Here is a 112,635-nt window from a genome sequence, read left to right on the forward strand (position 1 = left end):
ATCTGGGCGGAACTGGTCACGATCCTGCTCGACAAGCACGACGCCGACATCCCGCCCGAGCAGTTCCGCAGGGCCTTGCAGCACGACACGGAGCTGGTCGAGACGCTCGACCGGGCCTGGCCGCTGCTGGAAGCGGCCGACCTCGTCGGCGACCTGTGGTCGGTGCCCGCCTATCTGCGGCTGTGCGCGCCCTGGCTCGCCCCCGACGAGGTCCGGCTCCTGCAGCGCAAGGCGGCACCCCAGGCCTGGACGATGTCCGACCTGCCGATCCTGGACGCCGCGCGGCAGCGGCTCGGCGACCCGAAGGCGGCCCGGCGCAAGCGCCGGCAGCAGGCCGTCCTCGACGCCCAGCGCGACCGTATGGCCCAGGTCGTCGAGAACCTGATCGCGGCCGACCACGACGGCGAGGGCCTGATGACCCAGCTGCGGCGCGAGGACTTCCAGCGCAATCTGGTCGACGAGTCCGAACTGACCACCGCCGACCCCGACTTGCTCGCCGGACCGTTCGCGCACATCGTCGTGGACGAGGCGCAGGAACTGACCGACGCCGAGTGGCAGATGCTGCTGCTGCGCTGCCCGTCCCGCAGCTTCACGATCGTCGGCGACCGCGCCCAGGCCCGGCACGGCTTCACGGAGACCTGGCAGGAACGGCTCGCACGGATCGGCCTGGACCGGGTCGAGGTGGCGTCCCTCAGCGTCAACTACCGCACCCCGGAAGAGGTGATGACGGAGGCCGAGCCGGTGATCCGGGCGGTGCTGCCGGACGCCAACGTGCCGACCTCCATCCGGAGTTCGGGCGTCCCGGTCGTGCATGGCTCGGTCGCGGAGCGGGACGGGATCATCGCCGAGTGGCTGGACGCGAACGACGACGGGATCGCCTGCGTCATCGGCGACCCGACGTTCGAGGCGACGCCCCGGGTCCGGTCGCTGACCCCGTCGCTGTCGAAGGGTCTGGAGTTCGACCTGGTGGTGCTGGTGGACCCGGAGCGATTCGGCGAGGGCATCGAAGGAGCGGTGGACCGCTATGTGGCGATGACTCGCGCGACCCAGCGGCTAGTCGTCCTCACGAGCTCCTGATGCGGGGTGGGCGTGCTTGGCCTTCATCCGGGCGTCCACCCGATCCTGCGCGGTGACCTCGGCCCAGAAGCGATGGGTACTGACGAACACCGCGAGCTCGTGCTCACGCTGCCTCAGCTTCTCCACGGCTGCCTGCTCATCGGCGGTCCAGCCGGGGGAAGCGGGCCGCTCGATCTTCCGCCAGCCGTTGTCGTCACTGAAACCGTCCAGCGGCTCGACCGACCAGGGCAGCCGCTTGAGCAGGGCCGACAGCTCGGCCCGGACCTGATGCAGCTCCTCCTGACCGGCGAGGAGGTCACTCGGAAAGTCATAGGTCGTTGCCACGGCGGCAATGGTACGCCTGTTCGATTTTGGGTGGCGAGTTGCTTCGCGGGGTTCATACGAACGGGTGCCTGACCAAAATGGACCCATGACGAACCCACACTGGACCGCACGCCCCGAGACCGGCGCCGACGCCGACGCCGTCCGTGAGATCGTCCTCGCCGCGTTCGAAACGCCACTGGAGGCCGACCTGGTGGACACGCTGCGGACCGACGACGCCTGGATCGACGGCCTGTCGTACGTCAGCACCGACACCGACGGCGAACCCGTCGGCTACGCACTGCTGACCCGCTGCCACATCGACGACGTTCCGGCCCTGTGCCTCGCCCCCGTCGCCGTACACCCCCACCACCAGCGCACCGGCGCAGGTTCGGCCGCGATCCGAGCGGCACTGGGGGCGGCGAAGGACCAAGGCGAACGCTTCGTCACGGTGCTCGGCCACCCCGCGTACTACCCGCGCTTCGGCTTCGACCGCGCCTCCGCCCACGGCATCACCGTGACCTTCGACGTCCCCGACGAGGCCCTGATGGCCCTCTCCCTGCACGCCGACCCGCTGCCCACCGGGACGATCCGCTACGCCAAGCCGTTCGGCATCTGACATGCGCAGCGAAGCAACGGACGTCGACGGCTACCTGACCGAGCTACCGGAAGACCGCAGAGGGCCCCTGACCCGGCTCCGGCAGCTGTGCCGCACGGAACTCACCGGCTACGACGAGGTGATGGCGTACGGCATGCCGACGTACGCCCATGACGGCGGCGAGGCGGAGATCGCCTTCGCGTCACAGAAGCAGTACATCTCCATCTACCTCATGCGCACCGACGTCCGGGAAGCGTTCGAGGAACGGCTGGCCGGACAGGACATGGGCAAGGGATGCCTGCGCTTCCGCAAGCCCGACACCATCGACTTCGACCTCGTACGGGACCTGCTGCGGGCGACGGCGAAGGGGCCGGGCAAGATCTGCTGACGGCCCCTTCCGGCCGTCAGTGCCCGGCGGCCCTGAGCTCCTGGACGAGACGAGCCGTCACGGGTACGGCGATGCCGTGCCGGTCGGCCGCACGCAGCAGCGCCCCACCGATCGCGTCGAGCTCGATGGGCCGACCCGTCTCGGCATCACGCTGCATGGAGGACTTGGTGGCGGCCGGGAAAGCGTCGTAGCGGGTGAGAGCCTGCCCCGGATCGGCCGGACCACCACACGCCCGACTGACCGCGGCGGCCTCGTCGACGAGAGCCGTGAGCTCCTCGCGGTACCGCGTGCGCACCCCGCCCAAGGGGAGTCCGTACCGGGTGGTGAGCAGGGCGAGGGGCGCGAGGAACGACATCTTGGCCCACAGGGCGGCTGTCTCGTCCTCCAGCACCCGAGTCGTGGGCCCGGCCTCCCCGAGCACCTGAGCCAACGACTCCAGCCGCTCACGCGCCACCGAATCCCCGGCGAGATCGATCTCCGCGAAGGGACTGCCGTGCTCGATCACCCCCGGGGCGACCCGGGTGGACTCGACCCGGATGACAGCGGGCGCGACGAGATCGGAGCGGTGGTGGGCCCGCAGGACGGCAGGATGCTCGACACCATTGAGGAACGGTACGAGGAGGGCGTCGCCCAGCGCCTTGGCCGGAATCCGCTCCAGGGCCGCGTCGAGGGAGGTGTGCTTGACGGCGATCAGACAGACGTCCACGGGCTCACGCAGCGCGGTGTCCGCTTCGACGGCCGCGCTGAAGTCCCCGTAAAGCCCACTGCGCACCTGAATCCCGGAGTCCCGCAGCCTGCCGGCCGTCTCCTCGCCGGCCAGACAGACAACCCGGTGCCCGGAACGGGAGAGCAAGCCGCCGAGCAGCCCCCCGATGCCACCGGGCCCGAGTATCGCGACGGTGAGGTTGGTCATGGGTGTCCCTTCGTCGGTCGGCCCCGTCTGTCGGTGGCCGCCTCGGGGCGATCATGACATCTCCGTCGGGCGCACGGGAGCGGATTGTCAGTGCCGGGAGTCAGACTGGACACATGTGCCGCAGCATCAAGACACTCCGCCCCCCGGTCCTCCCCGAAGAGGCAACCGAAGAAGAAATCAGGGCCGCAGCCCTCCAATACGTCCGCAAGGTCTCCGGCTTCCGAGCCCCGGCGGCCCACAACCAAGAAGTCTTCGACCGAGCGGTCGACATCATCACCGAGGCCACGGCAGACCTACTGGCAGGCCTGGAGATACGAGGCCAGACAGCCCGCAAGGCCGGCTGACACAGAAGGCCCCGGCCATAACGGCCGGGACCTTCTGCTGATCCTCGGTGGGCGCGGACGGTTTCGAACCGCCGACATCCTGCTTGTAAGGCAGGCGCTCTACCCCTGAGCTACGCACCCAGGATGAGTCGACAGCCTACCTTGCCCGGGGCACTGCCCCGCAAACCCGGGGGTTAACCCCACCCGGGATCCGGGAGCGTCCCGGATCCCCGTGCAGGCCGTGGCTCCATACGGTCGAAGAGGCTCGTGGGAGCCTCTTCGACCGTTGCTGGGGGAGATCGTCATGGCCCGTGTTCTGGGTGCTCGTGTTGCTGTTGTGGGTGGGGTTGTCGCCGTGTTTGTCGCGGGGCTGGTCGGGTGTGGGGCCTCTGCTGAGGATGACAAGGAGCCGGAGCGTCGTAGCTTCGGGCTTGAGGGGCGGACGCTCGTCGTTGACTCCGATGACTCGGCGCTGGAGATTGTGGCTTCTGATGATCATCCGGCGGGGGAGATCCAGGTCACCCGGTGGTTCGAGGGGTCCGTCACCGTGGGGAGCGAGCCCAAGGTGACCTGGGGGATGGAGGGCGATCGGCTGACCCTGCGGATGAAGTGTTCCGGTGTGATCGCCGACTGTTCGGCCAAGCATCGGATCGAGGTGCCGCGCGGGGTCGCCGTCGAGGTGGAGGACGGGGACGGGAGTGTGTGGGCGCAAGGGTTCGAGGACGCGCTGAGTATTCGTACCGGGGATGGGTCTGTGCATGTCACTGATTCCACGGGGCCGCTGCGGCTGCGCTCCGGGGACGGGTCCGTGCGTGCTCAGGTCGACTCGCGTGAGGTGCGGGCGGAGAGTGGTGACGGGTCGGTGAACCTCGAACTCGGTGCCGTGCCCGACCTGGTGGAGTCCCGTAGCGGCGACGGGTCCGTGACGATCGAGGTGCCGCGGGCGACGTACCGGGTGACGACCGAGACCGGCGACGGTGGGGTGGAGGTGGACGTGCCCCGGGACGAGCGCAGTGCGCATGTGGTGAGCGCGCGGACCGGCGACGGCAAAGTCACGGTCCGAACCGCGAACTAACCGGCCCGTGTGTTCGTCCTTAACCGGTGGGAGAATGACAGCGCCGGGCAGGGCGGACCACAGCACGGGAGAGGGATGTGACGGCGACACCTTCGCAGTCGGACTCGCCGTTGGTGCCGCGCGCACCCCGTCACCGTGCCCTCCTGGACACCCTCACCCTGATCTCCCTCCCGCTGGTCGCCGCGCTCGTGCTGCCCGCCGCGTTCGCCGGCGGAGGCACCCGGCGCTGGTTCGGCGGGCGCGCCGAGAGCCAGCGGGCCGAGGCGCAGGCCGCGAAGGACGCCGCGGCGGCCGCGTTCTACGAACTCGACACCGCCCAGCGCGATCTGCGGATCTCGATCGAGACCATCACCGCCGTCGACGACTCCCCCGCCGCGCACCGGGCGGTCACCGACTTCGACGCGATCAGCAGACGTATCGACGAGGCGAGCCATCAGTACATCCAGGCAGTCGACGCCCATGACCTGGACCGGGACGATCTGGAGGCCTCGGTCGCCGCGCAGGCGCGCACCGCGCTGACCAAGGCCAAGGAGGAGCTGGTCCGGGTCAAGGGGGACCTGGACCGTTTCGAGGACGGGCTCGGGCCGCTGCTCGGCAAGGCGGAGACCCAGCTGGCCCGGCTGGCGCCCGCCGTGGAGCGCGCCCGGCAGGGGCTGCTCGCCGCGTCCAACGCACTGGACGCCGTACGGTCATCGGGGCTGACGGCGGACGACCTCGCGGCGCGGCTCGCGGCTCTCGCGCCTGAGCTGACCAAGTTGAACCAGGGTGCCGGCCAGCATGGTGTGCCGCAGACGCTGGAGCGGGCGGAGCGTGTCGCGCGGGAGGCCGAGGCGGTGCGCGTGGAGGCCGACCGGCTGCCGGAGCGGGCCGCCGAAATCGATCATCGGCTGGTGTCCCTGCGGACTCGGGCGCAGGCCCTCACCACGCGTTCCGGGCAGGTCGAGCCGGTGCTCAGTGAGTTGCGGCGGCGGTTCACGATCGCCTGCTGGCAGGACCTTCAGGGGGTGCCGGATCAGGCTACGGACAATGTGCGGCAGGCCGAGCTGAAGCTGAAGGAGGCGCAGGCGGCGCGGGACGAGCAGCGGTGGCCGGATGCGACGGCGCTGTTGTCCACGGTTCGGGCGCTGCTGAACTCCACCGACGAGTCGGTGTCGGCCGCGGGTGACCGGCTGCGGCGGCTGAACGCCGTACAGAAGGATCCGCAGGCCGAGATCGATCGCTCGCGGTTCGCCATCCGGGATGCGCAGCGGCTGGCGATGGCCGGGCGGAACACTCCGGATCCTCGGCATGCGCGGCCGCTGGACGACTCGGTGGCTCGGCTGGAGCGGGCCATTGGGACGTTGGAGGGGCGGCACCCTGACTACTGGCATTTCCTGATGGAGATGGAGGGGGTGCGGCGGACGGTGGCTCGGGTGGTCTCGCAGATCCGTGAGGAACGGGGCGGTGGCTCCGGCGGTTAATCTGTGGGCATGCCTCGCTATGAGTATCGGTGCCGGAGCTGCGGTGACGTGTTTGAGCTGAGTCGGCCTATGGCCGAGTCCGGTGATCCTGCGAATTGTCCTTCGGGGCATGACGACACGGTGAAGCTGTTGTCGACGGTGGCCGTGGGTGGCAGTGCGAGTGCGCATGCGCCTAGGGCCGGTGGGGGATGCTGCGGTGGGGGTTGCTGCGGCTGATTGGGCGTCTGCAGGTTCGTCGTGGCTGGTCGCGCAGTTCCCCGCGCCCCTTTGTGGGGGGCTCTGCCCCCCACACCCCCGCGAACGCCTAGTTCGGCGTCCTCGTCTCCTTCAAGAACTCCCGCAGGATCCTCTCCCCCGCCAGCACCCCCCGCTCCGGCAACGCGCTGATGCCGGGTGCCGTCCACTCCGCGTCCGCCAGTTCCCCGTGCCCGGGGCGCCAGCCCTTGTCCGCCGCGAGCAGCAGGTCCGCGTCCAGCAGGGAGTCGCCCGCCGCCAGCGTCAGGTCCGCGCCCGTGCGTCGGGCCAGTTCGTGCATCGCGGCGCTCTTCGTCAGCGGCTTCGGTACGGCGTAGATCTTGCGGCCCTGGAGTGAGACCGTCCAGCCGCGGTTCTCCGCCCAGACCGCCAGTTCCTTCACCCACTCCTCGGGGAGCAGTTCGCGCTCCACGACCAGGTAGACGAAGAGGTCCTCGGCGACTCGGTGCTTGCGTACCCACATCGGGTCCGCCGTCGCCATCAGGTGCTCGCGGACCTCGTCGAGGGGGGCGCATTCGTCGGCCAGGCGGGCCGTGACCCGTGCCTGCCACTCGGGGTCGGAGACGCCGTCCACCAGGAGGTGGCCGCCGTTGGCGCAGATCGCGTACTTCGAGGGCGGGCCGGGGAGGTTGATGCGCTGGTACTGCTTGCGGGTGCGGGTCGTGGTCGGTACGAAGAGCGCCGCGTCGCCGAGTTCCGCCAGCAACTGCGAGGCGGTTTCGGTCATGTACGACAGGGGCTTACTCTCGTGCACCTCGACGCACAGCAGCCGGGGCGCCCGCGCGTCCGGCATGGTCAGCGCGAGGGCCGCGGAGGAGTAGATGAGCGTACGGTCCAGATCGCTCGCCACCAGCACCGGCATCAGAGGGTCACCGCCTTGCCGTCGGCGCCCGTCGCGCCCCGCGTGTACTTGGGGTGGATCAACCCCACGCAGGTGTACGGCAGTTCGGCGACCTCTTCCACCGGGACCCCTCTCTGTTCGGCGAGCAGTCGGACATGGTCCAGGTCGGCCCCGGCCCCCGCTCGCGCCAGGATCTTCCACGGCACCCGGCGCAGCAGCACGCGCGTGGTCTCACCGACGCCGGGCTTGACGAGGTTCACGTCGTGGATGCCGTACTCCTCGCTGATGCGCTCAACTGCCGCCCAGCCCTCCCAAGTCGGCGCCCGGTCGGCCGACAGCAGCTCCTTGGCCTGGGCGTCCACCGCGTCCGCGACCTCGGGGAAGCGGGCGGAGACGGCGTCCAGGAAGGCCACCGAGACATCGGCGCCGGCGAGTTCGCGGTAGAACTTCGCGCCGTGGAAGTCGTTCGGGCCGACCAGGTCCGCGCGCAGCACGGTGCGGGAAATCAGGCCGGACACGGTCGAGTTGAGGCATGCGGACGGGATCAGGTAGTCCTCGCGGGTGCCGTACGTCCGTACGCAGGAGCCCGGGTCGGCCAGTACCGCGATCTCCGGGTCGAAGCCGGTGACGCCCTCGGCCGCCTCGAACTCCTCGATGGCGACGGCCAGTTCGCGGGTGATCGCGCCCTTGCCGGTCCAGCCGTCGACGAAGACGACATCGCGCGGGTCGTGGTGGGCGGCCAGCCAGCGCAGCGCGTTGGCGTCGATACCGCGGCCGCGCACGATGGAGACGGCGTAGTGCGGCAGGTCCAGGCCGTGGCGGTGCTGGGCCCAGCGGCGCATCAGGACGCCTACGGGTGTGCCCGCGCGGGCCAGCGAGACCAGTACGGGGCGCGGGGAGCGTTCGGCGAGCACGACCTCCGTGACGGCGCCGACGGCCTGCGCGAGCCGGGACGCGGTCTCCTCCAGCGCGGTCTGGAACAGCTCCTGGTACTGCTGGCTCGGCTGGTACTCCACCGGCAGCGACTCCGCGTAGTGCGCGCCGCCGCTCTGGATGGCCTCCTCGCGCTCCTCGGTCGGCGCCTCCAGGGTTACGTCGGAGAGGTCCTGGAGCAGCCAGCCGACGTCCTCCGGGGCGTACGAGGAGAAGGCGGGGCCGCGGAGGGGCTCGGGCAGCATCGAGGGCCTTTCGGGTACGTACAGGGGCTCGGGGGCGTAGGAGGGTACGACGGCGAGCAGGACGTGCGGGGTGTGGGCGGAGAGCTGCGCGAGCAGGCCGTTGGGGGCGTGCAGTTCGGGGGTGTCGGCGGTGGAGTCGACGACGGCGACGATCGCGTCGAAGCCGGCGCCTGCGACGTTGTAGGCGTAGCGGTCGCCCGGGCCGTCCGCCGGGGCGTCGTGGGCCGGGAAGACTATGCGGCTGCGTATCGCGTAGCCGGGGTCGTCCACCGCGAGGACCGGTGAGCGGGTGGTGGTGGAGTAGCGGATCTCGGCGTCGGTGACCTGCTCCAGCTCGCGGGCGAGGCGGAGGGGGGTGTACATCAGCTCTTCGAAACCGAGGATGTGCACGCGGTGTGTATCTGCCGGCAGTGCCTCTGCGAGCCTGGCGGCCATGGCGGGGAGGGCGTTTTCCAGGCGTATTCGATGCGCGGGGGTGAAGCCGTGCCTTCCGCCGTCGGGGAGGCCTCGGGGCCAGCGCAGGTCGACTCGGGTGATCCGGTCGCTCTTCGGCTGCGGGCCGGTGGGGGCTGGGCGCGCCCACGCGGCGGTAGCCGCAGATTCAACACAGCCCCGCGCCCCTAGGTGGGATTCCTCGTACCTGGTTACAAGGTCCTGCCCCTTCTCCAGGACCCCTTCCGGCAGGCTTACGGTCCCCGACGCCGCCGCCACCAGATCCACCCTCGCGCCTATCTCCCGCGCGAACTCCTCCAGCCGTCCCGCGTCCGCCGGCGAGCGCATGTCGACCAGGGCGACCACGACGTACCGGCGACGCGGATACCGCTGATGCAGGTCCCGGATCGTGTTCAGGACCGTGTTCCCCGTGGAGAACTCGTCGTCCACCAGGACCAGCGGGCCGTTCCCGACCAGCAGGGCCGGGTCCTCCGGTAGCAGCAGATGCGAGGTCGCATGGGAGTGGGACTCCTCGAAGCCGCCCGCGGGGGCGACTCCGGGGACCGGGCGGCGGGTGGAGTGGAGGTAGGGGGCGAGGCCGATGCCGTCGGCGACCGAGTGGCCGAGGCCCGTCGCGGTCTCCGCGTAGCCGAGGACGACCGCGGTGGCCGCCTCCTCGGCGCCCAGCAGGTCCCGCACTCGTCGGCCGAGGGCGAACCCATGGCCGTAGACCACGGTCGGTGACTGCGGGATGTGTTTGCCGAGCACATGGGATACGAGGAGATGCGCCCGCTTGGGGTTGCGGCGCAGCGCGAGTCCCAGCAGGTCCTTCAGCGTGTCGTCGCCCTGGAGTTCGACCCCGAGCCGCTCGGCGACCCAGGTGCCGGACCAGACCCCGTTGTTCACTGCCTTGTTCATGCGTCCCTTGGTTGTCAGGTGTTCAGCCGGGGATTCCGGCGGCGAGCAGCTCGACGAAGCCGACGTCCTCGTTGGCCACACCGAAGACCTCGGCGCGCAGCAGGGTCCGCTCGGCCCAGGCGCGGTGCGGCTTCACTTCGTTCATCTTGTTCGTGTACGCCGAGCGCAGCACGCCCCCGCCGCCGCGCTCGGGCCGCAGGATGTCCTGGGCGTCGCTGAACTCCTCGTGGCTGACCACGGACAGGGCGTGCACGGGGAGGACGTGGGAGGGGTGGATGCAGGTCTTGCCGGTGAGGCCGTTGGCCTGGTCGAGGGCGATCTCGCGGAGCAGTCCGTCCATGGCGTGCTCGATGAGGGCCTCGCGCAGCTCCTCGGCCTGGCCCTCCAGGAAGGGGCTGCGGCGCAGCTGAGGCTTGAACATACGTTCCTGCACGCGGAAGTACTCCCACACCGGGCCGGTCACGGTGAACCCGGTGCCGTCGGCCCGGCCGAGCATGTTGACCACGTCGGCGATGACGGAGGCGACGATCTGGACGTCGTACGCCGTCATGTCGGGAGCCCGGCGCAGACCGTAGGAGGAGCAGAAATCGGTCACGCCGAGACGCAGCGCGAGCACTCTTTCACGATACTTGTCGACCGCCCTGGAGATGCCTTCCAGCGTCTCCACGCGGGACTCGCGGAACAGCAGCTCGGGCGACTCCAGCACGGGCATGGCGAACAGTCGCCGCCCGCTCTGCGCCTCGGCGCTCGCCAGCGCCTCCAGGAAGGGGATGCCGCGCTCCTCGGTGAACTTCGGCAGCACGAATCCGGACAGCAGCTGTACGGCGGGGCCGATCCGTCGTACCAGGTCGGGGATCTGCTCGGGGGTACGCACCCGGATGAACAGCAGCGGCAGGTCGGCCCGCTCCTGCCCCGCGAGGTCGGTGAACTGGCGGACCAGGTTCTCCTCGCCCGCCGCGACGTCCTCGTCGCCGATCGAGTCCTCCAGGCACAGCACCATCGAGACCACGCCGCGTGCGGCCTGTTTCAGGACGTCGTCCGCGAGCCTCGGCCGGGTGGCCGGGCTGTACAGCGTGGCGCCCAGGGCGGTGGAGAGCAGCCGGGCCGAGGAGTCCGCGTCGAACTCGCACGGCTCCCGGTGGAACAGGCGCTGCCGCACCTCAGGGGCGATGTGCCCGAAATGACGCATAAAACTCCCCCGTGGTGGCTGAGCGACCCCTGTGATCCGTTCACAGGTGGCCGGTAATAGTACGTAGGGTCCTATGTCAGGGGTTCCCGCAGGGCATGAATTTCTGGTAACGCAGGTGCGGACACCGTCAGGTGATCATGTACCCCCGCGTTGTCGTGATCACTACCGAGAGGGCAGGATGACCGCATGACGCACGCGATGCTGAAGGGGTCGAACGTCCCGCTCGAAGCCACGACCGTACGTGCCGTGCTCCGCTGGGCGCCCGGGCAGGGGGTCCCGGATGTCGATGCCTCGGCGCTGCTCCTCGGCCCCGACGGTCGTGTGCGATCCGACGAGGACTTCGTTTTCTACAACCAGCCCCGTCACCCCTCCGGGAAGGTCTGGCGGCTCGGCAAGAAGCGGGTCGCCGAGGGCCTCACCGACACGATCCAGACAGATCTCTCCGGTGTCGAGCCCGACGTCAGCCAGATTTATCTGGTCGCTTCGGCGGAGGGCGCCACGTTCGACCTCGTACGGTCGCTGCGCATCCTGCTGTACGACGCGTCGGCCGCCGACGGCGAGCCCCTGCTGCACTTCGACATCAAGCCGGAGACGGGCGAGGAGACGGCCCTGATCTGCGGCGAGCTGTACCGCCGTGGCGAGGGCTGGAAGTTCCGCGCCCTGGGCGAGGGCTACTCGAACGGCCTGGAGGGCCTGGCGACCGACTTCGGCATCTCGGTGGAGGAGGCTGAGGCGGCGGCAGAGGAACCGACGGAGGAGCCCAAGTCCCAGCCGCTGCCTCCCGAGCAGCCGACAACGGCGGTTCCGCCGCAACCGTCGTACGGCTATCCCCAGGCGCCGCCGCCCACGGCCCCGGCCTACGGCTACCCGCAGCCCGCCAGCCAGCCCCAGGCCCAGGGCGGCTACGGCTACCCGCCCCCGGTGGCCCCGGTCCCGGCCGGAGAATTCCGCCTGCCGCCGCAGGGTCCACAGTTCATCGGCCGGTAAGGGCTACCGCTCGGACTTCGCCTTGTAGCCCCGCCCCCACTGCAACCCCCACCCGTACAACCGATCGAGCTCGGCCTGAAACCCGTACACGAACTTGACCTCACGCCGAACGAAGAGCTCCCCCTTCACGTTCTCGATCATCACCACCGCACAGGACCGGGCCTGCGGATGCCGCTCGTCCAGCCCGATCTCGATCCGCGGCCCGTTGCTCGGAAACAGCGTGACCATCGCCTGAGTACGGTCGAACGCCGGCGTCTGGTCGTAGATGTACACAAAGACCAGCAACCGCTTGATGTGCTCGCGCTGATCGAGATTGACGTACATCGTCTCCCCGGACGCCGACCCGAACCGGTCGTCCCCGCTGAGCTTGACGTACGGCGGTGCGTTGACGTCCCCGAGGAAGCCGCCCAGGGGTTGCACCACGCCCTTCGAGCCGTCGGTCAGCTCATACAGGCACCCGAGGTCCAGGTCGACATTGACCATGCTCTGGCTGTGCCCGATGACCTCCGGCGGCTTGAGCGCCTTGAACGGATGCCGCAGCAGACTCTCCCGCTGCGGCCCGCCTATGTCGGAGCTCCGCATCCGCCAGTTCAGATTGATCCGCAGATGCCCGGTGGCCGCGCCCTGCTTGGTGAGGGAGACCTGCCCATGCCGTTTGGTCAGCTCGATCGCGTTGCTCGCCGCGCTGCCCGAGTCGAACTGGGCGGCGCGTCCATTCCACAGCAGCCCGTCAAACAGGCCCATTCCCGCCCCCACACACAGTGAAAATACCGACGGGGCGGCCGGAGGCCCGGCCGCCCCGCACAGAAGCGTTCCTCACTCAGCAGGCTGTCACACCCCGGACGAGACCTCAGTCTTGTCCGAGTCCGTCGCTTTTCCCTCAGCGGCCGCCAGCGCGCGGTTGCGGCGCACGGAGGACCAGAAGGACCAGCCGATCAGGATGACACCGATGGAACCGGTGATGAGCTCGCTGATCTCGTACTGGATGGTGATCAGCAGGATCGCGGCGAGGGCGCCGATGGCGTAGTGCGCGCCGTGCTCCAGGTAGACGTAGTCGTCGAGCGTGCCCTGGCGGACCAGGTAGACGGTGAGCGACCGGACGTACATGGCGCCGATGCCGAGGCCGAGGGCCATCAGCACGATGTCGTTGGTGATGGCGAAGGCGCCGATGACACCGTCGAAGGAGAAGGACGCGTCCAGGACCTCGAGGTAGAGGAACATGAAGAACGCGGCCTTGCCGGCCAGGACGATCGCCGGGCGTGGCTTGCCCTCGCGCTCCGCCGCTTCCTCCGCCTCGTGCTCGCGCTCCTCCTCTTCCTCGAGCTTGTCCTCGAAGTAGCTCGAGAGACCGCCGACGATCATGTACGTGATAAGACCGGCGACGCCGGAGAGCAGAACCGTCTCTGCCTTGTCCGCGCTGCCCGCATGCAGATGGGCGTGGGTCGCGAAGGTCATGGAGGTGGCCAGCAGGACGATCAGCGCGATGCAGACCGACAGCATGTCGACCTTGCCGAGCTTGGCGAGCGGGCGCTCGATCCAGCCGAGCCACTTGATGTCCCGCTCCTCGAAGATGAAGTCGAGGAAGATCATCAGCAGGAACATACCGCCGAACGCCGCGATCGACGGGTGGGCGTCGGTGACGAGCTGTTCGTAACGGTCCTTGTCGGTCAGAGCGAGGTCGACGGCCTCGAGCGGGCCCATCGAGGCGCTGATGGCGACGATGACGACAGGAAAGACCAGCCGCATACCGAAGACAGCGATCAAGATGCCGATCGTCAGGAAGATCTTCTGCCAGAAGGCATTCATCTTCTTCAGGATTCCGGCGTTGACCACTGCGTTGTCAAAAGACAGCGAGATCTCAAGGACGGAGAGGATCGCCACGATGCCGAAGGCGGTCCACCCCCCGATGAGGACCGCTGCGACGAGGCCGAGCGCGGTGACCGCGAACGACCAGCCGAAGGTTTTCAGAACCACTGGCTACCCAATCCTGTATGTACGGGTCTCCCCCGCGCCGTACTCGGCTTTACGAACTTTTGAAGCCGAAGTCTAGTCGGCCCCCCTTCGCCGCCCACCCTGGCCCGGCTTTTGCTCATATCGCGTTACGAGACGTTGACCCCGAAGTCCAGTGCGATGCCCCGCAGTCCCGACGCGTACCCCTGGCCCACCGCCCGGAACTTCCATTCGCCCTGGTAGCGATAGACCTCGCCGAAGATCATCGCCGTCTCGGTGGAGGCGTCCTCGCTGAGGTCGTAGCGGGCGAGTTCCTGGCCGTCGGCCTGGTTCACCACCCGGATGAAGGCGTTGCTGACCTGTCCGAAGGTCTGGCCCCGCTCGTCGGCCATATGGATCGAGACCGGAAAGACGATCTTGTCGCACTCGGCGGGCACCTTGGAGAGGTCGATCAGGAGCGACTCGTCGTCGCCGTCGCCCTCACCGGTGAGGTTGTCACCGGTGTGCTCCACGGAGCCGTCCGGGCTCTTGAGCTGGTTGTAGAACACGAACCACTCGTCGCCCATCACCCGTCCGCCGTTGCACATCAGCGCACTGGCGTCGAGGTCGAAGGGGGCTCCGGTGGTGGAGCGCGCGTCCCAGCCGAGCCCGACCAACACCTGGGTGAGGTTCGGTGCGGCCTTGGAGAGGGAGACATTGCCCCCCTTGGCGAGCGTGACGCCCATGATGCTGGTCCTCCCCGGGTCATCCTTCTTTGGTTGTTTCCCTGCGCGCCCGGCGCCGCACGCAAACCGTGCGGCGCCGGGCGGTTGGAGCGCGGTTACTGCTTGGCTCAGACGTTCACGCCGAAGTCCTGCGCGATGCCGCGCAGACCCGAGGCGTAGCCCTGGCCGATGGCGCGGAACTTCCACTCCGCGCCGTGGCGGTAGAGCTCACCGAAGACCATGGCGGTCTCGGTGGAGGCGTCCTCGCTGAGGTCGTAGCGGGCGAGCTCCGTGCCGCCCGCCTGGTTCACGACGCGGATGAACGCGTTGCGGACCTGACCGAAGGACTGCTGACGGTTCTCGGCGTCGTAGATCGACACCGGGAAGACGATCTTCTCCACGTCGGCGGGGACGCCGGCGAGGTTGACCTTGATCTGCTCGTCGTCGCCCTCGCCCTCACCGGTGAGGTTGTCACCGGTGTGCTCGACGGAGCCGTCCGGGCTCTTGAGGTTGTTGAAAAAGATGAAGTGCGCGTCGCTCGCGACCTTGCCGGAGTTGTTCACCAGCAGTGCGCTCGCGTCCAGGTCGAAGTCCGTGCCGGTCGTGGTCCGGATGTCCCACCCGAGACCGACGATGACTGCGGTCAGACCGGGCGCCTCCTTGCTCAGAGATACGTTGCCGCCCTTGCTGAGGCTGACTCCCACGAGTCCTCCATTGATGTCCAGGGGCGGGGAGCCCCGCCACGCGTTTGATACCGGATCAACGAGTCGATCCTAGTAACGGGTTCCCGTGGGCCGCAGGCCCTGGTACCCAACAATCACAGGGTGTCGAGCGCCTTGACGTACTCGTTCAGGTCACGCGCGTCCGGCAGACCGTTGACAACGGTCCAGCGGACGACGCCCTCCTTGTCGATGACGAAGGTGCCGCGCACCGCGCAGCCCTTGTCCTCGGCGAAGACGCCGTAGGCACGGGAGACCTCACCGTGCGGCCAGAAGTCGCTCAGCAGGGGGTACTCGAGGCCCTCCTGCTCGGCGAAGACCCGCAGGGTGGGGACGGAGTCGTTGGAGACGGCGAGCAGCTGCGTGTCGCGGTCCGCGAACTTGGGCAGGTTGTCCCGCAGCTCGCACAGCTCGCCGGTGCACACACCGGTGAAGGCGAACGGGTAGAAGAGCAGCACCACGTTCTGCTGACCGCGGAAGTCGGACAGCTTCACGGTCTTGCCGTGGTTGTCCTTGAGCTCGAAGTCGGGGGCCTTTTCGCCGACCTGGATGGCCATTTCCGGCTTGTCCCTTCGATGGGGCTGTTCGGGTGGTCGGGACCACCCTACGCAGAGATCACGAAGGGACCGCGGACGGGCCGACCGAAGCCGACCCGTCCGGTACGGCGGAGGATTACTTCTTCGTGGACTTGGCAGCCTTCGGCGTCACCAGCCGGCTGCCGCTCCAGTCCTTGCCGACACTGACGCTCTTGGATGCGGACAGTCCGGCCGTCGTCGCGGCTTCGGAGATGTCGCTCGGCTCCACATAGCCGTCGCGTCCTGTCTTCGGCGTCAGCAGCAGGATCGAGCCGCCCTCTTCGATGTACGTGGTGGCATCCACCAGCGCATCTGTCAGGTCGCCGTCCTCGTCGCGGAACCACAGCACCACGGCATCGGCGACGTCGTCGTAGTCCTCATCCACGAGATCGCTGCCGATGACTTCCTCAATGGCCTCGCGGAGTTCCTGGTCTACGTCCTCGTCGTAGCCGATCTCCTGGACCACCTGCTCGGGCTGGAACCCCAGCCTGACGGCAGGGTTCGTCCGCTCCTCCGCGTGGTCCGCGGTCGCGCTCACGGGTTGCCTCCTGATCATGTCTTCGGGAATAACTCAGCCACGCGCGTGCGCGAAGCATTGGCCGTAGTCCACACGGGCGGGGCGGATCGCGCAAGTACCCGGCCGTTCAGACCGCCGAAACGGTGACGTTCCGGGCTGTGTCACCGCAACTGGCGCGATGCCTCCATGACCCAAGGTGACACACGCCACACCGTTCTGCCCTCTTTGCGCTTTTGGGAACCCTCCGGGGGGACCAGGCTTGGATTACCTCACGGTAGAGATGACGTTTGCCGTCCCGAGGTACACGATGGGGAACGGCGCAGGCAGAGCAAAACCCCAGAAACACGCCCCGAAGCAAGCTCGAAAACCAGCCCTCTGACAGGTAAGGAACAGCGTGGCTTCCGGATCCGATCGCAACCCGATCATCATTGGCGGCCTTCCGAGTCAGGTTCCTGACTTCGATCCCGAGGAAACCAAGGAGTGGCTCGACTCCCTCGACGCCGCTGTGGACGAGCGCGGCCGCGAGCGGGCCCGCTACCTGATGCTCCGGCTGATCGAGCGGGCCCGCGAGAAGCGCGTGGCCGTGCCCGAGATGCGCAGCACGGACTACGTCAACACGATCGCGACCAAGGACGAGCCGTTCTTCCCCGGCAACGAGGAGATCGAGCGCAAGATCCTCAACGCGACGCGCTGGAACGCCGCGGTCATGGTGTCCAGGGCCCAGCGCCCCGGCATCGGTGTGGGCGGCCACATCGCCACCTTCGCCTCCTCCGCCTCCCTGTACGACGTGGGCTTCAACCACTTCTTCCGGGGCAAGGACGAGGGCGACGGCGGCGACCAGGTCTTCTTCCAGGGCCATGCCTCGCCGGGCATCTACGCCCGCGCCTTCCTGCTGGACCGGCTGAGCGACCAGAACCTGGACGCGTTCCGCCAGGAGAAGTCGAAGGCGCCGTACGGGCTGTCGTCGTATCCGCATCCGCGGCTGATGCCGGACTTCTGGGAGTTCCCGACCGTGTCGATGGGCCTCGGCCCGATCGGCGCGATCTACCAGGCGCGGATGAACCGCTACATGGAGGCGCGCGGGATCGCGGACACCTCCAAGTCGCAGGTGTGGGCGTTCCTCGGGGACGGCGAGATGGACGAGCCGGAGTCGCTCGGCCAGCTGTCCATCGCCGCGCGTGAGGGCCTGGACAATCTGACCTTCGTCGTCAACTGCAACCTGCAGCGGCTCGACGGCCCGGTGCGCGGCAACGGCAAGATCATCCAGGAGCTGGAGTCGATCTTCCGGGGCGCCGGCTGGAATGTGATCAAGCTGGTCTGGGACCGCACCTGGGACCCGCTGCTGGCCCAGGACCGGGACGGCGTGCTGGTCAACAAGATGAACACGACCCCGGACGGGCAGTTCCAGACGTACGCCACCGAGACCGGCGCGTACATCCGCGACCACTTCTTCGGCGACGACCACCGGCTGCGCGCGATGGTCGAGGGCATGACCGACGACCAGATCCTGCACCTGGGGCGCGGTGGTCACGACCACAAGAAGATCTTCGCGGCCTTCTCGGCGGCCAAGGCGCACAAGGGCCAGCCGACGGTGATCCTGGCCAAGACGATCAAGGGCTGGACGCTGGGTCCCAACTTCGAGGGCCGCAACGCCACGCACCAGATGAAGAAGCTGACGGTCGACGACCTCAAGCGCTTCCGTGACCGCCTGCACCTGCCGATCTCCGACAAGGAGCTGGAGTCCGGCGCACCGCCGTACTACCACCCCGGGCGGGACACCGAGGAGATCCAGTACATGCACGACCGCCGCAAGGCGCTCGGCGGGTACGTCCCGACCCGCGTCGTGCGCGCGAAGCCGTTGCAGCTGCCCGAGGACAAGACGTACGCGACCGTGAAGAAGGGGTCGGGCCAGCAGTCGATCGCGACGACCATGGCCTTTGTCCGTCTCCTCAAGGACCTCATGCGGGACAAGGAGATCGGCAAGCGGTTCGTGCTGATCGCGCCGGACGAGTACCGCACGTTCGGCATGGACTCCTTCTTCCCGAGTGCGAAGATCTACAACCCGCTGGGGCAGCAGTACGAGGCGGTGGACCGCGATCTGCTGCTGGCCTACAAGGAGGCGCCGAACGGGCAGATGCTGCACGACGGCATCTCGGAGGCCGGCTGCACGGCCTCGCTGATCGCGGCGGGTTCGGCATACGCCACGCACGGCGAGCCGCTGATTCCGGTCTACGTCTTCTACTCGATGTTCGGTTTCCAGCGGACCGGCGATCAGCTCTGGCAGATGGCGGACCAGCTCTCGCGCGGATTCGTCCTCGGCGCGACCGCGGGCCGCACGACTCTGACCGGTGAGGGTCTGCAGCACGCGGACGGTCACTCGCAGCTGCTGGCGTCGACGAACCCGGGCTGTGTGGCGTACGACCCGGCCTTCGCGTTCGAGATCGCGCACATCGTCCAGGACGGGCTGCGGCGGATGTACGGCCCGACGGCGGACGGCAAGCCGGGCGAGGACGTCTTCTACTACCTCACCGTCTACAACGAGCCGATCCAGCACCCGGCCGAGCCGGAGAACGTCGACGTCGAGGGCATCCTCAAGGGCATCCACCGCTTCAGCGCGGGCACTTCGGGCTCGATCCCGGCGCAGATCATGGCGTCCGGTGTCGCGGTGCCGTGGGCCGTCGAGGCGCAGAAGATCCTCGCCGAGGAGTGGAACGTGAAGGCCGACATCTGGTCGGCGACCTCCTGGAACGAACTGCGGCGCGAGGCCGTGGCCTGCGAGGAGCACAATCTGCTGCATCCCGAGGAGGAGCAGCGGGTGCCGTATGTGACGCGGAAGCTGTCCGGCGCGGAGGGGCCGTTCGTGGCCGTTTCCGACTGGATGCGGTCGGTGCCGGATCAGATCGCGCGGTGGGTGCCGGGGACGTATCAGTCGCTGGGCGCGGACGGCTTCGGCTTCGCGGACACCCGGGGTGCGGCCCGGCGCTTCTTCCATATCGACGCCCAGTCGATCGTGGTGGCTGTGCTGACGGAGCTGGCGAAGGAAGGGAAGGTGGACCGCTCGGCGCTGAAGCAGGCGATCGACCGGTACCAGTTGCTGGATGCCTCGGCGGCCGATCCGGGCGCCGCGGGCGGCGACGCGTAGAGGAACACTCGTGGTCCGCTGGAGGGCCGAGGGGCCTCGTCCCCTCGGCCCTCCGCTGTTTCCTACGATGCGGGCATGAAGGAACAACCCGCACGGATCCGTTGGGAGCGGCGCACCCAACGGCCGCTGATGGCATTGGCGGTGCTGTTCGCCGTCGCGTATGCCGTGCCGATCGTGGACAGTTCGGCGAGCCGGGCGCTGACGCGCGCGTGCACAGTGGTCGAGTGGGTGGTGTGGGGGGCCTTCGCGGCCGACTACCTGGTGCGGCTGGGACTGGCCGAGCGCCGGGGGGAGTTCGTACGGCGGCACTGGATGGACCTGTGCGCGGTGCTGCTGCCGCTGATCCAGCCGCTGCGGCTGCTCCGGGTGGTCTCGACGCTGATGCTGGTCGGGCGGCGGGCGCGGATGGCGACGCAAGTGCGCCTGACGACGTACGTCGTGGGCTCGGTCGTCGGGCTGCTGATGTTCGGGTCGCTGGCGGTGCTGTCCGTGGAGCGGGACGCGCCGAATGGGAACATCGAGACGCTGGGTGACGCGGTGTGGTGGTCGTTCACGACCATGACGACGGTGGGCTACGGCGATCATGCGCCGACGACCGGTCTGGGCCGTATTCTCGCGGTCGGGCTGATGCTGTCCGGTATCGCGCTGCTGGGTGTGGTGACGGCGAATATCGCGGCGTGGTTCATCGCGCGGTTCGAGGATGACGCGGAGGAGCGTCGGCAGACGGAGGCGATCCAGCTGCTGACGGAGGAGATACAGAAGCTCCGCGCGGAGGTGGCAGCGCTGTCGGAACGGGCGCCGTGAGGTTGGAGCCGCGAGATTTCGCCCCCGCCGCCCCTACGCGTCCCTCCCCCAGAGGGGGGACCCCCACCAGGGGCTGCCGCCCCTTCGACCCCGCCCCAGGGGGCTCTGCCCCCTGGACCCCCGCTCCTCAAACGCCGGAGGGGCTGATTTTCAGCCCGTGGCGGGGGCGAAGAAGGTCTTTTAGAGCAAGCCGTTGCCCGGTGTCGCCGAGCCCGCCAGCCAGATCAAAGCCAGGAGCGTGTCTATCGCGCCCAGTACCACCGCTATCAGCGCCGGGACCGGGCGGGCGCCGGACCACGTTCGGTTCATTGCCAGCCAGCCGCAGACGATGGCCAGGGGGCCGAGGACGATGCCCAGGGCGAAGAAGCCCGCCACCGCGCAGATGGTGCCGATGATGCCGAGTGTCGCGCGGTCCGGCCCGGACCGTGACCACGTCCGGCCACGTGTACGGGGGTGCCTGCGCGTGCCGTGTCCGAAGCCCGCCATGGTGACTCAACTCCCGGGAACCGTCAGTTGGTTGGGTTCGGTTCCCGGGGCGAGTACCCATTCCCCGGCGACTAAGCCTCCGGGCTGCCGGCGCGCTGTCCCCCTCCGGCAGCGCGCCGCAGCACCGGTCACCCTCCTTGCCGTACGAACTTGCCCGAGGAACATGCCGTACGGAGGGCTTGACCCACTGTGACCTGCGGCGCGTGCCGAGGACGAGGAATCTTTAGCGTTGTCACCCTGATAGGGGAAATACGCCTCAAACCCCTTGCCGACGGGGCCTGTTTCAGATGTGCGCGGCCCCCGCACCCGCCTCCGCGTTCTCGCCCCGCTTCGTCAGGAACGCGACACCGACGGCCACCGCCGCCACCCCCGCCGCCACCAGCGAGGCAAGGCTCATCCCGGAGATGAAGGTGTCGTGCGCGACGTCCGTGATCTTCGCGGCGACCGCGTCCGGCGTCCCCGGAGCCACCGGCGCCACACCCACCTGCACCGCCTCCGAGGCCTGCGCCTCCTGGGCGCCGGTGAGCTGCCCGAGCCCCGCGTCGGCCCAGTTCCCGGCGAGGTCGCTGTCCACCTTGGATGCCATCACGGCGCCCAGCACGGCCGTACCGAGGCTGCCGCCGATCTGCATCGCGGCCTGCTGGAGACCACCGGCGACGCCGGAGAGCTCCATCGGGGCGTTGCCGACGATGACCTCCGTCGCGCCGACCATGACCGGCGCCAGGCCGAGGCCCAGAAGCGCGAACCAGAGGGACATCAGACCGCTGCTCGTGTCCGTCTCCAGCGTCGACATGCCGTACATGGCGATGGCCGTGAGGGCCATACCGCCCGCCAGCGGCACCCGCGGGCCGAACTTGGTGATCATCGCGCCCGCCAGCGGGGAGCCGACGATCATCATGCCGGTGAGGGGCAGCAGGTGCAGACCCGCGTCGATCGGGCTCATCCCGTGCACGTTCTGCAGATAGAACGTCACGAAGAACAGGCCGCCCATGAACGCGATGGCCATCAGGACCATCAGCACCACACCCGCCGACAGCGGGACCGAGCGGAACAGCGCGAGCGGTATCAGCGGCTCCTTGACCTTCGTCTCCCAGAACGCGAAGAGCCCGAAGAGCGCCACGGACGCGACGATGAACGTCCAGGTCTGGCCGGCGCCCCAGCCCCACTCCGGCGCCTTGATGAGCGCCCACACCAGGCAGAACATCGCGCCCGAGAGAAGGACGATGCCGAGGATGTCGAAGGAGCGCGGGGCGTTCTCGGCGCGGTGGTCCAGCAGGATCAGCACACCGAGGACGACGGCGAGGACACCGACCGGCACGTTGATGAAGAACACCGACTGCCAGTTGACGTGCTCGACGAGGACACCGCCGAGGATCGGGCCGCCCGCGGTGGAGGCGCCGATGACCATGCCCCAGATACCGATGGCCATGTTGAGCTTCTCGGCCGGGAAGGTCGCCCGCAGCAGACCGAGCGCGGCCGGCATCAGCAGCGCGCCGAACAGACCCTGCAGCACCCGGAAGGAGACGACGAGCCCGATGCTGCTCGACAGACCGATCGCACCGGAGGCGGCCGCGAAGCCGACCACACCGATGAGGAAGGTCTGCCGGTGCCCGAAGCGGTCGCCGAGCTTGCCGGCGGTGATCAGGGAGACCGCGAGGGCCAGGAAGTAGCCGTTGGTGATCCACTGCACCTCGGCGAAGGTGGCGCCGAGGTCCTTCTGGATGGCCGGGTTGGCGATGGCGACGATGGTGCCGTCCAGCGCCACCATCATCACGCCCACGGCGACGGTTATGAGCGTGAACCAGGGGTGCCCACGCAGCCCGGAGGGCGGGACGGCGTCCTGGGGCGCCTTGTCGACGATGGTCTGACTAGTCATGCCGTCGAGGCTAATGACAGCCTCTGACAATTGACAAACCAATTCACAAGTCGGTAACTGACGGATATGGAAACACTCCGCGAACGCAAGAAGCAGCGCACCCGGGACGCGCTGCTGCGAGCGGCACTCGAACTGTTCACCAGCCGGGGATACGAGCAGACGACGGTCGACGACATCGCCGCCGCCGTCGACGTCTCCCAGCGCACCTTCTTCCGTTACTTCGCGAACAAGGAGGAGGCCGCCTTCGCCGTACAGGAGATGACGGAGGCGTACTACGTCGAGGCCGTGCGGCTGCGTCCGCCCGAGGAGGCGCCGATGCAGGCGCTGCGGCAGGCCGTGGTCGAGGGCTGGGACGGGCTGCACGAGGTCATCGAGTCCGTCGTCCCGGTGGAGCTGCATCTGCGGATGTACCAGCTGATGGAGTCGACACCCGCGCTGCTCGCCGCGCATCTGCGGCGCGGGGCGGAGACGGAGGAGCGGATCGCGCGGGTGCTCGCCGAGCGGGAGGGCCTCGATGTGGACGCCGATCCCCGGCCGCGTCTCGCGGTGGCGGTCTTCGGTGGGGTGATGCGGGTCACCCAGCGGCAATGGAGCATGGGCGAGGACTTCAGCCTGGAAGGCATCCGGGAACTGACCATCGCCTACCTGGAGCAGGTGGGGCCCGCACTGGCCGAGAGCTGGCGCGAAACGTGATCCCCGTCACTCGGTTAACGCGAGACTCGTTCGTTCTCCTAGTGTGTCCTCCCAGTGACTTCCTTCGACACCTCCCCGCAACTGAACGTCTGGCGCGCTCTGCTCGCGCTGGCCGTGGTGTTCGTCATGCTGGCGACCGGCGGCTGGACCGCGCTGCGCAACCAGCGCACCACGCCCGCCCTGCAGGTTTCGCTCTCCGCCTGGGAGCACGGCCGGATCGGCGGCTACCAGCTGCCCGACCCGGAGTCCTCCCCCGCCCGGCTCGCGCGCTTCTTCGCCACGCTCACCGCTGAGCAGCGCACCGCCCTGGCGCGCCGCTATCCGCTCGCGGTCGGCAATATGAACGGCGCCCCGGTCGAGTTGCGCTACCGCGCCAACCGTGTCGCCCTGTTGCAGGCCCGCAAGGTCGAGCTGAAACGCATGCACGACAGCCGGCTCTCGCCCGAGGGGCAGCAGGAGGCCGGCCGTCGTATGCACCGCTACGAGGCGCTGATGAGCCCCGGGCGGCACATCCTCGCCTTCGATCCGGCGGGCTCGGGACGGGTCGCCGAGGTGTTCGGCGACCTCGGCCGGGCCGAGCGCGTCTCCGTCGTCGTCCCCGGCGTCGACACCGATGTGCTCACCTTCCAGCGCACCTACCGCAAGTACTCGGCACCGGTCGGCATGGCGCAGTCGCTGTACGCGGCCGAGCGCACCGCGGACCCGTCGACGCGTACGGCCGTGATCGCCTGGGCCGACTACACCGCGCCCGGCGGCCTCGGCCTCGACTCGGCCATCGCGACCCGCGCCGAGAACGGTGCCGTACGGCTGAACGCGCTGGTGCGGGCGCTGCCCGGCAGCTCGCCGGTGTCGCTGTTCTGCCACAGCTACGGCTCGGTCGTCTGCGGGGTCGCCGCGCACACGCTGCCCGACCGGGTGGCCGACATCGCGGTGGCGGGCAGCCCCGGCATGCGCGCCGCGAACGCGTCCCACCTCGGCACCTCCGCGCGGGTGTGGGCGATGCGGGACGCCGACGACTGGGTGCAGGACGTGCCGTATCTGGAGCTCGGCGGGCTCGGCCACGGCGCCGATCCGATGTCCTCGGCGTTCGGGGCGCGGGTGCTGTCGGCGCGGGATGCCGAGGGGCACAGCGGGTACTTCGAGCCCGGCACCGACAGTGTGCGCAACTTCGCGGAGATCGGGGTTGGCGCGTACGACTCGGTCCAGTGCGCGGGAGATGACGAAGGCTGTCGGGAGGGTTTGTCCGGCACCACGCCGGTCGGACGCGCGTAGAGGCGCAGAAACTACGGTTTGCGCGGAGAGGCGACGGAGGAGCTCGTGCCGCATACGATGAGCCGCATGGGTGACGTACTGGCCGGATTTCATGCCGCCTGGGAGTTCGAGTCCGACTCCGTGCTCATCCGTTACGAACGGGGGATTCGAACACCCAAGCTGTTGCAGGCGCTAGGGGAGCGCCGGGTGCCGCTGGCGGCCCTCTCTGCGGTGACGCTCACGCCCGGCAAACGCGGGACCGTGGTGCTGCGGGCCGAGCCGCGCCCCGGAGCCGATCCGCTCATGGAAGCGGCCGACGGGCAGCTGAAGGAAGGGTGCGATCCGTATCGTCTGGTGCTGCCGGCCGAGCGGGAGACGCTCGCCGAGTACTACGCCGACGAACTGCGGGCGCAGCTGACCGAGTCGGGACCGGCGGATCGTTTCCTGGTGTCGATGCCGGACGCTCCGCGGTCCTTCAAGGCGTACGACGGGAAGGCGTCCTTCGACGGGCGGACGGTCGCGTTCCGCTGGTTCTGGACGGGCGCGTCCTCGGCGAAGTGGAAGGCCGGGGACCAGTCCTTCGCGATCGGCGACCTGAGCGGGGTCGAGTGGCGCTCGCCCGAGGTCTTCGAGGGGCATCTACGACTGCTGCTGCGCGGGGAGACCCAGCCGGCGCAGGTGGATCAGGATCCGGCGGCCGTGGTGTTCGGGCTGGGGTACGGGCCTGTGCAAGAGTCACTGCCGTTCGCCGCAGCGGTGTTGGCGGCGGTACGGCAGAGCGGGCCGGCACCGGTCGCGGCGGCACCGCGCCGCGACCCTGCCGACATCGCCGAGCGGATTCGCCATCTTGGGGAGCTGCATCAGGCCGGGCTGGTCACTGATGAGGAGTTCTCTTCCAAGAAGGCGGAGTTGCTGGCGGAGTTGTAGGAATTACTCCCGCCCCGCGGACGTGAACGTCATGTCCGCGTAGCGGTCTCCCGCCACCTTCTCCGCGATCGGCTCCAGAAGGGCCAGTTGGTCCTCCGTGAGTTCGATCGTCGTCGCCGCCGTGTTCTCCTCCACCCTCGTCGGCTTGCGGGTGCCCGGGATCGGGACGACCGGCAGGGCGTGGACCTTGGACTGTTGCTGGACCCAGGCCAGGGCGATCTGGCCGAGCGACGCATCGTGGGCTTCGGCGATCTTGTGGATCGGGGCCAGGAGGGCCGCGTTCGCCGTGGCGTTCTCGCCCGTGAAGCGGGGCTGTTGGCGGCGGAAGTCGTCGGCCGTGAGGTCCTTGTCCGCGGAGCCGAAGGAGCCCGCGAGGAAACCGCGGCCGAGCGGGGAGTACGGCACCAGCGCCACACCCAGGTCACGGGCCGCGGGTACCACCTGCGCCTCGATGTCCCGGCTGAACAGCGACCACTCCGACTGCACGGCCGCGATCGGGTGCACGGCGTGCGCGGCGCGCAGCTCGGCGGCCGTGACCTCGCTCAGCCCCAGATGCTTGACCTTGCCCTCGCGGACCAGCTCGGCCATGACGCCGACGCTCTCCTCGATGGGGACGTTCACATCCCGGCGGTGCATGTAGTAGAGGTCGATCACCTCGACGTCCAGGCGCTTGAGGCTCGCCTCGACGGCCTGGCGGACGTAGGGCGCGTCATTGCGGATGACCCGCCGGGTCGGGTCGTCCGGCGGGATCGACAGAGCGAACTTGGTCGCGATGACGACCTCGTCGCGGTGGGCCTTGAAGAAGGGGGACAGAAAGCGTTCGTTCTCGCCGGCGCCGTAGGCGTCCGCCGTGTCGTACAGGGTGACGCCCAGTTCCAGCGCCCGCTCCAGGGTGGCCCTGGACTCCTTCGCGTCCGAGGGGCCGTAGGCGAAGCTCATGCCCATGCAGCCCAGGCCCTGTACGCCCGTCTCGGGGCCGGTGTCGCCAAGTCGTACGGTCGCGATCGTGCTGTTCTCGGTCATCGGGGCCTTTCCGACGCCAGGGCAAGCCCGGCGTCGCCGTAGAAAGCGATCTTGCGGTCGAGCACGGCGAGCGTGTCCTGGAGTTCCGCGATCCGGGCCAGGACGTCCCGGCGGGTCTCCTCCAGCAGTTCGTAGCGCGCGCCGTAGGTGTGGTCGCCCTCGCGCACCAGCTCGGCGTACCGGACCATGTCGGCGACCGGCATACCGGTGAGCCGGAGCTTGCCGACGAGGTCGAGCCAGTCCAGGTCGCGGTTGCTGTAGCGGCGCTGGCCGGTGTGCGAGCGGTCGATGTGCGGCATCAGGCCGATGCGCTCGTACCAGCGCAGGGTGTGCGCGGTCAGGCCGGTGAAGGCGGCGACCTCGCTGATCGTGTAGCTGTCCTGGCCATCGGGGCGCCGGTCGGCCTGCGGCGGCCCCGCGCAGGTGTCGGTCCTGGTACCCGTGGTCTCCATCACCGTCATGGCCTCAACGCTATGGCCTTGGAGTGCACTCCAAGCAAGCGCGGCGTGAGAAATCGGCAAGACCTGGCGGGGCCCGGGTGATTAGCGTGCGGGCCATGAGTCTCGTACGCCGTGCCAGGGCCGAGGACGCGGAGGAAGTGCTGCGTCTGCGCCAAGTGATGATCGACTCGCTGCCCGACGGGGACAGCTCCACACAGTGGCATGCCCGGTCGCTGCCGGTCCTGAGGGAGAAACTGGGCGAGGCGGACGGGGACTTCGCCGCGTTCGTCGTCGACCATCCGGACCGGCCGGGGGCGCTGGCGGCGCTGGTCGCCGGGACGGTCGACTACCGGATCGGGAAGGCGGGCAATCCGGGCGGGCGGGCCGGGTACGTCTTCAGCGTCGCGACCGACCCGGAGGCACGTCGGCGCGGGTACGCGCGCGCGTGCATGGAGGAGCTGATGGCGTGGTTCCGTGAGCAGGGGGCCGGACAGGTCATGCTCACCGCGTCCGCGGAGGCCGAGCCGCTCTACGCCTCCCTCGGCTTCGTCCACAAGCCGGACCCCACGATGATGCTCAGGCTCTGAGCGGCATAGGCTCGTCGGCATGTCCTTGCAGAGCCTCGCGTTGATCGAGAACTGGCCGGTTCCCACCGCTGCCGCGGCCGTCGTACGGGCCGACGGGACCGTCCTCGGGTCCCACGGCCCGGCCGGGCATCGCTTTCCGCTCGCCTCGGTCACCAAGCCGCTGGCGGCGTACGCCGCGCTCGTCGCGTACGAGGAGGGGGCGATCGAGCTGGACGAACCGGCGGGCCCGCCCGGCTCGACGGTCCGTCATCTGCTCGCCCACACGTCGGGCCTGGCCTTCGACGAGCACCGGGTGACGGCGCCTCCCGGGGAGCGGCGGCTGTACTCCAACGCCGGCTTCGAACAGCTCGGGGACCACCTCGCGAAGGCCGCGGACATCCCGTTCGCGGAGTATCTGCGGCAAGCGGTGCTGGAGCCGCTGGGGATGACGTCGACGTCACTGGAGGGCTCTCCGGCGAAGGACGGCGTCTCGACGGTGGACGATCTGGTGCGCTTCGCGGCGGAGGTCCAGGCACCGCGCCTGCTGGACCCGCGTACGGTCGCGGAGGCGATGACGGTCCAGTACCCCGGCACGAAGGGTGTCCTGCCGGGGTACGGCCACCAGAGCCCGAACGACTGGGGGCTCGGCTTCGAGATCCGGGACTCCAAGTCCCCGCACTGGACGGGGTCTTCGTCCTCGCCGCGCACCTTCGGTCACTTCGGCCAGTCCGGCACGTTCCTGTGGATCGACCCGTCCGCGGGAGCGGCGTGCGTCGCGCTCACGGACCGGGCGTTCGGGCCCTGGGCGGTCGAGGTGTGGCCGGTGTTCACCGACGCGGTGCTGGCCGAGCTGCGCCGATAGCCGCCCCTAGGACAAGGGGAACCGGCGCTCGCAGTCGCGGTTGATGGTGTCGCCGCGGTCGGCGAACGCGCTGTCGTTGGAGCCGCCGTCGCAGGTCACCCAGTCGTTGCCGCCGACGCCGTCGGCTGCGTTGATGCTGTCGTTGCCGCCGCCGGTCGTGATGGTGTCGACGCCGGACCCGGCGTTCACCGAGGTGTTGATGGACACGCCCACGGACAGGACGTCCGACCAGTTGCCCAGCGAGAAGGCGAGCCGGGTGGCGGTCGCGGTGGAACCGCAGGCGGCCGCGGTCGAGCTCAGCCGGGTGCAGCCCGGGCCCGCGGTGATGCCCGACTGGTCCTCGACTATGACCCGGCCGTCGGACGACACGGTGACGTAGTTGCTGACGCCGCTGCGCGCGTTCAGCGAGACGGTGCCGCCGCTGCGGACCACCGTGGACCCGGGCGGCTCCTGTGCGACGGCGGGGGCGGCGAAGGCGGTCACGAGGACTCCCGCGGCGAGGGCGGGGGCGGCGGCGTGCTTGAGGGCGCTGACGGTCTTCATGCGGGGCTTTCTCCTTGTGCGGGGAGAGGGCGCCGGGGTCGGCGGCCTCGAGCACAGACAAACAGCCAGTGACCATTCCCGCACTTTCTGCTACGTACGTTCGGGTTTCGAGCTCTCGTTCGAGAACGTCGCCGCCATCTCCCACAGCAGGACTTCCGCACCCGCGTTCGCGACCAGCTCCGCGTCCCGCGCGTCCATGATCCGCGCCGCGTCGCCCGGCCCCAACTCCACGCCGTCGAGCCGCACTTCACCGCGTACGACATGGACGTACACATACGCCCCGTCCGGCACCGCGGTCCGCTCCCCGGCCCCCAGCCGCCGTACGTGCAGCATCGCGCCCGCCTCCGGGATCGCGTACGGCGTCGAATCCGCGATGCCGTGGACGATCTCGTACGACGGGGTGCCGCCGGGGTCCAGCGGGGCCAGCCAGGTCTGGACGAAGACGAGCGGGGTCGTGGCGTCGTTGCGTTCCACGTGCCGGACGCCCGCCGCTGAGCTCAGGCGCTGGACGTCTCCGGGGCGGACCCGGGTCTCGTGGCCCGTCGAGTCGCGGTGGGTCAGTTCGCCCTCCACCACCCACGTCACGATCTCCGTGTGGCTGTGGGGATGTTCGTCGAAGCCCGCGCCCGGCGCCAGCCGCTCCTCGTTGCACGCGATCATCGCGCCGAAGCGGAGGTTGTCGGGGTCGTAGTGGGGGCCGAAGGAGAAGGCGTGCCGGGAGTCGATTCCTGCCGCCGGGTCGCCGCCTGGGTAGCGCTCGTCGGCGCGCCGTACGTCCATCACGGACCCACCGTAGACCCCGACGGCGCACACTCCCGTCCGGATAAGGCAGTCTTGTCCCGTGCCCGAACCCGAAGCCCACAAGCCCGACGCCACAGCGCACGCCGCCCACCCGCACCCCGCGACCCTGAAGCGGCTGGAGAAGTCCTCCGGCAGCCTTGCCGCGCAGGCCATCACGCGCATGGACGAGACGCTGCCGTGGTACCGGGCCATGCCCCCGGAGAACCGTTCCTGGATCGGGCTCGTCGCCCAGGCAGGTATCGCGGCCTTCACCGAGTGGTTCCGGCATCCCGATGCCCCTCAGGCCATCTCGACCGATGTGTTCGGGACCGCGCCGCGTGAACTGACCCGCGCGATCACCCTGCGGCAGACCGTCGAGATGGTGCGGACCACCATCGAGGTCATGGAGAGCGCGATCGATGAGGTGGCGGCTCCCGGTGACGAGTCCGTCCTTCGCGAGGCTCTTCTCGTCTACGCCCGTGAGATCGCCTTCGCCACCGCCCAGGTCTATGCCCAGGCCGCCGAGGCACGCGGTGCCTGGGACGCCCGGCTCGAGTCGCTGGTCGTGAACGCCGTGCTGAGCGGGGAGGCCGACGAAGGGGCCGTCTCGCGGGCCGCCGCTCTCGGGTGGAACTCCCCCGAACATGTGTGTGTCGTGCTCGGTACCGCCCCGGACGGGGACTCCGAGCTGACCGTCGAGGCCATCCGGCGGGCCGCCCGGCATGCCAAGCTGCAGGTGCTGACCGGAGTGCTCGGCGACCGGCTCGTCGTCATCGCCGGTGGCAGCGACAATCCGCTCGCCGTCGCCAAGTCGCTGATCGGGCCTTATGCCGCAGGTCCCGTCGTCGCCGGGCCCATCGTGCCCGATCTGCTCGCCGCCACCCGCTCCGCGCAGGCCGCCGCGGCCGGGCTCAAGGCGTGTTCCGCCTGGCAGGACGCCCCACGGCCGGTGCTGGCGGACGACCTGCTTCCGGAACGTGCCATAGCCGGAGATCCGAGCGCGCGCGAGCAGTTGGTGGAGGAGATCTACAGACCGCTCGAGGAGGCCGGGTCCGCGCTTCTGGAGACCCTCGCCGTCTATCTGGAGCAGGCGAGCAGTCTCGAGGGCGCCGCCCGGATGCTGTTCGTGCATCCCAACACCGTGCGCTACCGGCTTCGACGTGTGACTGACGTCACCGGTTGGTCGCCCTCGGATGTACGCTCCGCGTTCACGCTGCGGATCGCGCTGATCCTGGGACGTCTGGTCGACGGGGATCTTCAGTCGTAGGGTTTTGTCGGGGGCCTACAAAACCCCCTGCTGTTCTTCGTCCCTGTCCCCACGGGCGGCGGTGGCCGTCCCCAAGAGAGAGTGTGAGAGTGCTCGTACTCGTCGCTCCCGGCCAGGGCGCCCAGACGCCCGGCTTCCTGACTCCCTGGCTCGACCTGCCCGGCGCCGCCGACCGCGTCGCCGCCTGGTCCGACGCCGTCGGCCTCGACCTCGTCCACTACGGCACCAAGGCCGACGCGGACGAGATCCGGGACACGTCCGTGGCCCAGCCGCTGCTGGTCGCCGCCGGAATCCTCTCCGCCGCGGCACTCGGTGCCGTGTCCCCGGGCGCCGTCGCGGGCCACAGCGTCGGTGAGATCACCGCCGCCGCCTTCGCCGGCGTACTGGACGACACCGCCGCGCTGACCCTCGTACGCAAGCGGGGTCTGGCCATGGCCGAGGCCGCCGCGATCACCGAGACCGGTATGTCGGCGCTGCTCGGCGGCGACCCGGAGACCTCCGTCGCGCACCTGGAGAAGCTCGGTCTGACCCCGGCGAACATCAACGGCGCCGGTCAGATCGTGGCCGCGGGCACGATGGAGCAGCTCGCCGTGCTCGCCGAGGACAAGCCCGAGGGGGTGCGCAAGGTCGTCCCGCTGAAGGTCGCGGGCGCCTTCCACACGCACCACATGGCTCCCGCCGTGGACACGCTGGCCAAGGCCGCCAAGGCACTCTCGCCGGCCGACCCGACGGTCGCCTACGTCTCCAACAAGGACGGCCGGACCGTCGCCACCGGCGCCGAGGTCCTCGACCGTCTCGTCGGCCAGGTCGCCAACCCGGTCCGCTGGGACCTGTGCATGGAGACCTTCAAGGAGCTCGGCGTCACCGCGCTGCTGGAGGTGTGCCCCGGCGGCACCCTGACCGGCCTCGCCAAGCGCGCGCTGCCCGGTGTGAAGACGCTCGCCCTGAAGACCCCCGACGACCTCGACGCGGCTCGCGAGCTGATCGCCGAGCACAGCGGCTGACAAGGAGCCCGAAGAGCATGTCGAAGATCAAGCCCAGCAAGGGCGCCCCGTACGCGCGCATCCTCGGTGTGGGCGGCTACCGCCCCACCCGGGTCGTGCCCAACGAGGTGATCCTCGAGAAGATCGACTCGTCCGACGAGTGGATCCGCTCGCGCTCCGGAATCGAGACCCGGCACTGGGCGAACGACGAGGAGACCGTCGCCGCCATGTCGATCGAGGCGTCCGGCAAGGCCATCGCCGATGCCGGGATCTCCGTCGAGCAGATCGGCGGCGTGATCGTCTCGACCGTCTCGCACTTCAAGCAGACCCCGGCCGTCGCCACCGAGATCGCCGACAAGCTCGGCACCGCCAAGGCCGCCGCCTTCGACATCTCGGCGGGCTGCGCGGGCTTCGGCTACGGCCTGACCCTGGCCAAGGGCATGATCGTCGAGGGCAGCGCGGAGTACGTCCTCGTCATCGGCGTGGAGCGGCTCAGCGACCTGACCGACCTGGAGGACCGCGCCACGGCCTTCCTGTTCGGCGACGGCGCCGGCGCGGTCGTCGTGGGCCCCGCCCAGGAGCCCGGCATCGGCCCCACCGTCTGGGGTTCCGAGGGCGACAAGTCCGAGACGATCAAGCAGACCGTGCCGTGGACGGACTACCGCACCGGCGAGGTCGACAAGTTCCCTGCGATCACGCAGGAGGGCCAGGCGGTGTTCCGCTGGGCCGTGTTCGAGATGGCGAAGGTCGCCCAGCAGGCGCTGGACGCGGCCGGGATCACCTCGGACGACCTGGACGTCTTCATTCCCCACCAGGCCAACGAGCGGATCATCGACTCGATGGTGAAGACGCTGAAACTGCCGGAGCATGTCACGGTCGCCCGTGATGTGCGCACCACCGGCAACACCTCGGCCGCCTCGATTCCGCTCGCGATGGAGCGGCTTCTGGCGACCGGCGAGGCGAAGAGCGGCGACACCGCGCTCGTCATCGGCTTCGGGGCGGGTCTCGTCTACGCAGCCACTGTCGTTACCCTCCCCTAGGCACTCCGTGCCGGATCATCATCAGGTCCGGTTCGGCTGTACTTGTCTGCCGCTGCCGCGGCGGGCACTGCCAAACCCTCTGGATCACTAAGAAGGAGCGCCTGACATGGCCGCCACTCAGGAAGAGATCGTCGCCGGTCTCGCCGACATCGTGAACGAGATCGCCGGCATCCCGGTCGAGGACGTCCAGCTGGACAAGTCCTTCACCGACGACCTGGACGTCGACTCCCTGTCCATGGTCGAGGTCGTCGTCGCCGCCGAAGAGCGCTTCGACGTCAAGATCCCGGACGAGGACGTGAAGAACCTCAAGACGGTCGGCGACGCGACCGACTACATCCTCAAGCACCAGGCCTGAGTTTCCGCTTAGGCCGGATGTGCCCGGCCCCGCCACCCGGCGGTGGCGCCGCTGAATCCTCGTATCCCGTTGGAGAAAGAATTCCCGTGAGCTCGACCAATCGCACTGTGGTCGTCACCGGTATCGGCGCAACCACACCGCTGGGTGGCGACGCGGCCTCTACCTGGGAGGGCCTCGTCGCCGGACGTTCCGGTGTCAAGCCCCTGGAGCAGGAGTGGGCCGCCGACCAGGCGGTCCGGATCGCCGCCCCCGTCGCCGTGGAGCCGACCGAGGTGATCGCGCGCCCGCAGGCCCGCCGCCTCGACCGCTCGGCCCAGTTCGCGCTGATCGCGGCGAAGGAGGCCTGGGCCGACGCCGGTTTCACCGACAAGGCCGGTGAGGACGGCAACGTCGACCCCGACCGGCTCGGTGCGGTCATCGCCTCCGGTATCGGTGGCGTGACGACCCTCCTCGACCAGTACGACGTGCTCAAGGAGAAGGGCGTCCGCCGCGTCTCCCCGCACACCGTCCCCATGCTGATGCCGAACGGCCCCTCCGCGAACGTGGGTCTGGCCGTGGGCGCCCGCGCCGGCGTGCACACGCCGGTCTCCGCCTGCGCCTCGGGCGCCGAGGCCATCGGCTACGCCATCGAGATGATCCGCTCCGGCCGTGCCGACGTGGTCGTCGCCGGCGGCACCGAGGCGGCGATCCACCCGCTGCCCATCGCCGCGTTCGGCAACATGATGGCGATGTCCAAGAACAACGAGAACCCCGAGGGCGCCTCGCGCCCCTACGACGTCGCCCGCGACGGCTTCGTCCTCGGCGAGGGCGCCGGTGTGATCGTCCTGGAGTCCGCCGAGCACGCCGCCAAGCGCGGGGCTCGGGTGTACGCCGAGGCGGTCGGCCAGGGCATCTCCGCCGACAGCCACGACATCGTGCAGCCGGAGCCGGAGGGGCGTGGCATCAGCCACGCGCTGCAGAACCTGCTGGAGCGGACGGACCTGAACCCGGCGGAGATCGTGCACGTCAACGCGCACGCCACCTCGACGCCGGCCGGTGACATCGCGGAACTCAAGGCGCTGCGGAAGGTGTTCGGCGACGACGCCGACCACATGGCCGTTTCGGCCACCAAGTCGATGACGGGTCATCTGCTGGGTGGTGCCGGTGGTGTGGAGACCGTGGCCACCGTGCTCGCGCTGTACCACCGGGTGGCTCCGCCGACCATCAACGTCGAGAACCTCGACCCGGAGGCCGAGGCGAATGCCGACGTCGTCCGCGGTGAGGCTCGCAAGCTGCCCGTCGAGGGCCGGATCGCCGCGCTGAACGACTCGTTCGGCTTCGGCGGCCACAACGTGGTCCTGGCGTTCCGTACGGTCTGAGAAGCGTTTGTACGTACGTGAAGGGCCCCCACCTCGCAAGGTGGGGGCCCTTCGTGTGTCCGGGTCTCAGACCACCTGGTGCAGCCAGCGCACCGGGGCACCCTCACCGGCGTACCGGAAGGGCTCCAACTCGTCGTCCCACGGCTTGCCCAGGAGCTTGGACAGTTCCGCTTCCAGGTCCGTCTCTCCGCGCTGAGAGCGCGTCAGCGCGGCGCGCAGGCGGTCCTCCGGGATCAGGATGTCGCCGTGGATGCCCGTCACCGCGTGGAAGATGCCGAGGTCGGGAGTGCAGCTGTAGCGCTCGCCCTCGGCCTTGGCGCAGGGCTCGGCCGTGACCTCGAAGCGCAGGAGGTGCCAGCCGCGCAGGGCGGAGGCCAGTTTGGAGGCCGTGCCCACCTCGCCCTGCCAGGAGAACTCCGAGCGCCAGGTGCCCGGCGCGGCGGGCTGCCGGATCCAGTCGAGGTTGACGCGCGTGCCGAGCACCCCGGCGACGGCCCACTCGACGTGCGGGCACAGCGCGCGCGGCGCGGAGTGCACGTACAGAACTCCACGTGTCGTCACCGGGACCTCCGGGCAGAGGGGGACATCTTGCGAACTGGCGGACGGCCGTGGCCGGTCAGCCACGTTGATGGCGAGGCTACCGTGCGGCGGCGCAAGGAGTGTGACGTACCGTCGGTCCCGGTGCCGTGAAACGCCCGCCATTCACCCGGCAGGACGCCTGTACGGGGTGGAACCGTTGCATCGCGCGCGCTCGGGAACTCCCGCGCGTTGTATGGGGAGGGGAGCAGTAGCCGACAAGCGAGGGGATCAGCAGCGGATGCGGAAGACCGGTCACCGCTCACGAGCCGTGCTCGCCGTGCTGTCCGCGGCCGTCCTGGGACTCGTCGGCTGTGATGCCGTCGGGGGGAACTCGCCGGGGCCGTCGGGGACGGACGTGAAGCGGGTCAAGCCGAAGCCGACCCCGGTGTGGGATCGCAGCCCGGATTCGGTCGCGGCCGTCGGCGACTCCATCACCAGAGGCTTCGACGCCTGTTCGGTGCTCTCGGACTGCCCGGAGGTGTCGTGGGCGACCGGCAGCAGCGAGAAGGTGGACAGTCTCGCCGTACGGCTGCTGGGTGAGGCGAAGGCGGCCGAGCGGAGCTGGAACTACGCGGTGACCGGGGCGCGGATGGCGGATCTGCCCGGGCAGATGGCGCAGGCGGCGACGCGGAAGCCGGAGCTGGTGACGGTGATGGCGGGGGCGAATGACGCCTGCCGGGACAGCACCGAGTCGATGACCTCGGTCGAGGACTTCCGCGCGCAGTTCGAGGAGTCGATGCGGACGCTTCGGGGGGCGCTGCCGAAGGCGCAGGTGTATGTGGCGAGCGTGCCGGATCTGAAGCGGCTGTGGTCGCAGGGGCGGACCAGTGCGCTGGGCAAGCAGGTGTGGAAGCTGGGCATCTGCCCGTCGATGCTCGATGACGCGGACTCGCTGGACGCGGCGGCGACCCTGCGGCGGGAGACGGTGCAGAAGCGGGTGGAGGAGTACAACACGGTGCTGAAGGAGGTGTGCGCGAAGGACAAGCGGTGCCGGTTCGACGGGGGCGCGGTGTACGCGTACCGGTTCGGGACGGCGCAGCTGAGCCGCTGGGACTGGTTCCATCCGAGTGTGAACGGCCAGGCGAGGCTGGCCGAGATCGCCTACCGGACGGTCACCGCGAAAACCGGGTGACTTAAGGTTCCGCACATGGTTTCGCACATGAACGAACTCTTCGGCACACTTTCCGACGGCACGGCGGTGCACCGCTGGACGCTGGAGCGCGCGGGCGTGCGGGTGCGGGTGCTGACGTACGGCGGGATCGTGCAGTCGGTGGAGGTGCCGGACCGGGACGGCGTCCCCGGGAATGTGGTGCTGGGGTTCGCGGAGCTGGACGGTTACCCCGCGCATCCGGGGCCGTACTTCGGTGCGCTGGTCGGGCGGTACGCCAACCGGATCGCGGGCGGTCGCTTCACCCTGGACGGGCTGACGTACGCGCTGCCGGTGAACAACGGCCCGAACTGTCTGCACGGCGGTGAGCGCGGCTTCGACGAGCGGGTGTGGGACGCGGAGCCGGTCGAGCACGGGGTGCGGCTGAGCCGGGTCTCCGGGCACGGCGAGGAAGGTTTCCCGGGCCGTCTTGAGGTGTCGGCGACGTACACCCTGGACGCCGAGGGCGGGCTGCGGATCGCGTACGAGGCGGTGACGGACGCGCCGACCGTGGTGAACCTGACGAACCACAGCTACTTCAATCTGGCCGGGGCGGGGTCGGGGAACGCGGGCGGGCATGAACTGCGGATCGCCGCCTCCCGGTTCACGCCCGTGGACGGGGATCTGATCCCGACCGGCGTGGAGTCCGTCGAGGGCAGCCGGTTCGACTTCCGCGTATCCCGCAAGGTGGGCGCCGGCTACGACCACAACTTCGTGCTCGACAAGGGCGTGACCCCGGCCCCGGTGGAGGTCGCCGAGCTGCACGACCCGGCGTCCGGCCGGGTGCTCACGGTGTCGACGACCGAACCGGGGCTCCAGCTCTACACCGCCGACCATCTGTCCGAGCCCTTCGCCCCGGGCGACGGCATCGCCCTGGAGACCCAGCACTTCCCCGACTCCCCGAACCGGCCGGAGTTCCCGAGCACGGTGCTGCGTCCCGGCGAGGTGTTCCGCTCGGAGACGGTGTACGGGTTCTCCACGCGATGATCTCCACCGGATGAGATGAAGCCCCGGTCCGGGCGTCAGGTCCCGGACCGGGGCTGTTCATGGGGAACGTGTCCCGGGTCAGACGTTAATCGTCCCGGTGAGCCTGCGGTCGACGATCGAGCGGCTCACCTGGATCTCGTACGAACCCTTCACAAATGACCATGAGTTGGTCTTCTCGTCCCAGATCTCGAAAGCGCGGCGCGGGATCTCCACGACGGCCTCGACCGTCTCCCCCGGTGCCGCCGCCACCTGCGCGAATCCGGCCAGCACCCGCGCCGGGCGCTCGGCGTCGGGCTCGGCCGGGGCCAGATAGACCTGCACGACCTCGCGCCCGGGCCGGTCGCCGGTGTTCTGGACGCGGATCCTCGCGGTCGTACCGTCGAGTTCGAGCGACTGGTAGGTCCACTCGGTGTAGCCGAGGCCGTGTCCGAAGGGGTACGACGGGGTGCGGCCCTCCTTCTCCCAGGCGCGGTAGCCGATGAAGACGCCCTCGGTGTACGGGAGTTCGCCGTCGGTGGGGACGACCTGGGTGACGGGGGCGTCGGCCAGGGAGCCCCAGGTGGTGGGCAGTCGGCCGCCGGGCTCCTCCGCGCCCGTGAGTACGTCCGCCAACGCCGCGCCGCCCTCCTGGCCGGGGAACCAGCTGAGCAGGACGGCGGCGACGTCCTCGCGCCACGGCAGCTCCACCGGGGAGCCGGAGTTGACGACCACGACGGTGTTGGGGTTGGCGGCGGCTACGGCGCGCACCAGGTCGTCCTGGTGGCCGGGCAGGTTCAGGTCGGTGCGGTCGAAGCCCTCCGACTCCACGCGGTCGGTGGTCGCCACCACGACCACGGCCGTGTCGGCGGCGCGGGCGGCCTCGACGGCCTCGGCGATCAGCTCGTCGGGGTCGCGCGTCGGCTCCTGGTGGGCGAGCGTGAAGCCGACGGCCTTGATCGGGGCGCCCTCCGGGATGCTCACCACGTGGGTGAGGGAGACCTCGACCGGCTCCCCGGCGGTCAGCTCGACCTGGGCGCGGGGCTCGGGGGCGCCGAAGAAGCTGATGAACGGGTCGTCGCTGTCCGTGCCCTGGACATCGTCGTAGTACGTGGTGCCGGCGACGGTGAGGGTGAAGGCGCCCAGGCCCTTGATGCCGAAGGTGTGCGGGCCGGTCTCGCGCGGGGTGTAGGTGCCGGTCAACTCGACGGTGTGCAGGGTCTCGTGGGTGACGCCGTCGGGGAGGTCCGAACCCATCCACTGGATCTGGCCGTTGGGCGCGGAGGCGGTGCCGATGACCCGCCCCTCGGCGTCGCGGCAGACGGCCCGCAGCGTGAATCCCTTGTCGGCGACGGCGAGTTCGGTGTTGGGGTCGGCGCCGACAGCGTAGGTCAGACTGCCCTCGGGAAGGGCGGCGGTGAGGCCCTCGAGCGGGGAGACGATCCGGGCGGGGAAGACGGTCGCGGAGCCGCCGCCGAGGACCCGGGCGTCGCGGGCGGCGGCACCGATGAGCGCGACGGTGCCCCGGAGGGGCAGAGCGCCCTGATTCCGTACGAGGACGAAGGAGCGGCGGGCGATCTCGCGGGCCAGGGCTTCCCCGTCGACCTGTGCGGGCGGCTCGGTCACCGCCGGTTCGGCACCTTCCAGGGCACCGACCCGGGCGGCCAGCCGCAGCACATTGCGTACGGCGGTGTCGACCACGGACTCCTCGACCTTGCCGTCGCGTACGGCCGCCGCGAGGGCCTCGCCGTACACCGTGTCCGGGCCCGGCATGGCGACGTCGAGGCCGCCCTCGAGCGCGCCGACGGTGGAGCGGGCGGCCATCCAGTCGGAGACGTTGTAGCCGTCGAAGCCCCACTCGCCGCGCAGGATCTCGTTCACGAGGTAGCGGTGCTCGGTCATCGTGGTGCCGTTGACCGTGTTGTAGGCGGTCATGATGCCCCACGGGTGGGCGTTCTCGACGATGGTCTCGAAGGGGGCCAAGTACAGCTCGCGCAGGGCGCGTTCGCTGGCGATGTTGTTCACCGTGAAGCGGTCGGTCTCGGCGTCGTTGGCGACGAAGTGCTTGACGGTGGTGCCGATGCCGCCGGACTGGACGCCGGTCACATAGCCCGCGCCGATCAGCCCGGTAAGGTACGGGTCCTCGCTGTACGCCTCGAAGTGCCGCCCGCCGAGCGGGGAGCGGTGCAGATTGACGGTGGGCGCAAGGAGCACATGGACGCCCTTGCGGCGGGCCTCCTGGGCGAGCAGCACGCCGGCCCGGCGGGCGAGCTCCGGGTCCCAGGTGGCGGCGAGGGCGGTCGGGGAGGGCAGGGCGACGGAGGTGTCGTCGGCGGTCCAGCGCACGCCCCGGACGCCGATCGGGCCGTCGGACATGACGAGGGATGCCAGGCCGATCTCTGGCAGGGCGGGCAGGGTCCACATGTCCTGGCCGGAGAGCAGCCGTGCCTTCGCGTCGAGGTCGAGCCGGGCGAGGGCGGCCTCGACGACCGCCTCGCGTGCTTCATCGGCCTGGGTGCGGGTTGCCGCCATGTCGGTGCCTCCTCGGTGAGTCCGTGCTGTGCCTCCATCCTGCATCGGTTACCTGTAGACCGGTAGGTTTCGTTATCTTGCTGTAATATTAGGGGTACGTCGATGCCGTACGGTGACGCCATGAACGCGAGGGTCAGGAGCGAGGAGCGCCGCGCCGAGATCGTGCGGGCGGCGCTGGAAGTGATCGCCGAGCGAGGTTACCGAGGCGCCAGCCTCGCCTCGGTCGCGGAGCGGGTCGGGCTCACCCAGCAGGGGCTGCTGCACTACTTCCCGACGAAGGACGCGCTGCTGGTCGCGGTGCTCGAGGAGCGCGACCAGTGGGACGCGGTGCCGGACACCCGGTGGCGGGTCGATCTGCTCGCCTCGCTCGTGGAGTACAACGCGATGCGGCCCGGCATCATCCAGACCTTCTCGGCGCTGCTCGGCGAGAGCGTCACGGAGGGGCATCCGGCGCGCGAGTACTTCACCGAGCGGTACACGCGCGTGCGGACGAGCATGGCGGAGGTGCTGCGCGCCGAGTACGGCGACCGCCTCCCGAACGGCCTGACCCCGGAACGGACCGCGCCCCTGCTGGTCGCCGTCATGGACGGCCTGCAGTACCAGTGGCTGCTGGACCCCGAGTCGGTGGACATGCCGGGCGCGTTCCGGGACTTCCTCAGTCTGCTGGGCGAGGACTGACCGCGGCCACCACCTCGATCTCGATCATGGCTTCGGGCCGGAACAGCTTCGGCACCTCGAAGGTCATGCTGGTCGGCGGGGTCCCGGTGATCAACTCCCGGCGTACGGCGGCGTATTCGGCGAGCTCGGAGATGTCGGTCAGGTAGGTCCGGATGTTGATGATGTCGGCCAGGGTCGCCCCGTGCGCGGCGAGCAGGGCCTCCAGGATCGCGAAGACGCCCCGGCTCTGCTCCTCCAGCGTCTCGCCCTCGGCGATCTGACCGGAGATGTACAACAGCGCGCTGCCGTCGGCGTGTTCGACCCGGGCGACCTGCGAGTAGGCGGGGCTGTAGGGCTGGGGGGCGGTGGCGGGGTTGTCGAGGGTGACCTTCATGCCGTTGACGCTAGAGGCCTTGGATCGATGCGACAAGCGAATGTCTAGCATGGCAGCCATGCCGAGTCAGCATCACGAGCCCGACTCCGACCTCCCGACCGTCTGGCTCCGGGTCTTCCTGGAGGTCGCCCGGCACGGCTCCTTCACCGGGGCCGCCCGCACCCTCGGCTGGACCCAGTCCGCGGTGTCCCGGCAGATCTCCTCGCTGGAGGGGGCGCTCGGCGGTGCCCCGCTGTTCGACCGGCTGCCCAGGGGCGTACGGCTGACCGAGGCCGGGCGGATCCTCGTTCCGTATGCCGAAGCCGTGGCCGAGGCGCTGCACGGTGCCGGGCGTGAACTGGCCGCCCTGCGCGAGGCCGCCGGCGGACGGCTGCGGTTCGGTGCCTTCGCCACGGCCGACGCGGCCCTGGTGCCGCAGGCGTTGGCCGCGTTCCGGGCCCGCCATCCGCGCGTACGTACCTCCCGCGAGGAGGGCTTCACCCCGGTCCTGCTGGACCGCCTGGCCGCGGGCCACCTCGATCTGGCGGTGGTCTCGACGACGGGCGGCGCCCCGCTGGGGGCGTACGAACTCCACCACCTCCTCGACGAGTCGCTGTACGTGGCGGTCCCCGCCGGTCATGAGCTGGCCGGGCATGGCCCGGTGCACCTCGCTCAACTCGCCGACGCCGACTGGATCTCCGGCAGCCCACGCCCCGAGGGCACCCTGCTGGACGCGGCCCTGCGCCAGGGCTTCCGGCCGCGCGTGGCGCATGTCGTCGGCGAGTGGATCGCCAAACAGGGGTACGTCGCCGCAGGCCTCGGCGTGACCCTCATCCCGGCGCTGGCGGCCGCCTCCGTACGCCCGGACATCGCCCTCCTTCCGGTGCTCGACGAGGACGCGCCCGCACGGGCGGTGTACGCGGCGACGGCACGGGGACGCTCGCTCACTCCGGCCGGGGAGGCGTTCCTGGCGGCGCTGCGGGAGGCGGCGGAGGGGTTCGCGGCGCCGTAATGCGGGGAAGCGGGCTATCACCACGCTCCTCCACCGCAACGGAAGGACCGGAAACCCCTTGAATCTCATACGTATTGGGATCTGCGCCCTGGGACTGGCGCTGGCCGCCGCACTGACCGCCCCCGCGAGCGCGACCGCCGCTCAGTCGCCCACCGTCGAGGAGCAGCGGCTCGACCAGGCGGTGCCGCAGGAGATCCTCCGGCGGTCCGGATTCGACGCCGTGGCCCCGGAGTTCGCGCGTGAGCTGGGCAAGGCGCGGTCCTATGCGCAGGCCCGCGCAGTCGTCGTACGCGAAGGTTCCGCGCTGTGGCGGCGGGCCGTAGAGCGGGCGCAGGGGAGGGGGCCGGACGGTGGGGATCTGAGCCGGGACGACGACCGGCCGTTGTACTGGGCGCGGTTGGGGATGACGCGGGAGGTGCGGGCCTGGGAGCCGGAGTTCGGGCTTTCTGCTGACCAAAGGTCCGCCCTGATCGGCCAGTTGGAGCGGACCTCGCGCGGGCAGACCGCGATCCGCTATCCGCACGGCCAGGGGCTGAAGCGGATCCTGGTCACCGGGTTCGATCCGTTCACGCTGGACCGGGACATCCGGATCTCCAATCCGTCGGGGGCGACCGCGCTCGCGCTCGACGGCACGGTGATCGAGACCGCGGAAGGGCCGGCGCGGATCGAGACGGTCGTGTTCCCGGTGCGCTGGCGGGACTTCGCGGAGGGCACGGTGGAGCGGACGCTGCGGCCGTATCTCAAGGGCGTCGATCTGCTCACCACCGTGAGTCAGGGGCGGGTCGGGCGGTTCGACATCGAGCGGACCAACGGGGCCTGGCGGGGCGGTTTCCCGGACAACGACAACATCGGCCGCACCGAGACCGTCCCGGTCAGTGATCCGGCCTCGCAGCCGCAGTGGACGACGACGACCCTGCCGTACGAGGAGATCGTGGCCGCGGCGACCGGGCGGTTCCCCGTGTACGACAACACCAGCGTCACCGAGATCCCGGCGGGCGGAACCGAGCCCGTCGTGCGGCCGGACGGGCCCACGGCGGGGTCGATCGCGCGGGCCGGGGGCGGCGGGAACTACCTCTCCAACGAGATCGCCTACCGGGCGACGCTGTTGCGGGACCGGCTGGCGCTGCACGACACACTTCCGGCCGGGCATGTGCACACGCCGGTGCTGCAGTTCGGGGCCGGGAACACCTCCGAGGTCACCGACCCCGAGTTCGTGCGCAACCGGCTGGACATCATCGCCCAGGTACGGGCGATCCTGACGGCTGCTGCGGGCTGAGCTGTTCGTCGTCGTCCTCGACGGTTTCCTCGCCGAGGAGTTCGCGGGCCATGAGGGTGGCACCGGCCACCGCGCCGGGCATCAGGAACACCGCGACGAACGGGACCAGGAAGGCCACGGCAAGGGGGGTGCCGAAGCCCCACACCAGGGTCTTGCGGGAGCGGAGCAGCGCCAGCCGGTCACGGAGTTCGACGCGGCGGCGCTGCATCGCCACCGCGGCGAGCTCCTCGGTGAGGAAGAAGCCGGTGACGAGGAAGCCGATCACCGGTACGGCCGTCTGGCCGACGACCGGGATGAAGCCGAGGCCGAAGAGCAGGACGGCCCAGACTCCGGCCCGCACGACGATCCGCAGACTGTCCCGCGCCGAGATCCACAGCTCACGGATCAGTGGCAGGCCCGACTCGGGGGCGGTGCCGTCCGGGGAGACGTCGCGGTCGACCTTCTCGGAGAGGTTCTCGTAGAAGGGCTGGCCGATCAGGAGGGTGACCGCGGTGAAGGTGAGGACGGACAGGAGCAGGGCCAGGGCGAAGAGTACGGCGGTCAGGAAGCCGCGGAAGAGACCGAGCCACGGGCTCGACCAGTCGTCGGCGAACGGCGTGGCCCAGGCCACGAAGTCCTCGCCCCACAGGGCCAGCGCGACCAGCGCCGCCGCGTAGAGGACGAGAGTGATCAGGCCGGGAATCAGCCCGAAGCCGTACTGCTTGCCGTGCCGGGCCACCCACCGCTGGCCCTTCAGGAGATAGCGGAAACCCACCCCAAGATCGCGCATGGCCGAACTCTATCGGTCGGCGGTGACAGGGTTCACGGGCGTGGACGGCAACGCCGATTCACGCCACCCCCACCGACACCACCACCCCCGGCTCCACCGACGGCGACACCGCCGCCGACACCCGTACCGCCGCGGCCCGCGCCACCCGCCCCGCGCGGGATGCGCCGGACAGCAGCAGCGGCTGGAGCTGTTCCAGGCTCGCCACCAGCAGCTCCTCGCCCGCGATGAGCACCGGCCGGGCCGCCTTCGTCGTCGCCGCTGCCGCCTCCGTCAGGTCGGCCAGTGGGGGCAGGGTGGCGCGTACGACGTTCGCGCCGGCGGTCGCCGCGCGCTCGGCCAGGGCCACCTGGAGGGGGATCAGCGGGGCGACGGCGGCGGTCAACGCGTCGGCGATGCGGCGGAGTTCGGGGGTGCCGTCGCGCAGGACCTCGGCCGCCGAGCGCAGCACCGGGGTGAGGGCCAGGAGGACGCCCGCGAGGAGGCCCGCGCCCGCCGGGAGCAGGGGCGACATCGCCTCGACCATCTCGCCGAGCGCCGTCGCGAACTCCTCGACCGCCGGTTCCACCGCGTCCAGCACCGGCAGCAGGCTGTCGCCGAGGGCGGTGAGCAGGGCCTGGGCGGGTTCGCTGACCGGGTGCACGGCGAGCGGGGCGCCGGTCGTGCCGAGGCGGGTGAGGGTGTCGACGATGCGGTAGAAGGCCTCCTGGGCCTGCGGAGAGGCGCTCGCCTCGGCGAGTTCGGCGGTGGTCTGACGCAGGACGCGCAGCATCTCCTGCCCCGAACCGTCCCTGGGGTCGAAGGTGTTGAGGGCGATCCTGGTGATGTTCCCGGCCGTGTCCAGGAGCTGGCCGGTGATGTCGGTGGTGTTGCGTGCCATGCGCAGTACGTCGTCCCTGCTGGGCAGCGTAGGGATCGTCGCCATGTGCTCTCCTCGGCTCGGGCACCGTCGCCCTCAGGATGCCCTTTCGGCGGCGCCGGGATACGCCATCCGGGGCATCGGTGACACCAACTCCCTCTGGTTGTAGTTGAGTCGAACAGGTACACCTCGCCGTACCGATCTCAGGAAGCTCCGAGGAGGTACGCGTGCGCACCACAAGAACCGTCCCCGTGCTCGCCCTTGTGACCGTCGGATCCCTGTTCCTCACCTCGCACAGCGCCGTCGCCGATCGACCCACACCGACCAGGGAGCGCGCCGCCCCCGACGACCGGGCCGCCCGCGCCCCCGAGAGCGCCGCCCTGCGTGCCCTCGCCGAGGACACCCCGCTCGCCGATGGAGGCCGCGGCTACCCGCGCGAGCAGGTCCTCTCCCCCGACCCCGAGAACCCCGCCGACAAGTCCCTGAAGCTGGGCCTCACCCCGTACCACGCCATCGCCCCGAAGCTGAACGCCCTGCAACGGCTCGGCGACCGGGTGAGCGTGGAGATCGCGGGCCGTTCGGCAGGCGGTCACCGGCTCTATCTCGTCACCGTCACGGCCCCGGAGACCGAGCGCCAGGCCCGGGCCCAGGCGCGCATGCGGGAGCTCATCGAGAAGGCGCCCGCGGTGGCCGCCAAATCCCCTGAGATCAAGGGGAGTTACAAGACTCCCGTCTTCTTCAACAACAACATTCACGGCAACGAGTGGGAGGGCACCGACGCCTCCCTGAAGCTGATCGAGCAGCTCGCGACGGCGAACGACACACGGACGAAGGGCTTGTTGGCCCGCAACCGCCTCTACTTCAACATCACCGCCAACCCGGACGGCCGGATCGCCGGCACCCGCGCCAACGCCAACGGCTTCGACCTCAACCGGGACTTCGTGACCGCCTCCCAGCCCGAGGCGCGGGCGATGCGGCAGATCATGCTCGACAAGCAGCCGGCCGTCATGCTGGATCTGCACGGGTACGTCAATGGCACCCTCATCGAGCCCACCACTCCCCCGCACGGCGAGAACTACGAGTACGACCTCTTCCTGAAGAACACCTACGCCAACGCCCTCGGCATGGAGGCGGCCGTCAACGGCCTCGGCTACACCGAGCAGAAGGACGGTGTGCAGCCCGCGCAGATCCCCTTCCGCGATCAGGAGGAGGGCTGGGACGACTGGCCGCCGATCTTCACCCCGCAGTACGCGGCCTTCCACGGCACGGTCGCCGCGCACACGGTGGAGATCCCGATGCGGGTGAACAACACCGCCTACGACACCCTCCCGGTCGGCGAACTGCGCCGCCGCTCGGCGATCAACACGGACGTCGCGGGCGCCGCCCTCCGCGCCACCCTGAACTTCGCCCAGGAACAAGGCACTTCACTCGTCGCCGACCAGATCGAGACCTTCCGCCGCGGAACCGTCGGCGCGGCACAGGTCCCGGTCTCGGCCGAGACGGTGCCCGGCGTCCCGGGCATCGGTCCCGAGGACGTCTACACGACCACCTTCCCCCGCGCCTACGTCATCCCCGGTGGGACGACCGCGGCAGCCCGCCTCGTCGACCACCTGATCGCCAACGACGTCCGCGTCACCCGCGCCACCCACACCTTCCGGCTCGGCGGGCGGACCTACGCCAAGGGCTCGTACGTCGTCGACCTGCGCCAGCCCAAGCGCGGTATGGCGAATGTGCTGCTGGCCGACGGGCGGGACATCAGCGACAAGGTGTCGGTGATGTACGACATCTCGGGCTGGAGTCTGGGCAAGCTCTGGGGCGCGCGGGTGGAGTCGGTTCCGGGCGGCTCCCTGGCCGGGCTGCCCCTGCGGACCGTCGACGCGGCCGCGTCCGTCGGTCACGTCGCCGCACGCGGCGACCTGCGGCTGCGGCTGACCGACCCGAGCGAGGTGGCGGCGCTCAACTACCTGCTGGGCAAGGGCGTTTCGGTACGGCAGGCCGCGGACGGCAGTGCGATCGTGCCGGGGTCGGCGCGAGCCCTGGCGGCGGTGGCGGCACGGACGTACGACGTCGTCTTCGAGGCGACGCGGCTCAGCGGCGGTAGCGAGCTGCACGGGGTGCGGGTGGCGGCGGCGGTGACGCCAGGGGAGCTGTTCGCGCTGCGGGAGATGAACTTCGATGTGACGCCGGTCTCGACGGCGGTGCTCAACGCGGGGTTCGACTGGTCGTCGGCGGACGTGCTGTTCGTATCGGCGGGCCTCGACCACGAGGGCCTCACGGCCCCCGCCCGGGCCGCGCTGGACGCCTTCCTCAGCGAACACGGACTCGTCGGCCGAGGCGCCGTGGGCACCGCGCTCAACACGGCGACCGGGCTGCTGCCGGCGAAGCCGGTGGAGGGCAACGGAGACGCCAACGGCGTAGTGAGGCTGGTGGATTCGGACGGCACCGCGGAATACGGCTTCGTGTACGCCCCGGTGTGGTTCACCGATCTCGGCCCCGGGGTGCGCGTGGACCAGTCGTACGCGAACGGGAATCCGCTCCTGTCCGGGCACTGGCGGCCGGGCGAGGACGGCTCGGGCGGGCCGGCGGACGCGGCGGGGCAGGCGGCGGTGGTCAGCGGCCCGCAGGCCGTGCTGTTCGGCACCGAGCCGCTCTTCCGGGATCATCCCAAGGGGGAATTCGCCCAGGTGGGAAGGGCGTTGTTCACCATGGCACACGCGCACAGCGGCTAGTTGAGAACGAGGAGAGCGGATGACGCTGGAGATCCACGGCACCGTGGCGGACGGCTTCGACTTGGTGGGCGAGGAGTTCGCCTCGTTCGTGGCCGAGGAACGGCCCGACTACGAGGGGCAGTTGTGCGCGTATGTGCATGGCCGCAGGGTCGTCGACCTGTGGACCGGGGACGGCGCCGACAGGGAGTCGCTGTACGGCGTGTTCTCCTCGACCAAGGGGGCCGCCCATCTGGTGGTCGCGCTGCTGGTGCAGGACGGCACGCTCGAACTGGACCGTAAAGTCACGTACTACTGGCCGGAGTTCGGCGCCGAGGGCAAGGGTGCGCTGACCCTGCGCGAGCTGCTCGCGCACCGGGCGGGTCTGGTGGGTCTGGACGCCGGGTTCTCCGCGGAGGAGCTGGCCGACGACCGGGCGATCGCCGAACGGCTCGCGGACCAGCGGCCGTTCTGGCGTCCGGGTACCGCCTTCGGCTATCACGCCCTGGTCATCGGGGCGCTGACCGGTGAGGTCGTCCGCCGGGCCACGGGCCGCACGCTCCAGGAGGTGTACGAGGAGCGGATCCGGGCCCCGTACGGCCTAGACTTCTACCTGGGGCTGCCCGAGGCCCTGGAGCCCCGCTTCCGCTCGGTGCAGCCGATGGCGCCGACACCGAAGCAGCAGGCTCTGCTGGACGCGACGCCGACCGGTCCGCACACGCTCTCCTCGATCGCGTTCAACACGCATGTGCCGGAGCCGGGCGAGCTGGTGGACCACGCCAACTCCCGTACGGTGCGCGCCAAGGGCCCTGCCTCGGCGGGCGGGGTGGCCGCCGCGCGCGGGCTCGCCGGGATGTACGCGGCGGCGATCAGCGAGGTGGACGGACGGCCGCCGCTGCTGAAGCCGGACACCGTCGCCGAGGTGGGTCAGATCCACTCCGTGGGCTACGACCTGGTGGCCCGCGCTCACAAGGCGTTCGGCCTGGGCTTCCAGGCCACGGCGGACGTCTGGTACCCGTTCCTGGGCGCCGGCGCCTTCGGCCACAGCGGTGCGGGCGGCTCCCAGGCCTTCGCGGACCCCCGCAGCGGCCTGGCCTACGGCTACACGAGGCGCCGCTGCGCGTTCCCGGGCGGCGCGGCGCTGGAGAACGTACGGCTGGTGCGGGCGGTGCACACGGCGGCGCTGGCCGTCTGACACAGGCGAAGGCCGCACCCCACGTCCAGGGGTGCGGCCTTCGTCGTACGCAACGAACTGCGTCAGACCAGCGTCACGCTGATGTTCCCGCGCGTCGCCTTCGAGTACGGGCACACCTCGTGGGCCTTCTTCAGCAGGCTCTGCGCGGTCTCGGCGTCGACGTTCGGAATGCTCGCCGAGATCTCCACGATCAGCCCGAAGCCCTCGTCGTTCTTGCCGATGCCGACCTTCGCGGTGACGGTCGAGCCCGAGATGTCGGCCTTCTCCTGGCGGGCGACGACGCCGAGCGCGCCCTGGAAGCAGGCGCTGTAGCCGGCGGCGAACAGCTGCTCCGGGTTGGTGCCGGCGCCGCTGCCGCCCATTTCCTTCGGCGGGTTCACTACGACGTCGAGCTTGGCGTCGTCGGTGGCGACCCGGCCGTCGCGACCGTTCTCTGCGGTGGCGACGGCGGTGTACAGGACATCGGTCTGCTGGATCGACATGCGGTGTCTTCTCCTCCTCGGTCCGTCGCGACTCGCGCCCACGATCGACGACGGTTTCGGAAAGAAGTTACCGCATACCGGAAAGTGGTAGAAGACGGCGGTGGCCGTCAGAGCTTGACGATCATCTTTCCGGTGTTGTCACCGCGCAGAACGCCGAGGAACGCCTCCAGGTTGTTCTCGATGCCCTCGACGACCGTCTCGCGGTACTTCAGCGCGCCCGAGGCGACCCAGGGGCCGACTTCCTGGACGAACTGCTGCTGGAGGTCGTAGTGGTCGCCGACCAGGAAGCCCTCGATACGGCCGCGGGTCTGGATCAGCCGGGCGAGGTTGCGCGGGCCCGGGGCGGCCTCGGTGTTGTTGTAGACCGAGATCATGCCGCAGACGGCGATCCGGCCGTCCCGGTTGAGCTGCCCGATCGCGGCCTCCAGGTGGTCACCGCCGACGTTGTCGAAGTAGACGTCGATCCCGTCCGGGGCGGCCTCCCGCAGCTGGTCGCCGACCTTGCCGTTCTTGTAGTTGAACGCGGCGTCGAAGCCGTACTCCTCGACCAGCAGCTTGACCTTCTCGTCCGAGCCGGCCGAGCCGATGACCCGCGAGGCGCCCTTGAGCTTGGCGATCTGGCCGACCTGGCTGCCCACGGCACCCGCGGCGCCGGAGACGAAGACCGAGTCGCCCTCCTTGAAGGAGGCGGTGCGCAGCAGGCCCGCGTATGCGGTGAGGCCGGTCATGCCGAGGACGCCGAGGTACGTGGACAGCGGCGCGGCGTCCGCGTCGACCTTGACGGTCTGGTTGGCGCCGACGGTGGCGTACTCGCGCCAGCCACCGAAGTGCAGGACGTGGTCGCCGGGGGCGATGCCGTCGATGTTCGAGGCGACGACCTCGCCGACGGCGCCGCCCTGCATGACCTTGCCGAGCTCGAAGGGGGCGACGTAGGACTTGGCGGCGCTCATCCGGCCGCGCATGTACGGGTCGACCGAGAGGTACTTGTTCCGGACCAGCACCTCGTCCGGTCCCGGCTGCTCGATCTCCGCCTCCACCAGGGCGAAGTCCTCGGGCTTCGGCCAGCCGACGGGGCGGCTGAGCAGGTGCCATTCGCGGTTGATCATGACGAGCGCCTTTCCGAGGGGGGAGATGCTTCAGGTGCTTCAGATGCTTCAGGAAGTGAAACAACCATGCGCCTGAATATTTCATGATGTCAAGTAACGGGGTACGCTGGAACGCATGGCCACTGACCAGAAGACCCGCCGCCCGGACGTCCTGACCATGGAAGTGGTCGAGCTGATCGGGGACGTGGTGGCCCGCTACCACGAGGACTTCGACCTCGCGGCGGATTCGCATGCGCTGACCGGGGCGCAGGCTCGGCTGCTCAGTTTGCTGTCGCTGGAGCCGTTGCCCATGCGGAAGCTGGCTCAGCGGCTCAAGTGTGAGCCGTCCAATGTGACCGGGATTGTTGACCGGCTTGAGTCACGGGGGCTTGTGGAGCGGCGGGCTGATCCTGCGGATCGGCGAGTAAAGGTTGCGGCGGCTACGGATGAGGGGCGGCAGGTTGCTCGTAGCCTGCGGGAGTCTCTCCGGTTCGCTCGCGAGCCGCTGGCGGGACTCTCTGAGGAGGAGCGGCTCTCCCTGCGGGATCTATTGCGGCGGATGCTTGAGTCGTAGCCTGCGGGCCGGTGGGGGCTTGTCGCGCAGTTCCCCGCGCCCCTTAGGGGGTTGCCCGGCGCCGCTGGTTCGCGCGTCCCGTCAGCTGCACCACCACAGGAATCGCGTGCACGTCTCTGTCGGCTCCGGCTCCGGTTCCTGTGTCGTCGGGTCCGCCGTCGGTGTCGGGGTGGGGTCCGGGGCCGTCGTTGGGTCTGGAGCCGTGGTCGGGGAGACCTCGCCGTCCGTGTCCGACGACTGCGCGTCCTTCGTCGGCTTGTCCTCCGGCTTCTTCGACTCCTTGTCCTTCTCGGACTTCGACGGGGAGGGGGACGTCGAGGCGTCAGGGGATGCCGAACCCGACACCGTGTCGGTCGCGTCGCTGATCGGCTCCGCCGTTTCGCCGACCTCCGCTTCCGAGCCGCCGTCCACCGAGGCGTCGCCCGCCGCGGCCGGAGCCGGGGACGAACCGGGGGCGTCCAGGCCGAGTTCGGCGAGGCTGAGTCCGCCGGCGGCCAGGATGAAGCCCGCGGTGATCAGCAGGGTCCGGCGACGGCGGCGCCGGTGCGCGGCGGCCTTGCGGTCGCGGCGGCTCGTACCGGCGCCCTCGGGCTCGCTCTCCTCGTCCTCGGCCACGGCATCGGCCTCGTAGGCCTCGTAGTCGTCGTCACCCCGCCCGCGCCGTCCCCGCGCCGCCCGGCGGGCCGCCGCCCGGCCTCCGGGCCGTACGGCGACCTCCCCGACCTCCCCGGCCGCCTCTGCCGGCTCCGGCGCGCTCTCGGCTTCGTCGTAAGTCTCGTACGCGGCCGTACGGGCGTCCTCGCTCGCGTACGCGCGTAGTTCTTGGGCCGGCGCGCCGCAGCCCGGGCAGGCGAGGGCGCCATTCAGGTGCCGTCGGCACGGGTGGCAGTAGTCCATGACGCGGGAAGACTAAGTTCCGCACAGATAACGTTCATAGGGGCCCCTGTGAAAGTTGTGTGCGGAACTACCCCCTCCGGCGCGCCGGTTGAGGTATACGCCCCATCCGTCACCGATGCCGCACCGAAAGCCGTGTCGAAAGCGGTGTCGAAACCGTTATGCGTTCGACCCATTGACACTCCCACCACCCCCTCCCTACTGTCACGTCAGCATTTCGAACGTGTGACGAAATTTCGAACATGCTCGGATGCAACGTCAAAACGAGCCGACGACGCAGCAAGGGATAACTGCCGTGCGCATCACCGGAATCAGCACACACGTGGTCGGAACGCCGTGGCGCAACCTGACCTACGTACAGGTGCACACCGACGAGGGGATCACGGGAGTCGGCGAGACCCGGATGCTGGGCCACACCGACGCGCTGATCGGCTATCTGCGAGAGGCCGAGGCCAATCACATTCTCGGTTCCGACCCGTTCGCCGTGGAAGACCTCGTACGCCGCATGAAGTACGGCGACTACGGCCGTGCGGGTGAGATCGTGATGTCCGGTATCGCCGTCATCGAGATGGCCTGCTGGGACATCAAGGGCAAGGCGCTCGGGGTGCCGGTGTGGCAGCTTCTGGGCGGCAAGGTCACCGACAAGGTCAAGGCGTACGCCAACGGCTGGTACACCACCGAGCGGACCCCGGAGGCCTACCACAAGGCCGCCCAGGGCGTCATGGAGCGCGGCTACCGGGCGCTGAAGATCGACCCCTTCGGCACCGGGCAGTTCGAGCTCGACCACCAGCAGACCCTGTACGCGGTCTCGCTGATCGAGGCCGTGCGGGACGCCATCGGCCCGGACGCCGAGCTGATGCTGGAGATGCACGGCCGCTTCTCCCCCGCCACCGCCGTCCGGCTCGCGCACGAGCTCGCGCCCTTCAAGCCGGCCTGGCTGGAGGAGCCCTGCCCGCCGGAGAACCTGAAGGCGCTGGAGAAGGTCGCCGCCAAGGTCGACATCCCGGTGGCCACCGGTGAGCGGATCCACGACCGGATCGAGTTCCGGGAGCTGTTCGAGAGCCAGGCCGCCGACATCATCCAGCCCGACGTCGGCCACATCGGCGGCATCTGGGAGACGCGCAAGCTCGCCGCCACCGCCGAGACCCACTACATGCTGGTCGCCCCGCACAACGTCGGCGGCTCCGTGCTGACCGCCGCCTCCCTCCAGGTCGGCTTCACCTCCCCGAACTTCAAGATCCTCGAGCACTTCAACGACTTCGCGGACGCGGACATCAAGAAGGTGGTGAAGGGGGCTCCTCAGGTGAACCCGGAGGACGGTTGCTTCCATCTCTCCGACGCCCCCGGCCTGGGAGTCGAGTTCGACGCCGACGCCGCCGCCGAGTTCCCGCAGCAGCAAGCCCGGTTCGATCTGTGGGCCGAGGGCTGGGAGCAGCGCAAGCCGAAGGGCGCCCAGTGAGCACCGCCGTCGTCATCGAGGCGCCCGGCGAGCACCGGCTGGCCGAGCACACTCCGCGCGAGCCCGGGCCCGGGGAGGCGCTGGTGCGCGTCCACGCGGTCGGCATCTGCGGCAGCGACCGCGAGGTGTATCAGGGCAACCGGCCCGAGGGGTACGTCCGTTACCCGCTCACCCCCGGCCACGAGTGGTCCGGGACCGTGCAGTCGGTCGGCGCCGGGGTGCCCGAGTCCCTCGTCGGCCGGAAGGTCGTCGGTGAGGGCTTCCGCAACTGCCAGGTCTGCGACCGCTGTCACGCCGGTGAGACCACGCTGTGCACCGCCGGGTACGAGGAGACCGGGTTCACCCAGCCCGGTGCGATGGCGGCCACGCTCACCCTGCCGGCCCGGCTGCTGCACGTGCTGCCGGACGACTGCGATCTGACGGCGGCCGCGCTGCTGGAGCCCGCCGCCTGTATCGCCGCCGCGGCGATCAAGGCGAACGCCCGTCCCGGTGAGCGGGTCGCGGTGGTCGGCACCGGGACGCTCGGCATGTTCGCCGTGCAGTTCCTGCGGGCCGGATCGCCGGGCGAGCTGCTGGTGGTGGGCACGCGGCCGGACCGGGAGGCGCTGTCGCGGGACTTCGGCGCGACCGACTTCCGTACGAAGGACCAGCAGCTCCCCGACGACTTCGACGTCGTCATCGAGACCGCCGGGTCCGCGTCCGCCGCGCGCACCGCCGCCTCCCTGCTCAGGCGCGGCGGACGCCTGGTCCTGACGGGCATCCCGGCGCCGGGTGCCGAGGGTCTCGACCCGACGGATCTGGTCGTACGGCAGCTGGAGGTGCACACCGTCTTCGGGGCGCCGCCGGACGCCTGGGCGCACACGGTGCGGGTGTTCGCGGCCGGGCTGCTCGATCCGCTGCCGCTGGTCACGCACGAGCTGCCGCTGGACGGGTTCGCGCAGGCCATCGAGCTGGTGGGGTCCGGCGATCCCAAGGTGGGCAAGGTGCTCCTGCGTCCCTAGTCGTACGCCGGTGCGGGGGTTACCTGACGGCTTCCGCACCGGCGTACATCCAAAGCCTTTCTTACCCAGAGCCGCGAACTTCGTCCGAAATATCGAACAGAAGGACAGCTTGTGACCGACGCTTCCGCAGCCCGTCGACCCGGTGAGCAGGTGCTCGCCGCCCTCGGCCTGGGCGCGCCCGACCTCTCCCCCGCCGACGCCTCGCCCCACACCTTCCCGGGCGGCGGCCGCTGGCGCACCGAGATCCCCTCGTGCGAGGGTCCCGAAGCGCTGGCCGTCGTCCTGAAGGAAGCCTCGCGCCTGGACGTGCCGATCCACCGGATCAGCCAGGGCAGCGGCATATGGATGCTCACCGACTCCGAGATCACCGAGATGGTCGAGGCCTCCGGTGAACGGGACATCGAGCTCTGCCTGTTCACCGGTCCGCGCGGGACCTGGGACATCGGCGGCTCCACCCGGACCGACTCGCGCGGCGCCGGTCTGCGCGCCCGCGGCCATGACGCCGTGGCCGGCTGTGTCGAAGACGCCGTCCGGGCAACGGAGTTGGGCGTCAAGTGCCTGCTCGTCGCCGACGAGGGCGTGCTGTGGACGCTGCACCGGGCACGGGCCGCCGGGATCATCCCGGCCGACACCACGCTCAAGGTGAGCGCGCTCATCGGCCCGGTGAACCCGGCCGCCTACGCGGTCTACGAGAACCTGGGCGCCGACTCGATCAATGTGCCCAGCGATCTGACGCTCGACCATCTCACCGAGATCCGGCGGGTCTCCGCCGCCCCCATGGACATGTACATCGAGGCCCCCGACGATCTGGGCGGCTATGTCCGGATGTACGAGGTCGCCGAGCTGATCCGGCGCGGCGCACCGCTCTATCTGAAGTTCGGTCTGTCGAAGGCCCCGGGGATCTACCCGTACGGCCACCACCTGCGGGAGGCCACGCTGGCCACCGCCAAGGAGCGCGTGCGGCGTGGCCGACTGGCCCTGGACCTGCTCGCCCGGCACGGAGCCGATGGCGACATGGCCCCGCTGGGCTCAAGGCTGCCCGGCGAACTCCGACGTTTCGAAACATATTCATAAAGGTTTCGACGCTGCCCCTTCACACAAGGCGACGTAGCCAAACAGAATCCCACACATCGCTTTCACGCTGAGACATCAAGGAAGATGACCATGCGCAATCGCAGAGCCGCACTCTCCGCCATAGCCACCGCCGCCACCCTCGCCCTCACCCTGACCGCCTGCGGCCAGGACAGCGAAGGCGGCAGCGAAGAGGGCAAGGGGAGCACCGAAGGCGCCACCATCGGTATCGCGATGCCGACCAAGTCCTCCGAGCGCTGGATCGCCGACGGCGCCAACGTGGAGAAGCACCTCAAGGACATGGGCTACAAGACCAGGCTGGTCTACGGCGAGGACGACCCCGACCAGCAGGTCTCGCAGATCGAGAACCTGATCACGCAGGGTGTCAAGGCGCTGATCGTCGCGGCCATCGACAACAAGTCGATGAACAACGTCCTGCAGCAGGCCAAGGACGCCGACATCCCGGTGATCTCCTACGACCGCCTGATCCTCGGCACCGAGAACGTCGACTACTACGCCTCCTTCGACAACGAGAAGGTCGGCGAGCTCCAGGCCACCTACATCGTCGAGAAGCTCGGCCTGAAGGACGGCTCGAAGAAGGGCCCGTTCAACGTCGAGCTGTTCGCCGGCTCCAACGACGACAACAACACCCGCTACTTCTTCCAGGGCGCGATGAACGTCCTCCAGCCCTACATCGACAAGAAGCAGCTCGTCGTCCAGTCCGGCCAGACCAACCTCACCCAGGTCACCACCCTGCGCTGGGACGGCGGCACCGCCCAGAAGCGCATGGACGACATCCTGACCTCGGCGTACAAGTCCGAGCGGGTCGACGCGGTGCTCTCGCCGTACGACGGCATCTCCATCGGCATCCTGTCGGCGCTGAAGTCGGACGACTACGGCTCCAAGTCCAAGCCGCTGCCGATCGTCACCGGCCAGGACGCCGAGGTCGCCTCGGTGAAGTCGATCATCGCCGATGAGCAGGCGATGACCGTGTACAAGGACACCCGCGAGCTCGCCAAGGTGGCCTCGAACATGGTCGACGCGGTGCTCAACGACAAGAAGCCCGAGGTCAACGACACCAAGACCTACGACAACGGCGCCAAGGTCGTCCCGTCGTACCTGCTGGTGCCGGTGAGCGTCGACAAGGCCAACTACAAGGCCACCGTCGTCGACTCCGGCTACATCAAGGAAAGCGACCTCTAAGCAACCGCCGCACCCTAGGGATTGGAAGGCAAGACCATGGCGGGACCCGTCCTGGAAATGCGCTCGATCGTCAAGACCTTTCCCGGCGTCAAGGCGCTGTCGGACGTCACACTGACCGTCCAGCAGGGCGAGGTCCACGCCATCTGCGGAGAGAACGGCGCCGGCAAGTCGACCCTGATGAAGGTCCTCTCCGGCGTCCACCCGCACGGAACCTACGAGGGGGAGATCCTCTTCGAGGGGGAGGTCTGCGAGTTCAAGGACATCAGGGCCAGTGAGCATCACGGCATCGTGATCATTCACCAGGAGCTGGCCCTGATCCCCTACCTCTCCATCGCGGAGAACATCTTCCTCGGCAACGAACACGCCAAGCGCGGGATCATCAGCTGGACCGAGACGCTGCGGCACGCCACCGAGCTGCTGCGCCGGGTCGGTCTGAGCGATCACCCCGACACCCGCGTCGCTGACATCGGTGTCGGCAAGCAGCAGCTGGTGGAGATCGCGAAGGCGCTGTCGAAGAAGGTGAAGCTGCTCATCCTCGATGAGCCGACGGCCGCGCTGAACGACGAGGACAGCGGCAAGCTCCTCGATCTCATCCTGGAGTTGAAGAAGCAGGGCATCACCTCGATCATCATCAGCCATAAGCTGAACGAGATCCGCAAGGTCGCCGACTCGGTGACGATCCTGCGCGACGGCCGGACCATCGAGACGCTCGATGTGAAGGCCGCGGAGACCACCGAGGACCGGATCATCAGCGGGATGGTCGGCCGCGACCTGGAACACCGCTTCCCCGACCGGACTCCGCACGAGCCCGAGGAGGGCTCGGCGCCCGCGCTGGAGATCCGCAACTGGACCGTGCACCACCCGATCGACCAGCAGCGCAAGGTCGTCGACGATGTGTCGATCCAGGTGCGGCGCGGCGAGATCGTCGGCGTCGCGGGCCTGATGGGCGCCGGCCGCACCGAGCTCGCGATGAGCGTCTTCGGGCGCACCTACGGCCGGTACGCGGACGGCACGGTCCTCAAGGACGGCACGGAGATCCGTACGAAGACCGTCCCCGAGGCGGTCAAGCACGGCATCGCGTATGTCACCGAGGACCGCAAGCACTACGGCCTCAACCTCATCGACACCATCAACCGCAATATCTCGCTCAGCGCGCTGGGCAAGGTCGCCAAGCGGGGCGTGGTCGACGAGCACGAGGAGCGGCAGGTCGCCGAGGGCTTCCGCAAGTCCATGAACATCAAGGCGCCCACCGTCTTCGAACCGGTGGGCAAGCTGTCCGGCGGCAACCAGCAGAAGGTCGTCCTCAGCAAATGGATCTTCGCGGGTCCCGATGTGCTGATCCTGGACGAGCCGACGCGCGGTATCGACGTCGGCGCCAAGTACGAGATCTACACGGTCATCGACCAGCTGGCCGCCCAGGGCAAGGCGGTCGTCTTCATCTCCTCCGAGCTGCCGGAGCTGCTCGGCATGTGTGACCGCATCTACACGATGGCCGCGGGGCGGCTGACCGGTGAGTTCTCGAGAGAAGAGGCCTCGCAGGAATCGCTGATGCGTCAGATGACTAAGGACAAAGAGGTATCCCGATGAGCACGGATGTGACCGCCAAGACCCCGGCCCCCGCGCCGCCGGGCAAGAGCGGAGGGGCCGCGAGTGACGGCCTGCTCCAGCTGGTGATGGACGGCCTGCGCCGCAATATGCGGCAGTACGGCATGCTGATCGCCCTCGGTCTGATCGTGGTGCTGTTCGCCGTGTGGACCGACGGCGACCTGCTGCTGCCGCGCAACGTCTCCAACCTGGTCCTCCAGAACAGCTACATCCTGATCCTCGCGATCGGCATGATGCTCGTCATCATCGCGGGCCATATCGACCTGTCGGTCGGCTCGTTGACGGCGTTCGTGGGCTCCATAGCCGCCGTGTTCATGGTCAAGAACGACATACCCTGGGCCCTGGCCGTGGTGCTGTGTCTGGCCGTCGGCGCCGCCGCGGGAGCCGCGCAGGGCTACTTCATCGCGTATCTCGGGATCCCATCGTTCATCGTGACCCTCGCGGGCATGCTGGTCTTCCGCGGTCTGACGGAGATCTACCTGGAGGGCCAGACGCTCGGCCCGTTCCCGGAGGGGCTCCAGAAGGTCGCCAACGGCTTCCTGCCCGAGGTCGGCCCGGACACCAACTACCACAACCTGACGCTGTTGCTGGGCTTCGGCCTGATCGCGTTCGTGGTGCTCCAGGAGGTCCGTGACCGCAGGCGCCAGCAGGAGTTCTCGCTGGAGGTTCCGCCGATGAACCTCTTCCTGCTGAAGCTGGTCGCGATCTCCGCCGCCATCCTCACCATCACGATGCTCCTGGCCAGCTACAAGGGCACCCCGTACGTCCTGCTGATCCTCGGTGCGCTGCTCGTCGGCTTCGGCTACGTCATGCGCAACGCGATCATCGGCCGCCACATCTACGCGATCGGCGGCAACCTCCCGGCGGCCAAGCTGTCGGGTGTGCGGGACAAGAAGGTCACCTTCCTGGTCTTCCTGAACATGGGCATGCTCGCGGCCCTGGCGGGTCTGGTCTTCGCCGCCCGCTTCAACGCGGCCTCGCCCAAGGCCGGCCTCAACTTCGAACTTGAGGCCATCGCGGCCGCGTACATCGGCGGCGCGTCGATGAGCGGCGGTGTCGGCACCGTGCTCGGCGCGGTCATCGGCGGTCTGGTCCTGGGTGTGCTGAACAACGGTATGAACCTCGTCGGAATCGGCACGGACTGGCAGCAGGTCATCAAGGGCCTGGTACTGCTGGCGGCGGTCGGGTTCGACGTGTGGAGCAAGCGCAAGGTCGGTTCGTAAGTCAGCTCGGGCCCCGCCTCAAGGCGGGGCCCGCTTCCTTTTGCAGGAGCCGCACATGGAACTGAGCAGACGTACCGTCATCGCCGGGGCAGCCGCCGCCGGTGTGACCGCCGCAGTGAGCGGCACCGCACACGCCACGGGAGGGCAGAAGCCGGTGAAGTCGCTCTTCGGCAAGCTCGCCGACGGCACGAAGATCTACAGCTGGTCCCTGGAGAACGGAGGGACCCGGCTGAAGGTCCTCTCCTACGGCGGCATAGTCCAGTCCCTGGAGATCCCCGACCGGCGCGGTCGCTACACCAATGTCTCGCTGGGCTTCGACAACATCGAGGACTACGTCTCCTCCAGCCCCTACTTCGGCGCCCTGATCGGCCGGTACGGCAACCGCATCGGCAAGGGCAAGTTCACCCTGGACGGCAAGGCCTACCAGCTGTCCGTCAACGACGGTGAGAACAGCCTGCACGGCGGGTCCAAGGGCTTCGACAAGGTCGTCTGGGACATCGAGCCGTTCACCAAGGGCTCCGACGTCGGCCTGTACCTCTACTACACGTCCGTCGACGGCGAGATGGGCTACCCCGGCACGCTGAAGACGAAGGTGACGTACACCCTCACCCGCTCCGGCGACTGGCGCATCGACTACGAGGCCACCACCGACAAGGCCACCGTCGTCAACCTCACCAGCCACGTCTACTGGAACCTGGCCGGCGAGTCCAGCGGCACCATCTACGACCACGAGCTGTCCATCGCCGCCTCCCGCTACACGCCGGTCGACTCGGGGCTGATCCCCACGGGCGAGCTGGCGAAGGTGGCCGGCACCCCCTTCGACTTCCGCCGCACCAAGACCGTCGGCGAGGACATCCGGGTCGCGCACCAGCAGCTGCTGTACGGCAAGGGCATCGACCACAACTGGGCCCTCGACAAGGGCAGCACGTCGAAGCCGGAGCACGTCGCCACCCTGCGCGACCCCTCCTCCGGCCGCACCCTGAAGATCGCCACGACCGAGCCGGGCCTGCAGTTCTACTCGGGCAACTTCCTCGACGGCACCCTCGTCGGCACCGGCGGCTCGATCTACCGCCAGGGCGACGCCCTGTGCCTGGAGACGCAGCACTTCCCGGACTCGCCGAACCAGCCGTCGTTCCCGTCCACCACGCTGCGACCCGGTCAGACGTACCGGACGACGACGGTGCACACGTTCAGCGCCTGAGGCAAACTCATAGCCTGTTCACAACTTCCCAACGAATTCACAGAGGTTGAACAGCGCCACACAGGCATCCGTATCTAAGGGCGGCCCGTGCTCCCCCGCACGGGCCACCCACAGACGGAGGTTGCCTTGGCTGAGAACGTCACCTCGCTGTTCCGCAGCACGGCGGCGCACAGCCCCTCGATGGCGTCGCTGACCCGTGAAGGCGGTGACGGGGTCGGGCCGATCGATTTCTGCATCCCCTGCAACCCGTACTTCCCCACGCCCGCCATGTTCGACGACATGGCGGGCCGGTTGCGCGACATCATCACGTACTACCCCAGCAGCGCCGACACGATCACGGCCGAGCTGTGCAACCTCCTCCAACTCCCCCCGCAGGCCGTCGCGATGGGCAACGGCTCGACCGAGCTGATCACCTGGATCGACCATCTGCTGGTCCGCGAGTCCCTCGCCATCCCCGTCCCCACCTTCGGCCGCTGGACCGACCAGCCCATGGAGACCGGCAAGCGGGTCGACATGTTTCCGCTCCAGGAGTCCAGCGGCTTCGCCCTCGATCTCGCGCAGTACGCCGAGTTCATCCGGGCCCGCGGCACCCGCGCCGCAGTGATCTGCAATCCGAACAACCCCGACGGCGGCTTTCTGCACCGGCACGCGATCGTTCAGTTCATGGACGCCATGGCCGATCTGGATCTCGTCATCATCGACGAGTCGTTCCTGGAGTTCGCCGACGCGGAGGTGGAGCCGTCGGTCGTGCAGGAGGCGATGCTGCGGCCGAACGTCATCGTGCTGCGCAGCCTCGGCAAGAACTTCGGTCTGCACGGCATACGGTTCGGCTATCTGGTCGCCAACCCGGCGCTGGCGGGCCGGGTCCGCTCCATGCTCCCCAAGTGGAACCTCAACGCCTTCGCCGAGCACGTGGTGTTCATGCTGAAGTACCACGGTCAGGAGTACGCGGAGAGCCTGCACCAGGTGCGGCGGGACCGGCTCGACATGGCGAGCCAGCTCGCCGCGCTGCCGGGGCTGACCGTGTACCCCTCCCAGGGCAACTTCCTCTTCGTACGGCTTCCCGTGGGGGCCGAAGGCACCGTCGTCCGGGACCGGTTGCTCACCGAGCACCGGATCCTGGTCCGTGAGTGCGGCAACAAGATCGGTTCGTCCAGCCGCTTCCTGAGACTCGTGGTGCGCCCCCAGGTGGACGTGCGTCGCCTGGTGTCCGGCCTGGAACAGGTGCTCTACGGGACCAGGAGGGGAGCGGCCGCCGTGCCCGAGCTGGCTACAGGGACCAGTTACAGCTCGGGTACGGCGGCCGTGGATCGGTTGGTCGGGTCTACAAATGGGGCCGGCATTCCGATGCCGGCGCCTATGCCCACTCCGGCGCCCATGCCGGCCCCGGCCCCGGCGCCGGCGCCCATGCCGATGCCCATGCCCATGCCTGCGGCGGCGTCCGCTGGGCCTACGCCGCCTGGGGTTCCGGCCCGTGGAGGGCTTACGGCGGCGCAGGTCCGCGGGACGACGGGGCCGGGGTTGTCGCCTGCGCCTGCTACCGGGTGGCCCAACGCCGGGTGGCCCAACGCCGCAGGCATGGGGTGATTACGCCGGGTTCAGGCGCCACTGTTGGCACGTGTTGTTCAGCCACGTCCACTGGCGTACGTCCGCCCCGTCCGCCGTCGAGCAGTTGGCGACGTCCGCTACCTTGCCCGTTGCCTGGTTGACGATCCTTACGTAGCCGTCCGTTGTCGCCACGAAGCGGAAGCGCTGGCAGGTGTTGTTCAGCCAGGACCACTGGCGTAGGTCCGCGCCGTCGGCGGAGGAGCAGTTCTCGGTGTCGAGGACCTTGCCCGTGGCCACGTTGACCAGGCGGTGGGTGTCGTCGCCCAAGTCCTCCAGGCGCCAGCGTTGGTTGGTGCCTCCGCTGCATGTCCACTGTTGGACATTGGCACCATCAGCCGTCGAACCACCCGCCACGTCAAGGCACTTGCCGCTGTTGCGGTTGGTGAGGGTGTACGTCGTGGAAGCCGACGACGGTTCACCGGAGGGGCCCGCGAGACTGCTGCCCAGTCCCACCGGCGTGCCAAGGTTCGGCGAGCCGTCCGCGTTCCATGTGAACTTCTGCGCCCTTGTCGTACGGCCGTTGTCACAGCCCTCCGACGCGGAGTCGTTGGCGTGGTAGACGATCCAGTCCTCCGTGCCGTCCGGTGAGGTGAAGAACCCGTTGTGGCCGGGGCCGTAGACGCCGGCGGAGTCGTTGCGCTGGAAGACGGGTGTGGACTTCTTCGTCCAGGACGCGGACGACAGGGGGTCCGAGCCCGTCAGTTTCAGCTGACCGAGCTTGTAGTCCGGCGTCCAGCAACCGCTCGCCGAGTAGATCAGGTACGTCTGGCCGTTGCGCTGGAGTATCTCCGGGCCCTCGTTCACCGTGCCGCCCGACCTCTCCCAGTCGTATGTCGGCGTAGAGATCGTGGAGAAGCCCGTGGCCAGGGTGTACGGGTTCGACATGCGCGCGGCCACGAGGTTCTGTGTGCCGCCGCTCGCGCTGCCGAAGAGGTACAGCTGGCCGTTGATCGTGCCGACCGTCGGGTCCAGCATCCAGGCGGAGTTCAGCTGGTTGCGGTAGGTGTACGGGCCCATGGGGTCGGAGCCCGCGCTCTCCAGGACGTGGGTGCGCTGCGTCGGGATGTAGTCGGAGACGTTCTGGCCCGCGACGTAGTAGAGGTACCAGCGGCCGTTCAGGTAGTGCAGCTCCGGCGCCCAGATGTTGCAGCAACGCGAGGCCGCGTCGCCCTGCCACACCTGCACGCTGGGCGCGGTGGCGAGACCGGCGAGGGTGCTGGACTTGCGGATGGTGATCCGGTCGGTCCAACTCGTCGTCACCATGTAGTAGTTGCCGCTGTGGTACGAGATCCACGGGTCGGCGCCCTTGACCGACTTCACGGGGTTGCTGAACGAGGCGGCACTGGCGGAGGACTGTCCCAGGGCGAGCAGGAAGACCAGCGCGGCCAGCAGGGTCAGTACGCGACGGGCCATCCGCTGCTCCAGTTCAGGAGGTTGATGCCGAGCTTGGGCGTGCCGTTGTCGTTGCCGTCGTAGTAGTGGTAGACGATCAGGTCACCGTCGACGTCGTTCATGATCGACTGCCCGCCGGGGCCGATGATGCTGCCGTGCGACTCCAGCACGGGCGTCCCGCCGTTGTTCATCATCGAGACGCCGTTCTTGTCGTAGTACGGCCCGGTGACGCTGCTGGCGCGGCCCACCTTCACCTTGTACGTCGAGCTCGCGCCCGCGCAGCAGGTGTCGTACGAGGCGAAGAGGTAGTAGTAGCCGTTTCGCTTGACGATGTACGGCGCCTCCACCGCCTTGGTTCCGGTCGGGCGGGAGGCCAGGGAGTAGCGGGTGGTGTTGGTGGAGAGCTGTTTCCCGGTGGACGGGTTGATCTGGATCATCTTGAGCCCGGTCCACCAACTGCCGAAGGACAGCCACCACTTGCCGTCGTCGTCGACGAAGAGGTTCGGGTCGATGGCGTTGTAGTCGCTGGCGGAGCTGGAGGTGTAGACGGTGCCGTAGTCCGTCCAGCTGCCGGGCAGGCCCGTGGTGGAACCGGCGAGCCCGATCGCCGAGGTGTTCGAGCCGAACTTCGAGACGGAGTAGTACATCAGGTACTTGCCGCCGTGGTACGAGATGTCCGGCGCCCAGGCCTCCGGCACGGAGGAGTACGACGACCACCAGCTCGGGCGGGAGGAGAAGGCGTCGGCGCCCGCGCTGAAGGCGATGCGGTTGCTGGAGGCCTTGTTGGCTATGCCGCCGCCGGTGGCGTACAGCAGGTACTGGCCCGACGAGGTGCGGATCATCGTCGGGTCGTGGACGACGGTGGAGCCTGTGACCGTGCCGGGGTTGGGATAGGCCAAGGCACTGGACGGGATGAGGGCCAGCAGCGCGGCGGCGGGGAGGGCGAGCAGAGCGGTTCTGGTGCGGCTCACGCGAACGCTCCTGTTCTGGGGGTCTTGGGGAAGTGGCCATGTTCTGCATGTCGAACAACGATCGTCACTTCGGACGGACGGACCGTAGAATCGAACCCCTTGCGCGTCAATGGTTCGCGCAGCAACTAACGGAAACCCCGGGTGTCCCAGATGACCCACGGGTGAATTGGATCGGTAGGAACACGGAATCCTCCGCCCCCTCTGACCTGCTCCGGTCACCATGGCCTCCCCATCCACCCTTGTTCTGGCGGGAGTTGGCCGTGAACGACTTTCCCTGGGAGCTCGCCACCGCCGTGCTCGGTCTGGCGATCCCCGTCGGCGCGGCCCTCTGGGAGTTTGTGTTCGTCGGCCGCAAACGGCTCGGCTACCGCGTACAGATGGACACCACGGCACGGGACACCGCCAGGCTGCCGGACGACATCGTCGGGGTGCTCGGGCGCATGGAGCGGCACGGCACGCCCTTGCGCGACCCGTCCGTCGTGCTGCTGCGCATCGAGAACATCGGCTGGACCCCGATCGTCCCCAGCGACTACGTGTCCCCGAACTCGGTCGGCATCCAGGTCGCCTTCCCCGGCCGCGAGGTCGTCGGCATGGTCGTGACCGAGTTCGAGCCGGAGGAACTGCACACATTCTTCGAACCGCCCGGCGACGGCCTCGACACCGTGGACGGCATCAAACTGCCCAAGGTGACACTCAACCGCGGGGCCCACTACAAGGTGCTGACGGTTCTGCAGCGCGAAGCGGGCTATACGGAGGCCGCGTTTCCCGACCCGCAGGTGGTCGCGGGCGTCGTGGGCGGGGTCGGGCAGGGGTCGATCAAGCAGACGAAGTACTACCAGTTCGCGTCGAGACCGGTCCAGGTGCTGCTCGTCGCCCTGGTCCTGGTGACCCTCGCCCAGTCGCTGTTCACCTTCACCCGGGACGAGGCGGAAGCCGCCCCGCTGGACTGCGCCGAGGGAACGCTGACGCTCTCCGGGTCCACGGCGTTCGCGCCGGTACTGAAGGAGGCGGCCGGGCAGTACACGAAGACCTGCACCGAGGCGGTGATCGACATCGGGGACGACACGTTCAAGGGGAGCGTCGCGGGCCTCGACGCGCTGGCGGCGGCGGGCGAGAAGACCGAGCTGAAGGGCGGCCAGGGACTGGGCGACCGACTGGCGTTCAGCGACGGCCCGAAGAGCGACGGACGCCCGCAGCTCCTGCCGCGCCCGGTGGCCCTGTCCCTGTTCACGCTGGTCGTGCACAAGGACGCCGGCGTACGGGACCTGTCCCTGGAGCAGGTGCGGGACATCTACGCCGGGCGGATCACCAACTGGAGCCAGGCGAAGGGGAATGACGTACCGATCCACCTGGTCAGCCGTAACCCCGGCTCGGGGACGAGGACGACGCTGGAGCGCCAGGTCCTGGGCAACAGGACCATTCCGGCCGTGACATCGAGCGACTGCGCGGGCATGCCGGAGGAACGCGCGGGGCGCTGCGAGGTGGGCGAAACGGAAACCCTGCTCAATACGGTGGCGACCACGCCCGGAGCGCTCGGGCACAGTGAGGTGGGCGCGGCGTCGGCGCGGGACGACCTGTTGCAGGTACGGATCGACGGCTATCCGGCGACTCTGGAAGGCGCCGACGAGGGCGCGTATCCGTACTGGCAGACCGAGTTCGCCTACACCTACGGCGAGCCGCCCGCCGACTCGGTGGCTGCCGGCTTCCTGCGTTATCTCGCCGACGAGGTCGGCAAGGACGTGCTGCGCCACCACGGGCACCGGCCGTGCGCGGAGTTGGACAAGCCGCTGCTGTGCCGACCGAGCTGACGAACTCTTGTACGAAGATCACGTGTCGTGCATAGTTTCGCCTTAAAGCAGGGGGGTTCACCTGGATGTGGGTGAGACACCTCCCTGTGTTCAGGTGCCAAGGAGAAACATGCCCAAGCTCAAGAGCCTGGCCGTCACCGCTGTCGCGGCCACGGCGCTCACCGTGATGACGGCCACCTCGGCCCAGGCCACCACGTACTCGAACGCCTCCAGCGACAGCTGCGGCGCCGTGTACTTCATCGACAACGGCGACACCTTCAAGATGCTCGACGTCTGCACGGACGGCAAGGGCGTGCGCCTCCAGTACACGAACCCGACCACGGGCACCCCGTCGACCAGCCACACGAAGCTGAGCGTGGACTACACGGGCGGCTACACCGGGTGGGACCTGAACAACGCCTACGTCTACGACACCGACATGAACGAGGCGGCCTGCTTCTACTTCCGCGTCGGCCACGTCGACAACGGCGCGTACGTCAGCGGCTCTTACGGCGGCTGGGACCTGGCCTGCGCGGCCAACTGAGACAGCTCCTCGCCGGGCGGGTTTGGGGACCCGCCCGGCTTGCCTCGCCACGAGAACCATGACCGGCAACGAACTTGACGTGCCGTCACTTTGCCGAACTGACAGCTCGTCGACAGCCTGTCTCCCTACGGTGCCGTGTCCATGACAGACACCCCCGTTGGACGGCGCACCGTCCTCATCGCCAGCGGTGCCGCCGCTGCCACGTTCGCCGTGGCCGCCGCAGCGCCGGAGACTTCCGTACGCACCGAGCCCGTCGCCGCGGCGGCCGTGTGCACGCTCACGAAGGAGATGACCGAAGGTCCCTACTACCTCGACGGACAGCTCGTCCGGTCGAACATCGCCGAGGACAAGACCGGCATCCCCCTGAAGCTCGCCCTCACCGTCGTCGACGACGACACCTGCGCGCCCCTGAGCAACGCCCTCGTGGAGCTGTGGCACGCCGACGCGCTCGGCGAGTACTCCGGCTTCGTCGGCAACAACGGCCACGACGAGCCCGACAACGGCACCTTCCTGCGCGGCGGGATACTCACGAACTCGAGCGGCATCGCCAACATCACCACCGTCTATCCCGGTTGGTACCGCGGCCGCTGCATCCACATCCACATCAAGGTGCACACGGACGTCACCCTCACCTCCGACGGCTCGTTCACCGGCGGCCAGGAACTCCACACCGGCCAGCTCTTCTTCGACGAGGCGATCACCACCCGGGTCGCCGCGCTCTCGCCGTACTCGACCAACACGGTCCCTCGCACCACCCTCGCCCAGGACTCCATCTACGACGAAGGAGGCGCCGCGTCCGGCCTCCTGACCCTGACCGCCCTGGGCAGTACGACCTCCGCCGGATACGCCGGCCGCCTCACCCTCGGGGTCGAGCGGGGCTGACTCAACGGCGCCACAGAGCCAGCCACTTCGGTACGTCGACCTCCGCGCGGACGGTCTTGCCGGGAGGCTCCCGCTCCAGCACCTCCCAACGATCGGCGAACGCCTGGACGAGAACGAGTCCGCGGCCGTACTCGTCGAGAGGGTGCGGGGGCCTTACGGCGGTGGGCTCGGGTGGACGCCGTTCGGCGCAGGTGTCACTGACCTCGACGCGGACACTCCCTGCGACGAGAGACAGCCGTAGCTCGAAGTCCCGCCCGGGAACACGGGCGTGGGTCACGGCATTGGTAGCCAACTCGGCGACGATCGCGGCAACGGCGTCCGACACGTCGTTGCCGTGCGGGATGCCCCAGACATGCAGCTGGCTCTGGGCGAGGTGGCGGGCGAGGCGGGCGCCGCGCGGGGTGGCGGTGAGCCGCTGGGTGAACACACTTACGGTAACCGGGGGGTGGGGGGTGCGCGGTGCGGTCATGCGCTCAATCTGTCGTCCGCGCGGGGTACTTCACCAGGTCGGCGGCGCGTACGCTGCGGGAGCGTACGCGGTTACGGGGTGGACAGTACGCGTGACTGGCCGTGACCATGTGCGCGGGAGGTGACCGACTGTGGTCGATGCAGCGGTGGGTGGCGGTGAGCCGGAGTCGTCGGACAGCCTGCGGACGTTCGGGGCGGTGGTGCAGGCCCTTCGGGAGCATGCCGGGTTGAGCCGGGAGGAGTTCGGGGAGCGGGTGGGGCTCTCCAAACACACGGTGGCCTCGATCGAGCAGGGACGACGCATGCCGGATCCGAGGTTCGGCGAGCGGGCGGAGGGGGTGCTGGGGAATACGGGTGCCCTGAGGAAGGCGGAGCGGCATTTGGCTCGGCAGCCGGGGTTGGCGGTTTGGTTTCGGCGGTGGGCGCAGTTGGAGGCCACCGCCATCACGCTCTATACGTACGAATGCCGGTTGATTCCGGGGCTGTTGCAGACGGAGGCGTACGCGCGGACGCTGTTCACGAACCAGCTTCCGCCAATGAGCGACGAACAGGTCGAGGCGCTGTGGATCGCACGAGCCGAGCGGCAACGACTGCTACGGGAACGGCCGAACACGGCGTTCGCCTTCATCCTGGAGGAGCACTTGTTCCGGCGGCGGACCGGCGGTGTGGAGGTCACCAGGGAGCTCATCGATCACGTACTGGAAATCGCCCAGCTGCGGAACGTAGAGATCCAGATCATGCCGACAGAGCAGGACACCCACGCGGGACTGGACGGTCCCATGCAGCTGCTGGAAACGCCGGAGAACAAGTGGTTCGCCTACTGCGAGGGGCAGGAAAGTGGCCAGTTCATCGCTGACGCGAAGGTGGTCAGCATGCTCCAGATGCGGTATGCCAGGATGCGCTCACAGGCTCTCACTCTCAAAGACTCCACGAGCCTGTTGCAGCGGATGCGAGGAGACCTATGAGCACCGGCGAACTGGCCTGGTTCAAGAGCAGCTACAGCAGCGGTGGTTCGGGTGACTGCGTAGAGATCGCCACCCGCCCCCACACCATCCACGTCCGCGACTCAAAGAACACCCAAGGCCCCCAGCTCACCCTCTCCCCCACCACCTGGTCCGCCTTCCTCACCTACGCAGGGTCCACTTCGGGGCCGTCAGCCCCCGCCGGCCGCGGCTGACTCGTAGCCTGTGATGTCGTCGGGCTTCACCAGGCCGTCCTCGATCGCGCGGGCCAGCATGTCCGCCTTTGTCGGTGCGTTTCGGCCGACCTGCGCGTACTTGACTCTCGCTCGGCGGATGTACACGTCCACGGTGTGGACCGATACACCCATGCGCCGGGCGACCGAGGCTTTCGACATGGACTGGAACCACCACAGCAGCGCGGTGCGTTCCTGTGAGGACAGCTGGGGCCTGTTCGCGCCGCGATCACCTGCCAGGACACCCGCGGCCGTCGGTGTGAGGTACGGCCTGTCTCCCGCCGCCGCCAGCACCGTGTTCACCAGGTGCGCCCGTCCCTCGTTCTTCGCGACGAACTCGCACGCTCCCACCTCCAGCGATTCCAGCACCACTCGCTGCTCGGTGAACTGAGAGAAGGCGATGACCCGCTGGCCCGCCGCTGCCAGTGCGGCGACAGTGTCGATGGCGATCCTGCCGTGCAGGTTCAGATCGAGGATGAGGACATCAGCGACGCCGGGCGGCACATCGGCGGTTTCGCCTGTGTACACCACCGAGATGCGCGGCTCCTCGGACAGCCAGGTCTGAATGCCTTCGATGACGACCGGGTGATCGTCGGTGATGGCAACGGTCAGCGAGCCGGTCGCACCGGATATCGGGTCTCCCACCACAGCTGGTCCCCCTCCTGGTCGTACAGGAAGGACACGGCAAGCGGGCCCGGCGGTTCCACGACCGTCTCCGGCGGGGCGTCGGCCACCACACTCACCGCGACCTCCTCCGGCGTCGCCAGCAGGGTGACCCGCGCCTCGGTGGCTGCGGCGGCCAGGACGAGCAGGGCCCCTTCCGCCAGTTCCCGGCGGACGGATGTCGACAGCTCGGGCAGGTCTCCGTAGCTCAGCAGGGTGACGCGTACGCCGCGCCGCTCGGCGATGTAGGCACAGGACCGAAGCTCGTGCAGGAGCGGGTGCGGGGTGTCGTCCGTCTCCGCGAACAGCCTCCGCAGGCGTGCCGCCTCCACGGCGGCGCGTTGGCGTACGACGGCGTCCCCCGGGTCCAGTCGGCGTTCCGTCAGACCACGCAGCAGCGGTTCCACTCTGCCGCGCAGATGCTCGTACCGGCGCCGGCGCTCGGCGTGCACGGCCTCGTCGGCGGTGGCACGGGCGAGGTGCTCCGCGTGTGCCGCGGCGGCCTCGGTGGCTTCCCTGGCACCGCTGTTGAGCTGCCGGGCCAGGTACGCGAACGTCAGCTGGATACCGGCGGTGGTGTAGCTCGCGGCCAGCAGACGGGAGACGGTGACCTGGTCGAGCGCGCCGTCGGCGGCCAGGAAGCCCACCGTGACAGCCGTGTTCGCGACCAGCAGGGTGATCAGCTCCCACAGCGGGCGCTGCATCAGAAGCAACACGCCGAACCAACCCACGGCGTTCCACGCCCAGCTCACGTCACCGATCGCCCCACCCGGCGGGTACGTGGCGGTGGCGACGACACCGGCGACCAGTGCTGCCCCCGCAAGCAGCCGCGCGGTACGTGCACTGAGCAGGGAGCGCAGCAGCAGGACGGAACCGGCCGTCTGGATGACCACTAGGGCCAGCCAGGCGCCCGCGGCGGCGACCTGCGGCTCGTACATCGGCCAGCCCCTGAGCACCAGCAGGGTGTCCAGACCCAGATGCCAGATGCCGACGATCGCCACCACCCCGATGTTGACGGCCGTGGCGAAGCGGGTGGCGACCACGCCTTCGACGGCGCCGGCGCTCATGGTTCCCACCTCAGCACGATCCGGGTTCCGGCTCCGGCGGACGAAACCACTCGGGCGCTGCCGCCCACAGCACGCATCCGGCCGTGGATCGACTCCCGCAGGCCGCGTCGGTGGAGGGGAACAGCCGCCGGGTCGAACCCGGCTCCGCTGTCGCGGACTTCGACGGTGGCGCCCTGCCCGACGGGTCGGACCGAGACCCGGGCGGCGCGGGTGTCCCCGTGCAGGGCCACATTGGCCAGGGCCTCGGCGACCCCCTGCGAGAAGGCGGTCACGACCTCGTGGGGGAGGTCCAGCGGCGGCACGTCGAACTCGATGTCCAGTGGTGGAAGGCCGACGCGGCGCGTCAGTACGGCGGTGCGCAGCGCGACATCCAGCGGTGCGGGGTCGTGCGCCACATCGCGTGCCACGCCGGGGTGTGCCCGCAGGGCTTCGATGACGGCCAGGTCGGCCCCGGCCCGTTCCGGCAGCGCGGCGGAGTCACGCGTGATGCTGCCGGTCCCCACCATGGTGAGCGTGGCGAGCACGGTGTCGTGCAGCAGCCGCTGCTGGTCCAGCTCATCAGTGCGGGCAGCGGACCGGGCCCGCTCGGACGCACGCGCTGACGCCTCCTCGGACAGTGCGAGATCCGCCCTGCGCGCTCCATGTCGCAGCAGGACCGCGACAGCGGCGGCGAGCAGCCCCTGGGGTACCAGGACGACGGAGGCCTCTCGTACCCCGGTGCCCATCGCGTGGGCCGCCGCGATGGCGAGCGCTGCGGCCATCGCCCAGGGCTGCCGCAGCGCGAACTGTGCGATGAAGACACCGGTGCCGGCGACCATGTCGATCCATCCGGAGCCCGCTGACGCTTCCAGGACCTCGGCCGGGACGAGCCTGCCGTGCGCCAGACAGAGCACCACAACGACGGCGGTGTCACCGACGCAGAGCCAGGGATGCGGTCCCGGCCTGAACATCACCACGGTGAACAGGCAGCTCCACACCAGCAGTCCGACGACAGCGACGGCCACCCAGACGGAACGTGCGGGCGGTGCGAAGCCGACCACAGCGACCAGGGCCGCTCCGAAAGCACTGCTCGCCCTCAGGACCGCGGACAGGCGTGCGGACTTGCGCTGAAGCTGGTGTTGGGCGGGCTCCTGCGTCGACAAAGTGACGGATTCGACCGTAATCCCCATGGTGTCTCCCCCCGTTACCCCCGCGCTGTCACGCGATCACGTGACATGCCCATCGCGGTTCCCCCCGCCTAGTCTTCAGGACCGGGACGCCCGGGGAGGGATCTTGGGGGTCATTCGACGAGGGGGTAGGGCCATGCGAAGAGCCCGAAGTTCAACCACACTGTTCCTCAGCGCACTTCTCGCCATGGCGATCGCATTCGTGGCGGCTGCCCCGGCAAACGCCGCGCCGAGCCGGTCGGACGGCCGCAGCAAGGTGATCTTTGTGCACGGATTCGATCCCAGCGGCGCGGCGGCGATCAACTGCCGGGAGGAGTGGGCGAGCGCGATCGCTTACTTCAAGTCGCGCGGGTATGCGGACAACCAGCTGATCACGTACAGCTACTACAAGAATAAGTCGGGATCAAACGGCTGCACCACCCGGTTCAAGGACGCAAACGGCGATTACGGTACACGTGAAACGAGCCTCACGACGATAGCCAGGCACTTCGCCAACCGCGTCTACAACGCCTACTCCAGCTCGCCGTACGGCGGCCAGAAGGTCGACGTGGTCGCCCATTCCATGGGCGGCCTCGTGGTCCGCGCCGCGCTATACCACGTCAAGAAGGGCAGCCCTGGCTTCCCGCCGTACCTCTATATCGAGGACGTTGTCACACTCGGCACTCCTCACAATGGGGCGAGCATGGGTCAGCTCACCCTGTGCGGCGCGTTCATGGGGACTCCGCGGCAGTGCAATCAAATGGCTCCGGGCAGCGACTTCCTCGACGACCTTCCCCAGACTCCCAGCAAGTCGGCCATGGGAACGGACTGGACGGCGGTCTCGTCTTACGATGACACGACGGTCTCTGAGAGTTCCGGAACTTGGATCAACGCGCAGCACAAGCTCCAGTACAACGACAGCGGAGACAAGGCGATCAGTCACACCGCCCTGAAGAGCCACAAGAACTTCACGTATCGCGGCCGAGTCAAGCACAGTGGTTCGTGGTCGGGCTATGCCCAGAGGGTAGCGCCAGTTGTGAGGGCGTATCAGGCCGTCTACTACAAATCCACACAGTGACGTTGTCGCCGCCACTTCGGTGACGGAACCCCCCGCCCGGACGCCACCCTGTGGAATCCGGGCGGGGGCGGCCCGTGGTGCCGTGAGGCGGTGACGCGTCAGCTACAGCAGCGGCGGCTCCGGCGATGACTGCGTAGAAGTGGCCCTCGCCCCTTCCACCATCCGCATCCGCGACTCCAAGAACACCCAAGGCCCCCCAGCTCACCCTCTCCCCACCACCTGGTCCGCCTTCCTCACCTACGCAGGGTCCTCAACGGAACTCGCCGGAACTCAATAGTTTCGTACGCCGTCCGAACGCCCGTTTCGTACAGGATCCCCACGCTCTCGGCATCGGTCTGCACGAGGTCCGAGTACCCGGCCTTCCGCGTGGACAAGGTCAGCGCCTTGGCGAAGGACCGTCCCCCGTCCGCACTGCTCCACAAGGCCATCGCGGCACGGTCGGTCGGTACGGAGGGCCCGGAGAACAACAATTCCCCTCTATCCCCGGTCAGTTGCAGCACGCTGCCCTCGACCACGGGTACATCGTTCAGCGAACTCTGCTCCGCATAGCCTCGGTCCAGACTGGCGCCCCCATCACTGGAGTAGGCGTCCAGGCGGTTCCCGGGGCTCGCCCCCTTCTGGTTCCGGGCGTTGAAATAGAGCCGCCCGTCGGGAAGTTGGGCCGCGGTCGACTCGTTGGCGTTGTGTACACCCTCATACGAATCCTCGACGAACCCGAGGTGCCAGGACCTCCCCCCGTCGTCGCTGTAGATCGTGTGCGCCCCGAAGTACTTGGGCTCCTGACCGGTGTCCGGCGACCCCGGTGGCGGCGCCGAAGAGTGGTTGGCCGGGACGATCAGCCGCCCCGCGTGGTCACCCCACGTCAGGGCGACGGCATGGCCAGGTCCTGTGGCGTACCAGCGCCAGTCCGGCTTCTTCACCGCCGACGTGATCTCCCGCGGCGCGGAGAAGGAGCGCCCGCCGTCCTCGCTCGTCTGCACGAAGACCCGTCGGCCTTCCTCGCCGGCCTCACCGCGCAGAATCCGCGCCTCGGTGACGTCACCGCTGTGGTACGAGGTGACCAGCACGACGTTCCCGGTCCGGGGATCAACAACCGGCGCCGGATTGCCCCGGGTATCCCCCTCACCCTCCGCAACAACTCGCAGCCGCCCCCAAGTGCATCCGCCGTCCTGCGACCGCCTGAGCACGACGTCGATGTCGCCGTGGTCCTCCTTGCCACCGGCCCGGCCTTCGGCGAAGGCGAGCAAGGTCCCGGCACGAGTCCGGACGACGGCGGGTATGCGGTAACTGGCATAGCCTCCCGCACCCGAGACATACGGCACCGAGGAGCCGCATCTTCGTCCCGGCTCGGCATCCGCGCTGTCGGCCTGATCCGCCCAGGGTTGGACGAAGACGACCAGCGCGGCGATGCAGATCGCGACAGAACCGAGTACGGCCACACGACGGCTCGGTAAGGGACGGCTCATTACTCTCCAGGTCGGCGGGACAGGCCAACTGAACCTAGAGGTATCGATGTGACGCGGCGGCGCCCTTGAGATGGACGGGACATGAATGCCGCCCAGGCCACACAAGTCCCGCTCGCTGCACGGAGGTTGGACGGGATCTTCGTGCACAGGCGCACCGGACGACCGTATGCTTGTTCCAGGGGTCAACCTCCTGTGTCAGGCGGAGAGTTGATCACTTCCACGATCCAGTGCGGCCCTACCCGGCAGGGGGCGAAGGAAGGGCAATGGACGTCCAGCTCAGACTGTCCGACGATCCCGACGGCGGCGAACTCAAGCAGCTCTACGACTGGTTGATCGAGGAGCGGGAATCCGGACTCGACGCGGAGATCGGCCTGCGTACCGGGGTCTCGTCCGGCGGGGACTCCACCATGGGGGACCCGCTCGACATCATTCAGCTCGTTCTCGAGTCCCTCTTCCAGCTCACCTCCCTCGGTTTCATCATCATCGAGTTCCGGCGGGCGCGGCGGCCCCGTTCCCATGTGATCGTCGAGCGGGACGGGCGTCGCGCCACCCTGCGGCCCGATGCGACGCCCGAGGAGGTCGAGGCCTTCCTGCGGGACCTGGGTGACATGGACAGCGGTCCGCCGGACGGCACCCGGTGACCGAGGCGCTGCCCGACCCCGGCGCCTCCGCCGCCGTACTCATAGGTGTCGCCTCGTACAAGACCATGCCGAAGCTGCCCACCGTGGCGCGCAACCTCACCCGGCTGAAGGAGGCGCTGACCGATCGGGCGATCTGGGGGCTGCCCCCGGACAAGTGCGTCGTCGTGCTCGATCCGAAGTCCGCCGACGATCTGATCGACCCGGTCGTCCAGGCGGCCCGGTCCGCTCGGGACACGCTCATCGTCTACTACGCCGGGCACGGCTTCGTCGATCCGCTGCGCGCCCTGCGGCTCACCATGATCGGGTCGGCGGAGGAGCTGCCGTACAAGGCGATGCTGTACAGCGAGCTGCGCGAGGCGCTGCGCCAGCTCAACCGGGCCCAGCGCCAGGTCATCATCCTGGACTGCTGCTACAGCGGACGCGCCCTCGGCGACATGGACGCCCAGACGCGCACCCCACTCAAGACGGTCGCGGACGTCAAGGGAATCAAGGGCAGCTATCTGCTGACCTCCGCCGCCTCCAACGTCCGCGCGCTGGCGCCCCGTGGCGAGGAGTGCACGGCGTTCACGGGCGAGTTCGTACGCGTCCTGCGCGAGGGGATCCCGGGCCGGGACGGCCAGCCGACGCGGCCCTTCCTGACCCTGGACGCCATCTACCGCGAGGTCCGCGGCTCCCTGGACCAGCGCGGCCGCCCCACGCCCCGCCAGCAGGACAACAACCAGGTCGGCCAGCTCCCTTTCGTCCGCAACCTCGCCCACCCGCTGCCGCCCGACCGGTTCCTGCCCCCTCCGCCACGGCCCCGCTGGAAGCGCCGCACCGCCTTCGTCCTGGCCGCCCTCGCCCCCGTCGCCACGCTCGCCGCCGACACCGGCAACCTCCCCTCCGACGTCTGCTCCCCGCATGCCTCCCTGATCGGCTTCTCCGACCGTCTGGACAAGGTCACCTTCCAGGGCCGGCGCGTCTCCGGACTGTCCTCGCTCGCGGTCTCCGGCAGCAGCGCGCTCTCGCTCGCCGACAACTCCTCCCCGGTGCTCTTCCGGCTGGAGCTGGGCGAGCCGGGCAAGCCTCCCGAGCCCCGGATCACGGGCATGACGCGCCTGCTGCGCGGCAACGGCCGCCCGTACAGCGAGCAGGGCTTCGACGGCGAGGCGCTCGCCGTGGAGGAGGGCGGCCGGACGGTCCTCGTGGCCTCCGAGTACACCCCCTCGATCGGCCGCTACAGCCTCACCACCGGCGAGCTGCTGGACGAACTGCCGGTCCCGGAGGTCTTCCGCTCCGATGTGCCGGGCGGCGACGCCCAGCGCGGTGCCATCTTCGAGTCCCTGGCCCTCTCCCCCGACGGCCGGCGGCTCTACGTCGGTCTGGAGGACCCCCTCGGCCGCGACGGCACCTGGCGCGGCGGCAACCGCATCCGCATCCTGCGCTACTCGGGCGAGCCGGGCGGCGAGTACCGCGTCGACGGGCAGATCGCCTACGAGACCGACTCCGGCCTGCGCCTCGCGGACCTCGCCCCCCTCGGCGACGGCGACCGGTTCCTCGCCCTGGAACGCGGCTACACCGAGGGCCAGGGCAACAGCATCCGCGTCTACGAGGTGTCGCTGGCCGGGCTGAAGGACGTATCCGACGTGCCGTCCCTGGGGAAGGCACCCGCCTCCGCGTTCGTGGTCAAGCGCGAACTGGTCGACATGGGCGACTGCCCACCCTCCGGCGCCCGCGCGAAGCAGCCCCAGGTCAACCCGCTGCTGGACAACGCCGAGGGAATGGCACTGGGCGACCCACTGACCGAGGGTCCACACGCCGGGCGGCGAGCGCTGTACCTGGTCACCGACGACAACGAGAACCCCGTACAGATCACCCGCTTCTACACACTCGCGGTCGACGTCTCCTGAGCCGCCGGCAGCTGTTCTTCACGGTAGGCGCGGATCGAGTACGCCAGGGCCGCGGCCCAGACGGCGAACAGGACAACGTAAATGAAAGTGGTCAGCCCCGCAGGCGCCGCGATCCAGTCGCTCTTCAGCAGCGTGCGGACGTTGGTGACGATGATGACGCCGCCGACCGCCGAGCCGAGGATCCGCGGTGGGAGCAGGCGGACCAGCCAGGCGGCGATCGGGGCCGCGATCAGGCCGCCGATCAGGAACGCGGCCACCCATACGAAGTCGAGGCCCTGGGAGCCCAGGGACAGCAGGAAGCCCGCGCTGGCGGCGACGGCGACCAGGAACTCGCTGGTGTCGATCGAGCCGATCACCTTGCGCGGTTCCATCCGTCCGCTGGCCAGCAGCGCGGGCGTGCCGACCGGACCCCAGCCGCCTCCGCCGGTCGCGTCCAGGAACCCGGCGACCAGACCGAGCGGGGACAGGAACCGTTTGCGCAACGGCTTGCCGAGCTGCCCCTTGGGCAGTCCGCGGAAGGTGAAGCGGGACATGACGTAGAGGCCGAGGCCCAGCAGGATCAGGGACATCACCGGCTCGGCGAGCTCGGTCGAGAGCCGGGAGAGAACGGTGGCGCCGAGGAAGGACCCGACCGCCCCGGGTACGCCGATCTTTGCGACGACCTTCCAGTCCACGTTCCCGAACCGCCAGTGCGCGGCGCCCGACATCAGGGTGGTGCCGATCTCGGCGAGATGGACGGTGGCCGAGGCGGCGGCCGGATTGGTGCCCATGGCCAGCAGCAGCGTGGTCGAGGTGACGCCGTAGGCCATGCCGAGGCTGCCGTCCACGAGTTGGGCGCCCAGGCCCGCGAGGGCGAGCAGTATCAGCGTGCGCATGGGTCGTAACCGTCCTATCCCTGGGTTTCCTACCGGGTGAGTAGGAATGGACGGGACGGGACGCTAGGGGATCAAGCTGAGTGCGAGCTGAGAAAAGGCTCTAAGGGTTTTCCCAGGCGGCGGGTTCCGCGGCCAGCAGCTGTACGGACTCGGGCAGCGCGCCGCCCGCGATGTCCGCGATGGTGACGCCCTCGAGGATCCGGCGGACATTGGCGCGCAGCGCGATCCACAGCGGGAGCAGCGGCTCGGCCGAACCGGCGTAGGAGAGCCCGGTCGGGCGGACGCCGCGCACGGAGACGATGGGGCCGTCGACGGCCCGGATCACATCGGCGACCGTGATCGCCGAGGCGTCCCGGGCCAGCCGGTAGCCGCCGTTGCCGCCGCGCCGGCTGTCGACCAGACCGGCGCGGCGGAGGTCGCCGAGGATGCCCTCCAGGAACTTGTGCGGAATGTCCTGCACGGTGGCGATGGCCTCCGCCTTCACCGGGTCGCCGTCGTGATGCACGGCGAGCTCCAATACCGCTCGTACCGCGTAGTCCGCCCGTGCCGAGATCCTCATACGACCATTGTCACCCCAGCCGGATCACGTTCCAGGACAGTGGCTCCAGTACGGCGGTCAGGCGGCCCTCCGTCAGTTCCGTGCCCTCCACCGGGTGCGGGGTGACCCGCTCGGGCTCGTCGAGGGTGTTGCGGGCGTCCGGGTCGGCGTCGGCGAGCGCGCTGTGCTCGACGACCCGCGTCAAGTCCAATCCGTTCAGGGCGACTTCGAGGGGCAGCGCCTCGGTGCGGCTGCGGTTCACCGCGAACACGGTGACCGTGCCGTCCTCGGCGCGTACGGCGGTGGCGTGCAGCAGATCGGCCTCGCCGTACTTCTTCGTCTCGTACGTCGGCGAGTCCACCCGTACGTCGAGGACCTGGCCCTGGCCGTAGCGGGCGGCCTCGGCGAAGGGGAAGAACGTCGTCTGCCGCCAGGCCGGGCCGCCGGGCTCGGTCATGATCGGGGCGATGACGTTCACGAGCTGCGCGAGACAGGCGACCGTGACGCGGTCCGCGTGCCGGAGCAGGGCGATCAGGAGCGAGCCGAAGACGACGGCGTCGGTGACGCTGTAGTTGTCCTCCAGCAGGCGGGGCGCCTCGGGCCAGTCGTCCTGCTCGAACGTCGTCGCCTGCTCCTGCCAGCGGGACAGGTACCAGACGTTCCACTCGTCGAAGGAGAGGTTGATCTTCTTCTTCGACTTCAGCCTGGCGCCGATGTGGTCGCAAGTGGCGACCACGTTCTCGATGAAGGACTCCATGTCGACGGCGGAGGCGAGGAAGGAGTCGATGTCGCCGTCGATGGGCTCGTAGTAGGCGTGCAGGGAGATGTAGTCGACGAGGTCGTACGTCTCCTTGAGGACCGTCGCCTCCCATTCGGCGAAGGTCTCCATCGACTGGCCGGAGCTGCCGCAGGCGACGAGTTCGACGGTCGGGTCGATCTGGCGCATCGCCCTTGCCGTCTCGGCGGCGATACGGCCGTACTCCTCGGCCGTCTTGTGGCCGGTCTGCCAGGGGCCGTCCATCTCGTTGCCGAGACACCAGAGCCGGATGCCGAAGGGGTCCTTGTCGCCGTGCTGCACACGGAGTTCGGAGAGGGCGGTGCCGGCCGGGTGGTTGGCGTATTCCTGGAGCTCGATGGCCTCGGCGACGCCTCGGGTACCGAGGTTCACGGCCATCATGGGTTCGGCCTGGGGGCCGATCTTCCTGAGGAAGGCGATGTACTCGGAGAGGCCGAAGCGGTTGGACTCCGTGGAGTGCCAGGACAGGTCGAGGCGACGGGGGCGGTCTTCGGCGGGGCCGATGGAATCCTCCCACTTGTAGCCCGAGACGAAGTTTCCGCCGGGGTAGCGGATGGCAGTGACGCCGAGTTCGCGGACGAGGTCGAGGACGTCCTGGCGGATGCCGGCCTCGTCCGCGGCGGGGTGACCGGGCTCGAAGATGCCGGTGTATACGCAGCGGCCGAGGTGTTCCACGAAGGATCCGAAGAGTCGGGGGTTGACCTCACCGACGGTGAATGCGGGGTCGAGGGTGAAACGGGCGGTGGAGCTCATGTGGTCCTTCCCAGCAGGTGTCACTTGAGAACAGGCCAACCGTCACGCGACCAGCCGAGCCTGTTCAGGCCCAGCTTCGGCGTGCCGTTGTCCTCTGCGTCGTAGTAGTGGTACGCCAGCCAGTCCTCGCCCTTGTCCTTGAAGACCGACTGGCCGCCCGTGCCGATGAAGCGGCCGTGGCCCTCCAGGAGGAGGTCGCCGCCGCCCTCGAGCATTGGCTTGCCCGTGCTGTCCACGTAGGGGCCCTTGATGTCCGTCGAGCGGCCCACCTTGATCTTGTAGGTGGAGTTCACGCCCGAGCAGCAGGCGTCGTAGGAGGCGAAGAGGTAGTAGTGGCGGCCGTGTTTGACGATGTAGGGGCCCTCGACGGCGTACGGCACGTCCGGGCGGGTGGCCAGGTGGTGGACGGTGGTGTCCTCAACTGCCTTGCCGGTAGCGGGGTTCAGCTCCACCATCCGGATGCCCGTCCAGTACGAGCCGAACGACATCCACAGCTTGCCGTCCGCCTTGATCAGGGCGGGGTCGATGGCGTTCCAGTGGTCGGTCCGCTCGGAGCTGAAGACCTTGCCGTGGTCGGTCCAGGTGCCGGGGAGGCCGGAGGAGGACGTGGCCACGCCTATCGCGGAGTGGTTGGTGCCCCAACTCGATACCGCGTAGTACAGCCAGTACTTGCCCGCGCGGTAGGAGATGTCCGGGGCCCAGGGGTCGCCGGTGTTGTTGTACTCGTACCACCAACTCGGCGGCTCGGCGAAGGCGTTGCCCGAGTCGTCCCACTGCTTGCCGTCCTTCGAGAGGCGGGCGCCGATGATGCCGCCGGTCGAATAGGCGACGTAGCCGCCGGACTTGAGGTGGATGACGGTCGGGTCGTGGATGATCTGCTGGCCGGTGATCGGCCGGGGGTCGGGGTAACTCTCCGCCGCCTGTGCCGCGTTGGGCAGCAGGGCCATGACGGCCGCCGTCGCGACGGCGGTGAGGGTTCTGCGCAGGGTCACTGTCCCGCCAATCCCGTGTGGGCGACGCCCGCCACGATCTGTCGCTGGAAGAAGACGAAGACGACGATGAGAGGCAGGCCCGCCATCAAGCCGCCGGCCATGAGCTGGGCCCACTGGATGCCGTAGGAGTTCATGACGGTCGCGATGCCGTTCGGCATGGTCATCAGGTCGGGGTTGTTGGTCACCATGTAGGGCCACAGGAAGTTGTTCCACGAGGCGATGAAGGTGAAGATGCCGACCGCCGCGAGCGAGGGGCGGGCGAGCGGGATGACGATGGTGAAGAAGACCCGCCAGCGGCCCGCGCCGTCGATGAAGGCCGCCTCCTCCAGCTCGCGCGGGATGCCCTGGAAGAACTTGTAGAGGATGTAGACCATCGCGGCGGGCGCGCACTGCGGCAGGATCATGCCCCAGTAGGTGTCGACCATCCCCATCTGCTGGACCGTGGTGAACAGGGGGACGCCGAGGACCGCCGGGGAGATCATCAGGCCCGTCATCACCAGGCCCAGCAGGACGTTCTTGCCGCGGAACTCGGTGCGGGCGAAGCCGTATCCGGCGAGCGCGCTGACGACCAGGACGATGGTGGTGACGCAGACCGAGACGACCAGGGAGTTGACGAACCAGTTGGTGACGTTGCCGGTCTCCCACAGCGACTTCCACGCCTGGGTCGTCCAGACCTCCGGCAGCCAGTGCGGCGGGATCTCGGCGGCCTCGGCCTCGGACTTGAGCGAGGTGAACAGGGCCGCGGCGATCGGCGCCATGAAGACGGCGGAGACGGCGACGCCGATCAGGGTGAGGACGATCTGGCTGGGGGTCCAGGGCTTGCGGGACTTGACCCGGATCTGAGCAGTGCTCATCGGGTGCCCTCCTCACGGTTGCGCAGCAGTGCCATCCGCGCGAGGGCGACGGCGGCGATGATCACGAAGAAGATGATGGACATCGCGGAGGCGTAGCCCACGCGGTAGCTGGTGAAGCCCTGTTCGAGGGTGTACTGCACGAACGACCTGGTGCTGAGCTCCGGTCCTGGGCTGAAGTCCATCATCACCACGGCCTGGTCGAAGAGTTGGAGCGAGGCGAGGATCTGGAGCGCGATCACCAGTCCTGTGATGTTGCGCAGCATCGGCAGCGTGATGTGGATGATGCGGTGCCAGGCGTTGGCACCGTCCAGCTTGGCGGCCTCGTACAGGTGGTCGGGGATGCCCTGGAGCGCCGCGAGATACAGCAGGAAGCTGAAGCCGACCGTCCACCACAGGGTGGTGATGACGATGGCGAGCATGGCGTACGACTTGTCGGTCAGCCAGGGTGTGGTCAGCCCGAAGGTCTCGTTGAACAGGCCGATCCCCTGGGTGAACAGCCACTGCCACATGTTGGCCGCGACCGTCGACGGCAGCAGGAACGGCGCGAAGAAGCACAGCCGCCACAGCCATTTGCCGCGTTCGATGTTGTGCGCGAGCATCGCGAGCAGGAAGGCGAGGACCGTGATGCAGGGCACCACGAGCAGCGTGAAGTAGGCGCTGTGGCCCAGCGCGTCCCACATCGCGGAGTCGTTCAGGGCCTCGCGGTAGTTGTCGAGGCCGACGAAGCTCGCGCCCTCGCCGGAGATGTTGGCGTCCGTGAAGCTGAGGTAGACGCCGCGCAGCAGCGGCCAGATCACGAACAGGGCGAACAGGGCCAGGAACGGGGCGATGAACCAACCCCCGTGCTGGAAGCCCTGCTTGCGGCGGACGGTGGCACTCGCGGCGGCGGTCTTCGCCCGCGCCGGTGCTACGACGGTCTGAGCGCTGGTCGCCATCATGCGGCCGCACCTCCCTGCGCGGCGGTACTGCCGTCCATCGGGTTCTTCGAGGCGAGGAGCTTGGTGAGCCGGTCCTTCATCCGCCGGGCGACGGCGTCGGGCTTGGCGGAGCCCATCGTCGAGGAGACGACGACCGGGCCGAGGTCCTGGGCGAGGACGCCGGTGGAGCCCGCGAACCACACCTTCGGCTCGGTGGCCTGGTGGTCCATGGCGCTCACGTACTCGTTCTGCGGGGTGAGCTCCCGGTACGCGTCCGTGGCGAGCGTCGGCGTGTACGCGGGGATGTGGCCGCCGGCCGCCCACTGCTGGGCGTGCTGGACGACGTACGCGGCGAGTTGGTGCGCGGCCTCGTTGGTGGCGCCGCCGCGGCCTGCCTGGTGGGGCAGGACGAAGGCGTGCGACTCGGCGTGGGTGGCCTGCTTGCCGAAGACGGCGGGCAGCGGGGTCGCGCCGTAGTCAAGCTGCGCGCCAGAGAAGACCGGCACCGACCAGTTGCCCTCCCAGGTGAAGGGGGCGCCGTTGATGAACTGCTCGCCGGTGGGGGCGCCGGGGATGACATAGCCGTCGGTGACGTGCTGCCGGAGGAACTCCAGTACCTGGGTGGCCTTGTCGGCGTCGAAGAGGACCTCGGTGTTGTCGTCGTTGAACCACTGGCCGCCGAGCTGGGTGTAGAAGGCGACGAAGAACCACCACTGGAAGTTCTGGTCGTTGGTCCACAGGCCGATGGTCTGCAGGCCCTTCTTCTGGACCGCCTTGGCCCTCTTCAGGACGTCGAACCACTCGTCGGTGGAGGTGACCGGGATCATCCGGCCGTCCTCGCCGAGCAGATCCGCCTTCTTCAGCACGTCCTTGCGGTAGAAGCAGAGCTGGACGTGGATGTCGAGCGGCAGGGCGTAGAGCTTGCCGTCGATGACACCGCGGCCCCACAGCGCGGGGTTGAAGTCCTCCTGCCGTACGCCGTACTCGGCGAGCAGATCGACGTCCCACGGGTCGAGGAGCCGGCCCGGCGAGAACCCGGCGACCCGGCCGACGTGCATGACGCCGAGCTCGGGGGCGCGGTTGCCGGCGGCGGCCATGGCCAGCTTGGTGTAGAAGGGGTTGCCCCACTGGAGCGTGGAGTCCTTCACCGCGATGTCGGGGTGCTCCTTACGGAAGGCGTCCAGCATCGCGATCATGTTGGCGCCGTCGCCGCCACTGAAGAGATTCCAGTAGCGCACCCGGGTGTCCGCGCCGGAGGCGAGTGCGTCGGCACCGCTCCCGAGCGCAGCGAAGCCGAAGCTTCCGGCGACGGCCAAACCGCCCGCGGCGGCGAGCAGTTGCCTGCGATTCAGGTCAGGTCGTCCCATTGCCTGCCCTTACAGTCGGAGAAGAGGTTCGGTGGTTCGGTATTTCGAAAGGCGCCCGTAACTTCGAACGGGACCGTAGATAGGAAGCGCTTTCCAGTCAATGGGTTGCGCAGGAATTTCAAGGCGCTTTCAGGCCGCGGGGGTTCGCGATCGGTGGTTCTCGGTTGAACAACGGGTGGCCGGACCGCATGACTTCGCCAGTTCCGGCCGCGTACGCTCGGACAGGCCGCCGTGCGGCGGCGAGAAGGGGGACCGATGGACATCGCGCGCAAGAGGGCGGGGCGGGTCGCCGCGGCGCTGCGGCGCGCGAGAACCGGCTCCGCGATGCGCCGGCTGGCGCGCGAGCTGAACTCCGCACTGCGGGCCAGGCCCACTCCCCCGGCCGGGGTGCACGAGGTGTGCCGAGCGCTGTGCGAGGAGGTGACCCTGCGCCGCGGCGGGCGGCCCATCGAGCTGCGCTTCGAGCGGTTCCCCGACGAAATCGAAGTAACCGGCCTATGGGTGGAGTTCCAGGACTTCGACCTGGTCATCGTCGAGGAGCGCGCCGAGGCTGTGCAGCAACTGGTCATCCTTGGCCATGAGTTGTGGCATCTGCACGCCGGGCACCGGCATCACCATGGCATCGGCACGGCCGCCGCACACGCCTTCGCCGGGCGGCCGGGCTGGGACGACGTCGCCCTCACGGTGGCGGCGCGCGACGGCTCACGCGCGACGGACGAGGCGGAGGCGGACGACTTTGGGCACCGGCTGGCGGCGGCGTTCCACCCCTACCTCTCGGGCCGGGGCGACCGTATGTCCCTCAACCCGCTGGAGCGGTCCATGGGTTACCGCGGACGCAGAGGTACGGAGCGGTGACGAACGCCGGTTCGCTCGCGGCGGGCAACCTCTTCAGCGGGCTGTACATCTCCTTCTGGCTGCCCACCGTGGTCCTGTCCGCGGCCCTGGCCATCAAACTGCCCAGCATCCTCAAGCTGTGGCGGGACCCGATGCTGCGCGCCGTCGGTGGCCTGCTGCTGTTCGCCTGCGCGGTGTTCGTCTTCGCGGCCCCGAGCACGATCGCCTGGACCAACCGGGTCACCGGCGTGCCGAACATCGCGGCACCCTGGGTGTACTCCCTGCTCACCGCACTGTCCGCGTCCTGGCTGCTGCTGGTCGTCCACTGGCGCAACGGCCGCAGCGACCGCCGTGCGCAGACCCGCCGCGCGACCCGGTGGGTGGTGTCCGTCTACGCGGGCATCGTCGTCGCCCTGTGGGTGCTGTTCGCGCTCGCCGACGTGCCCGTGGAGCAGACCCGGGACCTGGACACGTACTACGCCACCACCCCGTTCATGCGCGAGGAGATCCTCCTCTACCTGATCGCGCACACCGTGGCCTGCTCGGTCACGGCCCGCCTCATCTGGAACTGGATCCGCACCGACGGCCTCGACGCCTGGCTGCGCTGGGGCCTGAGGTTCCTGGGGGTCGGCTACGCAACGAACCTGCTCTTCAGCGCCGCCAAGCTCACGGCCGTGGTGGCCCGTTGGACCGGCCACGACCTGGACTGGCTGAATACCAACATCGCCCCGTCTGCGGCGTGCATCGCCGCCACGCTGGTCGCGACCGGCTTCATCGTCCCGCATGCCGGGCAGTACCTCCAGGAGCGCTGGCGGGTCCGCCGTCGGCACCGGAAGCTCAAGCCTCTCGCCCGGCTGATGCGAACCGTCGCGGGCAGCCGCGAGCCACTCGCCCTGCGCGCCACCCCCGAGATGCGGCTGATCCGCCGGGAGACCTTCATCCGCGACGCGCTCCTGCAGCTGTCCCGGTTCCTCGACGAGGACCTGCGCGTCCGGTCCCACGACGCGGCCCTCGCCCTCGGTTCCGAGCCCGGCCGGGCACAGGCCCTCGCTGCCGCCGTGACGATCCTGGACGCGCTCGAGACCAAGCGTCACTGCCCGGAGAGCGAGGGTCCCGGGGACCCCGACACCACATATCTGCTGCAGGAGATCCAGGCCGTGTCCCAGGCCCTGCGCGAGCCCGACGAGATCAAGGCGGTCCGCGCCCGCGCGGCCGTCCCGGCAGAGAGCATGTCCGCCCATGAGTGAACGACCCTCCACCGCAAGAGTCGCCGTAGTCCTGGGGGGATCCCACACGGGCATGCTCGCGGCACGGGCGCTGGCCGACTGCGCCGACCGGGTCGTCGTTGTCGAACGCGATGTGCTGCCCGCGGGCCCCGAGTCGCGCAAGGGGCTGCCGCAGGCCCGGCACGCCCACATGCTGTGGTCGGGTGGTGCACAGGCCCTGGAGCGACTGCTGCCGGGCGTCACCGGTCTGCTCCGTGACGCCGGGGCACGACGGTCGCCGGTCACCACGGACGTGGTCGCTCTGTCGTCGCAAGGCTGGTTCCGGCGCTGGCCCGAGTCCCACCATGTGATCCTGGCCGGGCGGGACCTGCTCGACGCGACGATCCGCGCGCAGGTCCTCGCGGACGGGCGGATCGAGGTGCTCGGGGGCACCGAAGTCCTGGGGCTCGCGGGCAGTTCGGGGACCGTCACCGGGGTCCGGGTACGCGAGCGGGACGGCCGGGAACGGACCATCGAGGCGGGCCTGGTCGTCGACGCCACCGGCCGGGGTTCCGCAGCACCCCGGTGGCTGACGGAGCTCGGGCTGCCCGCGCCTCAGCGGCGCGAGGTCGACTCCGGCCTGGCCTACGCGAGCCGGCTCTATCTCGCCCCCGAGCAGGCTCGGGACGGCTTCCCTGTCATCAACGTGCAGCCCGACCCGCACGCCGGCGGACCGGGCCGGGCGGGCTTCCTGCTGCCCATCGAGCACGGCCGCTGGATCGTCACCGTGAACGGCACCCGAGGCGGCGAACCCTCCCCGGCGAACGACGACTTCCTCCGCTTCGCCAGCGAGGAACTGCGCCACCCCCTGATCGGCGACCTCCTGCGGCAGGCCCAGCCGCTGTCCGACGTGGCGTTCACCCGCGCCACCGTCAACCGCCGCCATTTCTACGAGCGGATGCCGGCCTGGCCGGAGAACTTCATCGTGCTCGGCGACGCGGTGGCCGCGTACAACCCGATCTACGGCCATGGCCTGTCCGTCGCCGCCCAGAGCGCGCTGCTCCTGCGGAAGCTGACACAGCGTCACGGCTGGGGAGCGCCCAGGCTGTCCCGTCGTGTCCAGAAGGCGGTCGCCCGGCCGGTCGGCGCGGCCTGGGACCTGGCCATCAGCCAGGACGTGTTCTACCCGGGCGCGACGGAGAAGGGTCCCACGCTCCGAGACCGTCTGGTCGCCGCCTACGTTGACCGGCTGATGTACACAGCCACGGGCAACGGACGGATCGCCCGCCGCGTCACGGACGTGACGTCACTGGAGCGGCGGGCGGAGGTCCTGATGACTCCGTCGGTGCTGTTGGCGGCGGTGGTGGGCCCGTTGAAGCCGAGTTTGACCGAGCCGCCCTTGACTGCTGACGAGTTGAAGCGGGCGGGGTTGCAGTAGTCACCCGGCGAAGGGCGGCTGAGCGAGCCCCTTGCCCGCCCCCGGCACCACCAGCAGCGAGCCCGCCACCGGATGCGGGGCTTCCAGGCCCACCCGTGCCGTCGTGATGTAGAGGTCGGTCAGGTCCGGGCCGCCGAAGGTGCAGGCCGTGATCCGGGGGGTGGGGAGGGTGATGACCCGGTCCAAGTCACCGGCGGGTGTGTAGCGCCGTACCGCCCCTCCGTCCCACAACGCCACCCACACACAACCGTCGGCGTCGACGGTGAGGCCGTCGGGGAAGCCGGCGCCGGCTTCGATCTCGGCGAAGGGACGGCGGTTGGTGACACTGCCGCCCTCGTGGTCGAAGACGTCGACGCGCCGCGTGGGCGAGTCGATGTAGTACATGAGGCGGCCGTCGGGGCTCCAGCCGGTGCCGTTGCTGACGGCGACGTCGTCCAGGACCGAGACGATCGCACCGTCCCCGGTGATCCGGGACAGCGTGCCGCCGCCCGGGGCCTCGTCGTAGCGCATGGTGCCGGCCCACAGGGAGCCGTCGGGGGCGACGGCGGCGTCGTTGGCGCGGCGGCCCGGGACGGGGTCGTGATGGAGCCAGCGGAAGGAGCCGTCGGGGATCTCGTCGGGGTCGAGGACCGCGACGCCGTCGCGGAGGTTGAGGACGAGGCCGCCGTTCGCGCGGGGCTTGACCGCGCCGATGTGCTGGTCGGTCGTACGGGTGGCGCGACGGCAGGAGGACGGGTCGTAGGAGTGGATCCGGGACCCGAGGATGTCGATCCAGATCAGCCGCCCGGTCGCCGGATCCCAGGTGGGCCCCTCGCCGAGGGTCGCCTCCGCCCGTACCGCTACCTCATAGGTCATGCCACGCTCCGGTGGCCGAGCCGCTCGGAGAGTTCGGCGGCGCCCTTGGCGGCGAGCTGCTCCAGTTCCGTCTTGCGCTCCTCGCTCCAGCGGATCATCGGCACGGAGATGGAGAGGGCGGCGACCACCCGGCCGGTGCGGTCCCGTACCGGGGCGGCGACGCAGGAGACGTCCGGGTTGGACTCGCGGCTCTCCACGGCGATCCCGCGCTGGCGGATCTCGGCGAGGGCCTCGCGCAGAACGGCCGGGTCGGTGATGCTGTTGGGGGTCATCGCGACCAGCTCGGTCTCGTCCGGGATGCGCGAGGTGAGTTCCGGCTCCGGCAGGGACGCCAGCAGCATCTTGCCGACGGAGGTGCAGTGGGCGGGCAGACGACGGCCGGCCGCCGACACCATGCGCACGGCATGCGTGGAGTCGACCTTGGCGATGTAGATGACGTCGGTGCCTTCGAGGATCGCCACGTGTACGGTCTCGTCACAGGTCTCGGCGACCGACCGGGCCACCTGCTGGCCCTCGGCGGCGAGGTCGAGCTGTTCGGCGTACCGGCTGCCGAGCTGGTACGGCCGTACGCCCAGCCGATAGCGGCCCGGCTGCCCCGGCACCGGGACGATGTAGGACCGGGCGGCGAGCGTGGTGACGAGTTCGTGCACGGTGGTGCGCGGGAGCTGCAGCTTGCGCACGATGTCGGGGGCGGAGAGTGTGCCGTCCCCGTCGAGGAAGAGCTCGAGGATGTCGAGAGCCCGGGTCACGGCAGGTACTAGGCGTCCCACGTCCGGTCCCCTCCCTTTTGGCCTGTAGGGCTGTGTTCGAAATTTCAACAGCCGATCGGAATGACGAACATAGGCTACTCATGGTCGGTTTGCCTGGGCAATGGGCCTGCGGCGACCTGATGGCCGGGTATCGCGCGGCTCACGGCTCCCGGAGGCACTCGAACGCGGAAGCCAGCAGCTCGTGCGCCACGGCGGGCGTGCGTTCCTCCTCCGGCAGACCGGCGTATGCGAACAGCGCGGAGCGCATCGCGCCGACGGCGGCCCGGGCCAGCACGGCCGCACGCAGCGGCGTGGCCATGTCGGGATCATGCTCGGCGAGCCGCTCCCGCAGGGCGTCGGCGAGACCGTCCTCGAACTGGCTGAGCACCGGCAGGAACTGGCGCACCGGCTGACCGGGAAAGCGCTGCGGCGGCCCACTGAACATCAGACCGGGGGCGCCGTCGGCGATGAGGTCGAGACAGGCGCCCAGGACGGCGACATAGGGGTCCTCACCGGCGGGTCGGGCGACGACATGGGCCCGCATGACCGGGATGAGGTCGAGGACCTCGTCGAGGACCAGGTCCTCCTTGGAGGGGAAGTAGCGGAAGAAGGTCCGCTCGGTGACTCCGGCAGCCGCCGCGATGTCCCGCACCGTGGTCTGCGCGTAACCACGCTCCTCGAACATGCGGTGGGCGGCCTCCTGAAGGGCCTTGCGGGTCGCCGCCTTGTGCGCCTCGCGACGCCCGCGTGGCTCCGCGGGGGAGGTATCGAGGGTTGCCATGTGCGGAGTATCTCAGGCGAAAAACCGACGGTCCAGAATCTGTCAGTCATGACAGGTTCTGTATGCTGTCAGCCATGACACTTTTTCGGAGGGGGCGTGTGCTCCGCGGGCGGATCTCCCGCAGGGCCCGCCTGATCACCCTGGGCGTGGTCGGCGCCGTGCTGGTCACCGGGGGTGCCGTCGAGGCGGTGGCCCGTCATCAGGCGGCCGACCGGCTCGCGGACCGCATGGAGGAGCGCCTGCACACCGGCCTTGACGTGGGCTTCGGACCGACACCGGTGATGCTGCAACTGGCCCGGGGGTCCTTCCCCCGCGTGGAGGTCTCCGGTGAGGGCGCGACGTTCCGCCGGTTCTCCGGGGTGGACCTGCACGCCGAACTCGCCGATGTGGTCCGCACCGGCGACGGACTGTCGGTGGCCGACACCCAGGTCAGCGCCGAACTGACGGACACGGCCCTGGCCGGTGCCGTCGCCACTATGACCGGGGGCGGGCTGAACATCGCGGCGGTCACCACCGATCAGGAAACGGGCGAACTGGTCGTGCACGCCGGGCCGGCCGGACGGATCTCCGTCGGTTTCCGGCCTGTCCTCGAGCAGGAGGGCATCCGGTTCGAGCGCACCGCCGTGCACGTCGGCGAACGCGTCCTCCCCGATGCCCTCGCCGGGCAACTGCTCGGGGACGCCCCACAGGAGGTCGATCTGTCAGGGCTGCCCCTCGACCTGGAGCCGGAACGGCTCGACGTCACCGCCGACGGGCTTCGCCTGGAGCTGGCGGGAGGCAGTACGACCGTGAAGGCCTGACCCTGCCCACTCCCCCACCCCACTCCCCTCACCCCCACTCCCCCCACCGCACTGGCAACTACTGCACGAGGAGCATCTCCGTGGCGACTTGGCTCTATCGGCTCGGTCTCGGCGCCTACCGCCATCGGCGGCTCGTCCTGGCGGCCTGGCTCGCCGTGCTGACCGGCGCCGTCTGCGCGCTGCTCGTCGTGGGCGGCAAGCTCGACAACGAGTTCACGATTCCCGGCTCCGAATCCCAGACGGCGCAGGACACGATGGCCAAGGACTTCCCGGCCGCCGCGGGCACCAGCGCTCAAATCGTGTTCACCGCGCCCGAGGGCGCCAAGGTCAGCGATCCAGGGGCCACGCAGGGTATCCAGCGGACCCTGGCCGCCGCGCAGGACGCCCCGCAGGTCGCCGTGGTGATCCCGCCCGACAAGGCGGGCACGGTGACCCCCGACGGACGCACCGCACTCGCCCAGGTCAACTACGACGTCAGCCGCTCCGACCTGGACGACGGCACGCTCGACTCGCTGGAGGAGACCACCAAGGCCGCCGAGGAGGCGGGTCTCGATGTCTCCGTCGGCGGTCAGGCGTACGGCAACGGCGTGCTCACCCCCAGCGTCCTCGAACTGCTCGGTGTCGTGGTCGCGTTGGCGGTGCTCGCCCTCACCTTCGGTTCGCTGCTCGCCGCCGGGATGCCGCTGCTGACCGCCTTCGTCGGCATCGGCACCGGGCTCGCCGGGCTGCTGGCGCTGTCCTCGGGGGTGACGGTGTCGTCGACCGCGCTGAGCCTCGCGCTGATGCTCGGGCTTGCGGTGGGCATCGACTACGCGCTCTTCGTGCTGTCCCGGCACCGGACACAGCTCGCCCAGGGAATGGAACCGCGCGAGTCGGCGGGACGGGCGGTCGGCACGGCGGGCAGCGCGGTGGTCTTCGCCGGGACGACGGTCGTCATCGCGCTGGTCGGGCTGGTCGTGGTGCGTATCCCGTTCCTGACGGTCATGGGTCTGAGCGCGGCGGCGGCGGTGCTCATCGCCGTGCTGGTCGCGGTGACGCTGCTGCCGGCGCTGTTCGGCCTTGCGGGGGCACGGCTCGCGCCACGTCCGGGATCACGGGCCGCGCGGCGGGCGGCGGTTGCCTCCGGGGAGGTTCCTGCGGGGGGTACGGAAAAAGCCACGGATGAACCCACGGAAGAACCCACGGGAGAAGCCACGGAGGAGCCCGCAGCAAAGGCTTCCGTCATGGGGCAGCGCTGGGCCCGGCTCGTCACCCGGCGCCCGCTGCTCGTCGTCGTCGGCACCGTCGCAGCCCTGGTGACCCTGGCGCTCCCCGCCGCCGATCTGCGGCTCGCGCTGCCCGACAACGGCACGGCGGCGCACGGGACGTCACAGCGCGAGACGTACGACACCGTCGACGAGGCGTTCGGGCCCGGCTTCAACGGGCCGCTGCTCGTGCTCGCCGAGGCGGACACCCCGGGGCAGGCCGGTCAGCAGCAGGCGGCCGCGGTGGCCGGACGGCTGCAGGAGCTGCCGGGCGTGGTCAAGGTCGGTCAGCCGCAGTACGCGCCGGAGTCCGGGCGGGCGGTGATCCAGGTCGTGCCCGAGGGCGGACCGCAGGACGAGTCGACGCAGGACCTGGTCGACGCCATCCGCGGCGACGCGGCCGTCATCGAGCGGGAGACCGGCGCCGCCGTGTCCGTCACCGGCACCACGGCGATCGGGATCGACGTCTCCGACCGGCTGAGCGCGTCACTGCTGCCGTTCGCGGCGGTGGTCGTCGGGCTCTGCCTCATCCTGCTGCTGCTGGTGTTCCGTTCGCTGGTCGTGCCCGTCAAGGCGACCATCGGCTTCCTGCTGTCGGTCGGGGCGTCCTTCGGCGCGGTCGTGGCCGTGTTCCAGTGGGGGTGGCTCGCCGACGCGCTGGACGTGGCCAGGACCGGACCCGTCGTCAGCTTCCTGCCGATCGTGCTGATGGCGGTGCTCTTCGGACTCGCCATGGACTACGAGGTCTTCCTGGTGTCCAGCATGCGCGAGGAGTGGGTGCGCACCGGCCGGGCCAGGGACGCGGTGATCGACGGGGCCGGACAGGCCTCGCGGGTGGTGACGGCGGCGGCGCTCATCATGTTCTTCGTCTTCGCCAGCTTCGTGACGACGGAGGACGCCATCGTCAAACCCATCGCGTTCTCACTGGCGTTCGGCGTGCTGGTGGACGCCTTCGTCGTACGGATGACCCTGGTCCCGGCGATCCTGGCGATGGTGGGGCGCGGCGCCTGGTGGCTGCCACGCGGTCTGGACCGGCTGCTGCCCGATCTGGACATCGAGGGCGCACGGCTGCACAAGCCGGCCCGCACCGAACCCGCGCGGCCACTGACCGAAATCAATGCCGGCTCTGGCTGAATTACCCAGGACTTGATTCCAGACATCAGAGCCGGACCGAATAACACGACGTCGGCCTGCCTTCCGGGTTTACCCGGAGGCAGGCCGACGTTTTTGCGCCGCGCAATGTTACCGGCGAGGAAATTTACCCTGGAATATTTGATTCCACCGGATCTCCCGTGTTTGACTGAGGTCACCGGATCGGCATCCGGATCGTACGGGGGAGAGTCTGACCACTCTTCTTTCCATCTTCCATGCGCCCGCTTTGGCGCATGTTCACTTGGACAGTCCGACCTGCGCAAAGAGGCCCGGGTCGGCTTCCATCAGCACGCACGATTCCCTCCTTTAATTCGCCCGAAAGCCAAGGGAAACACGCATGCATCTCGAAGAGAAAATCGCCCCTGCCCGCCATGGGATGCGCGCCGCCGCGCGCCCCGTCATCACCGGGTCCTCGCATTCCTTTCCGGATACCCGGACCAGCCAGGACGACCTCTGGAAGGAATTCTTCCTGGAGCACTACGACGGCTTCCCGCTGGCGCGCCGGATATTCGAGAATTCCGGAATCAGCTCCCGCTCCACGGCCGTGGACCCGCGCGCCGAGCGGGAAGTGTCCGGCTGGAGCACCGGACGGCGCATGGAGCGCTACATCGAGGAGGCCGTGCCGCTGGGCAAGCGCACCGTCTCCGCGGCCCTGGAGTCCGCGGGCCTGGCCCCGTCGGACGTGGGCATGCTGGCCGTCGCCTCCTGTACCGGCTACACCACGCCCGGCCTCGACTTACGGCTCGCGGACGAGCTGGGCATGAGCAGCAAGGTCCAGCGGCTGTTCATCGGCCACATGGGCTGCTACGCCGCCGTCCCCTCACTCGGCGCCGTCTCCGACTTCGTCGCCTCGCGCGGCCGGCCCGCGGTGCTGCTCTGCCTGGAGCTGACCTCGCTGCACGTCCAGCCGCCCAGCCAGGACATCGAACAGATCGTGGCGCACGCGCTGTTCGCCGACGCCGCCGCGGCCGTCGTCCTGGAGCCCGACGCCGGCTCCGGCTACGAGGTCATCGACGTCGTCGCGGTCACTGACCACAGCACCGCCGACCTCATGAGCTGGCAGATCACCGACCTCGGCTTCAAGATGGGCCTCTCGCCGAGGGTGCCCGACGTACTCGCGCAGCACGTCGGCGAGGTGGTCCGCGACCAGTTGCTCGCCCCGCACGGGCTCAAGCCCGAGGAGGTCACCGGCTGGGCCGTGCACCCGGGCGGCAAGCGCATCCTCGAGGTCGTCGGCGAGCGGCTCGAACTGCCCGCCGGCGCACTCGACGCCTCCTACGGCGTCCTCGACGAGTGCGGCAACTGCTCCTCGCCCACCGTCCTGATGGTCCTCGAGCGCCTGCCCCGCACCGAAGGACCGGTGGTCGCCATGGCCTTCGGCCCCGGCCTCACGCTGTACGCGGCCCTGCTGCGCCGGTCCTGACACCGGCCGGGGCACCGACGGACCGCACTCCGTCGGCTCGCCCGGAACACCTTCCCGCACGACCCACGGACACCGCCCCTAGGACGCACGGAAGGAACAGCTGCGCCATGCCCACCCTCACCTCACCGGGCCAGGTCTTCGTCACCGGCACCGGACGCTGCGGCTCGACCCTGGTCTCCGAGCTGCTGCGCGAGCACCCGCAGGCCCTCAGCCTGTCCGAGCTCTTCAACCACCTCACGGACATGTACCGGATCACCGCCCGGGTCTTCCCCGAAGGCCCCCTCACGGCAGCGGAGTTCTGGGACGTCCTCTCCTCCCGCAACGCCGTCAACCGACTGCTGGGCGCCCACGGCCTGGCCCCCAGGGAAGTCCTCTACCGCCCCTCGGCGACCACCCGCTTCCAGGCCGACACCGGTATCCCGGCCGTCCTGATGACCACCCTCCCCCACCTCTCCGACACCCCCGACGAGCTGTACGACGAACTGCGGGCGGCCGTCGCTGAGTTCCCGGACGCCCGGGCCGGCGAGCACTACCGGCGCATGTTCGCCTGGCTGTGCACCCGCTTCGGCAAGACCCTGTGGGCCGAGCGCAGCGGAGGCTCGCTGATCCTCGCCGGGCAGTTCCGCGAGCACTTCCCCGACGCCCGCTATCTGCACATCGTGCGCGACGGCCGGGACACCGCGCTGTCGATGAGCCGGCACACCGGCTTCCGCATGGCGGCGGTGGTGATGGCACTGCACATCACCCTCGGCCACGACCCGTACGCCGAGACTCCCGCGCCGGACGTCGAACGGGACCTGGGCTTCGTACCGGAGGAGCTGCTGCCGTTCCTGCCGGATCGTTTCGACGCGGACGCCGTGCGCGACTACCGGCTCCCGGTCTCGCTGTTCGGCACGTACTGGGCCGACGAGATGAAGCGCGGCATGGAGGCGATGTCCCTGCTGCCGCAGGAGAACGTGCTGCACATCTGGTACGAGGACCTGCTCGCCGCGCCCGAGGAGTCACTGCACCGCATCGGCGAGTTCCTCGGCGCGGACTTCGTGGACAGCGACTGGGAGCGCCGGTGCGCGGCCAAGGTGGGCGCGCCCTCGTCGTCCTGGCGGGACCTGCCCGACGCCGAGCGCGCGGAGCTGGACCAGGCGTGCGCCGCCGGGTTCTCCGTGCTCGCCGCGCACGGTGTCGTCCCCATGGCCGGCACCACGGCTTCGGCGGCAAGGAGCAACGCATGAGGACCCCGCCGACCCCGGGCGCCACGGTGTGGCTGACCGGGCTGCCCAGCTCCGGCAAGACGACGCTGGCCCAGGCACTGGCAAGCCGCCTCACCCGCGAAGGGCGGCGGGTCGAAGTGCTCGACGGCGACGAGATACGCACCTTCCTCAGCGCCGGCCTCGGCTTCACCCGCGAGGACCGGGACACCAACGTGCAGCGCATCGGCCTGGTCGCCGAGGTGCTGGCACGCAACGGCATCCTGGTGCTGGTCCCGGTCATCGCGCCGTACGCCGACAGCCGGGAGGCGGTCCGCAAGCGGCACGAGGCGAGCGCCACCCCGTATCTGGAGGTGCATGTCGCAACGCCGCTCCAGGTGTGTGCCGTACGCGATGTGAAGGGCCTGTACGCGCAGGCCCGCGCCGGGCGGCTGTCCGGTCTCACCGGTATCGACGACCCCTACGAGCCTCCGCAGACCCCGGACGCGAAGGTGGAGACCCAACTCCAGTCCGTGGACGAGTCGGTGAACGCCGTGCACGCGCTGATGACCCAACGGGGGGTGCTGTGACGACGGTTGCCGCCCGGCTCGGACACACCGACGTCCTGGAGGCGGAGGCGGCGTACATCTTCCGGGAGGTGGCCGGCGAGTTCGAGAAGCCGGTGCTGCTGTTCTCCGGCGGCAAAGACTCCGTGGTGATGCTGCATCTGGCGCTGAAGGCGTTCGCACCGGCGCCGCTGCCGTTCGTGCTGCTGCATGTGGACACCGGGCACAACTTCCCGGAGGTGCTCGCCTACCGGGACCGTGTGGTGGCCGCACATGGGCTCACCCTCCATGTGGCGTCCGTACAGGACTACATCGACCGGGGTGTGCTGCGCGAACGCCCCGACGGCACCCGCAATCCGCTCCAGACGCTGCCGCTGCTGGAGGCGATCAGCGGCGGCGGGTTCGACGCGGTGTTCGGCGGCGGGCGGCGCGACGAGGAGAAGGCACGGGCCAAGGAGCGGGTCTTCTCCCTGCGGGACGAGTTCGGTACGTGGGATCCGCGCCGCCAGCGGCCCGAGCTGTGGCAGCTGTACAACGGCCGTCATCTGCCCGGTGAGCATGTGCGCATCTTTCCGCTGTCCAACTGGACCGAGCTGGACGTGTGGCAGTACATCGCCCGCGAGGGCATCGAGCTGCCGTCCATCTACTTCGCGCACGAGCGGGAGGTGTTCCTGCGGTCCGGGATGTGGCTGGCGCCGGGCGGCTGGGGCGGCCCGCGGGACGGCGAGCCGGTGGAGAGGCGCCGGGTGCGCTACCGCACCGTCGGCGACATGTCCTGCACCGGCGCCGTGCTGTCCGAGGCGTCCGAGGTCGACGAGGTGATCGTCGAGATCACCGCCTCCCGGCTCACCGAGCGCGGCGCCACCCGCGCCGACGACCGGCTGTCGGAGGCCGCGATGGAGGACCGCAAACGCGAGGGGTACTTCTGACGTGACCGCCGACCTGACGGCCCTCGGCCATCCCCCTCATTCCACCTCCCATTCCACCGCCGCGCTGATGGTGCGCGGCATCTTCCAGGAAGCCAGGTCCCGGCTGACCGCCGGGTCCGGCGCGCAGAAAGGACGCGTGAACCCCATGGCCACCGCCCTGCCGTCCGAGGCGACCGCGGCCGAGGCGGACCTGCTCCGCTGGGCCACCGCCGGCTCGGTGGACGACGGCAAGTCCACCCTCGTGGGACGACTGCTGCACGACTCGAAGTCCGTCCTCGCCGACCAGTTGGAGGCCGTCGCCCGCGCGTCCTCCGGCGAGGGCCCCGACCTGGCCCTGCTCACCGACGGGCTGCGCGCCGAGCGCGAGCAGGGCATCACCATCGACGTCGCCTACCGCTACTTCGCCACCCCCAGGCGCCGGTTCATCCTGGCCGACACCCCCGGCCACGTGCAGTACACCCGCAACATGGTCACCGGCGCCTCGACGGCCACGCTGACCGTGATCCTCGTCGACGCCCGCAAGGGGGTGGTCGAGCAGACCCGGCGGCACGCGGCCGTCGCGGCGCTGCTGCGGGTGCCGCAGGTGGTCCTCGCCGTCAACAAGATGGACCTCGTCGGCTACGAGCAGTCCGTGTTCGTGGACATCGCCGGGGAGTTCACCCGGCTCGCGACCGGCCTCGGCATTCCCGAGGTCACCGCGATCCCGATCTCCGCGCTCGCCGGTGACAACGTCGTCGAGAAGTCCACGCACATGGACTGGTACGAAGGCCCGACCGTCCTCGCGCACCTGGAGAACGTCCCCGTCGCGGACGAGGTGACCGACGGACCCGCCCGGTTCCCGGTCCAGTACGTCATCCGCTCCGGAGACGTCCGCCTCTACGCCGGTCAGGTCGCCGCCGGTGCGCTACGGGTCGGCGACCGGGTCACCGTGCTGCCGTCGGGGCGCACCACCACCGTCACCGGCATCGATGTGCTGGGCGCCCCGGCCGAGCTGGTCCGCTCGCCGCAGTCCGGCGCGCTGCGGCTCGCCGACGACCTGGACATCTCCCGAGGCGATCTGATCGTCCCGGCGGCGGCGCTTCCGACGGTGTCCCGGGACGTCGAAGCAGCCGTGTGCCATCTGCACGAGCGGCCGCTCAAACCCGGGGACCACGTGCTCCTGAAGCACAACACGCGCACCGTGCGCGCGGTGGTCCGCCGGATCCCCGGGCCGGGACGGCTCGACCTGAACGAGATCGGCCAGGTCGCCCTGCGCACCGCCGAACGGCTGGCGTTCGACCGGTACGAGGACAGCCGGCGCACCGGCTCCTTCGTGCTGATCGACCCGGCCGACGGCGCCACGCTGACCGCGGGCATGTTCGGCGCGACCGCTCCGGGACCCCCCGATGCGGCTGTCTGAGCGCAGCCCGGCGTTCCCCCGCTCCCGGCGTCCGCTCCGCGCGGCCCTCGCGCTGCTCCTGCTGCTGTTCCTGGCGGCGGGCTGCGGCTACGGGTCCCGGGCGCCGGGGGCGGCGGCGGCACCGGCCGTGGGCACCGGACCACCGCTGTCGGCGGACGAGGTCTCCGTCGGCTACTTCGCCAACGTCACCCACGCCACCGCGCTGGCCGGTGTCCAGAAGGGCTACTTCACTCGCGAGCTGGGCGGCACCCGGCTGCGCACGCAGGTCTTCAACGGCGGCCCGTCGGCGCTGGAGGCGCTCAACGCGGGCGCCGTGGACATCGCGTGGATGGGACCGTCGCCCGCCGTCAACGGCTATCTGCGGTCCGAGGGGCGCGGACTGCGGATCGTCTCGGGTGCCGCCTCGGGCGGGGTCGCGCTGGTCGTCGACGGCGACGCGAAGGTGCGCGGCACCGACGTCCGGGGGCTCAGGATCGCGACACCGGAGGCGGGCAACACCCAGGACGTCGCGCTGCTGCACTGGATCCGCGAGCAGGGCTGGGAGGTGGACCCGCGCACCGGGCGCGGTGACGTCACGGTGGTACGGCAGTCGTCCAAGGAGATCCCGACCAGCTTCCGGCGGGGCACGATCGACGGAGCGTGGGTGCCGGAGCCGGTGGCCGCGCAGCTCGTCGCCGCCGGCGGACGGGTGCTCCTCGACGAGTCGGACCTGTGGGACGACGGCGCGTTCGTCACCGCCTTGGTGGTGGTGTCCCCGTCGTTCCTCGCCGACCACCCGGACGTCGTCGAGGCCGTGCTGCGCGGTTCGGTACGCACCAACGCCTGGCTGAAGAGCCGCCCCGCCGAAGGGAAGGCGGCCGTCAACGACGCCATCGAGACCGTGACCGGCCGGCCACTGGAGTCCGGCGTCCTCGACGCGGCCTGGCGGCATGTGAGCCTCACCGACGATCCGCTCGCCGCGACGCTCGCCGAGGAGGCGGAGCGGGCCGACCGGCTCGGGCTGCTCGACGGAAGCCGTGCGGGCCTGGACGGAATCTTCGATCTGCGCCTCCTCAACCGGGTCCTCGCCCAGCGGGACGAACCGGCCGTGGACGACGCCGAGCTCGGTGTCGCAGCCACTGAGACCACCTGAACCCGAAGGATTTGATCCCATGTCAGAAACAGCGCTGCGGGCCGTATCGTCGGCCCGCCCGATCGCCCTGGCCGAGGTGGGGGAGCCGGCCGTACGGCTCACCCACATCTCCAAGTGGTTCGACACCGGGGGGCGGCGCCAGACGGTCCTGGACGACATCAGTCTGACCGTCGACCGCGGGGAGTTCGTCTGTGTGCTCGGCGCCTCGGGCTGCGGCAAGTCCACCCTGCTCAACCTGGTGGCGGGACTTGACCGGCCGTCCGCGGGCGCCATCGAGGTCACCGGCGGCCGACGGCCCGCGCTGATGTTCCAGGACCACGCCCTGTTCCCCTGGCTCACCGCGGGCCGGAACGTCGAACTCGCCCTGCGGCTGCGCGGAGTGCCCCGGCGCGAGCGGCCCGACGAGGCCCGTCGGCTCCTCGAACTGGTCCGGCTGAAGGACGCCTACGGCAAGCGCGTCCACGAATTATCAGGCGGTATGCGCCAACGCGTCGCCCTGGCCCGCGCGCTCGCCCAGGAGGGCGATGTGCTGCTGATGGACGAGCCGTTCGCCGCGCTCGATGCCATCACCCGGGACGTGCTCCACGAGGAGCTCACCCGCATCTGGTCGGAGAACAAGCTCACCGTCGTCTTCGTCACCCACAACGTCCGCGAGGCGGTCCGACTCGGCGAGCGGATCGTGCTGCTGTCCTCCCGCCCCGGCCGCATCGCCCGCGAATGGACCGACTCCGACCTCCCGGAGGCCGCGCTGACGGCCCGGGTCACCGACGCGCTGCGGGAGGAGATCCGCCGCCATGGGCGCCGGTGAGACGGTCGCCACCAGGAAGGGCGTACGAGAGGTCCAGGAGACCGCGGACGTCGAGGCCGGCCTCGACGCGCTGGACAGCGCACCCGTAGGCCCCGCCCGGACACCTCTGCGGCAGATCCTGCGGGAACGGGTACTGCCACCCGTGGCCGCCGCCGTTCTCGTCCTGCTCGCCTGGCAGCTCGCCTACGAAGCCGAGGTCAAGCCGGACTACCTGCTGCCGTCACCGGCCGACGTGTGGCGGGCGCTGTCGGACCAGTGGTACGAGGGCACGCTGTTCTCCACGGTGTGGACGAGCATGCAGCGCGGCGCCCTCGGGTTCGCGGCGTCCGTCGTCATCGGCACGGCGCTGGGACTGCTGCTCGGCGCGGTGCGGTCGCTGCGGACCGGGATCGGTCCCGTGCTGTCGGGGCTCCAGTCGCTGCCGTCGGTGGCGTGGGTACCGGCGGCGGTCGTGTGGTTCGGGCTCACCGACGCCACCATCTACGCGGTCGTCCTGCTGGGCGCCGTACCGTCCATCGCGAACGGGCTGCTGGCGGGCGTGGACCAGGTGCCGCCCCTGTATCTGCGGGCCGGACGGGTGCTGGGCGCCACCGGCCCCGCCCGGCTCCGGCACGTCCTGCTGCCCGCCGCGCTGCCCGGCTACCTGGCCGGGCTCAAACAGGGCTGGGCGTTCTCCTGGCGGTCCCTGATGGCGGCCGAACTCATCGCCAGCTCCCCGGAGTTGGGCCTCGGCCTCGGCCAGCTGCTGGAGAACGCCCGCACCTACCAGGACATGGCCCTGGTCCTCGCCACCATCGGGGAGATCCTGGTGGTCGGCATCGCCGTGGACCTGCTGCTGTTCGCGCCGCTGGAGCGGAGGGTGCTGCGGTCGCGAGGTCTTGCGGGGGCGCGGTCGTGACGAGAGGGACGCGGGTCCGGGCGCCGTCTGCTGTACTGGCCGGGTGAGCGTGACCGCCGGTTCGGGATCCTCGTGGCTGCTGCGTCTGGCGCCGTCCGCGGTGCCGCCGGAACCGGCGTGTCCACCGCAGACGCTGGCCGTGGCCGAACGGCCCCTGGGTCCTGGACCGGTCGGCTGGGCAGTCGAGGTGGCCCGGGACATGGCGGCGCACATCGTGCGGCAGGTGCCCGAGCACGGCACCCCCGGCGCGTACCCGCCGTTCCAGCGGGCGGTGGAGGCCACCGTCCTGACGGCCCTGCGGGGACTCGCCACCGAACCGGAGCCGACCGGCTCGCTGGTGACACCGGAGGCGGTGGCCGCAAACGCCGAACTGGCCCGCCGCAACGTCCCGTTGGACCGGGTGCTGCGCGGCGTCCGGCTCGGCCATGCCTATCTGCACGCACGGCTGATGGAGGCGCTCGACAAGGAGCCCGAGGACATCCGCGCCCAGGAAGTCCACCGGATCAGCGAGTTGCTCTTCGTCTACGCCGACTTGCAGTCCAGCCGGCTCGCCGAGGAGTACGTCGCCGAGCGCGACCGGTGGCGGCGCAGCACCGAGGCCGCCCGCCGCCGCACGGTGGACGACCTGCTGGCCGGTCGGCTGATCGGCGGGGCGGTCGCCGCGCGCACCCTCGGCTACGAACTGGCCCGGCACCACGCGGCGTTCATCGTCACCTCCCCCTCCCAGGACACCTCGGCCGACGAACTGCGGCAACTCGCCGCCGAGTTGTGCCGTGCGGCCGGCGGGGAGAGCCTGCTGGCCGTGTCGGCGGGCTCCACCGAGCTGTGGGCGTGGGCCTGCTGGTCGGCGGAGCCGCCCCGCGACGCGCTGGCCGGGCTGCCCGCGCTGGTCCCCGAGCGCAGACCGCTGCGGGCGGCGCTGGGGCCCGTGGGATACGGCGCCGAGGGCTTCCGGCGCAGCCACCGTGGCGCCCGGGAAGCCGAGCGGGTGGCCCGCCTCGGCCGTACGGGCTGGCTGTGCGACTACGCCGACATCAGCACGGCGGCGCTGCTCACGGCCGACGCGGAGCATGCGCGATGGTTCGCGGCGCGGGTGCTGGGAGCGCTCGGGGCAGATGATCCGCGGGTGCGGGAGCTGCGGGAGACGCTGCGGGTGTATCTCGCCGAGGGGCGCAGTCCACAGGGGGCGGCCGAGCGGCTGTTCGTGGCGCGCAACACGGTGACGTATCGGGTGCGGCGGGCCATGGAGCTGCTGGGGCGGCCGTTGGAGCAGGATGCGCTGGAGCTGCGGATGGCGTTGGAGATCGTCCGCCTGCTGGGGGCAGCAGCGTAGGCAGTGGGCCCCGCATCCCAAACAGCGGCCGGAGTTTGGGCTGTCGGCCCAAAGCCCTGACGGCGTCGCCGCCGTTCACTGCAACGGAAGACCAACAGCACCTGACACGCGCCCCCATCGCGTACCCGCAGCCGTAACCCCCTCACCACCCCGGGATCCGCCATGGCCTCATCCCCCGCCGCCCCGACCCGCCGCACCCTTCTGCGTACCACGGCAGCCACTGCCGCCGCCCTCCCCCTGCTCCCCACCCCCGCACACGCCGCGCCCCAGTCGAGCCGTGGCACCGAGCTGATCCTGCTCGGCACCAGCGGCGGCCCCGTCCCCATGCACGGTCGCGCCGGTATCGCGTCCGCGCTGGTCGTCGACGGCCGGGTCTACCTCGTGGACTGCGGCCCCGGCACGTTCGGCCGGTACGCGCAGGCATGGCTGACGGCCGAACAGCTCACGGCGATCTTCGTCACCCACCTGCACTCCGACCATCTGTCGGACCTGTACGCCCTGTTGTGGCTGCGATTCGGCGGGTTCCAGCCGCTGGAGGGCCCGGTAGACGTCTACGGGCCGGGTTCCGCCGGGAACCTCCCCGCCGTCTGGCCGAAGGGCCGATCGGTCGGCACCGTCAGCCCGTCGGAACCCGCGCCCGGCACGGAAGACCTGATCGCCGGGCACATCGCCGCCACCGCGTACGACATCAACGTACGGATGCGCAGCGAGGGCTGGCCCGATATCCGCACCCTGATCCGGCCGCACGACGTGCGCTTTCCGCTGCCGAAGGGCGCGGGGCCGCGCAAGTTGATGGCGCCGCCGATGGAGCCGTTCGAGGTGATGCGGGACGACCGGGTCCGGGTGACCGCGGTGCTCGTCGAACATCCGCCGGTGTTCCCCTCCTTCGCCTACCGCTTCGACACCGCCGACGGCTCGGTGGTGTTCAGCGGCGACACCGCGCCGTGCGCGAACGTGGCGCGGCTGGCCAGGGGCGCGGACGTGCTGGTGCACGAGGTGATGGACCTGGACACGCTGGCCCTGGGCGGGCTGAGGCCGGCGCAGCTGCGGCACATGGAGATCAGCCACACGGACGCGACTCGGGTGGGCCCGCTCGCCGAACGCGCCGGCGTGGGCACGCTGGTGCTGAGCCACCTGGTCCCCGGCGCCACGAACGTCGTCTCCGACTCGACCTGGCACACCAAGGCGAGCAAGGGCTACTCGGGCCGCGTGATCGTGGGCAACGACCTCGCCCGGCTGCCCGTGGGATCCCGGCGGACCTGACGGCGCGGGCAACTCGTGGTGAAACTCGGTGGTTTGCGGTGCGTCGGAGTGGGGGGCGGCGGATACTGGCGGCCTGCGTAGGGCCGCTCGGGGGGTTCGAGGGTGTTCAGAGGGCATCTGGCCGGCATCGGCGTCGGGGAGTACACGTCGGATGCGCACAAACAGCTTGATCATGCCGTGGGGGATGTGGAGGGGCTGGCCTCAGTGCTGGGGGCCGTCTTCGAGGGGGAGCCGCTGCGGAATCCGACGGAGGGGGAGGCGCGGGACTATCTGCGGGCGCTGCGCGGGGTCATGCCCGCCGACAGCGCGCTGGTGGTGGCGTGGAGCGGGCACGGCAGCTTGCCGGCGGCGGGGGGCCTGCGGCTGCTGGGTTCGGACAGCGGCCCGTACGCGAGCGACGGTGTCCCCCTCGTCGATGTCGTACTCCCCTGCGCGGAGTCCGGCGCGAACCAGCTGCTCTTCGTCTTCGACACCTGCTACTCCGGCGACGCGATCTCGGCGGACGACCTGGCGACGCTGATCATGCGGGAGACGCAGGCGGCCGGGCAGGTGTGGGTCGGGGTGGTCACCTCGTGCCTGCCTGTGGAGAAGGCGCGGGACGGGCTGTTCGGGCAGCGGTTGCGGAAGGTACTGGCGGCGGGGCCGGATCTGCCTGAGCTGCGGATGCGGTGGTCCGTGCACAACGAGTACGTCCGGGGCGACGACGTCTGCGACGCCGTACTGAAGGAGTGGGGCGGCGGGGCGCAGACTCCGGATTTCCGGTCCCGGGGCAGTGCGTGGTGGATGTTCCCGAATCCGTTGTACGAGGCGGGGGCGCCGGAGCAGGTGGTCGAGCATCTGCTGCGGGCGGCGCGGAGTGGGGCTCGGCTGGATGAGCAGTCGTGGTTCACGGGGCGTACGGCCGAGGTGAACCAGGTCGTGGAGTGGGTGCGGGAGGGGCGGCCCGGGCTCCATGTGGTGACCGGCTCTGCGGGGACCGGGAAGTCGGCGATTCTGGGGCGGGTGGTGAGCCTGTCCAACCCGGACGAGCGGGAGCGGCTGCTGCGGGACGGGCATGCGTGGAGTCATGTGCTGCCCGAGGTGCGGTCGGTGTCGGCGCATGTGCATGCCCGGGGGCTTACGGCGGACTTGGCGGCGGACCATCTCGCGGGGCAGTTGGTACGGGCCGGGTTATTGCCCGCCCGGGAGGCTCGGCGCAACGCCAGTGAGCTGGTGGGTGAGGTGCAGCGGGCCGTCGAGGACGGGGCTGAGCCACCAGTTCTGGTGATGGACGGGCTGGACGAGGCGCGGGGTGAGGCCTTCAAGGTCGCGGACGATCTGCTGACTCGGCTGGCTGCTCATGCGGTGGTCGTCGTGTCCACGCGGGACATGCAGCGCATCGAGGAAGGGCCGGGGCTGGTGGCGACGCTGGCGGCGGAAGGGGCGGGGATCGATCTCGATGATCCCGAGGTGCAGCGGCAGGGGCGGGGCGATCTGCGGGAGTACGTGCGGCTGCGGTTGAGTGACGTGGATGAGCGGATGGACGCCGCGGCGGTGGCCGGGCAGCTGTTCGGGGAGGACGCGGAGGAGGTCCAACACACGTTCCTGCTGGCCCGGTTGGTGGCGGACCAGCTCTCCGCGACTCCGGTCGACACCTCGGTGGAGGGGTGGGAGGCGAAGGTCAGCCACTCGGTGGAGGAGGCGCTGGACGCGGATCTGGCGGCTGTTCCCACGGAGTCGGCCGATGTCGCCACATCCCTGATGCGCGCGCTGACTTGGGCCTACGGGGCGGGCTTCCCGGAGGACGAGTGGCTGCGCATCGCGAACGTCGAGGCGCCCGAGGGCGTCGAGGTGACTCGGGAGGACATCAGCTGGGTTCTCGAGCATCTCGGGCGGCATGTCGTGCAGGACGGCGAGGGGGGCGTCGCCGTCTACCGGATGGCACATCAGAGCCTTGCCGATCATCTTCGGCCTCCTTTCCGGGCATCGGCCGAGCAGCCCTTCGATCCACGGGCGTTGGCGGTGGCCGAGGCGCTGCTCGGTGTGTACCGGGAGCGACTCGGGGCCGGGATTGCGGCTTACGGGCCCGCCTATCTGTGGTTCTACGCGTGGCGCCACGCCGCGGACGCGGGACCGGACGGACTTGCTCTGCTGCGTTCGTTGGCCGAGGAGGAGGACGCCGATCTCCTGCCCGACGTCGGTATGGCCGCGACGCTCACCGCCGTTCGGCTGCATCGCTGGGGACGAGAGGTGGAGGCGCTGGCTCCCACCGAGGAAGCCGCCGACCTCTACCGCAGACTGGCCGAGGACAACCCCGCGTTCCTCCCCGAGCTCGCCGGAGCCTGCAACAACCTCGGCATCCGCTACAGCAACCTGGGCCGGCACACCGACGCCCTGGACCCCGCCGAGAAGGCCCTGGGCCTGTACCGCACGCTGGCCGAGGACAACCCCGCCTACCTGCCCGAGCTCGCCATGGCACTCACCAACCTCGGCATCCGCTACAGCGAGCTCGGCCGGCACACCGAGGCGCTCGCTCCGACCGAGAGAGCCGTTCGCCTACGGCGCACCCTCGCCGAGGAGAACCCCGCCCACCGCACCGACCTCGCCAGCGCCCTCAACAACCTCGGCACCCGCTACCGCAACCTCGGCCGGCTGACCGATGCCCTGTCCGCGACCGAGGAAGCCATCGACATCTACGACACCGTGGACGATCTCGCCTACCTCCCCGAGCGTGCCATGGCCCTCAACAACCTCGGCGTCCGCTACAGCAACCTGGGCCGTCACACCGAGGCCCTGCCACCCACCGTGGAAGCCCTGGACCTCTACGGCATGCTGGCCGAGGACAACCCGGCCTACCTCCCCGACCTCGCCATGTCCCTCAACAACCTCGGGACCCGTTACAGCAGCCTCGGCCGGCACGCCGACGCCGTGAGCCCCACCGAGGAAGCCGTACGCCTACGGCGCTTGCTGGCCGAGGACAACCCCGCCCATCTGCCCAACCTCGCCAGCGCCCTCAACAACCTCGGCAACCACTACGGCGCCCTGGGCCGCCACACCGACGCCCTGAAGCCCACCACGGAATCCGTCCGCCTACGACGCGCCCTGGCCGAGGAGAACCCCGCGTACCTCCCCGATCTCGCCGGCTCCCTGACCAACCTCGCCAACCACTACAGCAGCCTCGGCCGGCGCGCCGAGGCCCTGAAGCTCGCCGAGGAAGCCGTGGACCGGTGGCGCGACCTGTCCGACACCAACCCCGCCCACCTGCCAGACTTCGCCGGCTCCCTGTCCAACCTCGCCAACCGCTTCAGCGACCTCGATCGCTACAACGAAGCACTGGAACTCGCCGAGGAAGCCGTGGACCGATGGCGCACCCTGGCCGAGAGCAATCCGGGTCACCTCGCCCAGCTCGCCAACGCACTCAACAACCTCGGCGCCCACTACGGCGATCTGGGCCGTCACACCGACGCACTGCCCCCAACCGAGGAGGCCGTCGAGCTCTACGGTGCGCTGGCCGAGGAGAACTCCGGCCATCTGCCCAATCTCGCCAATGCCCTCAACAACCTCGGCATTCACCTCGGCGAGCTGGGCCGCCATACCGACGCACTGCCTCCCGTCAAGAAGGCCATCGGCCTCTATGTCACGCTGGCCGAAACCAGCCCCGCCCACCTCCCCGACCTCGCCGGAGCCCACAACAACCTCGCCATCCACTACGGCGGCCTCAGCCGCCACACCGACGCATTGCCCCACGCCGAAGCGGCCGTGGCCCTCTACCGCACCCTCGCGGAAGAGAACCCCGCCCACCTGCCCGACCTCGCCGGAGTCCTCAACAACCTCGGCAACCACTACAGCAGCCTCGGCCGCCACACCGAGGCCATCAGGACGGCCAAGGAAGCCGTGGACCGGTGGCGCGCTCTGACCGACACCGACCCCGGCCATCTGTCCGACCTCGCGGGCGCCCTCGACAATCTCGGCGCCCACTCCCGTGAGCTGGGTGAATCAACAGAAGAGCTGTGGGCCGAGATCCTCGGTCAGGCCGCGCCGGACACCGCCGCTCAGCTTCTGCTGTACCGCGCCCACCACGCTTCCCCGGGCGACCCGAGCGCCACGGCATGGCTCGTCGAGGTCGAGCGGTCGGCGGTCGCTGCCGACGACCCTGGGCTGCTCTGGTTCCTGCACGCGGTCGGCCGTCGGCACCGCGCCGCCGACGCGGACGTATTCGACCGCGACTGGCACCGCATCACCGGCACGGCCCCGCCCGCCTGGCTCACCCTCGATCCCGGTCTGCTCGAGCAGGCCGAAGCCTGGATCAACACCAAGCACTACACCGCCGAACGGGCACATCTCGCGGCGCACCCGGAGCTGCTGGCGCCGGAGGCGGACAGCTGCGTGGAGGAGGCGCTGCTCGCGGTGGTGGACGAGGCCGCCGAGCGCTATCGCGAGCTGCGCCGAACGGCCCGGCGGGAAGGCGTGGACGCCGCGTACCACCCCACCCTGTGCTCCGTTCTCGCCTATGAGTTCGCCACCGCCGAAACAGCGGATCAGAGAACCCTGCTCGAACAGCGCCGCGACGACCTGCTGGACGATCTCGTTCTCACTGTGCTCTCCGGGGACAAGGGCTATCAGTCCGCCCGTGCGGCGGCCCTGCTGACGCTCGCCCAACTCAACGCCGAGGGCCCCGCGTTCGACGCGTTGGACGATCCGTCCCGCTTCCCCGCCCTGCTCCACGACGCGGCACGACAGCCCGACCGGGCGGTGCTGGACGCCATCGGATTCCTCGCGCTCTCCGCCGCCCACGACGACGAAGTCCTCATGGCCGAAGCCGAGTTCCACCTCGCCGTCGCCGCCGCGATCTCCGGCGACGAGGAGTCGGCCACCAACCTCCTGAACGACGCATGCGACGCCGCCCCCGACCACATCCCCACCTGGATCACCGCCCTGGCCGAAATCTCCCCCCACCACCAGGCCGCCCTCACCCTGATCCCCCACCTCACCGCCCGCCTCCAGAACCCGAGCGACCCCGATGACAACTGACCTGGTAGTAGTCCTCCCCGGCATCACCGGCAGCACCCTCCGCACCGAGGAAGGCCTCGTCTGGTCCCCCACCCCGGGCGCCGTCCTCAAGGCGATCAAGTCGTTCGGCCGCTCCATCAACAACCTCCGCCTCCCCGAAGGCATCGGCGACGACCACCCCGGCGACGGCGTGGAACCGGTCGCCCTGATGACCACCCTCCACCTGATCCCCGGCATCTGGACCCCGGTCAAGGGCTACGACAAACTCCTCGCCCGCCTCCGCACCCTCGGCTACACGGAAGCCGCGGGCAACCTCCTGCCGGTCCCCTACGACTGGCGCCTCTCCAACCGCTACAACGCCCGCCGCCTGGCCACAATCGTCGAACCGGCCCTGGACCGCCGGCGCGCCAAGCACCCCCGCAACGCAGAGGCCCAACTCACCTTCGTCTGCCACTCCATGGGCGGCCTCATAGCGCGCTGGTACATCGAGAAATGCGACGGCGCCGCGCACACCCGCAAGCTGATCACCCTCGGCACCCCCTACCGAGGCGCGGCCAAATCCCTCGACCAGCTGGTCAACGGCGCCCACCAACGCCTGGGCCCGCTCTCCTTCGACCTCACCACCTTCGCCCGCACCCTCCCCTCCCTCCACCAGCTCCTCCCCGAGTACGCCTGCATCGAGGACCCGCAGACCGGCACCCTCGCCAAGACCACCGAAATCAAGAGCCTCCCCGAGCTGAGCCGCACGCAGACGGAAGACGCCATGCTCTTCCACACCGATCTACGCGCGGCCGAAGCGGCCCGCCCCGCCTCCCTCACCACCACCCACGCCATCGTCGGCATCCAGCAGAACACCCCCACCACCGCCCGCCTGCAGCACAACACCCTCACCCTCCACCCCACCTACACCGCCCAACACCTCTACGGCGACGGCACGGTCCCCCTCGTCGCCGCCTGCCGCGCCGACGTCCCCATGAACAGCAACACCCTCCGCCGCGTCCCCGACCACCACGGCAACCTTCAGCGCAACCCGGCCGCCCTGGACGAACTCGAGGGCATTCTCACCGCGAGCGACATCGTCGTTCGCGCACCGGAGGAGACACACCTACGCCTGGACGTCCCCGAACTCATCACAACCGACGAGGACTTGACGGTCCGACTCACCTCGGCCGCCGGCACCAGAACCGCCGTACTCCTCACCATCAAGGACGAAACCGGCACCCCTGCACACTCGCGGGTCGTCTACCCGGGCCCCGAGCCCCTCGAAGCCCTCTTCGACGGCCTTCCCCCCGGCGCTTACACCGTCAACGCCACCGGCACCAGCCCCGGCTCCCCGATCGCCCCGGTCAGCGCCGCCACCTTGGTGTGGGCATGACTTCTGGCGCCCCCTGAAGAGCCGGTACGGCTACTGAGCGCGTCGGAACTCACCCAGACGGCCCCGCAACCGCTGTGCCCGCAACACCAGTTCCAGCTCGAAGCGGCGGTCGGGGTCGTCTATCTCGTCGCCCCACAGCTCACGGATCTGACGCAGGCGGTAACGGACGGTCTGGGGGTGGACGCCCAGTCGGGCCGCCACCTCCGGCGCACCGCCCCTCGTCTCCAGCCACGCCAGTAACGTCTCCGCGAGGCGGCGGCCGTGGGTCGGGCCGCAGTGGGCCAGGGGGGCCAGGCAGCGCAGGGCCAAGTCGTCTATCAGTTCCTCGGGTTGGAGCAGCACCAGCGCTTCCGTGTGCTCCGTGCAGTACAGGACCTCGCCCGTCGGCAACAGGCCGCGTTCCATCAGCCGTACCGCCGCCTCCGCCCAGCGCAGCGACTTCGCCGCGTCCGTCAGCGGGACCGGCGGGCCTATCGCGCCCGACCAGCCCGTCAGGGCTCGGTGCAACAGCTCCGAGCGGCCTGCCGCGTCCGGTTCCGGGACGACCATCCTGGGCTGCTCGTACTCCATGTCCAGGAGTACGCCCTGGCCGACCGCGGGCGCCACCGCCTCCCTCGCCGGGCGCAGCAGGACGCCGACTGCGGCCTTGCCGGGGAGCGGCCAGCCGATGCGTGCGGCGCGTTCGGTGAGGGCGTCGGCCGGGTCGCCCCGGTGGTGTTCGGCCAACAGGAGTTCCATCAGGCGGCGTTGGAGGCGCAGTCGCTCCCCGGCCTGGCGAGCCGCCGCTTCCGCGTAGCCGCGTACCGACTGGTCCACGAGGCCGTCGAGGTACTCGTAGCCCGCGTCCACCAGTTCGTACATCGCCGGTGGCGGGATCTCCACGCGCTGGCCGATGTCGGCGAAACAGCGCCAGGCCAGCCGTACCCCCATGCGGTAGATCGCCTGGAGGGAGTCCAGGCTGCGGCCGTTGAGGCCCTCGCCCCTGCCGAAGTCCTGGAACACTCCCGGCGGGACCGTCGGGCGGCCCTCCGCCGTCTCCAGGTGCTGGACGAAGACCTCGATCGCCCGGCGGATGCCGATCAGGGCCATCGGCTCGCCCGACTCGTCGAGGACGAGCGGCAGATGGGGGTACTCGCGGCGGATCTCGGTCATGATCTCTTCGGCGAGTGCCGGTGCCTCGGCCATGGCGATGGCCGCGAAGCGCCGCACCTGGAGGCGCGGGACGTCGTGCCAGGCCGAGCGGGTCGAGACGGCGTCGGTGCGGGCAGCGGACGGCACGGGTCAACTCCCCTGGCCGGCTTGTTCGTAGGTGATCAGGGGGTTGTTCGGCTGGTCGGGGGTGGCCTCCAGCAGGGCGACCACGCCGAGCGCGGCCCCCACCGCCAGGGCGGCGGCGAGCGCTACGGTCAGCGCGGCGGCGAGCAGTCTGGACATCGCAGGGTCAGCCTCTCTGTACAAACTCTGTACAACCGCTGTTCGGTCGCCCCACCCGGGCTTTCCGTCCCTGCCTGTCGGGCCCCAGTGTCGACACGACATTGACACCTCGTCAAGGGGCGCCTACGGTTCCCGGCCCAGACGGGTGCCGTGCTTCGGACCGTGCCGCACCCCTCTCGCACGCGCACCTTCACCCTCGGCGCGGCCACCCCCCACGTCGCGTCGTCCCGAGCCTCTGGAGTGCCCGGATGCGCCGTACAGCCTCACCTTTGTCGCTGATCCTGCTGGGTCTCGGCACG

107 protein-coding genes and 1 tRNA gene (2 of these 108 running past the window's edge) are annotated in these 112,635 nt (G+C 69.7%); 63 read left to right on the forward strand and 45 right to left on the reverse strand.

Features of this window, described 5'->3' with window-relative positions; all coding sequences use genetic code 11:
- Window positions 1–1,077, forward strand: the final stretch of a protein-coding gene (gene helR / locus OHT76_RS13520; RefSeq protein ID WP_443049784.1) for an RNA polymerase recycling motor ATPase HelR. Its footprint begins 1,092 nt before the window's first position; 1,077 of the gene's 2,169 nt are visible here — the last part of the coding sequence; the start codon falls outside the window, past its left edge; it ends in the stop codon at window positions 1,075–1,077.
- On the opposite strand, the gene OHT76_RS13525 is transcribed toward helR, so the two are convergent.
- Window positions 1,054–1,401 (reverse strand): hypothetical protein, encoded by a 348-nt coding sequence (locus OHT76_RS13525; protein WP_328871056.1) that lies wholly within the window; start codon window positions 1,399–1,401, stop codon window positions 1,054–1,056. The genes helR and OHT76_RS13525 overlap by 24 nt on opposite strands.
- Before the next feature lie 85 nt (window positions 1,402–1,486).
- Between OHT76_RS13525 and OHT76_RS13530 the strand changes: the two genes are divergently transcribed.
- Complete coding sequence (locus OHT76_RS13530; protein WP_328871057.1) at window positions 1,487–1,996, forward strand: GNAT family N-acetyltransferase; 510 nt, start codon at window positions 1,487–1,489, stop codon at window positions 1,994–1,996.
- Window position 1,997: 1 nt separating this feature from the next.
- Complete coding sequence (locus tag OHT76_RS13535) at window positions 1,998–2,363, forward strand: iron chaperone (protein ID WP_328871058.1); 366 nt, start codon at window positions 1,998–2,000, stop codon at window positions 2,361–2,363.
- Window positions 2,364–2,379: 16 nt separating this feature from the next.
- On the opposite strand, the gene OHT76_RS13540 is transcribed toward OHT76_RS13535, so the two are convergent.
- Window positions 2,380–3,276, reverse strand: a complete 897-nt coding sequence (locus OHT76_RS13540) for a ketopantoate reductase family protein (RefSeq protein ID WP_328871059.1) — start codon at window positions 3,274–3,276, stop codon at window positions 2,380–2,382.
- Window positions 3,277–3,389: 113 nt separating this feature from the next.
- Here OHT76_RS13540 and OHT76_RS13545 point away from each other — a divergent pair, with 113 nt between their 5' ends.
- Window positions 3,390–3,620: a DUF2277 domain-containing protein gene (locus OHT76_RS13545; RefSeq protein WP_328871060.1), complete on the forward strand. Its 231-nt coding sequence runs from the start codon at window positions 3,390–3,392 to the stop codon at window positions 3,618–3,620.
- Between the two features lie 48 nt (window positions 3,621–3,668).
- On the opposite strand, the gene OHT76_RS13550 is transcribed toward OHT76_RS13545, so the two are convergent.
- Window positions 3,669–3,740: transfer RNA gene (locus OHT76_RS13550), tRNA-Val, on the reverse strand.
- Between the two features lie 163 nt (window positions 3,741–3,903).
- Here OHT76_RS13550 and OHT76_RS13555 point away from each other — a divergent pair.
- The 3 genes from OHT76_RS13555 to OHT76_RS13565 all read left to right on the forward strand — a co-directional run bounded on the left by OHT76_RS13555 (window position 3,904) and on the right by OHT76_RS13565 (window position 6,350).
- Window positions 3,904–4,674, forward strand: a complete 771-nt coding sequence (locus OHT76_RS13555) for a DUF4097 family beta strand repeat-containing protein (RefSeq protein WP_328871061.1) — start codon at window positions 3,904–3,906, stop codon at window positions 4,672–4,674.
- A gap of 77 nt (window positions 4,675–4,751) precedes the next feature.
- Window positions 4,752–6,134, forward strand: coding sequence for a hypothetical protein (locus OHT76_RS13560; RefSeq protein ID WP_328871062.1), 1,383 nt, complete (start codon window positions 4,752–4,754; stop codon window positions 6,132–6,134).
- 9 nt (window positions 6,135–6,143) lie between these two features.
- Window positions 6,144–6,350 carry an FmdB family zinc ribbon protein gene (locus OHT76_RS13565; RefSeq protein WP_328871063.1) on the forward strand — a complete coding sequence of 69 codons (207 nt, stop codon included), beginning with the start codon at window positions 6,144–6,146 and terminating at the stop codon, window positions 6,348–6,350.
- Between the two features lie 88 nt (window positions 6,351–6,438).
- Here OHT76_RS13565 and OHT76_RS13570 read toward each other — a convergent pair whose 3' ends face one another.
- From OHT76_RS13570 to OHT76_RS13580, 3 genes are read right to left on the reverse strand one after another with little or no spacing between them, the layout of a single operon-like run.
- A complete protein-coding gene (locus OHT76_RS13570; protein ID WP_328871064.1) occupies window positions 6,439–7,251 on the reverse strand; it encodes an HAD family hydrolase in 813 nt (270 codons plus the stop codon).
- Complete coding sequence (locus OHT76_RS13575; protein WP_328871065.1) at window positions 7,251–9,758, reverse strand: phosphoribosyltransferase; 2,508 nt, start codon at window positions 9,756–9,758, stop codon at window positions 7,251–7,253. The genes OHT76_RS13570 and OHT76_RS13575 overlap by 1 nt, the downstream gene beginning before the upstream one ends.
- 22 nt (window positions 9,759–9,780) lie before the next feature.
- Window positions 9,781–10,947 carry an HpcH/HpaI aldolase/citrate lyase family protein gene (locus tag OHT76_RS13580; protein WP_328871066.1) on the reverse strand — a complete coding sequence of 389 codons (1,167 nt, stop codon included), beginning with the start codon at window positions 10,945–10,947 and terminating at the stop codon, window positions 9,781–9,783.
- Window positions 10,948–11,133: 186 nt separating this feature from the next.
- Here OHT76_RS13580 and OHT76_RS13585 point away from each other — a divergent pair, with 186 nt between their 5' ends.
- The gene (locus OHT76_RS13585) at window positions 11,134–11,934 is read left to right on the forward strand and encodes a TerD family protein (RefSeq protein WP_328871067.1); all 801 of its coding nucleotides are present in this window, start codon (window positions 11,134–11,136) and stop codon (window positions 11,932–11,934) included.
- A 3-nt stretch (window positions 11,935–11,937) separates the two neighbouring features.
- Here OHT76_RS13585 and OHT76_RS13590 read toward each other — a convergent pair whose 3' ends face one another.
- The 6 genes from OHT76_RS13590 to OHT76_RS13615 form a co-directional block, all read right to left on the reverse strand.
- Window positions 11,938–12,678, reverse strand: a complete 741-nt coding sequence (locus OHT76_RS13590) for a TerD family protein (protein WP_328871068.1) — start codon at window positions 12,676–12,678, stop codon at window positions 11,938–11,940.
- 87 nt (window positions 12,679–12,765) lie between these two features.
- Complete coding sequence (locus OHT76_RS13595; RefSeq protein WP_328871069.1) at window positions 12,766–13,908, reverse strand: DUF475 domain-containing protein; 1,143 nt, start codon at window positions 13,906–13,908, stop codon at window positions 12,766–12,768.
- 125 nt (window positions 13,909–14,033) lie between these two features.
- Window positions 14,034–14,609, reverse strand: coding sequence for a TerD family protein (locus tag OHT76_RS13600; protein WP_328871070.1), 576 nt, complete (start codon window positions 14,607–14,609; stop codon window positions 14,034–14,036).
- A 107-nt stretch (window positions 14,610–14,716) separates the two neighbouring features.
- Window positions 14,717–15,292 carry a calcium homeostasis/redox stress adaptation protein gene (locus tag OHT76_RS13605; protein WP_328871071.1) on the reverse strand — a complete coding sequence of 192 codons (576 nt, stop codon included), beginning with the start codon at window positions 15,290–15,292 and terminating at the stop codon, window positions 14,717–14,719.
- Window positions 15,293–15,405: 113 nt separating this feature from the next.
- The gene (locus OHT76_RS13610) at window positions 15,406–15,864 is read right to left on the reverse strand and encodes a peroxiredoxin (RefSeq protein ID WP_328871072.1); all 459 of its coding nucleotides are present in this window, start codon (window positions 15,862–15,864) and stop codon (window positions 15,406–15,408) included.
- Between the two features lie 115 nt (window positions 15,865–15,979).
- Window positions 15,980–16,420: a DUF3052 domain-containing protein gene (locus OHT76_RS13615; RefSeq protein WP_328871073.1), complete on the reverse strand. Its 441-nt coding sequence runs from the start codon at window positions 16,418–16,420 to the stop codon at window positions 15,980–15,982.
- A 373-nt stretch (window positions 16,421–16,793) separates the two neighbouring features.
- Here OHT76_RS13615 and aceE point away from each other — a divergent pair, with 373 nt between their 5' ends.
- Entirely contained in the window at window positions 16,794–19,541 is a 2,748-nt protein-coding gene (aceE, locus tag OHT76_RS13620; protein ID WP_328871074.1) for a pyruvate dehydrogenase (acetyl-transferring), homodimeric type, read from the forward strand.
- Window positions 19,542–19,616: 75 nt separating this feature from the next.
- Entirely contained in the window at window positions 19,617–20,345 is a 729-nt protein-coding gene (locus OHT76_RS13625; protein ID WP_328871075.1) for a potassium channel family protein, read from the forward strand.
- 180 nt (window positions 20,346–20,525) lie between these two features.
- Here the strand turns inward: OHT76_RS13625 and OHT76_RS13630 are convergent, their stop codons facing one another.
- Complete coding sequence (locus OHT76_RS13630) at window positions 20,526–20,831, reverse strand: small hydrophobic protein (protein WP_328871076.1); 306 nt, start codon at window positions 20,829–20,831, stop codon at window positions 20,526–20,528.
- Window positions 20,832–21,114: 283 nt separating this feature from the next.
- Window positions 21,115–22,707, reverse strand: a complete 1,593-nt coding sequence (locus OHT76_RS13635; protein WP_328871077.1) for an MFS transporter — start codon at window positions 22,705–22,707, stop codon at window positions 21,115–21,117.
- 66 nt (window positions 22,708–22,773) lie between these two features.
- Between OHT76_RS13635 and OHT76_RS13640 the strand changes: the two genes are divergently transcribed.
- The 3 genes from OHT76_RS13640 to OHT76_RS13650 are packed head-to-tail and all read left to right on the forward strand — an operon-like array spanning window position 22,774 to window position 25,578.
- On the forward strand, window positions 22,774–23,400 hold the full coding sequence (locus OHT76_RS13640; RefSeq protein ID WP_328871078.1) for a TetR family transcriptional regulator: 627 nt from the start codon (window positions 22,774–22,776) through the stop codon (window positions 23,398–23,400).
- A gap of 54 nt (window positions 23,401–23,454) precedes the next feature.
- The gene (locus OHT76_RS13645) at window positions 23,455–24,672 is read left to right on the forward strand and encodes an alpha/beta hydrolase (protein WP_328871079.1); all 1,218 of its coding nucleotides are present in this window, start codon (window positions 23,455–23,457) and stop codon (window positions 24,670–24,672) included.
- 57 nt (window positions 24,673–24,729) lie between these two features.
- Complete coding sequence (locus tag OHT76_RS13650) at window positions 24,730–25,578, forward strand: DUF4429 domain-containing protein (RefSeq protein ID WP_328876524.1); 849 nt, start codon at window positions 24,730–24,732, stop codon at window positions 25,576–25,578.
- Window positions 25,579–25,581: 3 nt separating this feature from the next.
- Here OHT76_RS13650 and OHT76_RS13655 read toward each other — a convergent pair whose 3' ends face one another.
- Together OHT76_RS13655 and OHT76_RS13660 are read right to left on the reverse strand one after the other, a co-directional pair.
- Window positions 25,582–26,601 (reverse strand): aldo/keto reductase, encoded by a 1,020-nt coding sequence (locus OHT76_RS13655; protein ID WP_328871080.1) that lies wholly within the window; start codon window positions 26,599–26,601, stop codon window positions 25,582–25,584.
- Window positions 26,598–27,062 (reverse strand): MerR family transcriptional regulator, encoded by a 465-nt coding sequence (locus OHT76_RS13660; RefSeq protein WP_328871081.1) that lies wholly within the window; start codon window positions 27,060–27,062, stop codon window positions 26,598–26,600. The genes OHT76_RS13655 and OHT76_RS13660 overlap by 4 nt, the downstream gene beginning before the upstream one ends.
- 95 nt (window positions 27,063–27,157) lie before the next feature.
- Here OHT76_RS13660 and OHT76_RS13665 point away from each other — a divergent pair, with 95 nt between their 5' ends.
- Both OHT76_RS13665 and OHT76_RS13670 read left to right on the forward strand, forming a co-directional pair.
- On the forward strand, window positions 27,158–27,628 hold the full coding sequence (locus OHT76_RS13665) for a GNAT family N-acetyltransferase (RefSeq protein WP_328871082.1): 471 nt from the start codon (window positions 27,158–27,160) through the stop codon (window positions 27,626–27,628).
- A gap of 19 nt (window positions 27,629–27,647) precedes the next feature.
- Complete coding sequence (locus OHT76_RS13670; protein WP_328871083.1) at window positions 27,648–28,469, forward strand: serine hydrolase domain-containing protein; 822 nt, start codon at window positions 27,648–27,650, stop codon at window positions 28,467–28,469.
- 6 nt (window positions 28,470–28,475) lie between these two features.
- On the opposite strand, the gene OHT76_RS13675 is transcribed toward OHT76_RS13670, so the two are convergent.
- Both OHT76_RS13675 and OHT76_RS13680 read right to left on the reverse strand, forming a co-directional pair.
- Window positions 28,476–29,012, reverse strand: coding sequence for a hypothetical protein (locus OHT76_RS13675; protein WP_328871084.1), 537 nt, complete (start codon window positions 29,010–29,012; stop codon window positions 28,476–28,478).
- Window positions 29,013–29,102: 90 nt separating this feature from the next.
- Window positions 29,103–29,792 (reverse strand): pirin family protein, encoded by a 690-nt coding sequence (locus tag OHT76_RS13680; RefSeq protein ID WP_328876525.1) that lies wholly within the window; start codon window positions 29,790–29,792, stop codon window positions 29,103–29,105.
- 61 nt (window positions 29,793–29,853) lie between these two features.
- On the opposite strand from OHT76_RS13680, the gene fasR reads away from it, so the two are divergent.
- From fasR to OHT76_RS13705, 5 genes are all read left to right on the forward strand, one after another.
- Window positions 29,854–31,059, forward strand: coding sequence for a fatty acid biosynthesis transcriptional regulator FasR (fasR, locus tag OHT76_RS13685; RefSeq protein ID WP_328871085.1), 1,206 nt, complete (start codon window positions 29,854–29,856; stop codon window positions 31,057–31,059).
- Window positions 31,060–31,148: 89 nt separating this feature from the next.
- Complete coding sequence (locus OHT76_RS13690) at window positions 31,149–32,063, forward strand: ACP S-malonyltransferase (protein ID WP_328871086.1); 915 nt, start codon at window positions 31,149–31,151, stop codon at window positions 32,061–32,063.
- Window positions 32,064–32,080: 17 nt separating this feature from the next.
- On the forward strand, window positions 32,081–33,082 hold the full coding sequence (locus OHT76_RS13695) for a ketoacyl-ACP synthase III (RefSeq protein ID WP_328871087.1): 1,002 nt from the start codon (window positions 32,081–32,083) through the stop codon (window positions 33,080–33,082).
- A gap of 106 nt (window positions 33,083–33,188) precedes the next feature.
- Window positions 33,189–33,437, forward strand: a complete 249-nt coding sequence (locus OHT76_RS13700) for an acyl carrier protein (RefSeq protein WP_015660680.1) — start codon at window positions 33,189–33,191, stop codon at window positions 33,435–33,437.
- 86 nt (window positions 33,438–33,523) lie between these two features.
- Window positions 33,524–34,795, forward strand: coding sequence for a beta-ketoacyl-[acyl-carrier-protein] synthase family protein (locus OHT76_RS13705; RefSeq protein ID WP_328871088.1), 1,272 nt, complete (start codon window positions 33,524–33,526; stop codon window positions 34,793–34,795).
- Between the two features lie 66 nt (window positions 34,796–34,861).
- Here the strand turns inward: OHT76_RS13705 and OHT76_RS13710 are convergent, their stop codons facing one another.
- Window positions 34,862–35,356 carry a DUF3145 domain-containing protein gene (locus OHT76_RS13710; RefSeq protein WP_328871089.1) on the reverse strand — a complete coding sequence of 165 codons (495 nt, stop codon included), beginning with the start codon at window positions 35,354–35,356 and terminating at the stop codon, window positions 34,862–34,864.
- A gap of 256 nt (window positions 35,357–35,612) precedes the next feature.
- Between OHT76_RS13710 and OHT76_RS13715 the strand changes: the two genes are divergently transcribed.
- On the forward strand, window positions 35,613–36,506 hold the full coding sequence (locus tag OHT76_RS13715; RefSeq protein WP_328871090.1) for an SGNH/GDSL hydrolase family protein: 894 nt from the start codon (window positions 35,613–35,615) through the stop codon (window positions 36,504–36,506).
- Window positions 36,507–36,533: 27 nt separating this feature from the next.
- The gene (locus OHT76_RS13720) at window positions 36,534–37,508 is read left to right on the forward strand and encodes an aldose epimerase family protein (protein ID WP_328871091.1); all 975 of its coding nucleotides are present in this window, start codon (window positions 36,534–36,536) and stop codon (window positions 37,506–37,508) included.
- A gap of 78 nt (window positions 37,509–37,586) precedes the next feature.
- Here the strand turns inward: OHT76_RS13720 and OHT76_RS13725 are convergent, their stop codons facing one another.
- Window positions 37,587–40,016, reverse strand: a complete 2,430-nt coding sequence (locus tag OHT76_RS13725; RefSeq protein WP_328871092.1) for a beta-glucosidase family protein — start codon at window positions 40,014–40,016, stop codon at window positions 37,587–37,589.
- 102 nt (window positions 40,017–40,118) lie between these two features.
- On the opposite strand from OHT76_RS13725, the gene OHT76_RS13730 reads away from it, so the two are divergent.
- Entirely contained in the window at window positions 40,119–40,694 is a 576-nt protein-coding gene (locus tag OHT76_RS13730; RefSeq protein WP_328871093.1) for a TetR/AcrR family transcriptional regulator, read from the forward strand.
- Here the strand turns inward: OHT76_RS13730 and OHT76_RS13735 are convergent.
- Window positions 40,672–41,067, reverse strand: coding sequence for a RidA family protein (locus OHT76_RS13735; protein WP_328871094.1), 396 nt, complete (start codon window positions 41,065–41,067; stop codon window positions 40,672–40,674). The two genes, OHT76_RS13730 and OHT76_RS13735, sit on opposite strands and share 23 nt — an antisense overlap.
- A 49-nt stretch (window positions 41,068–41,116) precedes the next feature.
- On the opposite strand from OHT76_RS13735, the gene OHT76_RS13740 reads away from it, so the two are divergent.
- Both OHT76_RS13740 and OHT76_RS13745 read left to right on the forward strand, forming a co-directional pair.
- Window positions 41,117–42,058 carry a LysR family transcriptional regulator gene (locus OHT76_RS13740; RefSeq protein ID WP_328871095.1) on the forward strand — a complete coding sequence of 314 codons (942 nt, stop codon included), beginning with the start codon at window positions 41,117–41,119 and terminating at the stop codon, window positions 42,056–42,058.
- A 58-nt stretch (window positions 42,059–42,116) separates the two neighbouring features.
- Window positions 42,117–43,334, forward strand: a complete 1,218-nt coding sequence (locus tag OHT76_RS13745; protein WP_328871096.1) for a pyroglutamyl peptidase — start codon at window positions 42,117–42,119, stop codon at window positions 43,332–43,334.
- Here the strand turns inward: OHT76_RS13745 and OHT76_RS13750 are convergent.
- Both OHT76_RS13750 and OHT76_RS13755 read right to left on the reverse strand, forming a co-directional pair.
- Complete coding sequence (locus tag OHT76_RS13750; protein WP_328871097.1) at window positions 43,291–44,103, reverse strand: EI24 domain-containing protein; 813 nt, start codon at window positions 44,101–44,103, stop codon at window positions 43,291–43,293. The two genes, OHT76_RS13745 and OHT76_RS13750, sit on opposite strands and share 44 nt — an antisense overlap.
- 58 nt (window positions 44,104–44,161) lie before the next feature.
- Window positions 44,162–45,025, reverse strand: coding sequence for a hypothetical protein (locus tag OHT76_RS13755; protein ID WP_328871098.1), 864 nt, complete (start codon window positions 45,023–45,025; stop codon window positions 44,162–44,164).
- A gap of 161 nt (window positions 45,026–45,186) precedes the next feature.
- On the opposite strand from OHT76_RS13755, the gene OHT76_RS13760 reads away from it, so the two are divergent.
- Both OHT76_RS13760 and OHT76_RS13765 read left to right on the forward strand, forming a co-directional pair.
- Complete coding sequence (locus OHT76_RS13760; protein WP_328871099.1) at window positions 45,187–47,688, forward strand: M14 family zinc carboxypeptidase; 2,502 nt, start codon at window positions 45,187–45,189, stop codon at window positions 47,686–47,688.
- Window positions 47,689–47,707: 19 nt separating this feature from the next.
- Window positions 47,708–48,859: a serine hydrolase domain-containing protein gene (locus tag OHT76_RS13765; RefSeq protein WP_328871100.1), complete on the forward strand. Its 1,152-nt coding sequence runs from the start codon at window positions 47,708–47,710 to the stop codon at window positions 48,857–48,859.
- Window positions 48,860–48,921: 62 nt separating this feature from the next.
- On the opposite strand, the gene OHT76_RS13770 is transcribed toward OHT76_RS13765, so the two are convergent.
- The gene (locus tag OHT76_RS13770) at window positions 48,922–49,341 is read right to left on the reverse strand and encodes an organic hydroperoxide resistance protein (protein ID WP_328871101.1); all 420 of its coding nucleotides are present in this window, start codon (window positions 49,339–49,341) and stop codon (window positions 48,922–48,924) included.
- A 107-nt stretch (window positions 49,342–49,448) separates the two neighbouring features.
- A complete protein-coding gene (locus tag OHT76_RS13775; RefSeq protein ID WP_328871102.1) occupies window positions 49,449–50,447 on the reverse strand; it encodes an NADP-dependent oxidoreductase in 999 nt (332 codons plus the stop codon).
- 115 nt (window positions 50,448–50,562) lie between these two features.
- On the opposite strand from OHT76_RS13775, the gene OHT76_RS13780 reads away from it, so the two are divergent.
- Window positions 50,563–51,000: a MarR family winged helix-turn-helix transcriptional regulator gene (locus OHT76_RS13780; RefSeq protein ID WP_328871103.1), complete on the forward strand. Its 438-nt coding sequence runs from the start codon at window positions 50,563–50,565 to the stop codon at window positions 50,998–51,000.
- Between the two features lie 81 nt (window positions 51,001–51,081).
- Here the strand turns inward: OHT76_RS13780 and OHT76_RS13785 are convergent, their stop codons facing one another.
- Window positions 51,082–51,897, reverse strand: coding sequence for an SCO2400 family protein (locus OHT76_RS13785; RefSeq protein ID WP_328871104.1), 816 nt, complete (start codon window positions 51,895–51,897; stop codon window positions 51,082–51,084).
- Between the two features lie 292 nt (window positions 51,898–52,189).
- Here OHT76_RS13785 and OHT76_RS13790 point away from each other — a divergent pair, with 292 nt between their 5' ends.
- The 8 genes from OHT76_RS13790 to OHT76_RS13825 all read left to right on the forward strand — a co-directional run bounded on the left by OHT76_RS13790 (window position 52,190) and on the right by OHT76_RS13825 (window position 62,244).
- Window positions 52,190–53,353 carry a mandelate racemase/muconate lactonizing enzyme family protein gene (locus tag OHT76_RS13790; protein WP_328871105.1) on the forward strand — a complete coding sequence of 388 codons (1,164 nt, stop codon included), beginning with the start codon at window positions 52,190–52,192 and terminating at the stop codon, window positions 53,351–53,353.
- Window positions 53,350–54,354 carry a zinc-dependent alcohol dehydrogenase gene (locus OHT76_RS13795; RefSeq protein ID WP_328871106.1) on the forward strand — a complete coding sequence of 335 codons (1,005 nt, stop codon included), beginning with the start codon at window positions 53,350–53,352 and terminating at the stop codon, window positions 54,352–54,354. Before OHT76_RS13790 ends, OHT76_RS13795 begins: the two co-directional genes overlap by 4 nt.
- Window positions 54,355–54,465: 111 nt before the next feature.
- Entirely contained in the window at window positions 54,466–55,428 is a 963-nt protein-coding gene (locus OHT76_RS13800) for a hypothetical protein (RefSeq protein WP_328871107.1), read from the forward strand.
- Window positions 55,429–55,518: 90 nt separating this feature from the next.
- Window positions 55,519–56,628: a multiple monosaccharide ABC transporter substrate-binding protein gene (gene chvE / locus OHT76_RS13805; RefSeq protein WP_328871108.1), complete on the forward strand. Its 1,110-nt coding sequence runs from the start codon at window positions 55,519–55,521 to the stop codon at window positions 56,626–56,628.
- A 36-nt stretch (window positions 56,629–56,664) separates the two neighbouring features.
- Window positions 56,665–58,215, forward strand: a complete 1,551-nt coding sequence (mmsA, locus tag OHT76_RS13810; protein ID WP_328871109.1) for a multiple monosaccharide ABC transporter ATP-binding protein — start codon at window positions 56,665–56,667, stop codon at window positions 58,213–58,215.
- Window positions 58,212–59,456: a multiple monosaccharide ABC transporter permease gene (gene mmsB / locus OHT76_RS13815; protein WP_328871110.1), complete on the forward strand. Its 1,245-nt coding sequence runs from the start codon at window positions 58,212–58,214 to the stop codon at window positions 59,454–59,456. The genes mmsA and mmsB overlap by 4 nt, the downstream gene beginning before the upstream one ends.
- Before the next feature lie 55 nt (window positions 59,457–59,511).
- Complete coding sequence (locus tag OHT76_RS13820) at window positions 59,512–60,657, forward strand: aldose epimerase family protein (RefSeq protein WP_328871111.1); 1,146 nt, start codon at window positions 59,512–59,514, stop codon at window positions 60,655–60,657.
- A 126-nt stretch (window positions 60,658–60,783) separates the two neighbouring features.
- A complete protein-coding gene (locus OHT76_RS13825; RefSeq protein WP_328871112.1) occupies window positions 60,784–62,244 on the forward strand; it encodes a pyridoxal phosphate-dependent aminotransferase in 1,461 nt (486 codons plus the stop codon).
- Here OHT76_RS13825 and OHT76_RS13830 read toward each other — a convergent pair whose 3' ends face one another.
- Together OHT76_RS13830 and OHT76_RS13835 are read right to left on the reverse strand one after the other, a co-directional pair.
- Entirely contained in the window at window positions 62,245–63,678 is a 1,434-nt protein-coding gene (locus tag OHT76_RS13830) for a family 43 glycosylhydrolase (protein ID WP_328871113.1), read from the reverse strand.
- A complete protein-coding gene (locus tag OHT76_RS13835) occupies window positions 63,660–64,628 on the reverse strand; it encodes an arabinan endo-1,5-alpha-L-arabinosidase (RefSeq protein WP_328871114.1) in 969 nt (322 codons plus the stop codon). Before OHT76_RS13835 ends, OHT76_RS13830 begins: the two co-directional genes overlap by 19 nt.
- A gap of 260 nt (window positions 64,629–64,888) precedes the next feature.
- Here OHT76_RS13835 and OHT76_RS13840 point away from each other — a divergent pair, with 260 nt between their 5' ends.
- From OHT76_RS13840 to OHT76_RS13850, 3 genes are all read left to right on the forward strand, one after another.
- Window positions 64,889–66,436 carry a substrate-binding domain-containing protein gene (locus OHT76_RS13840; protein ID WP_328871115.1) on the forward strand — a complete coding sequence of 516 codons (1,548 nt, stop codon included), beginning with the start codon at window positions 64,889–64,891 and terminating at the stop codon, window positions 66,434–66,436.
- 109 nt (window positions 66,437–66,545) lie between these two features.
- Entirely contained in the window at window positions 66,546–66,959 is a 414-nt protein-coding gene (locus OHT76_RS13845; RefSeq protein ID WP_328871116.1) for a hypothetical protein, read from the forward strand.
- 141 nt (window positions 66,960–67,100) lie between these two features.
- The gene (locus OHT76_RS13850; RefSeq protein WP_328871117.1) at window positions 67,101–67,841 is read left to right on the forward strand and encodes an intradiol ring-cleavage dioxygenase; all 741 of its coding nucleotides are present in this window, start codon (window positions 67,101–67,103) and stop codon (window positions 67,839–67,841) included.
- Between the two features lies 1 nt (window position 67,842).
- Here the strand turns inward: OHT76_RS13850 and OHT76_RS13855 are convergent, their stop codons facing one another.
- A complete protein-coding gene (locus tag OHT76_RS13855; RefSeq protein ID WP_328871118.1) occupies window positions 67,843–68,310 on the reverse strand; it encodes an ATP-binding protein in 468 nt (155 codons plus the stop codon).
- A gap of 130 nt (window positions 68,311–68,440) precedes the next feature.
- Between OHT76_RS13855 and OHT76_RS13860 the strand changes: the two genes are divergently transcribed.
- Window positions 68,441–69,274, forward strand: a complete 834-nt coding sequence (locus OHT76_RS13860) for a helix-turn-helix domain-containing protein (protein WP_328871119.1) — start codon at window positions 68,441–68,443, stop codon at window positions 69,272–69,274.
- Complete coding sequence (locus OHT76_RS13865) at window positions 69,271–69,486, forward strand: DUF397 domain-containing protein (protein WP_328871120.1); 216 nt, start codon at window positions 69,271–69,273, stop codon at window positions 69,484–69,486. Before OHT76_RS13860 ends, OHT76_RS13865 begins: the two co-directional genes overlap by 4 nt.
- On the opposite strand, the gene OHT76_RS13870 is transcribed toward OHT76_RS13865, so the two are convergent.
- From OHT76_RS13870 to OHT76_RS13880, 3 genes are read right to left on the reverse strand one after another with little or no spacing between them, the layout of a single operon-like run.
- Complete coding sequence (locus OHT76_RS13870) at window positions 69,463–70,152, reverse strand: response regulator transcription factor (protein WP_328871121.1); 690 nt, start codon at window positions 70,150–70,152, stop codon at window positions 69,463–69,465. The genes OHT76_RS13865 and OHT76_RS13870 overlap by 24 nt on opposite strands.
- Window positions 70,113–71,234 (reverse strand): hypothetical protein, encoded by a 1,122-nt coding sequence (locus OHT76_RS13875; RefSeq protein WP_328871122.1) that lies wholly within the window; start codon window positions 71,232–71,234, stop codon window positions 70,113–70,115. The genes OHT76_RS13870 and OHT76_RS13875 overlap by 40 nt, the downstream gene beginning before the upstream one ends.
- Window positions 71,231–72,403: a sensor histidine kinase gene (locus OHT76_RS13880; RefSeq protein WP_328871123.1), complete on the reverse strand. Its 1,173-nt coding sequence runs from the start codon at window positions 72,401–72,403 to the stop codon at window positions 71,231–71,233. Before OHT76_RS13880 ends, OHT76_RS13875 begins: the two co-directional genes overlap by 4 nt.
- 184 nt (window positions 72,404–72,587) lie before the next feature.
- Here OHT76_RS13880 and OHT76_RS13885 point away from each other — a divergent pair, with 184 nt between their 5' ends.
- Both OHT76_RS13885 and OHT76_RS13890 read left to right on the forward strand, forming a co-directional pair.
- Complete coding sequence (locus OHT76_RS13885) at window positions 72,588–73,457, forward strand: esterase/lipase family protein (protein WP_328871124.1); 870 nt, start codon at window positions 72,588–72,590, stop codon at window positions 73,455–73,457.
- A 139-nt stretch (window positions 73,458–73,596) separates the two neighbouring features.
- A complete protein-coding gene (locus tag OHT76_RS13890; RefSeq protein WP_328871125.1) occupies window positions 73,597–73,734 on the forward strand; it encodes a DUF397 domain-containing protein in 138 nt (45 codons plus the stop codon).
- Here the strand turns inward: OHT76_RS13890 and OHT76_RS13895 are convergent.
- Window positions 73,691–74,896, reverse strand: a complete 1,206-nt coding sequence (locus OHT76_RS13895) for a sialidase family protein (RefSeq protein WP_328871126.1) — start codon at window positions 74,894–74,896, stop codon at window positions 73,691–73,693. The genes OHT76_RS13890 and OHT76_RS13895 overlap by 44 nt on opposite strands.
- A gap of 290 nt (window positions 74,897–75,186) precedes the next feature.
- Between OHT76_RS13895 and OHT76_RS13900 the strand changes: the two genes are divergently transcribed.
- Window positions 75,187–75,564 carry an effector-associated constant component EACC1 gene (locus OHT76_RS13900; RefSeq protein WP_328871127.1) on the forward strand — a complete coding sequence of 126 codons (378 nt, stop codon included), beginning with the start codon at window positions 75,187–75,189 and terminating at the stop codon, window positions 75,562–75,564.
- A complete protein-coding gene (locus OHT76_RS13905; RefSeq protein WP_328871128.1) occupies window positions 75,561–77,453 on the forward strand; it encodes an esterase-like activity of phytase family protein in 1,893 nt (630 codons plus the stop codon). Before OHT76_RS13900 ends, OHT76_RS13905 begins: the two co-directional genes overlap by 4 nt.
- Here the strand turns inward: OHT76_RS13905 and OHT76_RS13910 are convergent.
- The 7 genes from OHT76_RS13910 to OHT76_RS13940 form a co-directional block, all read right to left on the reverse strand.
- Window positions 77,426–78,328, reverse strand: a complete 903-nt coding sequence (locus OHT76_RS13910; RefSeq protein ID WP_328871129.1) for a sulfite exporter TauE/SafE family protein — start codon at window positions 78,326–78,328, stop codon at window positions 77,426–77,428. The genes OHT76_RS13905 and OHT76_RS13910 overlap by 28 nt on opposite strands.
- A 100-nt stretch (window positions 78,329–78,428) precedes the next feature.
- Window positions 78,429–78,887, reverse strand: coding sequence for an RrF2 family transcriptional regulator (locus OHT76_RS13915; RefSeq protein WP_328871130.1), 459 nt, complete (start codon window positions 78,885–78,887; stop codon window positions 78,429–78,431).
- A 10-nt stretch (window positions 78,888–78,897) separates the two neighbouring features.
- Window positions 78,898–80,415, reverse strand: a complete 1,518-nt coding sequence (arfA, locus tag OHT76_RS13920) for an arabinosylfuranosidase ArfA (protein ID WP_328871131.1) — start codon at window positions 80,413–80,415, stop codon at window positions 78,898–78,900.
- A 20-nt stretch (window positions 80,416–80,435) separates the two neighbouring features.
- The gene (locus tag OHT76_RS13925) at window positions 80,436–81,362 is read right to left on the reverse strand and encodes an arabinan endo-1,5-alpha-L-arabinosidase (RefSeq protein ID WP_443049915.1); all 927 of its coding nucleotides are present in this window, start codon (window positions 81,360–81,362) and stop codon (window positions 80,436–80,438) included.
- Between the two features lie 41 nt (window positions 81,363–81,403).
- Window positions 81,404–82,261, reverse strand: coding sequence for a carbohydrate ABC transporter permease (locus OHT76_RS13930; protein WP_328871133.1), 858 nt, complete (start codon window positions 82,259–82,261; stop codon window positions 81,404–81,406).
- Window positions 82,258–83,199, reverse strand: coding sequence for a carbohydrate ABC transporter permease (locus OHT76_RS13935; protein ID WP_328871134.1), 942 nt, complete (start codon window positions 83,197–83,199; stop codon window positions 82,258–82,260). The genes OHT76_RS13930 and OHT76_RS13935 overlap by 4 nt, the downstream gene beginning before the upstream one ends.
- On the reverse strand, window positions 83,196–84,545 hold the full coding sequence (locus OHT76_RS13940) for an extracellular solute-binding protein (RefSeq protein WP_328871135.1): 1,350 nt from the start codon (window positions 84,543–84,545) through the stop codon (window positions 83,196–83,198). Before OHT76_RS13940 ends, OHT76_RS13935 begins: the two co-directional genes overlap by 4 nt.
- A gap of 255 nt (window positions 84,546–84,800) precedes the next feature.
- Here OHT76_RS13940 and OHT76_RS13945 point away from each other — a divergent pair, with 255 nt between their 5' ends.
- From OHT76_RS13945 to OHT76_RS13955, 3 genes are read left to right on the forward strand one after another with little or no spacing between them, the layout of a single operon-like run.
- Window positions 84,801–85,400 carry a toxin-antitoxin system, toxin component family protein gene (locus tag OHT76_RS13945; protein ID WP_328871136.1) on the forward strand — a complete coding sequence of 200 codons (600 nt, stop codon included), beginning with the start codon at window positions 84,801–84,803 and terminating at the stop codon, window positions 85,398–85,400.
- Window positions 85,397–86,626, forward strand: coding sequence for an MAB_1171c family putative transporter (locus tag OHT76_RS13950; RefSeq protein ID WP_328871137.1), 1,230 nt, complete (start codon window positions 85,397–85,399; stop codon window positions 86,624–86,626). The genes OHT76_RS13945 and OHT76_RS13950 overlap by 4 nt, the downstream gene beginning before the upstream one ends.
- Window positions 86,619–88,022 carry an NAD(P)/FAD-dependent oxidoreductase gene (locus tag OHT76_RS13955; RefSeq protein WP_328871138.1) on the forward strand — a complete coding sequence of 468 codons (1,404 nt, stop codon included), beginning with the start codon at window positions 86,619–86,621 and terminating at the stop codon, window positions 88,020–88,022. The genes OHT76_RS13950 and OHT76_RS13955 overlap by 8 nt, the downstream gene beginning before the upstream one ends.
- Here the strand turns inward: OHT76_RS13955 and OHT76_RS13960 are convergent, their stop codons facing one another.
- From OHT76_RS13960 to OHT76_RS13970, 3 genes are all read right to left on the reverse strand, one after another.
- Window positions 88,023–88,877, reverse strand: coding sequence for an SMP-30/gluconolactonase/LRE family protein (locus OHT76_RS13960; protein WP_328871139.1), 855 nt, complete (start codon window positions 88,875–88,877; stop codon window positions 88,023–88,025). It lies immediately after the preceding gene.
- Window positions 88,874–89,647 (reverse strand): IclR family transcriptional regulator, encoded by a 774-nt coding sequence (locus OHT76_RS13965; protein ID WP_328871140.1) that lies wholly within the window; start codon window positions 89,645–89,647, stop codon window positions 88,874–88,876. The genes OHT76_RS13960 and OHT76_RS13965 overlap by 4 nt, the downstream gene beginning before the upstream one ends.
- 139 nt (window positions 89,648–89,786) lie before the next feature.
- On the reverse strand, window positions 89,787–90,407 hold the full coding sequence (locus tag OHT76_RS13970) for a TetR family transcriptional regulator (protein WP_328871141.1): 621 nt from the start codon (window positions 90,405–90,407) through the stop codon (window positions 89,787–89,789).
- 74 nt (window positions 90,408–90,481) lie between these two features.
- On the opposite strand from OHT76_RS13970, the gene OHT76_RS13975 reads away from it, so the two are divergent.
- The 14 genes from OHT76_RS13975 (at window position 90,482) to OHT76_RS14040 (ending at window position 110,902) form a co-directional block, all read left to right on the forward strand.
- Complete coding sequence (locus OHT76_RS13975; RefSeq protein ID WP_328871142.1) at window positions 90,482–91,207, forward strand: LmeA family phospholipid-binding protein; 726 nt, start codon at window positions 90,482–90,484, stop codon at window positions 91,205–91,207.
- A gap of 80 nt (window positions 91,208–91,287) precedes the next feature.
- Window positions 91,288–93,585 (forward strand): MMPL family transporter, encoded by a 2,298-nt coding sequence (locus OHT76_RS13980; protein WP_328871143.1) that lies wholly within the window; start codon window positions 91,288–91,290, stop codon window positions 93,583–93,585.
- A gap of 355 nt (window positions 93,586–93,940) precedes the next feature.
- Window positions 93,941–95,026 carry a type III polyketide synthase gene (locus OHT76_RS13985; RefSeq protein WP_328871144.1) on the forward strand — a complete coding sequence of 362 codons (1,086 nt, stop codon included), beginning with the start codon at window positions 93,941–93,943 and terminating at the stop codon, window positions 95,024–95,026.
- A 107-nt stretch (window positions 95,027–95,133) separates the two neighbouring features.
- Window positions 95,134–96,255 carry a sulfotransferase family protein gene (locus OHT76_RS13990; RefSeq protein WP_328871145.1) on the forward strand — a complete coding sequence of 374 codons (1,122 nt, stop codon included), beginning with the start codon at window positions 95,134–95,136 and terminating at the stop codon, window positions 96,253–96,255.
- Window positions 96,252–96,800 carry an adenylyl-sulfate kinase gene (cysC, locus tag OHT76_RS13995; RefSeq protein WP_328871146.1) on the forward strand — a complete coding sequence of 183 codons (549 nt, stop codon included), beginning with the start codon at window positions 96,252–96,254 and terminating at the stop codon, window positions 96,798–96,800. Before OHT76_RS13990 ends, cysC begins: the two co-directional genes overlap by 4 nt.
- Window positions 96,797–97,705: a sulfate adenylyltransferase subunit CysD gene (cysD, locus tag OHT76_RS14000; RefSeq protein WP_328871147.1), complete on the forward strand. Its 909-nt coding sequence runs from the start codon at window positions 96,797–96,799 to the stop codon at window positions 97,703–97,705. Before cysC ends, cysD begins: the two co-directional genes overlap by 4 nt.
- Before the next feature lie 145 nt (window positions 97,706–97,850).
- Window positions 97,851–99,104, forward strand: a complete 1,254-nt coding sequence (locus tag OHT76_RS14005; protein WP_328876526.1) for a sulfate adenylyltransferase subunit 1 — start codon at window positions 97,851–97,853, stop codon at window positions 99,102–99,104.
- Window positions 99,091–100,236, forward strand: a complete 1,146-nt coding sequence (locus OHT76_RS14010) for an ABC transporter substrate-binding protein (protein ID WP_328871148.1) — start codon at window positions 99,091–99,093, stop codon at window positions 100,234–100,236. The genes OHT76_RS14005 and OHT76_RS14010 overlap by 14 nt, the downstream gene beginning before the upstream one ends.
- A gap of 19 nt (window positions 100,237–100,255) precedes the next feature.
- Window positions 100,256–101,044, forward strand: a complete 789-nt coding sequence (locus tag OHT76_RS14015) for an ABC transporter ATP-binding protein (RefSeq protein ID WP_328871149.1) — start codon at window positions 100,256–100,258, stop codon at window positions 101,042–101,044.
- Window positions 101,031–101,942, forward strand: a complete 912-nt coding sequence (locus OHT76_RS14020) for an ABC transporter permease (protein WP_328871150.1) — start codon at window positions 101,031–101,033, stop codon at window positions 101,940–101,942. Before OHT76_RS14015 ends, OHT76_RS14020 begins: the two co-directional genes overlap by 14 nt.
- A gap of 43 nt (window positions 101,943–101,985) precedes the next feature.
- Entirely contained in the window at window positions 101,986–103,275 is a 1,290-nt protein-coding gene (locus OHT76_RS14025) for a PucR family transcriptional regulator (protein ID WP_328871151.1), read from the forward strand.
- 162 nt (window positions 103,276–103,437) lie between these two features.
- Window positions 103,438–104,538: an MBL fold metallo-hydrolase gene (locus OHT76_RS14030; protein WP_328871152.1), complete on the forward strand. Its 1,101-nt coding sequence runs from the start codon at window positions 103,438–103,440 to the stop codon at window positions 104,536–104,538.
- Between the two features lie 102 nt (window positions 104,539–104,640).
- Window positions 104,641–109,548: a tetratricopeptide repeat protein gene (locus tag OHT76_RS14035; protein WP_328871153.1), complete on the forward strand. Its 4,908-nt coding sequence runs from the start codon at window positions 104,641–104,643 to the stop codon at window positions 109,546–109,548.
- Window positions 109,538–110,902, forward strand: coding sequence for an esterase/lipase family protein (locus OHT76_RS14040; protein ID WP_328871154.1), 1,365 nt, complete (start codon window positions 109,538–109,540; stop codon window positions 110,900–110,902). Before OHT76_RS14035 ends, OHT76_RS14040 begins: the two co-directional genes overlap by 11 nt.
- A 30-nt stretch (window positions 110,903–110,932) precedes the next feature.
- Here the strand turns inward: OHT76_RS14040 and OHT76_RS14045 are convergent, their stop codons facing one another.
- Both OHT76_RS14045 and OHT76_RS14050 read right to left on the reverse strand, forming a co-directional pair.
- Window positions 110,933–112,180, reverse strand: a complete 1,248-nt coding sequence (locus OHT76_RS14045; protein ID WP_328871155.1) for a helix-turn-helix domain-containing protein — start codon at window positions 112,178–112,180, stop codon at window positions 110,933–110,935.
- 3 nt (window positions 112,181–112,183) lie between these two features.
- Window positions 112,184–112,336 carry a hypothetical protein gene (locus OHT76_RS14050; RefSeq protein WP_015660618.1) on the reverse strand — a complete coding sequence of 51 codons (153 nt, stop codon included), beginning with the start codon at window positions 112,334–112,336 and terminating at the stop codon, window positions 112,184–112,186.
- Window positions 112,337–112,584: 248 nt separating this feature from the next.
- Here OHT76_RS14050 and OHT76_RS14055 point away from each other — a divergent pair, with 248 nt between their 5' ends.
- A protein-coding gene (locus OHT76_RS14055) for a DUF3068 domain-containing protein (protein WP_328871156.1) crosses the window boundary here: on the forward strand, window positions 112,585–112,635 show its beginning. The gene runs 924 nt beyond the window's last position; the window shows 51 of its 975 coding nt (coding positions 1–51); its start codon is at window positions 112,585–112,587; the stop codon falls past the right edge of the window.

Source organism: Streptomyces sp. NBC_00287, from assembly GCF_036173105.1.
In the GTDB taxonomy this organism is placed as follows: Bacteria; Actinomycetota; Actinomycetes; order Streptomycetales; family Streptomycetaceae; genus Streptomyces.

Bases quoted from the DNA above. Each gene is read 5' to 3' on its own strand.
- OHT76_RS13530 (WP_328871057.1), top strand. From the start codon at position 1,487: ATGACGAACCCACACTGGACCGCACGCCCCGAGACCGGCGCCGACGCC.
- OHT76_RS13535 (WP_328871058.1), top strand. From the start codon at position 1,998: ATGCGCAGCGAAGCAACGGACGTCGACGGCTACCTGACCGAGCTACCG.
- OHT76_RS13540 (WP_328871059.1), bottom strand. From the start codon at position 3,276: ATGACCAACCTCACCGTCGCGATACTCGGGCCCGGTGGCATCGGGGGG.
- OHT76_RS13545 (WP_328871060.1), top strand. From the start codon at position 3,390: ATGTGCCGCAGCATCAAGACACTCCGCCCCCCGGTCCTCCCCGAAGAG.
- OHT76_RS13555 (WP_328871061.1), top strand. From the start codon at position 3,904: ATGGCCCGTGTTCTGGGTGCTCGTGTTGCTGTTGTGGGTGGGGTTGTC.
- OHT76_RS13565 (WP_328871063.1), top strand. From the start codon at position 6,144: ATGCCTCGCTATGAGTATCGGTGCCGGAGCTGCGGTGACGTGTTTGAG.
- OHT76_RS13570 (WP_328871064.1), bottom strand. From the start codon at position 7,251: ATGCCGGTGCTGGTGGCGAGCGATCTGGACCGTACGCTCATCTACTCC.
- OHT76_RS13575 (WP_328871065.1), bottom strand. From the start codon at position 9,758: ATGAACAAGGCAGTGAACAACGGGGTCTGGTCCGGCACCTGGGTCGCC.
- OHT76_RS13580 (WP_328871066.1), bottom strand. From the start codon at position 10,947: ATGCGTCATTTCGGGCACATCGCCCCTGAGGTGCGGCAGCGCCTGTTC.
- OHT76_RS13585 (WP_328871067.1), top strand. From the start codon at position 11,134: ATGACGCACGCGATGCTGAAGGGGTCGAACGTCCCGCTCGAAGCCACG.
- OHT76_RS13590 (WP_328871068.1), bottom strand. From the start codon at position 12,678: ATGGGCCTGTTTGACGGGCTGCTGTGGAATGGACGCGCCGCCCAGTTC.
- OHT76_RS13600 (WP_328871070.1), bottom strand. From the start codon at position 14,609: ATGGGCGTCACGCTCGCCAAGGGGGGCAATGTCTCCCTCTCCAAGGCC.
- OHT76_RS13610 (WP_328871072.1), bottom strand. From the start codon at position 15,864: ATGGCCATCCAGGTCGGCGAAAAGGCCCCCGACTTCGAGCTCAAGGAC.
- OHT76_RS13625 (WP_328871075.1), top strand. From the start codon at position 19,617: ATGAAGGAACAACCCGCACGGATCCGTTGGGAGCGGCGCACCCAACGG.
- OHT76_RS13630 (WP_328871076.1), bottom strand. From the start codon at position 20,831: ATGGCGGGCTTCGGACACGGCACGCGCAGGCACCCCCGTACACGTGGC.
- OHT76_RS13635 (WP_328871077.1), bottom strand. From the start codon at position 22,707: ATGACTAGTCAGACCATCGTCGACAAGGCGCCCCAGGACGCCGTCCCG.
- OHT76_RS13640 (WP_328871078.1), top strand. From the start codon at position 22,774: ATGGAAACACTCCGCGAACGCAAGAAGCAGCGCACCCGGGACGCGCTG.
- OHT76_RS13650 (WP_328876524.1), top strand. From the start codon at position 24,730: ATGAGCCGCATGGGTGACGTACTGGCCGGATTTCATGCCGCCTGGGAG.
- OHT76_RS13655 (WP_328871080.1), bottom strand. From the start codon at position 26,601: ATGACCGAGAACAGCACGATCGCGACCGTACGACTTGGCGACACCGGC.
- OHT76_RS13660 (WP_328871081.1), bottom strand. From the start codon at position 27,062: ATGACGGTGATGGAGACCACGGGTACCAGGACCGACACCTGCGCGGGG.
- OHT76_RS13665 (WP_328871082.1), top strand. From the start codon at position 27,158: ATGAGTCTCGTACGCCGTGCCAGGGCCGAGGACGCGGAGGAAGTGCTG.
- OHT76_RS13670 (WP_328871083.1), top strand. From the start codon at position 27,648: ATGTCCTTGCAGAGCCTCGCGTTGATCGAGAACTGGCCGGTTCCCACC.
- OHT76_RS13675 (WP_328871084.1), bottom strand. From the start codon at position 29,012: ATGAAGACCGTCAGCGCCCTCAAGCACGCCGCCGCCCCCGCCCTCGCC.
- OHT76_RS13680 (WP_328876525.1), bottom strand. From the start codon at position 29,792: ATGGACGTACGGCGCGCCGACGAGCGCTACCCAGGCGGCGACCCGGCG.
- OHT76_RS13695 (WP_328871087.1), top strand. From the start codon at position 32,081: ATGTCGAAGATCAAGCCCAGCAAGGGCGCCCCGTACGCGCGCATCCTC.
- OHT76_RS13700 (WP_015660680.1), top strand. From the start codon at position 33,189: ATGGCCGCCACTCAGGAAGAGATCGTCGCCGGTCTCGCCGACATCGTG.
- OHT76_RS13715 (WP_328871090.1), top strand. From the start codon at position 35,613: ATGCGGAAGACCGGTCACCGCTCACGAGCCGTGCTCGCCGTGCTGTCC.
- OHT76_RS13720 (WP_328871091.1), top strand. From the start codon at position 36,534: ATGAACGAACTCTTCGGCACACTTTCCGACGGCACGGCGGTGCACCGC.
- OHT76_RS13725 (WP_328871092.1), bottom strand. From the start codon at position 40,016: ATGGCGGCAACCCGCACCCAGGCCGATGAAGCACGCGAGGCGGTCGTC.
- OHT76_RS13730 (WP_328871093.1), top strand. From the start codon at position 40,119: ATGCCGTACGGTGACGCCATGAACGCGAGGGTCAGGAGCGAGGAGCGC.
- OHT76_RS13735 (WP_328871094.1), bottom strand. From the start codon at position 41,067: ATGAAGGTCACCCTCGACAACCCCGCCACCGCCCCCCAGCCCTACAGC.
- OHT76_RS13740 (WP_328871095.1), top strand. From the start codon at position 41,117: ATGGCAGCCATGCCGAGTCAGCATCACGAGCCCGACTCCGACCTCCCG.
- OHT76_RS13750 (WP_328871097.1), bottom strand. From the start codon at position 44,103: ATGCGCGATCTTGGGGTGGGTTTCCGCTATCTCCTGAAGGGCCAGCGG.
- OHT76_RS13755 (WP_328871098.1), bottom strand. From the start codon at position 45,025: ATGGCGACGATCCCTACGCTGCCCAGCAGGGACGACGTACTGCGCATG.
- OHT76_RS13765 (WP_328871100.1), top strand. From the start codon at position 47,708: ATGACGCTGGAGATCCACGGCACCGTGGCGGACGGCTTCGACTTGGTG.
- OHT76_RS13770 (WP_328871101.1), bottom strand. From the start codon at position 49,341: ATGTCGATCCAGCAGACCGATGTCCTGTACACCGCCGTCGCCACCGCA.
- OHT76_RS13775 (WP_328871102.1), bottom strand. From the start codon at position 50,447: ATGATCAACCGCGAATGGCACCTGCTCAGCCGCCCCGTCGGCTGGCCG.
- OHT76_RS13780 (WP_328871103.1), top strand. From the start codon at position 50,563: ATGGCCACTGACCAGAAGACCCGCCGCCCGGACGTCCTGACCATGGAA.
- OHT76_RS13785 (WP_328871104.1), bottom strand. From the start codon at position 51,897: ATGGACTACTGCCACCCGTGCCGACGGCACCTGAATGGCGCCCTCGCC.
- chvE (WP_328871108.1), top strand. From the start codon at position 55,519: ATGCGCAATCGCAGAGCCGCACTCTCCGCCATAGCCACCGCCGCCACC.
- mmsA (WP_328871109.1), top strand. From the start codon at position 56,665: ATGGCGGGACCCGTCCTGGAAATGCGCTCGATCGTCAAGACCTTTCCC.
- mmsB (WP_328871110.1), top strand. From the start codon at position 58,212: ATGAGCACGGATGTGACCGCCAAGACCCCGGCCCCCGCGCCGCCGGGC.
- OHT76_RS13820 (WP_328871111.1), top strand. From the start codon at position 59,512: ATGGAACTGAGCAGACGTACCGTCATCGCCGGGGCAGCCGCCGCCGGT.
- OHT76_RS13830 (WP_328871113.1), bottom strand. From the start codon at position 63,678: ATGGCCCGTCGCGTACTGACCCTGCTGGCCGCGCTGGTCTTCCTGCTC.
- OHT76_RS13845 (WP_328871116.1), top strand. From the start codon at position 66,546: ATGCCCAAGCTCAAGAGCCTGGCCGTCACCGCTGTCGCGGCCACGGCG.
- OHT76_RS13850 (WP_328871117.1), top strand. From the start codon at position 67,101: ATGACAGACACCCCCGTTGGACGGCGCACCGTCCTCATCGCCAGCGGT.
- OHT76_RS13855 (WP_328871118.1), bottom strand. From the start codon at position 68,310: ATGACCGCACCGCGCACCCCCCACCCCCCGGTTACCGTAAGTGTGTTC.
- OHT76_RS13865 (WP_328871120.1), top strand. From the start codon at position 69,271: ATGAGCACCGGCGAACTGGCCTGGTTCAAGAGCAGCTACAGCAGCGGT.
- OHT76_RS13875 (WP_328871122.1), bottom strand. From the start codon at position 71,234: ATGAGCGCCGGCGCCGTCGAAGGCGTGGTCGCCACCCGCTTCGCCACG.
- OHT76_RS13880 (WP_328871123.1), bottom strand. From the start codon at position 72,403: ATGGGGATTACGGTCGAATCCGTCACTTTGTCGACGCAGGAGCCCGCC.
- OHT76_RS13885 (WP_328871124.1), top strand. From the start codon at position 72,588: ATGGCGATCGCATTCGTGGCGGCTGCCCCGGCAAACGCCGCGCCGAGC.
- OHT76_RS13900 (WP_328871127.1), top strand. From the start codon at position 75,187: ATGGACGTCCAGCTCAGACTGTCCGACGATCCCGACGGCGGCGAACTC.
- OHT76_RS13910 (WP_328871129.1), bottom strand. From the start codon at position 78,328: ATGCGCACGCTGATACTGCTCGCCCTCGCGGGCCTGGGCGCCCAACTC.
- OHT76_RS13915 (WP_328871130.1), bottom strand. From the start codon at position 78,887: ATGAGGATCTCGGCACGGGCGGACTACGCGGTACGAGCGGTATTGGAG.
- arfA (WP_328871131.1), bottom strand. From the start codon at position 80,415: ATGAGCTCCACCGCCCGTTTCACCCTCGACCCCGCATTCACCGTCGGT.
- OHT76_RS13925 (WP_443049915.1), bottom strand. From the start codon at position 81,362: ATGGCCCTGCTGCCCAACGCGGCACAGGCGGCGGAGAGTTACCCCGAC.
- OHT76_RS13930 (WP_328871133.1), bottom strand. From the start codon at position 82,261: ATGAGCACTGCTCAGATCCGGGTCAAGTCCCGCAAGCCCTGGACCCCC.
- OHT76_RS13935 (WP_328871134.1), bottom strand. From the start codon at position 83,199: ATGATGGCGACCAGCGCTCAGACCGTCGTAGCACCGGCGCGGGCGAAG.
- OHT76_RS13940 (WP_328871135.1), bottom strand. From the start codon at position 84,545: ATGGGACGACCTGACCTGAATCGCAGGCAACTGCTCGCCGCCGCGGGC.
- OHT76_RS13945 (WP_328871136.1), top strand. From the start codon at position 84,801: ATGGACATCGCGCGCAAGAGGGCGGGGCGGGTCGCCGCGGCGCTGCGG.
- OHT76_RS13955 (WP_328871138.1), top strand. From the start codon at position 86,619: ATGAGTGAACGACCCTCCACCGCAAGAGTCGCCGTAGTCCTGGGGGGA.
- OHT76_RS13960 (WP_328871139.1), bottom strand. From the start codon at position 88,877: ATGACCTATGAGGTAGCGGTACGGGCGGAGGCGACCCTCGGCGAGGGG.
- OHT76_RS13970 (WP_328871141.1), bottom strand. From the start codon at position 90,407: ATGGCAACCCTCGATACCTCCCCCGCGGAGCCACGCGGGCGTCGCGAG.
- OHT76_RS13975 (WP_328871142.1), top strand. From the start codon at position 90,482: ATGACACTTTTTCGGAGGGGGCGTGTGCTCCGCGGGCGGATCTCCCGC.
- OHT76_RS13985 (WP_328871144.1), top strand. From the start codon at position 93,941: ATGCATCTCGAAGAGAAAATCGCCCCTGCCCGCCATGGGATGCGCGCC.
- OHT76_RS13990 (WP_328871145.1), top strand. From the start codon at position 95,134: ATGCCCACCCTCACCTCACCGGGCCAGGTCTTCGTCACCGGCACCGGA.
- cysC (WP_328871146.1), top strand. From the start codon at position 96,252: ATGAGGACCCCGCCGACCCCGGGCGCCACGGTGTGGCTGACCGGGCTG.
- OHT76_RS14005 (WP_328876526.1), top strand. From the start codon at position 97,851: ATGGCCACCGCCCTGCCGTCCGAGGCGACCGCGGCCGAGGCGGACCTG.
- OHT76_RS14010 (WP_328871148.1), top strand. From the start codon at position 99,091: ATGCGGCTGTCTGAGCGCAGCCCGGCGTTCCCCCGCTCCCGGCGTCCG.
- OHT76_RS14015 (WP_328871149.1), top strand. From the start codon at position 100,256: ATGTCAGAAACAGCGCTGCGGGCCGTATCGTCGGCCCGCCCGATCGCC.
- OHT76_RS14020 (WP_328871150.1), top strand. From the start codon at position 101,031: ATGGGCGCCGGTGAGACGGTCGCCACCAGGAAGGGCGTACGAGAGGTC.
- OHT76_RS14030 (WP_328871152.1), top strand. From the start codon at position 103,438: ATGGCCTCATCCCCCGCCGCCCCGACCCGCCGCACCCTTCTGCGTACC.
- OHT76_RS14040 (WP_328871154.1), top strand. From the start codon at position 109,538: ATGACAACTGACCTGGTAGTAGTCCTCCCCGGCATCACCGGCAGCACC.
- OHT76_RS14050 (WP_015660618.1), bottom strand. From the start codon at position 112,336: ATGTCCAGACTGCTCGCCGCCGCGCTGACCGTAGCGCTCGCCGCCGCC.